Raw genomic sequence first — 113,783 nt, 5'->3', positions numbered from 1 at the left:
ATAAGCTATGGGGACGGTGCTATGGATTACCAAGGTACAGGGCGAATTGAAGGCATAGATAACCATTTGTTTGAAGCCAGAGCTTTGGCAGGACACAGCATACCACTTTCTAATGCTCGCTACCTTACAGTCTTTATTGGTTTAGGTTATCGTGAACTGGTCGACAATGCAGAAGGCAGGGTGTCTACCACAGGACATAGAGGTTATAAGCGCAAACAGATTTACTTTTATAACCCCATTGGACTTGAGCTAAAAACCTTCGTTTCAGGTACGGATTGGTCGGTCAGTGGCCGAGCTGAGTATGATAATTTTATTTTCGGCCGCAATACCTCTTACCTTGGCTCTATTCCAGGTTATACCGATATTCGGCTGGACCAAAATGAAGGCCATGGCTATCGCTTTTCCTTAGCGTTTGAAAAAACGATTAACTCTCAAGGTGCAGCGTTAATTATTGAGCCTTATTATCGACACTGGAGTATTGCGGATTCTGAGAGCACTTCCGATGGTCGCCGCACTTGGATTGAGCCGAATAACACCTCCGATGAATGGGGAACAGCACTCTTATTGTCATTTTAGTGTTGTTTTTCTGTCATATTTAATAACAATTCGTTACAATTTATGCCCCATTTTTGCGCGATTGCAATGATTGGAGAGCAAAAGTAGCGCATTAGTTGCCTCTTTTATTATCAATGAAGATGCTAACGTCACCCTCATTTCGAGTAGGGTGATGTTTGAATGGAGATGTTTCATGGTTATTCAGTTGTTCCCGTTTTGGGCTTTGTTGTTGTCTGTGATTGCTTTTTTTCAACCAAGTTGGTTTGTTGGCTTAAAAACTGAAATTGTTCCTCTACTTATTATCATTATGCTAGCAATGGGGCTGACCCTAAGTCCGAAAGATTTTAAGCAAGTAGTAAAAAACCGAAATGCTGTTCTAGTGGGCGTTTTGTTACAGTTTTTAGTGATGCCATTGGCGGCCTTTATTGTGGCGGCAAGTTTTGGTTTTGATTCTGAACTGACAGTAGGTATGCTGCTTGTGGGCAGTGTTGCTGGTGGTACGTCTTCAAATGTGATGTGTTATTTGGCAAAAGGTGACACGGCGTTGTCTATTTCTATGACCGCAATTTCAACCTTGCTTGGTGTTGTGTTAACCCCTTTCTTAGTGTCGTTGATGATAGGCCAAAGTGTCGATGTGCCGGTATCTGCCATGCTAATGAGCTTGGTGAAGATTGTACTTTTACCTGTAGCGGCTGGTGTGGTTCTAAATTCATTTTTTGGTAATGTGATCCGCAAGGTTGAGGGCGTTTTTCCGTATATTTCTATGTTTGCCATCGTGTTGATCATTGCTATTGTGGTGGCATTGAGTGCCGGCAAACTAGTGGAAGTTGGCCTATTGGTTATTGCTGCTGTCATTATTCACAACGCAATTGGCTTAGTTTTGGGCTACTGGGTCACGCATTTACTAGGTTTTGATGCAAAGGTGTGCCGTACTATTGCTTTTGAAGTCGGTTTGCAAAACTCTGGTTTAGCCGCAGCTTTGGCGATCAAATTCTTTACGCCTTTGGCTGCACTACCAGGCAGTATCTTTAGTGTTTGGCATAACATTTCAGGCTCATTACTTGCCAGCTACTGGAGTCGCCGACCTTTAGAAGAGCAAGATGAAAAATAGCTTTTCTTTATTCTAATTCCCTTGTTGATAGAGCAGCTCTTCTATAGAGTTTGCTCTTTTTTTTGTCTATAAAAAAGTAATTTCTGTGCGGCTGGAGGTGATGTCAGGTAAACTAGACGTCGAATTTTATCTTCTTTTATACGCTAGGTTATCTATGTCAGACCCCGTTTTATCCATTAGCCATAGGTTGAAAAACCTGAACGACCGCCAGCTCGATGCGGTAAAGCAAATAGATGGCCCCTTGTTGGTGTTGGCCGGAGCGGGTTCAGGAAAAACCAGTGTAATTACGACCAAAATTGCCTATCTAATACAGACTTGTGGCTTTAAAGCCAGCAGTATTATTGCGGTGACCTTTACCAATAAAGCAGCCCGAGAAATGAAAGAGCGGGTGGTCGGTATGCTATCTAAAACCGAGAGTCGTGGGTTGAGTATTTCTACTTTCCATAATCTGGGTTTACGCATTTTACGCAAAGAGTATCGTCGAGCAGGATTAAAAGAAGGCTTTACCTTGTTCGACTCGCAAGACTCTTTAAGCCTGGTGAAAGAAATTCTGGAAAAAGAATTTAACGAGCAAGGAGATGCTGCGGCCTACTGTCAAAATACGATTTCCAATTGGAAAAACGATCTAACAGCGCCGAGTGAAGCGGTAACGCACGCAGATACAGAAGAAATACTTTTAGCAGCACAAGTCTATGGACAGTATCAAAGGTATTTGCGTGCTTACAATGCAGTAGACTTTGATGACCTTATTTTATTGCCAGTGAGCCTGTTAATGGCTGACGAAGCACTGCGTGAGCGTTGGCAGAATAAAGTGCGCTATTTACTGGTGGATGAGTGCCAAGATACCAATGCCAGCCAGTATGAATTAATTCGTTTATTAGCGGGGTTCCGACGCTGTTTTACCCTAGTTGGGGACGACGACCAGTCCATTTATGCTTGGCGAGGGGCTCGTCCTGAAAACCTCGAACGCCTTTCTACGGATTATCCTAATTTAAAAATGGTAAAGCTTGAGCAGAATTACCGCTCTACCAAAACCATACTTAAGGCGGCCAACACACTGATTGCCAATAACCCTCACGTTTATGATAAGGCATTATGGAGTGATTTAGGCGTTGGAGAACCAATTCGAGTTATGGTTACCCGTAATGAAGATGCCGAGTCCGAGCGTGTTGCCGCAGAGATTCAAGCGAAGCATTTGCGCTACGATATTCCTTATCGAGACTTTGCGATTTTGTATCGTGGTAATCATCAAGCGCGCTTATTAGAGATTAAACTGCAAGCCTATCGTATTCCCTATAAAATGAATGGCGGAACGTCTTTCTTCGCGCGAGCAGAAATAAAAGACCTGATGGGGTATTTGCGCCTCTTAGTTAATCCTGACGACGATAACGCATTTTTACGTATTGTTAACTTGCCAAGGCGTGAAATTGGCCCTGCCACTCTTGAGAAAGTCGGCAACCTGGCTAATGCTAGAGGGGTGAGTCTTTTTGAAGCAGCAAGCTATGCAGAGCTTGCGGAGACAGTAAGTGGGCGTTCACTTCATAGCATACAAGAGTTTGAAAAATGGTTGTCTAATCTGCGTAGGCGTTTAGAAGGTGCTTCGCCAGTTCCTGTGATAGAACAGATGATTCACGACATGGATTACTATGGCTGGATTCAGGAGCAATCTTCCTCGACTAAAGCGGCTGAGCGACGCATTGAAAACGTGCGCTTCTTATTGGAATCTATCCAGCGCATGATGGAATCTGCCTGGGAAGAAGACGAAAATGCCGGGCTAGATCAAGCCATTAACAAGTTGTTGTTAATCGACATGCTTGAAAGGCAAGAAGAGGAAGAAGACGAAGATAAAGTTCAGCTACTCACACTGCATGCTTCCAAAGGGTTGGAATACCCACATGTTTTTCTGATCGGCTGTGAAGAAGAACTTTTGCCCCATCGAAACAGCATTGAAAACGATGATATTGAAGAAGAGCGACGTCTTGCTTATGTGGGGATTACCCGAGCTAAGAAAAGCCTTTGTATTACTCTAGCGGCGAAGCGTCGTCAGTATGGCGAAGAGATTGACTGCCTACCAAGCCGTTTTTTAGATGAACTCCCAGAAGAAGACCTTGTATGGGAAGGCCGTGCAGACGAAGGCGAAGCCGAGAAAAAAGAGCGAGGAAAAGCCTCTTTGTCGGCTTTGAAAGCCATGTTGAGTGGTTAGCTTTGCTAGCAGCGATCCATATAACAAAGAGGCTTATTTTGCGTTGACTTCCTTACCGCTAGGCTGGCTGATTACTAAGTCAACCTAGCGAACTGACTCTCGTTTAATGGTCTTACCCTAGTAGCAGTTCAGGTAAGAATAACGAAAGTTCGGGGATAAAAGTGGTGAGCATTAAAGTTGGGAGCCAGGCAAAAGCGATAAAAATCATAGTCGGTTTAAGCATTTCAACGACGGGTGTTTCCGTAATACGTGCACCCAGGTATAGGTTCGGGGCCGTAGGTGGGGTTACGTTTGCCATCCCTAGATTTACTCCAAGTACTGCTGCAAAATGAATAGGATCCATGCCTGCACTTTCTACTATTGGCAATAAAATTGGAGTAGAGAGTAGGAGCCCACTAATATCATCCATTAACATGCCTATGAGTATTAGGACTAGGTTAACCATGAGTAATATCACGATGGGATTTTCCGAAATGGAGTAAACAAAGTCTTCGGCAATGCCGGGGATGTCTTCAAACATAAGAAAACGGCTAACAATTAGGACCATAAATATCATGGTCATAACAACACCGACCGTTACTCCCGCTTTTAGCATTGTGCTTCTGAAAGAGTCCCAAGTCATACCCTGATAGATGTAAATAGCAACTGGGATCGCATAAATAACAGCGAACCCTGCAGCCTCGGTGGGTGTCATTACTCCTCCATAAATCCCACCCAGTATAAATACAGGCATTAATAATGCAGGAAATGCCTTTTTAGAGCGCTTTTTTAATTGGAATTTGAACTCAGAAGGTTTAGGGCTTAACGCAAGGTTTTTATGTTTTCTTAGCTGTAGTTGGTTAACTACACATAACAATATAATAAGAATAATGCCTGGCAGGAGAGTAGACATGAAACACTTCAATACGGATTGTTGAGATACCCACGCGTATAAAATATGGGACGAGCTAGGTGGAATCAACATGCCTAACGGGCTTGCATTTGTTATTAGTGCTGCACTTAGTCCTGCAGGGTATTTAGCTTTTCTAAGGTGAGGCATCATGACACTGCCGATGCAGTTAAGTGTCGCACTACCGCTGCCTGAAATGGAACCAAAAATGCCACTAGCAACAACCGTTGCTACTGACAACCCTCCTCTTATGTGTCCAACCATCAGTTCTGCTAAATTAACTAAGGGCTCTGCTATTTTTCCTCGCTCCATTACTGCACCAGCAATGATGAATAGGGGAATTGCTAGAAGTACTAGGGAGTTCATTTTCCAATGGCCAGAAGGTAAATACCCTGTTACATCGAAGTCGCCAAAAGTCGCTAGTAACACCATGATGCCACCGAACGCTAAAGGTACTGAAATGCCGATTAGAAGCAGAATGCATAAAACGATTAGACTACCGAAAATGATCATGATTGAGCCTCCGAATTAGAAATTATGTTTTTGGAAGTATCTGAAGGTCCCTTTTTTAATAGTGAATAAAGGTGAAGGGCGGTAAAAACAGTCATCATGAAAAAGCCTACAGAGATTCCTAAACGGGGAACAATAAAAGGAATTTTCAAGGCAATAGATTTTTGCCACATTGGGTAAACAGCAATTTCCTCCATGATCATGACATAACCAAGATAAGTGAGGTACAGAAGGATAAGTAGCTCAATTGTTTTGACCGAGACTTTATGGAGCCAGGCGGTTTTAGTTTTTTTGATGAAAATGCCTAAAATGTCGGCGTTTATGTGCACGTCATCCCGTGTTGCCACCGCACTAGCGGTAAAGAACATCCAGAAGGCCACGACCATGAGCCATTCTTCATACGCAAATAGGTTGGCATTAAAACCATACCTAAGGATCACTACGAAGAAAAAAGTTAAGGCCATAATGCAACCTGAAAAGATTATGATGAAGTTCATAACCTTCTGAATAGTAAGCAGCATAGGGTTCTCGTCTGGTAGCTTGGGACTGTTCTGACTAGTCATGTAATAACCTGAGGATTATGTATTCTAAGGGGAGAGAGCTTTGGGTGGCCTCGCCCCCAAAGCTCGCGGTTGCGATGTGCTACTTTAAATCTGCTTTTAAGCGGTCAATGGTATCTTGACCGACAACCTCAGCCATCGAAGGCCAGACTGTTTCACGTACATGCTTGCTCATGGTTGCTAGTTCGTCAGGGCTCAGGGTCAGAATTTCGTAACCTGCTTTAAGCAGCTCTTTGGCATATTTCTCATCGTTAGCTTTGTTATAAGCAAAGTATTGATCAGCTGCTTTATCGAAAGCTGCCTGAACAACCTGCTGCTGTTCTGCGTTCATTTTGTCCCAAGTTTTTTGCGAACCATAAAAGGTTGTCATTTCCATGAAGGCGTTGTAGTCAATAAAGTATTTACCAACACCTGATTTAGCGAAAATTTTATCCGCTGACTGTTTTGTACAGCAAATAGCCCCATCCACAACACCAGATTGAACTGCTGCAAATATCTCTGCGTATGCGATTGTTGTTGTGTTAAAGCCAATTGCTTCCATACTGTCTTTCACTGCTTGGGACGACCATACTCGGGACAGCATTTCTTTGTCACCTAGACCTGCATAGTCTTTTGGTTTAACCATAGATACTAGGTTAGAAAAACCTTCCGGGTTGTTTTGAATTAAACGTAATCCGAGACCTTGTAGGCTTTCACTAATGATTTGATTGAATACTGAGTTAGGGTTGCGTACAGTTTTTTCCATTTCATCCCATGAGCTCACTAGATAGGGCATTGAATTGATTTCAAAGGTTGGATCTTTATGTGAATAAATAAACCCCATTACAAAATCAATATTGCCTCGCATTGCATCTTCTAAAAGCTCTTCACCAGAGCCGAGTTGGTTAGCTGGAAAAGTACTGACTCTTAGACCGACGTCTGCTCCTTCAATTTCTTCTGCAATTTGCTCCATTATTTTTGACCCCTCATGTTCAACAGGCAGGGTGCCAGCAAACTTAAGGCGAAGATTAGCAGCACTCGACTCTATGGAAGCGGAAAGAGTTAGGAGTGTCATCGTGCTAAGGGAAATGGTTTTTAGTTTATTCCAGATACGTTTTTTTTCTAACATGTTTTACCCCACTTGTTATTAATTGGTTTGTTCTTGAGCTTTAAAAAAGTCTAGCTAATGAATATTGCTTAGTCTCTAGGTTAGATGACGCTACCTGAAGCTTTAAAAGATTCTAATGAGTGTTTTTTTTGTGGTGGCGCGGCTTTTTATTGAGCAGAGATACATTGCGACAAGAGCATTGCATAGCTGGAAAAGGGTTTCAGTTATGAGAAGTCGAGAAAGGGTTAGACATAATAAGTGTTAGTTTTGTGTACTGGTATTTTGGCTGTTTGGTTTTCAAAGCTGCTTATAGAGCTATATGTTTATACTGCCAAAAAGGGAGGGGAAATTAAGAATACAGTGTTCCAAAATTGATATGATTCTACATGTAGAGCCTGCCCTCTCATCCCTTGCCCTCTTCTAAAGGAGGTTATTCGGAAGAATTTGATGGATCAGAAGGGCGTTTTTCCGGTTCTAGGAGAGATTGTAACTAGTCTAAGCTTTTAAGCTCTTGGCCTAAGACCGCATCAGACTCGATGAGCTGAGATAAAGATAGTAGCATGGCATCTTGGTTTGCTGGAGCACAGAGTTGCCACCCTATAGGTAGCTTCGCAAGAGATTTTCCTAAAGGTAATGAAATAGCACATAAGTCTAAGCAATTAGCGATTCGAGTGTATCTTGACATGGGAATCTGGTTTTCATCAATCTCAGTGATCGGTGGAGCACATATTGGTGTGCCAGGTAGCGCAATGACGTCGAACTTTCCAAAGTGTCTATCCATACGGCTTCTTAACTGTTTAAGTGTTGATATACTCTTTTGATATTCACTTGCAGATATGCTCTTGCCAGCTAAGACTCTCTGTCGTATGTAGGGGTCAATATTGCACTGCCTGTTATCGGCAATATCACCAATATGCTGGTATATTTCATAAGCAACAATGTCGCCATTAAGCTTTTGAAAGTCTTGAAATGTCACCGGCAACTCTAGCTCTACTATTTTAACCCCAAGGTCTTTAAGCCTTGAAATAGCCTTATTAAAGGTTTCAAGAATTTCATTATCTATTGGTTCAAGATCTTGCTGTTTAACTGTTGCAATGCGTAAACTGGCTAAACTAACTTCAACATGAGATAGTTTTTTTTCTGCCATGGCTTCGGTAAATAAACGAGCGTCATTAACATTACGTGTTATAGGTCCAATGGTATCGAAAAAAGGGCCCAGTTGCGCTGTACCAGTAGTAGGGATTAGTCCAGTAGTGGGTTTAAAACCAATAACACCACATAAACTTGCGGGTATTCTGATGGAGCCACCTGTATCACTGCCAATTGCGACCGAAGTCATATTAGCCGCAACAGAAACTGCTGAACCACTACTAGAACCGCCAGGTGCTCGATGAATAATTGGATCTGCTGGGTTCCAAGGTGTTCCCGTAATGGAATTGGTGCCCCAGCTACCAATAGCAAACTCGACCATGTTGTTGGTACCTAGCAGAATAGCGCCGCAAGATTTAAGCCTAGCAATACAGGCGGCATCTTTGCTTGCTATTTCGCTAGGGTAATTTTTTGATCCAAATTGAGTTGCGTAGCCTTTTATATCAAACAATTCTTTTGCTAAAAAGCTACGACCTTCCAAGGAGCGAGCTTGGCCGCCTTTTGCCATTCTTTTGTCGTAGGCCTTAGCTTGTAATAGAGCTTGCTCGGTAAACAGCTTTGCAACGGAGTGCCACTTTCTATCTTCTAGCCTTATGTTGTCTAATTGAGCTTTAATCGTTTTATACAGTGAACGTGAAGTATTTGAGTCGTTATTTTCCACAATAAACCCTAATCTTGTATCTGTTTTGATAAGCAAGAGTGTAACAAAAGCCCGTTTTATTACGTTGGGGTATATTGCCTGGAGATGTAGCTACTTGAAGCTTTATAAGCTTCGGTTACTGATTTTTATAGCGCTATCCGTTCTTATTCTGTTTTACTTGGGTTAAAAATAGCTGCGCGTAGGGGCTCATTAAATCGTCCTCCTGCTGTTAAATGCCGATAAATAGCTTGAGGTATCTCGGGTGAGTCTTCAGGGAAAATACCACACTCCGAAATTGCTTGGCGTAGGTTACCGGTACGTCCAATGTATTCCATAACGACCCTAGAAGAAGATGGCTCATGTGCGTCGGCACCTGAAACTCCAATAATCAAACCAGTGAGTGTTGATACACGGTTACGATAGTTTGGATACATGATTTTTTGTGTTAGTTCCGAGCCAGTTAATGTTTCGCGGTCAATCATGTTAATTCGGTCGCCGGTCATTGAAACTATTCCTGCGTATTTATACAGGTCTTGTGGCCCGATTCGACCCTCTCGGTTGAGTCTTTCAATGCGCTTGTAAAGGGTGTAGTCCTTCCAGTCATAGATGTAGGTTAAGGCTTTTAAAATATGTCTGGGGGCAGAAAAGGACAAATAGTACTCATAGTAATAACCATGTAATTTGGTTAATGAGCTGCGTTGCCTTTGCGCTTCTTTTAATAGTCCTGAGATTCCAGGGGGCAAGTTAATGTTGTTCCCAGAGTGTTTTGGCTTTAAGCGGAGAATGTTACTGAACTGATCATGAGGCATAAGCAGCTCATACTCTTCAAAACCAAAGAAATCAGAAATCCTTCTTAAGTTATAGCGAGTCGGAAATGCACGACCAGATAGGTACTTCATAAACTGCTGTCTATTAATACCTAGCTGCCGGCACATTTCAGCAATAGAAGGGTAATAGCTGGAGGCGAGTTTTAAGTTAGCTTTAAAGTTTTCGCTGGTGTTGTCTTCAAAATACACTGTTATATCCTTAGTCGCGTCTCCAGGCGACAGTGTCACATGCAAATACAGAGAGCAAGTAAAAATAAATTTAAACAGTATCGACTTAAGCGAGAACTTAGTGATCCGCTTTTAGATGAACTCCCAGAAGAAGATCTTGTATGGGAGGGCCGTGCCGATGAAGGCGAAGCCGAGAAAAAAGAGCGAGGAAAAGCCTCTTTGTCGGCTTTGAAAGCCATGTTGAATGGTTAGCTTTGTTTTTTTAAAGCTAGCAAGAAGCTAGCTTTGTGCGACTTCCTGTAATAACGCTTTTTGCTCTTCCAATACTGCAATGCAGTGGTCGAGATTGGTGGTTGGGTCGGCAATGACGACTCGTAAACACACTAGGTTGTCTCGCTCTGGCGTATTGATGGTGGTGCGAGAAACAAAGTGTTTACCTAGAGCCAATTGTTGCTGGTGGATTTGGACATTCAGCGCGTTTAAGTCGGCATCTTGATCTGTGGGGTGCAACAGGCGATATAACAGAATGTTGCTTTGTGGCCGAATAACGAGTTCAAAGTTAGGTTGGGACTCAATGTAATCAGCTAAATCTGCACAAGTGGTGATGTTCTTATCAAGAATTTCCGCGATGCCCTTTTTACCGAGTACTTGTAAAACCACATACAAGTGCAGGGCCATGGCTGGTCGAGACCCTTCTATATTGTAGCGCCCCAAGTCATTTGAGCCTTCTCTAATAATGTAGTTTGCGGTCGTTTTTAAGCTGGCGGTAGCGCTGCTTTCTTTGAATAATAAAATGCCTAGGCCAACGGGTGTATACAACTGTTTGTGGGCATCAATGGTGATCGAATCTGCCTTCTCAATGCCTTTCATTAAGCCTGCGTGATGTTTCGAAAAAACAAATGCTCCGCCCCAAGCCGCATCAACATGAAAATGAATCTTATGTTGTTGGGCGATGTCTGCCATTGTGTTAATGTCGTCGAAGGAGCCACATTCGGTCGTACCGGCTACGGCTAGAATAGCGATTACGTGCCAATTGTTTGCTTTACAGGTCTCTACGGCTTCCGCTAGTGCATGCACGTCTATTTGTTGAGATGCGTTCGCTTTGATTAAAAATAAACTGTCGCGTCCCAGCCCAAGAGCACCGAGTGCTTTTTTGACTGAATAATGGGCAAACTCAGAGCAAATGATAACGCTGCGTTTATGCCCTGACTTTTGCATGACAGAGTGAACGCCTTCTTCTTCAACATTACCAAATTGGGCCAATGAATTGTTTCGAGCACATTGTAAGGCCATTGTATTAGCAAGGGTGCCCCCTGAAGTCATAATGCCTATTGGCGATTCATGGGACTGCTTATGTTGCTCATAAAAAAAGTTACTACGATTGAAAAACATTTGATGAATCATAGAGATACAATGTTTTTCTAGGCTGGTGATGGCGCCAGATGTTTCGACCTTAACGAGATTCTGATTCAAAGTCGCCACAAGTTTAGCCACCGGAGCCACAAAATTTGGCAAGGTGGAAGCCATGTGCCCAATAAAGTGAGGTGAGTTCAGGTTAATCGTATTGCGAACCACCTCTGATTCAAGCTGTGCTAGGGTCGCTTTAGGAGTAGAGCCAGTATCTGGAACGGGCTCAAAAGGCATAGTGGGAGAAAGCTCTTTGGCCTGAGTTGGGTAAATGTTGGTATTGCTCACATAGTCGTCACAGATTTTTTGAATCTGCTTATCTAGTTCATAAGCGGTGTGATGATCTAAAGCATTAAAGTGACGAAATGTGGATGAGCTATTTTGCATGTTTACAACTTGATATTAGGCTAAGGTAGAGACTTATAGGGTCTCGTTTATTGGCTATTTCCCTGCCCAACATTGTATCCGATTCTACTATTTTTGCTAAAGCCAAAAATTCACAGCATTTTCGAAAGTGAGCAAGAATAGACAGACAATAGATAGGTCTTGATTGCGGGTTAAGATTGTAGACGACTCAAGGCAAATATCCAATGCGAAAGTAGCGATGTATTTACGATGCTAGCAGGAATAGTGAATAAGTTTTTACTAACTACTGGAATCCTTTGAAATTTCCATTAGAATACGCACTCCAAGTTTGAAGCGCAACGCGCTCACATCATAATGCACCCGTAGCTCAGCTGGATAGAGCGCTCCCCTCCGGAGGGAGAGGCCGGAGGTTCAAATCCTCTCGGGTGTGCCATTTAAAGCGATTCTCAATGTATACATCATAACCAAAGACATTGACGGACATTGAAAGTGTGTTAGTATTAATGAACAGATATCGAACTAGTTCGATTATGGCCGAACCGGAAACGGGCGGCAGTTCCTAAAGCCACTTTATGTGGCTTTAGTTGTTTCTGGGGTATGAAAATTGTTTATTTGCTACATAGATGAAGCTGGTTGTACAGGTAACCTTCCAAGTTATAACTCTGATATACAACCTGTTTTTGTGTTATGTGGTTTGATAGTTCCAGAATCATCAGTGAATGAGTTGACTCATGAATTCTTAGCTTTAAAGCGGCAATTTAACCCAAGATTGGCAAAATCTCTTACTCATGATCTTGATATAGTAAAACACGAAATCAAGGGCGCTGAGGACTTAAGAAAACCAATCAGACAAAAAAATCGTAATAATAAGCGTAGAGCTTTAGGCTTCTTAGATAAAATTTTAGCTTTACTAGATAGACATCAATGTAAAATCCTTCCCCATATATACGTTAAAAGTCCAGACAAGCCAATTAATGGGATGTCTATTTATGCGCGCTCAATTCAACATATAAATAGTCATTTTCAAAACTTTTTGAGTGAGCAAGATGATAAAGGAATAATGATTGCGGATAGCAGAAGTTATGATTTAAACATCAAAGTCTCTCATTCTATTTTCACTCAAAAATTTAAATCTTCTGGTGATGCTTATTCTAATGTCATTGAAATGCCACTTTATGGCCATAGCGATAATCATGTTGCAATTCAAATAACAGATATTCTTTGTTCTGCGCTACTATTTCCTATTGCTACTACTGTCTATTGCACAGATCATATAACAAGTGTTCATGTAAATAGTAAGTATCAGCTATTACGTGAAAGATATGCTGTAAAAGTCAAAGAGTTATCTTACCGTTATCATGATGGAGCTAGATATAAGGGGGGTATAACTGTTCGGGATGCACTAGCAGGAAGAAATGCAAATAGCTTTTTTGAACTACTATAAATATTGCCTACATCATGACTACGAAGTTGAGCATCTATGAGCTGAAATGAGCCGTTAGGGAAATTGCAGCCCTTGTGTTATGTCTATTACAGTTCATTGTTAACACTAATAAAAGGGTTCAAATCCTCTCGGGTGTGCCATTTTTTATAAGAATAATTTTCCAAACTGCTCTACAGACTCAGCGTGCCCAAATAAATAGCCCTGTTGGTAGTCGCAGTCTAATTCTTTTAATAGAGTGGAAGTTTGTGGGGTCTCAACGCCTTCGGCGACAATCGAGTAGTCTAAGTTCTTCGCTAAATACACTGCAGACTTTACAATGGAATAGTTGGTTTTGTCCGTGGCCATTTGTAAAACGAAAGAGCGGTCAATTTTGATTTGTTGTACAGGGAGGGTGCGCAGTAAAGAAAGGGATGAAAAGCCTGTTCCGAAATCATCAATACTGAATCTAAAGCCTAGCTCATTGAGTGATGTCATCATTTTAGTTGTTGCTTCTAAATTCCTTAGCATGGCGCTTTCGGTGACCTCAAAGACGATTCTCGAAACAAACTCAGGGTGAGTTTTGCTTAACTCTTTTGCCTTCATATAGAAGCGGTGACTTTGTAAATCTTGAGTCGACAAATTGATATGTAAGCACCCTGCGAAGCCTTCTTTAGTTAGTGTTAATAGGTCATTAACCGCTGTTTCTACAACCCAGTGTGTAATCTTTTCGATCATGATGCTTTGTTCGCAAATTTGAATAAATTTTTCAGGTTTAATGTAGCTGCCATCGAATTGAGGCCAGCGTATTAAAGCTTCAGCGCCGTGCAGTGTTTGGTCTTGGCCAAAAATGGGTTGGTAGTAGAGCTTAAATTCTTGTTGTTTTATTGCGCTTTCTATACGGGAGGAGATGGACAGCTTTTCATCCGCTCCTTTGTTTAATTCTGGTGTAAAAAGCGCAAAGGGAAGTTTGTTCTTTTTTGACACATACATCGCCATGTCGGCTTGTTTATACAGCTCTTCAATATCTTTTGAGGTTTTTGGAAAAAGGCTAACACCAATGCTGAAATAGATATTAATAGCATAGTGGGTGAGTGTAATTGGGTCCTGGGCACTTTTGCGTAATGCATCTAGTAGTGAAAGGTAATCTTCTGCCTGATCTGAGTTAATGGTAATGGCGAACTCATCGCCACCTAGGCGAGCTAAAAATGCCCCAGTTGGCAATAATTGGTTTAAGCGTTCTCCAGTAGCAATGAGCAATAAATCCCCATAGTGATGACCGAGTGCGTCATTGACAGATTTGAAGTTATTTAAATCAATCGTCAGTAGTGTGATCGGCTGCCCTTGCTCTTTCTTGTTAGCCATATGTTCGAATAAGTATGTTCGATTAGGAAGTTTTGTAAGGCTGTCGTGAAGCGCGTTATGGCGCTCTTGGTGCGCAACGTGTGCGATTTTTTGAATACTAGATAGGCTCAACTTAATGACAATAAAAACAAAAATAGCGCCACTAAAAAGAATCAGAGAAAAAGCTTCGTACGCCCCGCTGGTGATGGGGTAGTAGGTAAAATAATACAGTGCAGTGGCGTAACCAGAGAGGAAAAAAAGAATCAGAGCAAGCAGGGCTTTCCAGCCTAAGTGATCGTCCTTACGGCATATTTGTAGGGTGGGGTGAAGGCTGACCAGTAGCATGATGATGCCAGTAAAAGTGAGAGAGATCGCAAGCCAATTCATCCTGAGCGCCTTTATATTTTAGGTGAAATATTATCCTTAATACGAGCAGTGTACTCTTATTGGCGCTTAGAGTTAAAGGTTTTATAGGTGAGGAGTATTGCGCAGGCTTGGTGGTAATAAAAAAATTGTAATTATTGATTTACACAGTAAAACTAACACGAAGGCCCCGCCTTACATGTTGGTTTTACTGCGCATGAGGACATTAAGCAGTTAGTTGCTCTACACCGCTCATTGTAGAAACCATTTGCGAGGCAATATCTTTCTCTTGGTACAATTCGTTGACCATTGCTGAGTAGGTTTGAGTGAAAGTAGGGTTATTTAAAAGATCACCAAACACTTCTTTAATGGACAGAAAAGCCAATGAGTTCTCGGCAGTTTGTTGCGCAGCCTTATGCAGTTGCTCTTTCATGTCATCAACAATATCGAGTTCTTCACCCTGTAGGCTTTGCCCTTTGTCAGAGTAATAACACCAAGCAGCCAGTACTAACGTAGCAAGACGAATACTACCGTTTTTGGCTAGGTTCTCATTGATTGTGGCAATCAGAAACTTAGGCAGTTTCGAAGAGCTTTCTAAACAAATACGAGCAAGGTTGTCTTTCACGTTAGGGTTGCCAAAACGCTCGATTAAGGTGTCTTTATAGAGGTTGAGATCAATGCCTTCGACAGGGGCTAATACCGGTGTTGCTTCTTCATCCATAAAGTTTCTTAGGTATTGAGCAAAGAGCGGGTCTGCCACACAGGTGTCGATCGTGTCGTGACCGTATAATGATCCCAACAAGCCTAGTACGGAATGACCCGCATTCAATAGGCGAATTTTCATGGTTTCATAAGGTGTAACATCGGCCACAAACTGAGCGCCGACCTGCTCCCAAGCTGGGCGCCCATGGCTAAATTGATCTTCAATCACCCACTGAGTAAAGGGCTCGCAAACGACCGGCCATTGATCTTCAATACCAGCGTCGGCTAAGTGTTGAATATCTGCTAACGTCGTCACTGGAGTAATTCTGTCTACCATGGCATTGGGAAACGCCACTTCTTGAGCTATCCAGCTAGCGAGTGAGCTATCTTGTCGTTCGGCAAATGCCAACAGCATTTTTCGGGTCATGTTACCGTTGTGTTGAATGTTATCGCAGGATTGAACGGTAAAAGCAGCAAAACCTTGTTCACGGCGTAACCTTAATGCGGCTGTTAGGTAACCAAACACGCTTTTAGGTGACTCTGGGTTGGCTAAGTCGTGTTGTATATCAGGGTTACTGAAGTCAAACTCGCCTGTTGCAGGTAAGAAGTTATACCCTCCCTCCGTGATGGTTAAGGACACAATCTTAGTGTCTTGATGAGCCATTTTGTCTATGACAGCTTGAGGCGAGTCTGGAGCAAGAATAAAGTCGACAATGGAGCCAATCACTCGATGCTGAATACCACCGTTAGGGTGTTTAACTACTAGAGTGTATAGGTAATCCTGTTGTTCAAGTACCTGAGCAATTTTACGGTCGCCTTCCCGTAAACCTATGCCACAAATCCCCCAATCCTTAGAGCCAGTTTGTTCTAGCAATAGGTCCGTATAGTAAGCCTCGTGAGAACGATGAAAACCACCTACGCCAATATGTACTATGCCGGTTTTCAGCTGGCTACGGTCATAACTTGGGCGTGCAATCCCTTGATCTATTTGAGCTAAGTTAGTGTGAGTAAGTACTGTCATAAAAAAATCTCGACTCGGTGGTTAGGCTTGCAAAGCTTTTTGGCGGCGAAGTGCCCAGTAAGCTGCAACAAAATATAAAATAGTGAACACGAAACCGAAGAAATAGAAGGTGTCGCGGTTTGCCAAATAAGCATCCATGTTGTGGCTGGCAAACATGGTGTTACAGGCCAGCACTAAAGTAATCGCTAGGCTAACCCAAGCGGTGCCTTTTAGTGCTTTGGAAAGCAAGGTGGTGTCTTCTACTTTAGGGCCTGCTTGTTTTGTAAGCTGATCGTTATAGTCACAGACCATTTGGTCGTATTTGGCCATTTCGGCTTTTTCAGCCGTATACGGCTGATCGGCACCGTATTTTTTAGCCAATAGAATGTAGACCACAATGGTGACGGCCCAAGTAGGTAAAAATAAGTAATAAAAAGACATAACATTCATGGCGTTGAGTCCAAAGCCAAAGGCTAGCCCCAGCCCCCAAGAAGCAACCGCTGGCGTACTATGGGTGAGCTTTTTGTAGGTTACCCAGTAACGACTAAAGCCAATTTTGGGGAAAATGACGTGTTCTGCAAATACAATTGCACCAACGGGGACAACGAGTAACCCTGCGTAGGTTAGTAGTGGTAGCATCTTAGTGAAGACGAATGGAAAACAAGCCACGACGACCGTTACCATGCCAACGGCCAAGGTTGTTTGGCGACGAGTATAACGATTGAAAATGGCTTGTGCTGCAAGGCCTGCCCGGTACAGGTTAGCGTTTGCAGTAGTCCAACCTGCAATGATGACAATAACAAAGCCAGATAAACCAAGTGCTTGAAAAGCAACGTCGCCTGGGTCTAACTCAATAATGGTTTTTTTCACCAATACAGCTGTACCCGCTCCCATAATACCGGCTGAGATCCAAGCAATATAATGACCAAACAGCATACCTGTGCTGGTGGATAAGCCGTAAATTGGCTTTTTAGCATAACGAAGTAAGGCCATGTCAATAAGGCCAAAGTGGGTGATGGTATTGGCAGCCCATGCAAAGCCAATAACTTCTATCAGTCCTATGCCTGGCTCACCCTGGGCATTAATGCCAGTCCAAATAGATTGGTCGCCTATGGTAATGAAATCTTTAAAGCTGGTTAGTGTCGTTGTACCTAATACGGAGTTTGCTAAGGCTGGCATCATCACTAACGCCCCAGAGGCGAACATAACAAATAACCAGGGACCACATATACCAGAGAATTCAGAAACCGTTTTAAAGCCGTACATGGCAACAAAAACTACAACCACACCAACTGCAAGTACCACCATTACAAATAATGAGTTGGTCGGATACCAGTCGAGCTGAGCGGGAATATTAAACAAATACCGGACTGCGGTACTCGATACAGTAATCATCGCCGCGGAAATGACGGTGAATATAATGACATTGGCCCAGTTATAGAGCCGTGTCATAGACTGACCTGCTATCTTATGAAGATAAGTGTAGAGGCTTAAACGGGTCTGAGTAGCAATGGGGGCAGTAATCAGTGTCCAGCTTAGGATCGCCAGTAGATTACCAATTAGCAAGCCTAACAATATGTCCATGGTTTTTGCACCAAGGGCAACAAATGTCGCTCCTATTACAAACTCAGTCGCGGCCACATGCTCTCCTGCATATAGACCAAAGAAATGTTTCCAGCCGTGGCGTTTATGTTTAGCAACAGGCAGCTGTTCTTCACTGACATTTTTCAGTTGTTCAAAACTCATCTTGTTATCTCGTTATTTTTTGACCAAGGGTTCGTTATGGCAGAGGCTTAACGGGTTAAGGCAAGGCCTCATAGCAAACTATGATGACTATAATAGAGCCGCATCGTAAACGTTCGGTGAGCAGCCCCTAAGGGGGATAAAGCCAGCAAATATGTGGCAAAAATGTGTTAGTAAATTTTTCATATGAAAACAGTTCTTTTAAATGATGAAGAACGCATATTAGACTTTTCGAACTTTCATTTAGGTGAATTCGATTAGCCATGTTTGAGCTTTCAAAGGCTATTTTTGACGATGATAATGGTATTTTTCGTCAAGATGCATTTGAGCCCATAGTAAAATTGCGGTGCACTCTACCAGCCAATTTGGCTATGTAAATCCTATTAAAGGGCAGATTGTGCAAAAAATGCGGACTTTGCTGGTTTAAAAGTAAACAATTTTAAAGCAAATACTAATTTGCTCTAAAACGATAAAGTCTTGTGCCATAGATTTTCTCTATCCCTCGCCATGTAAGCGTTTGAAAGAAAAATTTGCACCCTCCATGCAGGCCTTATAACACTCAAAAAACAGGTGAAACTGCCTTCAAGTTAGATGGGGTGTTGTCTTATGTAACCAAAATAGCCTTAACAAAAGGTTGAAAAAGTAGATTTCTAATAATATATTTGTATGTACAAACAAATTTAAGTTTATAACCAAAGCACGAAAATGGAGGGCTGTATGGATTTACCGGGCTGGGGAAAAAATACTTCTCCTTATCATCAAGGTGAGCAAGATTTGCAATCAAGGCTCGGTCTCAAAGACAAGCAAGAGCGTATTGCTATGCGCATCCATCGCCCGTACATGCCAGCTCAGCACCGTAGTTTTTTTGAGCAGCTTGCTACGTTATTTGTTGGTAGTGTGGACAAGAACGGCTGGCCATGGGCGTCAATCGTGTTTGGTGAGCCAGGGTTTATCTCAACACCTAATGAGAAACAAATGACAGTAGCCAGCACCTTGTTGCCTGGTGACCCTTTGCAGTCCAACCTTGCTGAAGGAGCGCCACTGGGGTTGGTTGGAATTGATTTGTCTAATCGCCGTCGTAATAGAATGAATGGCATAGTCAGTGAGCTAAACGCTGGGGGCTTCACTGTAGATGTGGTTCAATCTTATGGTAATTGCCCGCAATACATTCAAACTCGTGTAATTGACAAGGCCCCCGAATCAGAAGTGGCTAACCAGCCTGAGAAACAAGCTTTTAAGCAACTTGATCCTGCATTAAGTCAATGGATACAAACCGCCGATACTTTTTTTGTGGCCAGCAACAATCCGAATGATGATGCCAATGATACTGGCGGAGTAGATATTAGCCATAGAGGCGGCAAACCTGGTTTTGTTAAGGTTGACGGTAACCGCTTATTAATACCAGATTATATGGGTAACTTCTTTTTTAATACCCTTGGTAACTTTCTAGTAAACCCTAAGGCTGGCTTATTGTTTGTGGACTTTAAAACCGGCAATCTACTTTATATGACGGGCCATACCCAAATTCATTGGGAAAAAGATGAGCTATTAAATGCTTTTCAGGGCGCAGAGAGAGCGTGGAGTTTTACGTTAGATCATGGTTTTGTACTAAAGAATGCTCTGCCATATCGTTGGGCGTTCGATAGCTTCTCACCAAACACCTTGCTTTCTGGTGACTGGTCTAGCGCCCAAGAAAAACTGTCAAACCAACAGAAACGTCAACAATGGATGCCTTACCTTGTGACAAGAGTGGAACAAGAGAGTCAGGATATCCGTTCTTTCTATCTTAAACCGACTTTTTCAGACTCACTATTTGACTTCAAAGCGGGCCAACACTTAACCGTTCGTACCAGGTTACAAAGCGGTAAGTCCTTAGTTCGAAGCTACACACTTTCTTCTTCACCATTAGAAAGTGAATACCGTATTAGCGTGAAGGCCGATCCTTCAAAGGGTCACGAAGAGAGCGTATCTCACTTTTTACATCGCCATTTAAAGGTTGGTGACCAAATAGAAGCGCGTTCACCAAATGGTCATTTTTTTATTTCTACTGAAGAAAAGAGACCTGCTGTGTTGGTTGCAGGAGGCGTTGGAGTAACGCCTATGATTTCGATGGCGAAAACTCTGTATGCAGAAAGCGTTCGAACTCGTCATCTAAGGTCAACCACAGTAATACATGGAGCAAGAAGCATAGCTGAGCGCGCATTTGCTAATGAATTTCAAACGTTAGCGGCGCAAACTCAAGGGGCCATTCGCTATATCTCTGTATTAAGTCGACCAACGATAGCCGATCAAAAAGAAGGAGATTACGACATAGCAGGGCGCATTGATGCAGATGTATTTCAAGCCTTATTACCCATTGCAGACTACGATTTTTATCTGTGTGGCGCGCCCGCTTTTATGCAGGCTGTATATGACTCACTCATTTCACTGGGTGTAAATGATGAGCGCATTTTCAGTGAAAGCTTTGGTCCCTCTCGTTTGATAAGGCAGGTCAATTCAAAAGTAGAGACAGATTCGAAGGCAAATATGGCCGAAAAGGCCATTGTTGAATTTACTGATTCCCAGTTTGAACAGGCTTGGTCCAACACAGACGGGAGCCTTTTAGAGTTTGCCGAAAGTCACGGCCTTGAGCCAAATCAAGGTTGTCGTAGCGGTAGCTGTGGCCAGTGTTCAGTAACCATAGAGCAAGGCGAAGTAGCTTACTCTACTCCTCCAGCTTTCCTTCCTGAAGAAGGGCAAATCTTAGTGTGCTGCGCTTACCCTAAAAAGGGATCAGAGCGTTTGAAAGTCAAATTGTGATTTCAGTGGAATTTTTCACATAAATTAAAAAAGAGGTAAACAATGAAATATTACGATTTTTTATTATCTGGACATGCTCATCGCGGTTCTGTGTTTTTAAAGCTCTTAAATGTTGAGCACGATAGCCATTTGGTTGATTTGGTAAACGGTGAACACAAACAACCTGAATTTTTAGCATTGAATCCACTTGGTGAAGTGCCTGTGCTGGTGGATGGTGATCTTGTGTTGCGTGATTCGACCGCCATTTTGGTGTACCTAGCAAAGCGTTATGATGCAAGCAATCAATGGCTCCCTGATGATGCGGATATAGCCGCCCAAATCCAAAGCTGGTTGTCGGTTAGCTCGAAAGAAGTGTATTTAGGCCCCTGTGCTGCGCGTCTCAATAAAGTATTTGGTGCACCATTTGACCATGAACAAGCCGTAGCAAAAGCGCATAAAGTGTTGAGTGAGTTGTTTGAGCCGCACCTTGCAGAGCGCGAATGGTTAGTATCTGATCATGCAACCATTGCTGACATTGCCAATTACAGTTACATTGCTGCGGCTCACGAAGGTGAAGTGGATTTATCCGCTTACCCGAATGTGAAAGCTTGGCTAGCTCGAATAGAAGCATTAGAAGGCTTTGTTAAGATGCCAGCAGCAAACGCTTAGCATCTTTATGACTTCAAAAATACAAAAACAAGGATCGCTTAGGTGACTTGCAATTTGGCGTGTTAATATTTGCCTGTACATGAAACTTAAGGTGGCACAAATGTTTGACTCTTGTTTGTATTTTAATTTATCGACGCTCAGTCGACAGGTCACCAAAATTTGGCAGGAGGAGTTCGCTCGTATGGGACTCTCTCCTTCCCATGCTTACCTTTTGATTGCCATTGGAGATAACCCAAGCGCTTCTCAAAAAGATTTACGTGAGCAACTTGAGCTTGATGCTTCAACGGTGACGCGCTTTATTGATGCCTTAGTAACAAAAGGACATTTAGAGCGTAATGGCGCAGGTAAAGGTTCAAGCTTTTCTATAACTAGTCAAGGCCAAGAAGTGCTCGTTCAATTACGCCAAGTAGCCGCCAAACTGAAAAATAAAATGCAAGGCAAGCTAGGCGAGCAAGGTTTTGCGGATGCAGTTGGGTACATAAAAAGTATCAAACAGAGCATCGATTAATAACAGCGTTCGCTAGGTGGGATTTCCTAGTGAGTTCTGTCTTCTTTAAGGTAGACTTTAACGACCCCTAAAGGTTATTGGAGTGACCATGATTAAAGTTCATCACTTAGAAAACTCTCGGTCTCAGCGTATTCTATGGCTATTGGAAGAGCTGAGGTTAGATTATGAGGTACTCTCCTATCAGCGAGGCGAGAATGCCTCAGCTCCTGAGTCCCTAAAAGCGATTCATCCGTTAGGTAAATCACCAATTTTGACTGATGGTGAGCTGGTTGTGGCAGAGTCTGGGGCTATTATTGAATATCTTCTAGATGCTTACGACGAAGAATCACGCCTCCGCCCATTTATAGGGCAGGACTTACTGGATTACCGTTACTGGCTGCACTTTGCTGAGGGTTCACTGATGCCCTTACTCGTTATGAAGCTGGTGTTGGCAAAAGTGCCAGATAACCCTATGCCCTTCTTTATTAAGCCGGTTGCCAGAACACTGATGGCAAAAATACAAGCAAAATTTATTATGCCGCGCTTGACGCCTCAGTTAGCCTTCATTGAGGAAAGGTTACAGCAGAAGCAATGGTTCGCAGGCAGTGCTTTTTCCGCTGCAGACATTCAAATGAGTTTTCCTTTATTGGCAGCTAGGTCAAGGCTTGATCTGTCCGCTTATCCGAGTATTACAAGTTATTTGAATAAGTTAGAAGAGCTACCAAGTTTTCAATTAGCCATCGAAAAGGGTGGTGAATTTCGAACATTATAAAGAAGGTTTTTCTCGAATATTGCCAAACTTGTCGAGCTTTAGTCTTGTCTACGAAACTGCAACATAGTCAATATAAAATCGGATAAACTGAGCTAGGTATTTAGCTAAATAATTGATTTTATTTGTTTTACGTTTCAGGCATGATGTAGATTGGAACAATGAAAAAGCAACCATACGTCTATATAGAAGTTTAGGAGGGCGATGATGACACAATATAACGAAGCGTTAATCGATGCACTGGTAGCACCTAAAGGTGCGCTGGAAATGTTGTCCCAGGATGAAATTAGCCGTCTATCTGAGGAAAGTGGGGAGCTTAAAGAGCTATTCCGTCGTTGCGCCTTGGCGATTCTAAATTGCGGCAGTGATTCTGACGACCCACAAGCTGTGATGGATAAGTTTAAAGAATTTAATATCGAAATTGTACAGCAAGAACGTGGTGTGAAACTGCAATTGCATAATGCGCCAGCAAGTGCGTTTGTCGACGGTAAAATGATCAGCAGTGTACGTGAAATGTTATTTAGCGTACTGAGAGACATTATTTTTTCTTACCATGAATACAGCTTAGTTCGTGATACGGGGGCGGCTACGTCTCATGAAATCACTAATGTGGTGTTTGAGCTGCTGCGTAATGCGAATGTTTTTCGCCGCATTCAAAACCCTGATATGGTGGTGTGCTGGGGTGGACACTCTATTGCTCGCCATGAATATGACTATACCAAGCGAGTAGGTCATGAGCTTGGTCTCAGAGATCTTAATATTTGTACTGGCTGTGGCCCAGGTGCTATGAAGGGACCTATGAAAGGAGCGGCCATTGCCCATGCGAAACAGCGTATTCAATCTGGTGTGTACCTAGGCCTAACTGAGCCGGGTATTATTGCCGCAGAATCCCCTAACCCTATTGTGAATCAGCTGGTCATCATGCCAGATATCGAAAAGCGCCTTGAGGCCTTTGTGCGTACTGGGCACGGTATTATTGTTTTTCCTGGTGGGGCGGGCACAGCGGAAGAGATTTTATACATATTAGGCATATTGCTGCACCCTAAAAACACTAATGTTCCTTTCCCGTTAGTATTTTCTGGACCTAAAGAAAGTGCTGAGTATTTCGAGCAAATTCATGCTTTTATTGGTGATGTGTTGGGTAAAGACGCTCAAGACAAGTATCAAATAATCATTGATGACGAAGTCGAAGTGGCGCGAGTGATGAAGCAAGGGCTAGAAGAGGTACGTGCATACCGAAAATCCCAACATGATGCCTTTTACTACAATTGGAAGCTACATATACCTGAAGAATTTCAATTTCCATTTGAGCCGACTCATGAAAGAGTGCGAGAGTTGAATTTGCACTTCGACCAGGAGACTCATCTGCTTGCTGCGGATCTAAGGCGAGCTTTTTCGTCCATTGTGGCGGGTAACGTGAAAGCCCAAGGTGTGGCTTATATTAAAGAGCATGGTCCATTTGAAATTCATGGTGATAAAGCTTTGCTTGCAAAACTGGACGCCCTGTTACAGGCGTTCGTAGAGCAACAGCGAATGAAGCTGCCAGGTAGTGCTTATGTACCTTGTTATAAGGTGCTAACAGACTAGATTGAAAGGGCCGAAAGGCCCTTTTTTACGCCTTAGCCAAAGACTGACCAGCCCAATTCCGCTGACAAATGTTCCAGAGCGGCCATACCCGCCAGAGAGTTGCCTGCTTTATTCAGTTCGGGAGACCAAACGCAAATAGAATAACGGTTAGGAACGATGGCGATGATTCCCCCACCGACGCCACTTTTTCCGGGTAAGCCAACTCGATAGGCAAAATTACCAGCTTCGTCATAAAGGCCGCTGGTGGCTAACAGGCCATTTACTTGAGTGGTTTCGCGAGCGCTTAAAATGCGTTCATTAGAATGTGCTGAAACCCCTTTATTGGCTAGAAAGCTAAAAGCTTTAGCAAGGTCAACACAGCTCATGCGCATTGCACAGTTATCGAAATAGCTGTGTAATACGTCTTCGACATCATTATCAAAGTTACCAAAAGCTTTCATCAGGTAAGCCATAGAAGCATTACGAGCGCGAAACTCGTACTCAGAGTCTGAAACCACTTTGTCAGAATGCAATTCAGGGTTGCCCGCTAAGCGTCTGATAAAACCTAGCATGGCATAATGGGGCGTAGCGAAACGGGACTGTACAAGGTCACTGACAACCAGTGCACCAGCATTTATAAAAGGGTTACGGGGAATGCCAGCCTCATACTCAAGTTGAACTAAAGAGTTAAAGGGATTGCCTGAAGGCTCACGGCCCACTCTTTGCCACATGCTTTCGCCGTATTGTTGAATGGCTAATGTGAGGCTAAAGACTTTCGAGATACTTTGTATAGAAAATAGGGTATCAGCTTGTCCCGCTTGGTATAAACTGCCGTCGTGGCCGTAAATGGCAATTCCAAACTGATTACCATCTACATGAGATAAAGCAGGTATGTAGTCAGCCACTTTGCCTTGCCCTAATAACGGACGTACTTTTTGTTCTATGGAGTTAAGTAACTCTTCCAACGTGCCAGCCTCTTCATTAAATTCACGGCGGCAAGTATAGAGAAGTCTTTAGCGAAGCCAAAGTGTTTTCAACCTTTTGTATTAAACAAATAAAGAAGTAAAAACGCTTTGGCGTGGCAAGAGCAAAGCTAAGAGGTATAACGCTAATTTTGTTGTTTAATGTGCTCGATATGACGCAAAATGAGCTGTCCCGAAATAGTCGCTGGGTTTGGAATGTTCGGTAAGTTGTCTATTTGATACCAGTCAGCTTCTGCAATTTCACCTTCTGCTGGTGTAATTTCCCCACTTTCGTAGTCAGCAAAAAAGCCAACCATCAACTGGTGAGGGAATGACCAAGGCTGACTATCGACGTATCGAATGTTATTTACCTTTAGGCCGACTTCTTCTTGTATTTCTCTGGCTACTGCCTGTTCCAGTGTTTCTCCTGCTTCAACAAAGCCTGCGATATTACTGAACTTGCCTGCTGGGGCATGCACTCCACGAGCCAGTAAAATGTGGTCGCCTTTGCGGATAGAAACAATCACACAAGGGGAAATTCTAGGGTAATGACGCAAGTTACATTTTGGGCAGACCTTGGTGTGCTCAGCCACATGCTTACTCGGCATAGGCGTTCCACAGCGGCCACAATATTGATGGTCTTGATTCCAAGTAGCTAATTGAGCCGCACGGCTCAATAGTAGGTAGGCATCATTTTCTTGGAGGAACAGCAGTTCCCTTAAGCCCATTTCGGAAAAACCTCTTGGGCGAATGGTGAAGTTGCACACGAAGACATCTTTCTTTTGCCACTGGCCGCAAAAAACGGCGCTCATACCTGCATCGGGTTGAAAGTCATGGAGGCTAAATAGAAACTGTTTGTCTAAGTTAACCAAGACCTGATTTCTATGGATCAGGATGTAGTGAGCATCTTGATGTGGTGAAGGGTGATTCTGAGTGCCAATTTCTAACATGTTTGTGCTCTGTTGCCGTCTTGAAAAGATAACGCTAACGCTATCTTCTCTAAGACGCAACATACTCAGACATTAACCCATGGATTTTATTTCCAATCTAGGATGACTTTTACGAATGGTTGCAGCGCTATAAATCAGTCATATAGGGCTGAGTTATGCTTATAAGTGATACAGATCATGAGATCTATTAACTCCATAACATAGTTGCCGCTTAATCTTTGTGCTTTCTCCATGTATCATATACATCCATCATGCCTTCATTAATAATGGAGTGTCGTTGTTGCTAGCTCTAATAGCTCTTATCTACTTAATCCCGACTGCATATTTAAGAACAAGCCCACAGAACAAAGCGACGGTCACTGAGAATAGAGTCCCAACCATCACATATTCTGTAAATTTCCTTTCTCCATTTTCTCTCAAATCACCCATTCGAAATATAGACTTAGCTGCTAAAACAAACCCTATTGCAGAATATTGGGAGGTAAGAACAAATGTTAGGATTAAAATTCGTTCTATATAGCCTATATACTTACCTGCATTTTCTAACCCTACTTTCTCTTCGCCACTAACATCTTCACTGCTTACTTCTTTTGACCATTTAAAAAGGACTTCACCAACAAGTACTGCCGTTGGTTTTAGCATCAAGAGATATGCAATAAAAATGGGAAGAGCAATCATGTAGTTTAAGCTTTTTATTTTTTCGATAAGAACTGGCATTTCATGACTATGTATTATTCCATATGTCAGTATGGCTAATATTAATACATGAAGAAATTGGTCAACTATGAACCATACATAGCTTCGATTTAAGTGGCTTTTTATCACATCGATAAGCCAATGAGATACAGAAACAAGCCCAAATATAAAGGTTAACTGAGTATAGGTGGGGGTTAATTGCACCCAGTGTAAAAAAGCAAAAATAGCTACTGAAAGTAATCCGTGGAGCAAGGCATGTAATACCAAGTATTTAGACTTAAGTTTTTTCCCTAACTTATCTTGAACCCAAGAGTTTGGTTGAAGAAAAAAGTCTCCTATGATGTGTCCAAGGAGCAAAGCAAAAAAAAGAATATTCGCATCATTGCTAATCATTAAAACTTCCTTTTAGTTCCTTCTCTATGAACGCTATTGTATCAATGAGTAGTATAGAGTTGGCGGCTTGTAATCTGTTAGAAATAGTTCTTCTCGGAATTTTAGTTTCTTCAGACAATTGATCTTGTGTGTAATTAGGGTAAAGCAACTTAGGAATTAATACTTCAGCTTGCTTTTGGCTTAAGTTAGTGACAATACTGTCCAAATGACGCACCAATAATTCTAATGCGCTATTTTCGAAGTCAATGATCGAAGAAAATACTTTTAGCCTTTCACCTTTAATGTCACTTAACCCTCGACCAGAGAGTTCGAATGCTTCGCCCTTTGCTGTTTTTCTAAGCTCATCAGCTATATCCATATATTGGCCAATACCTAATGAAACTCTTGCATCAGCATTTTTAACTGTTTTCATAATACAAAGGCGGAGTGTGACCGCACATCGTAGTGACACCCAACGTTCCGGTGTGAAAAGTTGAAACTCATCCCCTCGGAAGATATCACCTTTAGTGTCATATAATTGCGCAAGGCGTTCCATCATTTGCTCCAGGCTTGCCAAGCAGCTTTTGTGCTCTTCTTTAGATAAACTGCCAGAATTGACAATATCACCTGTTATCACACCTGCTATCAAACTGTTTTCTCCTTCTCAAATTCTTTCGACCACTTTGATTTACGATTTTGCCGAAAAAAAATGTTTTTTGCTATATTGGCCATAAAAAACCGGCCAAATGGTGATTGGCCATAAAAAACCGGCCAAATAGTTAATGGCCATAAAAAACCGGCCAAAACAAGAGTGTGGCATTTTAGGAAGTGCGTTTCATTATCAGCGCCATAAAGAGTAACTGATGAGTCATAGATAGCTTTTAATTGTTGAAGACGCTAAATACAATATGAGAGGTTCATGAAAAATAGCCACCAAAGGCGGCTATTTTGGTGAGGATCAAAGCAGACTACCATAGGACCAAAGTAGAGATAGTAGTCTTAAAAAAGGCGAATTAGTTGCCCTTTTGCTGATTTTGCAAGCAGGAAAGAAAAACTCACCTGGGGTGTTTTCAATCTTTTTGCCAATCTAGGATGACTTTGCCGGATTGGCCAGACGCCATGGTATCGAAACCTTGTTGGAAATCATGGATGCCAAAATGATGAGTAATAACTGGGCTAATGTCTAGCCCAGATTGCAACATTGCAACCATCTTGTACCAAGTCTCGTACATCTCACGGCCATAAATGCCTTTGATAATTAAGCCTTTAAAGATCACCTGATTCCAATCGATTGATGTGTCCTTGCTCGGAATACCCAACATGGCAATTTTGCCTCCATGGTTCATGTTTTCTAACATGGACTCAAAGGCCATGGCATTACCTGACATTTCCAGTCCAACATCAAAACCTTCATTCATATTTAGCTCGGCCATCACGTCAGTAAGTGACTCCTTACTGACGTTGACTGTACGAGTGGCACCAAGTTTTTTAGCAAGGTCTAGTCTATAGTCATTAATATCTGTAATCACAACGTTACGAGCACCAACGTGTTTCGCGATGGCGGCGGCCATGGCACCAATTGGGCCAGCGCCTGTAATGAGTACGTCTTCACCAATCAGGTCAAAGGACAGGGCAGTGTGTGCTGCATTACCAAATGGGTCAAATATGGAAGCCAGATCATCACTGATGTCATCGGGAATTTTAAAAGCATTGCTGGCAGGAATCACTAGGTACTCCGCAAAAGCACCGCTGCGATTTACTCCAACACCAATGGTTTCACGGCAAAGATGGCGACGTCCTGCTCGGCAGTTACGACAGTGTCCACAGGTAATATGGCCTTCACCTGATACACGGTCACCAACTTGAAAGCCTGATACCTCCGGCCCAATTTTAGCGATCTCACCGACGAACTCATGTCCTACGGTCATGGGGGTTGGAATGGTCTTGCTGGCCCATTCATCCCAATGATAAATGTGCATATCGGTGCCGCAAATGGCCGTCTTACGAATTTTAATGACCACGTCATTGTGGCCACACTCAGGAAGCTCTGCTTCTGTTAACCATATGCCTGGTTGGGCGTGTAATTTTGATAATGTTTTCATCGCTTAATCTCAACTAATAATACCAAGTGCTTTACCCACTTTGGCGAAGGCCGCAATCGCGGTATCAAGTTCTTGTGTGGTTAGAGTGGCAGACATTTGGGTGCGAATTCGGGCTTTCCCCATTGGGACTACAGGGTAGGAGAAGCCGGTCACGAAAACGCCTTCCTTATAAAGTGCGTTTGCCATGTCTTGAGCCAGTTTGGCATCGCCTAACATTACCGGAATGATTGGGTGATCACCTGGTACTAGGGTGAAGCCTAGTTTTGTCATTTGTTCGCGAAAATATTGGCTGTTGGCTTTAAGTTGCTCGCGAGCTTGCGGGTTCGCTTTAATGGATTCAAGAATGTGTAAGCTAGTGGCGCTGATCATGGGAGCCAAAGCATTAGAAAAAAGGTAAGGGCGAGAGCGTTGGCGTAACCAGTCAACAATTGGCTTGCGAGCACTAGTGTAACCGCCAGAAGCACCCCCTAGCGCCTTGCCTAGTGTGCCTGTGATAATGTCAACACGGCCTAGTACTTGACAGTACTCATGGCTGCCACGACCATTTTCGCCCAAAAAGCCAACCGCGTGGGAGTCGTCGACCATCACTAACGCATCGTATTTATCGGCAAGGTCGCAGATAGATTTTAGGTCCGCAATGATGCCATCCATCGAGAAAACACCGTCCGTTACGATCAGCTTTGTTTGAGCGCCATTTTGCGTAGCTTGTTGTAAGCAGCTTTCAAGCTCGGTCATGTCGTTGTTTGCATAACGGTAGCGCTGCGCTTTACATAAGCGCACACCGTCGATGATGCTGGCGTGATTCAAGGCATCGCTGATGACAGCATCTTCTTTACCTAAAAGTGTTTCAAATAACCCGCCATTGGCATCAAAACAAGACGAATACAAAATCGTATCTTCCATTTGGAGGAAGTCGCTTAGGCTTTCTTCTAAAGCGGTATGAGTTTCTTGAGTACCGCAAATAAAGCGAACCGATGCCATACCGTACCCATACTTGTCGAGGGCTTGGTGGGCGGCTTGCGCAACACTTGAGTCGTTAGCCAAGCCTAAGTAATTATTGGCGCATAAGTTAATAAGTGGCTGGGTGTCTTGCGTACGGATCTGGCTGGACTGTGAGGAGCTTAGTGGGCGCTCTTCTTTGTAAAGGCCTTGCTGTTTAAGTTCAGCCAGTTTGTTATTAAGTTCTTGGTAAAAGGAAGACTTGCTCATAGTGCCCTCTGTGTGAAATTTAAACAGTTACGTTGTGTTTAATGAGTGTAGGATTCTTCTTAGAGGAGTAAAAGATGCAGTGGAATAGAAAAACAACCATAACAGTTGTGCTTATTTTTTGACAATTGTTCTGCATAAACTGCCTGTTCACTTGGTGGCTAAGTCGCGTAAAATGTCAGCATTAGAATGGAGAGAATATTATGTCCGTAAGCTTTAAAAACAGCCTAGTGACAGGGCTTGTGCTGGGAGCGAGTGCTGTCAGTGCTCAAACATACTTGCCGGTACTGCAGTATCATCATGTCGGAGAAAGTACCCCTTTCTCCACTTCTGTTACACCAGTACAGTTCACCGAGCACATGGATTATTTGAAAACAGCTGGTTTTCAAGTGGTGGACCTGTTCCAGGCGTTAGATGACTTGAAGGCGGGGAAGCCTTTGCCAGAAAAAGCAGTGGCAATCACCTTTGACGATGCTTATCGTAATATTTATCAAGCCGGTTTTCCTATCTTAAAAGAGCGAGGCTTCCCATTTACTGTGTTTATTAACACGGACCCTGTCGAGCGGGGCAATCGGCATTTTCTAACCTGGCAACAAATGTCAGAAATGGAAGCATCAGGTGGTGTTTTCGCTAATCATACGATCAGCCACCCTTATATGTTGCGTAAGGAAGAAGGGGAGACAGACCAAGCTTGGTTGGCCCGGATGACCAAAGAAGTCGATACGGTAGAAAGCTTGCTGGTGAATAAACTCGGTCATTCGCCAAAAATGCTCGCTTACCCTTATGGCGAGTCAAACAAAGTAATTCGCGACCTACTAGCAGAGCGTGGCATCATGGCGTTTGGTCAGCAATCTGGTGTTATCAGTGCTGATTCCGATTTTACGAATTTACCAAGATTCCCTGCTTCGGGGCATTACGCTAAATTATCGACTCTTAAAACTAAGCTAAATGCGAAGCCCATGCCTCTGACCACAGCCAGTCTGCGCGAAAATAAGGCAGGGGACTTTGCATCTAGTGAGCCTGTTTCAATTACTTTGACATTCAAGCAGGGAAAGTATCGCCTTAATGACCTCAATTGCTATGTTTCTGGGCAAGGTAAAGCCTCTTTGAGCTGGTCGTCGGATCGTGAAGTGACTGCCACCGCTGAAAAACCATTTGCTGTTGGTCGTGGCCGTATAAATTGCACCATGCCGGACGCATCTGGTCGTCATTATTATTGGTATTCCCATGTTTGGATACGAACTTCGCCTTCTCAGAACTATATAAGCGAAAAAAGTTAAATTTTTTTAAAAAAAATGTTGCACTGAAATTTCAAATCAGTAATATACACCTCGCTCGCAACGGAGGGGTGGCAGAGTGGTTTAATGCACCGGTCTTGAAAACCGGCGTAGGTTAGTAGCCTACCGAGAGTTCGAATCTCTCCTCCTCCGCCATCTTTAAAGGTGACGAGTTGCAGCAAAGATAAAATTAGTTCCTCGATAGCTCAGTTGGTAGAGCAAATGACTGTTAATCATTGGGTCACTGGTTCGAGTCCAGTTCGAGGAGCCATCGGAGTATAGCGCAGTCTGGTAGCGCGCCTGCTTTGGGAGCAGGATGTCGGGGGTTCGAATCCCTCTACTCCGACCATTATTTTATCATCCTATAGTAATGGTGGGCGTAGCTCAGTTGGTAGAGCTATGGATTGTGATTCCATCGGTCGTGGGTTCGAGCCCCATCGTCCACCCCATTACTACATATAGTTGGGTCGTTAGCTCAGTTGGTAGAGCAGTTGACTTTTAATCAATTGGTCACTGGTTCGAATCCAGTACGACCCACCAACTATACATGCTAAAATTCTGCATTGTCTGATTAATTCCTCGATAGCTCAGTTGGTAGAGCAAATGACTGTTAATCATTGGGTCACTGGTTCGAGTCCAGTTCGAGGAGCCATCGGAGTATAGCGCAGTCTGGTAGCGCGCCTGCTTTGGGAGCAGGATGTCGGGGGTTCGAATCCCTCTACTCCGACCATCAGCCAAACTTTCAGTTTGCATATCTTATGAGCGGGTCGTTAGCTCAGTTGGTAGAGCAGTTGACTTTTAATCAATTGGTCACTGGTTCGAATCCAGTACGACCCACCATTCTCTCGGTTTCCTCTTTTTCTTCAAATCGTCGTTTTTCTTTTGTTCTTCATGTTTGTATTGTGATGCATAAATCCAATTGTTATTAGTAATGTCTTTATGTATCAAAAGCAGTGTTTAGGTGATTTGTAGGATACGGTTCGCGAAGCTATTTTATCCTGGGTGAATTTTGATATGTTCATGGGTGCTGCGCGATCAATGGCGCATTGCCATTGATGGTGCATGTTTCAATGGGATTTGATTCGGCCATGGGTGCTTCGCATCCAACGGCGCATTACGGCCTGCGGCCTAACGGCGCCCTACGATTGGCGGTGCATGATTTCAATGGCATTTTGTTTAATGATGGGTGTTGTGCGATCAATGGCGCATTACGGCCTGCGGCCTAACGGCGCCCTACGATTGGCGGTGCATGATTTCAATGGAGTTTTGTTCAATCACGGGTGTTGCGCGACCAATGGTGCATTGCCATTGATGGTGCATGTTTCAATGGGATTTGATTCGGTCATGGGTGCTTCGCATCCAACGGCGCATTACGGCCTGCGGCCTAACGGCGCCCTACGATTGGCGGTGCATGATTTCAATGGCATTTTGTTTAATGATGGGTGTTGTGCGATCAATGGCGCATTACGGCCTGCGGCCTAACGGCGCCCTACGATTGGCGGCGCATGATTTCAATGGCATTTTGTTTAATGATGGGTGTTGTGCGATCAATGGCGCATTACGGCCTGCGGCCTAACGGCGCCCTACGATTGGCGGTGCATGATTTCAATGGCATTTTGTTTAATGATGGGTGTTGTGCGATCAACGGCGCATTACGGCCTGCGGCCTAACGGCGCCCTACATTTTGTGACAGGTTGTTGAGCGTAGAATTTAATTGCCGTTGATGAAATGGCTTAAGTTTTTATATGAGAAAATTTTTTAGAAAATGTGTATCTGGTTGATACATAAGAAAGAAAAGAAGTGGTGGAGGGAGGTGGATTCGAACCACCGAAACTTTCGTGGCAGATTTACAATCTGCTCCCTTTGGCCACTCGGGAACCCCTCCACAGCAGCGCGGCATATATTATAGTCCGCGCTGTGTTCTGTAAAGCACTTTTTGTTATTTATTTAACAATTGTGCCAATTTAGCCTTCATGCGTTCATCATCAGATAGATGACTAAAGGCATCTTCTTCTTTTTTGTGTGGTTTGTTCGCTTTCGGATTGCCGCTAGGTTTGTTGTTAGGGCGTTTGTTTTTATTCGTAGCCTTGTTCTGAAGACGCTGAGCTTCTTTCTTAGGGCGATTGGTGGTCGGCTTGCGAGTTAGCATGGCCTCAGGTAATGCTGGCTCATCGCTTACTGGGTTGCCCTCTAGGTCGATACGTGGCTGACCTGTTTGTAGGCACTTTTTGTAGCGGTCAGAGCGAGTGTAAGCGGCTAGGGCACGTTTTTGTTTGCTGGCGTTAAACTCCTCATCCAGCACCATGTCTTTATCAATGCCAACTTTTAGAGGTTTTGGTTGATTCCAGTCGAAGGCTTTAGGATAGCGCTCTTCAAGCATTTTAATAAGGCGACGGTTGTTTTTTTGATTCTTCTGACGTCTTTTTTGCTCTGGAGTCAGACTGGCAGTGGCAGGTGATTGCTCAGTGCTAGCTGTTGAATCTACCTTGTCCAAGTTGGCTGGTGCAGTTTCTTGTTCTGTCAGCTCTGCTTGAGTTTCTGGTAGTGCAGTTTGTTCAGTCTGTGGTTTGGTCATATCTATAGTCTGTGTTGTCATTGTGGTTTGGGCGCTACTATCAGTGCCCTCATGGGTTAAGTTAAAGCTTAATTGAGTTTCAAATACGGGCTCTTTAGGTGGGGCTGCTGGAGTGTTTTTCTCTGGCTCCAGTAGGTCCAAGGAGTCTTCTATGTAAAGTTGTAGCTGGTCCTCTGTAGAGCGCTTGCTCATTTGTTGAAGAAGGTCCAGTGAAGCACTTTGTTCAGTTTCATTAGTATGGCTAGTAGAGCTGCTTTTGAGTTCTGCGATCTCTGTTTGAGCAGCTTCTAAAGCCTTTACCAATTGGCTAATGCGACTTTCTAATTGCTGGATTAATTGTTCCATAAAGCAGGCTTGATCTCTTTATAAAGGCGTTAAAAGGACGCTAGGTTTAGTGTCTATGCCTAGCATCTCACGTTTTTGTTCGTCATTAGGAAGAACTAAAGAGACTTGATGGGTGTTTTGCCACCAGATAAATATAAGTGAAATAGCCACACCAGCAGCAAGCATTGACATAAGTTTCATGATCTCTAGAAAGTTAAACCTGCACCCACCATGAAGTGTTTGTCGTAGGTATCGCTTTGACTGTTCAGTATTTTAATAAATACGTCCATTCGAGTGGCGTCAGAAGTGGCAATACGAAAACCTGCTTCTGGGTAATAGGTCGTTTCATCAAGAAATGACACGCCACCCCCAATGTAAGACCACATAGGGATGCCCGCGATTACCTGAAAGGCCGGTGTTGAGCTGTAAAAACGTGCACCCAAAGTAACTGCGCTTTCAAACTTCTCGCCAATAACAAATGAAAAACCGCCGTATGCAGAAATATTGGAAGGTGAGGTGAACTCCATTAAGGTGTTCACAATGGAAGTGACGTTGTTTCCTTCCGTAGTCGTAGGTCGTGCTGCGGTAGACTCAAAAGTGACTAAGCTGGCAATTTGGTTCTCAGCATAGGAGTTGACGCTAAAAAGGGTCAAAACGGCTAAAATTAGGGCTCTCATGAATTGTTATCCAATTGGTTAAGGCGCTCAAGCATTTTGTTAAGAGAAGATTCCCAGTTAGTTTGCTGCTCGCTAGTTTGCTGAAGCTGGCTGTTTAGTTCAGTTTTTTCTTCGCTTAACTCGTAATTTTGCATTTCCAGTTCTGAAATGCGCTTACGTAGCGTTCCAATCTCTTCTACTGCTTCGTTAATGCGCTGTTCTAAATGGTGTAGTAATTCGTTGTTCATGTGTACATCCTAATAAAAAGCCAAATGTTCTGGCACTGTGTTAATTATTTACCAAGCGATCACAACATCTCTTTGTTGGACGTTGAGTATTTTTGCATCGACAGCAAGTTCGCCAATAGAAAAGTTTGGCTGAACTTGCTTTATTGTAACACTGATATTGGCGTTGTTCAGCTGGGTTTGTGCAGTTTGTAACCGATCAAAGACCTCGTAGCGACGATAAACGTTAAACTTGTCACCCTGCTTGATGCCTGCAAGAGACCCAGCATCAATATGGATGCGGTTGTTTTCGATGCGAAAAACGTTGGCCATAAAGGGTTGGCAGCGTAGCTTTTCACTGGTGTCTAAAGCACTTTTCTTAATCGCTTGCTCAACTACTTTACCATAATGGGTAGACCAAAATCGTGCCGTGCCAAAGCCAACTCTAGCATGGTCAGAAATGTCCCAATTGCCGCTTTCGTTATACCTTTCTTGAAATAATAATTCACCACTAAAGCTATCGTATAGGTATATGTCGACCACAAATTTCCTTTCTTTACTGTCAAGGGGGACAGCTTCGGCGTCTTTGTCGTCAGGAGACCTTAAATAAACAGGGCTAATGTCTCGTATCACGCCACTAATAAGATACTGAACGCCTAGCTTTTCTCCGGCTAAGGTAATGTTGCTTAGGGAGCCGTCGAAGTTGTTGCTAGTCGGTGAATTAATAAGATCAGGATAGAGCGCAAAATTAGTTGCACTTAACGCGCGTAAGAAGCCGCGCTGATTAATCTCGTCGGCTAAGCTTTTGGGGAGTTCTCGTGCTATGTTGCTTAGCTCGCCTAAACGGGCTTGTTGAGGGGCTTGTAAGTCAAACCCCGTAATCCCGACGGCTTTTTTGTAATAATGTGTGTGTCCAGTGCTGCACTGAGAGTCAGCGGTTACTTCAACGCGAGCAATAACGGTTAAGATATCGCCATTACGTTGCTCTGAAACCACACGGGCTTTTTGTACGTGGCCTGCACTGCGGATTTCTACGCTAGATTCAAGCTCGCCATTAATCAGACTGTCTTTTACGCTGACGCGGGAGCTAGATTCAAGAACGGCTTGTTTGATGGCCTGTTCCGTTGCACGATAGCGTGCATCTACTAGGTCATCATTATAGATCACGGCTTCACCTACAGCCTCAACACTGGCGGCCCATGACCCTACCGATAATAAGGCAAATACGCTGATGCATATTGCCTGTTTAAGAAACTGACGCATTATTATTCAATAGTATAAAAGTTGGTCGTGGGGGTTGAGTTACTTTGTACGTTGACTGCTTGATAGCCTGGTTGAACTTGGCAGTTAGGGTTGTTACTGATGTTTTGTGGTGAGCTTACACACTGACGGAAGTTTTCTTGTAGGGCCATTTCAACTACGGTTTCAATGGTGCCATCTTCGTGCTCTCTTTGTGAGACCACCTTGGCGCCGACTAGGTAGGCATCGACATAAGTTCTTAATTCATCGTGTTGAAGAACCAAGTTGTTTAAGGAACTGGAACCGTCAATTTTTAAACCGTAAACTCTTTCTGATAAATTTCTGTACGCATCCAGTGTTGAGCTTCGTAAAGTCATAATGCGAGCTTGGGATTTGGAAAAACGTTTGCTGGTGATCATGGCTGCAAAGCCTGTAGCATTTACGACTATAGGTTCTTGCTTAATCACGGCGATCGTATTGTTGGCGTTCAGTGCCCCCTGATTCTGATTTGTCGCAGTGCTTCCTCCTGTGGTATTGCCATTACAAGGAGCAACACTGGTACAGGTGCCAGTGGTTTGGCCTTGCTGAGTGGTGGCGGTTTGGCAACCCGCTAAAACAAGCCCAGTAAAAGCAAGCAGTGAAAAACGTTTTATCAATGTCATGATGGCATCCTGAATAGCAATCCGTATATTAAGGCTCATTTTAAGCCTTAGAAAGTCAATAAGATAAGCCACTAACCGCTTAATTTGGATGACCCTCTAATCTAATAGAGAAAATGTAAACTATTTTGTTGGTGAGCGTCCATGTTTGCAGGCGTAAAAGTGGTATTTTTATGTGTTTTTATTGAAAAAATAGCTTTTTTTCGCGGATGTTGCTTTTTTGTGGTTAGTTTGTACTGGGCAAGATGAATGTTAATTTTATATACTGTTTATTTATACAGTTTTATTTCTGGTGTGCCATGCAGGCGAATCGAAAAATTATTCATATAGATGCCGATTGTTTTTTTGCTGCAATAGAAATGCGTGATGACCCAAGTTTGCGAGATATCCCTATTGCTATTGGAGGCCCTGCTGAGCGTCGTGGGGTCTTGGCGACTGCTAATTATGTTGCTAGGCAATATGGTGTGCGTTCCGCCATGGCAACAGCACATGCAAAGCGTTTATGTCCTGAGTTAAAAATTCTGAATGGCAATATGGCCAAATACAGAGAAGCTTCTCAGTTAATGCACGAGGTTTTTCGAGAATACACAGATATTATTGAGCCACTGTCTCTCGATGAAGCCTATTTGGATGTCAGTCAATGTGAGCAGTTACAAGGCAGTGCTACCTTGATTGCCCAAGCGATACGAGAGAAGGTTTTCCAACGTGTTGGTATTACCGTTTCAGCTGGTGTGGCTACCAATAAATTTTTAGCAAAGGTCGCAAGTGATTGGCAAAAGCCAGACGGTTTAACCGTGGTTTCTCCTGCTAAACAGACTGATTTTGTGGCTAAAGTGCCGGTTAAAAGTATTTCTGGGATTGGTAAAGTGGCCCAAGAAAAGCTTGCTAAACTCAATGTGTTTAGTTGTGAAGATTTACAAAAAGTGGATTTTACTACCCTACAGAAACAATTTGGCAGTATGGCTTTTCGCCTATCTCAATATGCTTTGGGAGTCGATGAAAGGCCAGTGCAGACCTCCCGCCAGCGTAAAAGCATCTCAGTTGAACATACTTTTGATAAAGATATCTCAGATTTGTCGGGCTGCGTTTTGGTGCTACCAAGGCTGATTGCTGACTTGAATAAAAGGATGCAAGGTAAGTCTTACGAAAATCAATTAAAAAAGTATTATTTAAAAATTAAGTTTCATGATTTCACTCAAACGACCATTGAAAAACCCATTCATTCAAAACTGTCTGATAAGGTTTTCACCGAATTGTTAGTTACCGCATACGAAAGGCAGGCCAAACCCGTTCGCCTGATTGGTGTGGGCTATCGACTTAACCCACCTGCCCCCCAACAACTGTGTCTGTCATTTTGACTTGAAAAAAACTTTTCGAAAAGACTTAAACTGGCTTTGGGCGTGTTAACCTATTAAGTGTTTTAAGTTTTCTTTGTGGAGTGTGTTACATGGCGTCTTTATTGCCTTCTGTTGTAGTGGAAACAGGTGAGCATCCAAATGCTGCCGTTATTTGGCTACATGGTTTAGGGTCTGATGGGCATGATTTTGAATCCATTGTTCCTGCTTTGGCTCTTGATCCAGAATTGTCTGTTCGTTTTGTTTTTCCCCATGCTCCTATGCGCCCTGTGACGATTAACGGGGGGATGCCCATGCGAGCTTGGTACGATATTTTTGAAATGACACTAGAGCGTAAAGTCGACATGGCGAACATTGAGGAGTCGCGTCAGCAAATAAACGCTTTAGTTGAAGAACAAATTGCTCAAGGTATGAACCCTGAGTCTATCGTTTTGGCTGGTTTCTCTCAGGGCGGTGTGATTGCTTATCAAACCGCTTTAAAGTCTCAGCGCAAATTTGCTGGTGTCATGGCCCTGTCTACCTACTTAGTAGGAGCAGATCAATTGCCAGGGGCAAGTGAATCTGTGAATGGTGATACATGCTTTTTGATCCATCATGGCAGCCAGGATCCAGTTGTTGCGCCAAGTTTGGCGGTGCAGGCACAACAGGTACTTGAGTCGAAAGGGTATCAGGTCGCAAGCCAAACATATGCTATGCCCCATTCTGTTTGCCCTGAGCAAATTGTTGATATATCACATTGGTTAAACGAGCGTTTAGCAAGTTAATTGGGGTAAACGGCATTATATGAATGAAGAATATGTACATTGGCTGGCTCATGCGAAAGAGCTCGCTTTACACGCTGGGCAGATGATCAAAAAGGCCCGTCAAGAAGCGGGTTTTCAGCGTGATTACAAAGCTGGGCACGAGTTAGTGACCACGACAGATCTAGCGGTCGATCTCTTTATATGTGAGCAAATTAGGCGCAGATTTCCTAGTCATGAAATTCTTTCGGAAGAGTCTTCGCCTACTATGGCGTGGCAGGACACTGCTGAGCAAACGCCGGTTTGGGTAATAGACCCGATTGATGGAACGGTAAACTTTGCACATGGTCATGCCCACGTTGCTGTATCGATTGGTATTTATCTGGCAGGACAGCGAGTTGTAGGAGTGGTGTACGCGCCTTTCTTAGATGAGTGTTATACCGCTATAAAGGGTCAGGGAGCATTTTGTAACGATAAAGTCATCCAGGTTACAAATAATACCGTATTACGTCATGCATTAGTTGCAACAGGTTTTCCCTACGTGAAAGACGGATTGCCTTCCCTCTTAGAAAAAGTGTCTAAGATTTTGCAGAACTGTCAGGATATCCGCAGGGCGGGATCCGCGGCCTTGGATCTGTGTTGGGTGGCGTCAGGGCGATTAGATGCCTACTTTGAGTCCGTAAAACCTTGGGATATGGCTGCGGGCACGCTAATAGCGGAAGAAGCCGGCGCGACAGTAGGGCATTATGGAGAGTCTTCTCAGCGTTGGCCAGACGTTGTAAATGGGGATTCTCTGTTAGTCGCAACGCCACACTTGTTTGCACAAATTAAAAATCTTGTCCAAGAAAACGAATCAAATTAGTTATTAAGGTGTGTTATGTCTATTACCACGTTTTTGGTGTTTCTGGTGGTGTCACTATTGGTGATAGCGGTTTCAATTTGGTTTATTGTTCGCCAAATTAAGCTTAATAAAGCGCGAGCGCAAAAGATTAAGCAGGGAGAGGAGCGCGTGCGAGAAGAGCGTAATAAGCGTATCGACAGTATTAGAGTGCTACTTAAAGCCGCTGATTCTGAAGAAATGAACTGGATCGAAGCGAGCATTCGTATCAAAAACCTATTGGATCAATTAGGTGTAGATCTATCTGAAAAGGGCAACATTTCTGTGTTCTATCAAATTGAAGAACTGACTCAGCATATTCCCACTCATGATCAATGGAAAGCCTTGCCAATTACAGCGCGAGCTAAGTTTCTCAAGGAAATGGATGGTTATGAGGAAAAATATAAAAATCAGTTGTTAGAAGCCCGTACAGAGTTATTATCCTACGATTTTGTCTGATGTTATTAGAGCTGCTCATTTCAATTGTATTATTTTTTGTATTGCTAGTGGGGCTAATGTTATTTTATGTACGGCATAAGTCTAAAATACCTTACTATCAGTTTAGCGAAAAAGATTGTGTAAGCCTTTTACATAGGGCGGTTGAAGGGTCTTTGTTAGAGCGTGATTGGCATGTGTTTATTGGCATGAGCATTCGAGATAACAAAGATTTAGAATCTTTACGAGAAACCTGTATATTTATTGATGATTCTTATGTAAAAAGAACTCGATTATTAAATGGCCAGCAATACATGGTTTTTAATAAAAATGGGGTTCTACTATTGGAAACTCTGTTAGACGAGTGGCGCCATAAAGTGCTTTATGAAGCTTAAAACTATAGATAAACGAGGGGAAAATAAATATGGATGATGTACAAGACTTATTTGACCAAGGTTCACAATGGCTGCCAATCATTACTGATAGCCTAATAAACCTTGCAATTGGCTTGGTAATCTTTTTTGTTGGTAAATTTTTAGCAACCAAGGTATCAGCTTGGTGCGAACGTCGCATGCTAAAGTCGAACGTTGATAAAGCCGTGGCGGGGTTCACTTCAAGCATTCTGTATGCCTTGATGTTCGCAGGCATAGTGCTTATGGCTCTGGGTCAAGTTGGTGTTGAAACGACTTCCTTTATTGCTATTTTAGGCGCTGCAGGCTTAGCGGTAGGTTTGGCGCTACAAGGCTCATTGTCTAACTTTGCTTCAGGGGTGCTGATTATTATTTTACGCCCATTCAAGAGCGGAGACTTCATCGATGCTGCTGGTCAAATGGGTACAGTAGATCGTATTGAGCTGTTTTGTACCTTCCTAAAAACGCCTGATAATCGTGTGGTTATTGTTCCTAACTCAGCTATCACAGGGGGTTCTATTGTTAACTTCTCCCGTGAGCAAACTCGCCGAGTGGATTTAGTGGTTGGTATTAGCTACGACGCTGACATCCGAACTGCGAAACAAGTTCTAGAAGAGATTGTTCAGGCTGATGAGCGTATTCTAAAAGAACCTGAGTGTACTATTGCGGTATCAGAGTTAGCAGATAGTTCTGTCAACTTTGTTGTACGCCCTTGGGTTAACGCGGCAGACTACTGGACAGTTCGTGCTGACGTATTAGAAAAAGTGAAATACGCATTTGATGAGCGCGGCATTGGCATTCCATACCCTCAAATGGACGTGCATGTTCACAAAGAAGAGTCTTAATTCGTTAAGATAATTCCTTTGAAGAGAATGCCACCTAAGCACTATGGTTGTTTAGGTGGCATTTTTTTAGCTGGGGGAAACCTGCTGTGCTATGAAATTCCTCTTCTGGAATTTAAAATAAAGGCATTAGATTATTGCATAAGTTTTTAGGAAACAGAGTAATGCGAAGAAAGCTCATCACCCCAGAAGGCCATAAAAAGCTCAAAGATGAAGTGGATTACTTATGGCGTAAAGAGCGGCCAGAAATAACAAAAATAGTGACCTGGGCGGCTGGCCTAGGAGATCGTTCAGAGAATGCTGACTACCAATATAATAAACGAAAACTTCGTGAAATAGATCGCAGAGTGCGTTTTTTGCGAAAACTGCTCGACGGCATTGAGATCGTAGAATACCACCCTCAACAGGAAGGTAAGGTGTTCTTTGGGGCGTGGGTAACGCTTGAAGATGACGACGAAACAAGGCGTCAATTTAGAATTGTAGGGTCAGAAGAGATTTACGGTAACGATGACTATATCTCGATCGATTCACCTATGGCGAAAGCTTGCCTTGGGAAGCAGGTAGATGATGATATTAGGGTTAAAACGCCTACTGGAGATAAGGTATGGTATATTTTAGAGATTGAATATAAACCCCATTCCGTGGCCTCTTAAATAACATGATTTGCTGGATTGTGTGTTTGAAAGAGTGCATCAAACGAGCTCTAACATGAGTATTCATTACGGTATGGCTCAATGGCAGCACCCTGCTTGGGTGGGTTGGTTGTATCCAAATCAAGTGCCTAGTGCTGAGCGCTTGGCTTATTATGCGCAGTACTTTAGTTGTGTTGAGGTGGGTTCAACCTTTTATACCAAGGTTGACGCTGCTCAATTGCAACGCTGGTATGATTCTGTTCCTGAACGTTTTCGTTTTTCTTTTAAAGTGCCGCAAACGATTAGTCATCGGCTGTTTGATCGCCCGTGGCCGCAAATCGAGCAAGAGTGGCAAGAGTTTATGGATAGTTTGGCGGGGTTAACCGATAAGCTTGGTCCAACTATGCTGCAGTTGCCGAGTGCTTGTGATGAGCGCTCTTTAGGTAAAATTTTGGTTTTATGTGATCAATGGCGCTTAGTCAGCCCTTTATCTATTGAAGTGCGTCATTTGAACTTTTTTGATAAGGGTGACGTTGAAACCGACTTGTTATCTAACATGGCTGAACGCAACGTAAACCGAGTGGTGATGGATTCGCGTCCTGTGTTTTCAACGTCAGCCTATAATGAGAGTTTGCAAGATGCTCAGCAGAAAAAGCCCCGAGTACCTTGTCATCCCGTAGCAACAGGGAGTCACCCTGTTGTGCGCTTTATCGGTCACCCAGATCTTGAACGGAATCAGGTGTGGCTTGAGCAGTGGGCGAGAAAGCTAGTTCAGTGGCATGGACAAGGGTTAGAGCCCAGTGTTTTTGTGCATTCCTCAGATAACATAGCAGCACCGAGTTTAGCGGCGAGTCTGGACGCGTTGGTGGCGAAATTAGCGCCCAACTACCAGCCAGCCTTGCAGCTACCAGATGTTCAAGAACAAATAGGGCTACTTTAGTTTGAAGCCAGCTGGTTCACGTAAATCGTGTCTTCGTGATACTGAATTTGGCCTTTTGCTATATCTTCTAGATAGAACTTCAACGTTTTACTAACGCTGCTGAAGGCAATTTCATCCCAAGGAATTTCTGTCAGCTCAAATAAGGCGACTTCAGAGCTTTCCTCCGTGGCGTGGAAATCTTTATTAGGGAGCTGGGCAAGGTAAAAAATATGTACCTGGTTAATATGTGGGATACTGATCATGCTAAAGAGTTGTTGGCAAATGGCCCGTGAACCGCATTCCTCTAGGGTTTCTCTAAGGGCGCCTTCGCTAGTGGTCTCTTGGTTTTCCATGAAGCCTGCGGGTAGTGTCCAATAGCCTAATCTAGGTTCAATGTTGCGTTTGCAGAGTAATACTTTGCCTTGATGAATCGGTAGGGTGCCGGTAATCATGCGCGGGTTATCATACTCTATGTGTTGGCAGCTTGGACAAACCGCTCGTTCTCGGTTGTCACCTTGCGGGATCTTCATTTCGACAACATGACCACAATTACGGCAAAATCTCATGGGATCCCTTTTTCTTAGTGTGAGAGTTGTAGCTTGGCGTATTTTACTACTTTGTCTTCAATTTCAAGAATTTCGATTAGGTAGTTTTCCACTTTTAAGCTGATTGGGTGTTCTGGAATAAACTCAAGGGTTTCTATGATTAAACCATTGAGCGTTTTGGGGCCATCTGTTGGCAGATGCCAATCCAGTGCTTTGTTTATTTCACGAATATGGGTGGTGCCATCAATACGGAAGCTGCCGTCTTCAAGTACTTGAATCTCTTCTTCTTCGTCTTGAGTGGGAGGGGTGAACTCCCCGACAATTTCTTCAAGAATATCTTCCATGGCAGCAATGCCTTGCACATCACCATATTCGTCAACCACAACTCCCATTTGGCGGTGCTCTTTTTGAAAATTCAAAAGCGCTGTATTCAATGGTGTTGTTTCCGGGATGAAATAAGGTTCAACCGTTGCTTTTAACAGCGCGGCTTTACTTGGTGTTTCTTCACGTAAAAATAAAGCCGCGTGACGGGCGTGTAAGATGCCGATGACTTTGTTTATCTCGCCGTTATATACCGGCATGCGTGTATGTCGACTTTCACAAATTTGCTCGATGATCTCTTCAATCGAGTCTTCTATGTCGATGCCGATTACTTCGTTTCTTGGAATCATGATGTCTTCGACGGTCACATTTTCCAGATCTAAAATAGACAAAAGCATCTCTTGGTGGGCCGCAGGGATTAAGTCGCTAGCTTCGTTAACGACCGCACGCAGTTCTTCACTGCTTAGTTTGTCTTGCCCACCTTGAGTGGCATTAACACCAATCAGACGCAATAAACCATTGGATATGCCGTTTACTAACCATACTAGGGGGTATAACACTTTGAGTAATACGCCAAGCACCCAAGAGGCAGGGAAGGCAATACGTTCAGGGTGAATGGCTGCTAATGTTTTGGGGGTCACTTCTGCAAAAATAAGCACAATGAGTGTAAGGGCCGCTGTGGCAATGGCTACCCCTGCGTCTCCCCATAAGCGAACTGCGATAATGGTGGCAATGGCCGAAGCCAAAATGTTCACGAAATTATTGCCAATGAGTATAACGCCAATCAGTCGATCTGGTCGTTTGAGTAAGTTCTCGACACGTGCCGCGGAACGGTTTTTGTTTTTAACAAGGTGCTTTAAGCGATACTTGTTAATCGACAACATGCCAGTTTCAGAGCTAGAGAAAAAAGCAGAAAGAAGAATTAGACAGCAAAGTATTCCGCCTAGAATACTTAAGGGGACATCGTTCAAGAAGGGATCGCCTCAGTTATGTAGATAAGTGGATTATTAGTGCTTCTGAACTGGCTGTCAAATGTGTTTTTCATGGGAAAATAAATTGCAAAACAATTTTAGTGCCGAAGTAGCCTAACATCAGCAAGATAAAGCCCCCAAGAGTGATCTTAACGGCAAGTTGCGCGCGCCAGCCAGCGGAGTGTCTGCCGTATAGTAAACCGGCAAATACAAACCAAGAAGCAATAGTGAATACGGTTTTATGGACTAGGTGTTGGGCAAACATGTCTTCTATAAAATAAAAGCCTGTGCCAATTGTAATGGTCAAGAGTATGAAGGCCGCCCAAATGAATTCAAACATGAGTTTTTCGAGCACCTGAAGAGGTGGCACTCTTAACAATTGTCTTAGTCTGTGGTGTTTGAGCTGGTAGTCTTGAATATAGAGTAAAATACCGACTCCACACGCTGCAGTGAATAAACTGTACGCCGCTGAAGCGATTAAGATATGAATGCTGGTGCCTACGGATGGGCTATGAAGCTTGGCTAACTGCCAGGGCTGAAGTGCATTAAGGATCACAATGATGGCCGCTAATACCATTGCCGTACCGAGCAATAAGGATAAGTCTTTATTGCGATTACTGAACCACAGCATAGAGTTGCCAATTACTGCGATAAGCAAACCTATGGTTAGGAAATCAAAACCATCACGTTCCAATAACATTTGAATTAATGTCGAGGTGTGTAAGGTAACCGCCACTGCACCTAGGAAATGAGTGAATTTCCAAGTTGGTCGATAAAAATAAGCCAATGCTGAGGCTAAACAGGCTAAACAAGTCAGCCAAAGTGTTAATTGAATCATGAAACTGTCTGTTCCGCAGGGTAAAGGTATAGGGTGGCAAACATTTATCCGTTATAATAGGGGTAATTTCATTTTGGATAAACCGTGTACAAAGGTTTTTCCACCTAGATACCAATATTTGAGGGCAATATGTTCGACAATTTATCGAATCGCTTAACTTCCTCCCTTGATCGTATTCGAGGTCGAGCTAAATTAACCGAAGACAATATTAAAGACGTACTACGTGAAGTGCGTATGGCGTTATTAGAAGCGGATGTTGCGCTTCCTGTTGTAAAAGACTTTATTGCGGCTGTAAAAGAGCGTGCTATCGGCACAGAAGTTTCTAAAAGTTTAAGTCCAGGTCAGGTCTTCCTTAAAATAGTGAAGCAAGAACTTGAGAAGGTCATGGGGGAAGCCAATGATGAGCTTAACCTCAGAGCGGCGCGTCCTGCGGTGATCTTATTGGCGGGTTTGCAGGGGGCGGGTAAAACGACTTCTGCTGCTAAGCTCGCAAAATACTTAAAAGAGCGTCAGAAAAAGTCTGTGTCTGTGGTCAGTGCCGATGTGTATCGTCCGGCCGCGATCAAACAGCTTGAAACACTGGCGGGTGAAATTGGTGTGGATTTTATACCCAGCGATATTTCACAAAAACCAATTGATATTGCTAACAATGCCATCGATTATGCCAAAAAAGCTCACAAAGATGTATTGATTGTCGATACGGCAGGACGTTTGGCGATTGATGACGACATGATGGCTGAAATTAAAGCCTTACACGGTGCGATTACCCCAATCGAAACCCTATTTGTTGTCGATGCCATGACCGGGCAAGATGCTGCCAATACTGCGAAAGCGTTTGGCGATGTGCTGCCATTAACTGGTGTGGTGCTTACCAAAACAGATGGTGATGCTCGTGGTGGTGCTGCTTTATCTGTGCGTCATATTACCGGCAAGCCGATCAAATTTTTAGGTGTTGGGGAGAAAACGGAAGCATTAGAGCCATTCCACCCAGATCGTTTAGCCTCGCGCATACTAGGTATGGGGGACATGTTATCCCTCATCGAGCAAGCCGAGCAAAAAGTTGATAAAGAGAAGGCTGAAAAATTAGCCGGCAAGCTGAAAAAAGGCAAAGGCTTTGATCTTGAAGATTTCAAAGAGCAGCTTCAGCAAATGAAAAACATGGGTGGTATGAGTTCCATGTTAGATAAATTGCCTGGTATGGGGCAATTGGGCAATATTCAAGATCAAGTGGACGATAAAATGTTCGTGCAAATGGAAGCTCTGATCAACTCAATGACGGTGAAAGAACGCCGTAATCCGGATGTGATAAATGGTTCCCGTAAAAAGCGTATTTCTGCCGGTGCGGGTTTGCAAATACAAGACCTAAACCGACTGCTAAAACAGCATAAGCAAATGCAGAAGATGATGAAGAAATTTAGCTCAAAAGGCGGTATGAAAAAGATGATGCGTGGCCTAGGAGGCATGATGCCGGGCGGTGGTGGCTTCCCAGGTGGTGGTGGCTTTCCTAAAATGTAGGTGTATCTCATTGTTTTAAATGAGAGAAGCATAAAAAATGTAAAAATATATGAAAGGGCGAGCAAATCGCCCTTTTGTTTTTCTGGTGAATCGACTAGAATATGCCGCCTTCTTGTAGTATGAGTCAAAAATCGACTCGGCAAGAGGTGTTTCGTTAAGCAATAAGGAACCAATCATATGGTAACTATTCGTCTTTCTCGTGGAGGCTCTAAAAAGCGTCCTTTTTATCACTTGAACGTGGCTGATAGCCGTCGTGCACGTGATGGTCGCTACATTGAGCGTTTGGGTTTCTTTAACCCAGTTGCTCGTGGTCAAGAAGAACGTCTACGCATCGATCTAGATCGCGTAAACCATTGGGTTAGCCAAGGCGCTCAACTTTCTGACCGTGCTGCTCAGCTTGTAAAAGAAGCTAGCAAAAACGCTTAATACTGAGGTAATGCTATGTCTGCACTAAAACAAGCGGCTGCTCCAGAGCAAGCTCTTGTCGTTGGACGCATTACATCAGTCTACGGTGTTAAGGGGTGGGTGAAGTTATATTCGCACACTGACCCAATGCCTGGTATTTTCGAATACAAGCATTGGTGGCTGAAAACCTCTAAAGGGTGGAAGGTCGTAGAACTTAGCCAAGGACGCTTACAAGGGCGTGGTTTGGTTGCTTCAATTAAAGGCTATAACGACAGAGATCAAGTTAAAGAGATTTGTGGTTTAGATATTTATATTGATGCAAAAGATCTACCAACGCTAGACGACGGTGATTATTACTGGAGTCAGTTGGAAGGTTTAAGGGTGACAACCAAAGAGGGTGTTCTCTTAGGTAAGGTTTCTCAGCTTATGGAAACCGGTGCGAATGATGTCATTGTTGTCCGTGCGTGTGAAGGTAGCTTTGATCGTGAAGAACGCTTGATTCCATATGTGCCAGGTAGCTATGTTTTAAATGTAGATTTAGAACAGCAGCAAATGGTAGTCGATTGGGATCCAGAATTTTAACTGTTAAAGCTGAGGTCGCAATGTGAAGGTCAGCGTTATATCGCTCTTTCCGGAGATGTTTCAAGCCATTACCCAATATGGGGTAACGGGGCGAGCCATCAAATCAGGGTTGGTAACGGTGGATTTTGTTAATCCTCGTGACTTTACTCATGATCGACATAAAACTGTAGATGACCGACCTTATGGTGGTGGTCCTGGGATGTTGATGAAAGTTCAACCTCTCAAAGATGCTATTGCTAGTGCCAAGCAATTGGTACCCGATGCAAAAGTTATTTATCTGTCCCCTCAAGGGCGTACGCTGTCACAGAGCAGTGTGCAACAGCTTGCTAAAGAAGCAGAAATTATTCTGGTAGCAGGCCGTTATGAAGGCGTTGATGAACGATTGATTCAATCTGAGATTGATGAAGAAGTTTCAATTGGCGACTTTGTCCTAAGTGGTGGTGAGTTACCAGCCATGGTGCTGATGGATACTGTTTTTAGGATGGTTCCTGGTGTATTAGGAAAGCAAGCGTCAGCAGAAGAAGACTCTTTTGCCGATGGATTGCTCGACTGCCCACACTATACTCGCCCAGAAGTGCTTGACGGTATAAGCGTACCGCCAGTCTTACTTAGTGGCAACCATGAGGAGATTAGACGCTGGCGCTTAAAGCAAAAGCTCGGAAGAACTTGGCTACGCCGGCCAGACCTTCTGCATGAACTTGAGTTGGACAAGGAGCAGCAGAAGTTGTTAAAAGAGTTTATTCGCGAAACTGAAGATTCAACCTCGGCAGAGTAAGAATTGCGAGCTTATTGAACCGAAGAACCTTCATTCAATAAGAAACCAAATTATTAGGAGTCAAATCCATGAGCAATAAATCTAAGCTGATTCAGCAGATTGAAGCGGAACAAATGACGAAAGAAGTCCCAGCCTTTGGCCCAGGTGACACCGTTGTTGTTCAAGTAAAAGTAAAAGAAGGTTCACGCGAGCGTCTACAAGCCTATGAAGGTGTTGTAATTGCTAAGCGCAATCGTGGTCTTAACTCAGCATTCACTGTTCGTAAAATCTCAAGCGGTGTTGGTGTTGAGCGTGCTTTCCAAACTTACAGCCCGCTAGTTGAAAGCATCGAAGTTAAGCGCCGTGGTGACGTGCGTCAAGCTAAGATCTACTACCTACGCGAGCGTTCAGGTAAATCTGCACGTATTAAAGAGAAATTGGCTAAGCGCTAATTTTTCTGATCTAAAAAAAGGCGACTCCGGTCGCCTTTTTTTATGGAACTTATTTGGATTCTGTTAGCCTAATATTTTTTACGGTTTATTTGAGGTGTTTATGTTGCGATTATCACGCCTAGCGCTAGGGTTCTTGTGTGTTCCTTGGTTATTAGTTTTAGGGATGTCTTCTGCGTACGCGGGAGAAGTAGAAATTCGTGCGGCTTTGTCAGAGTCGTTGCCCGCTTACTCCATAACAGAGGTTTCTGAACACTCTTCATCTGGCCTATACATTGTACGTTTCACTAATGGTAATACCCTCCACACAACTGCTGATGGCCGCTTTTTTGTTGCTGGCGACCTGTATCGAGTGGAGCCTGAAGGAGTGGTGAATGAAACACAATTGGCAAGTTTAGCGCGTTTAGAAAAAACGCCTCAAGAAGATATGATCGTCTATCAAGCAGCTAATGAAAAAACACATATTTCTGTATTTACAGACGTAGATTGCGGTTATTGCCGAATGTTGCATAAAGAAATTGAAGAGCTAAATGAGCTAGGTATTACCGTGCGCTACTTGGCTTTCCCTCGTAGTGGGGTAGGTTCTCATTCATACAATAAAATGGTGAGTGTATGGTGCTCTGATGACCCCAAAAAACAGTTAACACTTGCTAAAACGGGGGCTAGCATGCCGGAAAACAAGTGCGTGAACCCGGTAGCAGAACAGCTTGCATTAGGCAGTTCTGTAGGGGTGCGAGGCACACCGACTATCATTACGGCTGAAGGTGCGATCATTCCCGGTTATTTGAAAGCGCCAGAACTAGCAAAACAAATAGGGTTATAACCTTATTTCGATATATTTCACTAAACATGAGCGCTCTTCAGGCTTTTCTACGTTGGGTTTGAGCGCTTGTGACGTTATAATAATCCGGTTTTCATTCTAACATTCGTCATTTCGATAAAAATTAGATTCTCTTTGTGGGGTATTACTTTGAAACCGGTAAAAGTCGGAATTTGTGGTCTAGGAACAGTCGGTTCTGGCACACTCAACATTCTTCGTGACAATTCAAACGAAATTACCCGACGTGTCGGCCGTAGCATTGTGATTGAGCAAATTGGCGCACGTCGTGACAACCCGTCATGTGATACCAGTGGCATTCAAATAACACGTGATATTTTTGATGTAGTTAACAACCCTGAAATTGACATTGTTATCGAATTGATTGGCGGAACCGGTGTCGCTAAAGACCTTGTAATGCAAGCCTTAGAAAACGGTAAGCATGTGGTAACAGCCAACAAGGCGTTGATTGCCGAGCACGGTAACGAAATTTTTGCCAAAGCCCAAGAAAAAGGTGTGATCGTTGCTTTTGAAGCCGCGGTGGCGGGCGGTATTCCAATAATCAAATCTCTACGAGAGGGCTTATCTGCCAATCGTATCGATTGGCTTGCGGGTATCATTAACGGCACTGGCAACTTCATTATGTCTGAAATGAGCCAAAAAGGCCGCACTTTTGATGACGTGTTGGCAGAAGCTCAAGCACTAGGGTATGCAGAAGCAGACCCAACCTTTGATGTAGAAGGTATAGATGCTGCTCATAAGCTTACTATTCTTGCGTCTATCGCATTCGGTATTCCACTACAGTTCGAAAAGACGTACACCGAAGGTATCAGTAAAATCACAGCGGAAGACGTGGCTTTTGCAGAACAGCTAGGTTATGTAATTAAACACCTAGGCGTTGCTAAGAAAACTTCGAAAGGTATTGAGTTGCGTGTACACCCTGCACTGATTTCTCATCAGCAGTTACTTGCTAACGTTAACGGTGTAATGAACGCTGTTATGGTAAAGGGTGATGCAGTTGGCCCTACTCTAACCTATGGTGCAGGTGCTGGCGCTTTGCCAACTGGTTCATCTGTCGTTGCTGATGTAATTGATGTGGCTAGAACTTTAACGGCGGACCCTACTAACCGTGTACCTCATTTAGCTTTCCAAGCTGACTCATTATCTAACGATCAGGTGCTTCCAGTAGAAGAAGTGGAATGTGGCTTTTTCTTAAACATGAACATTCAAGATAAAGCGGGTGTGTTAGCCAATATTACCCAAATCCTATCGCAAAACGGTATTAGCATTGAGTCTTTGATTCAGCGAGAGCGTGAAGATAGTGTTCTAGTTCCTCTGGTGGTTATGACCCACGATGTAAAAGAGCGAGCAATGAATAACGCCATAGTGGCAATTGAGGCTTTGCCAGAAGTGGCAGGTAAAGTGCAGCGCATTCGTGTTGAGTCATTAGTGTAAGGAGAAAATCATGAAATACATTTCTACACGCGGTAAAGCGCCAGCCTTATCATTTGCTGATGTACTTTTGGCTGGCTTGGCTAATGACGGTGGCTTGTATGTACCAGAGTCCTTGCCTAAATACAGTAAAGACGAAATTGCATCTTGGGCAGGCTTAAGCTACCAAGAGCTTGCGTTTAAAGTAATGTGGCCTTTTGTTGAAGGGGATATTCCAGAAGACGCATTTAAAGCAATGATCAATGAAGCTTACGCCAGTTTTACACATACCTCTATTGCCCCTATGGTTCAGGTTGGTAATAACGAATGGGTGCTGGAGCTGTTTCGCGGGCCTACGTTAGCTTTTAAAGATTTTGCCTTGCAGTTACTGGGCCGTTTGATGGATTATGTGCTGGCCGAACGAAAAGAGAAACTGGTTATTTTAGGTGCCACATCTGGCGATACGGGGTCAGCAGCCATTGAAGGTTGTCGCCACTCAGAACATCTTGATATCTTTATTTTACACCCGTTTGAGCGTGTCTCAGAGGTTCAACGCCGTCAAATGACGACAGTGATCGATGACAATGTATTTAACATTGCCGTAAAGGGTAACTTTGATGATTGTCAGGGGATGGTGAAGTCCAGCTTTGCTGACCAGTCTTTCTTGAACGGTGCTAAGTTGGGTGCCGTTAACTCAATCAACTGGGCGCGTATTATGGCTCAGATTGTTTATTACTTCTCCGCTGCTTTGTCTGTGGGTGGGCCTCATAGAAAAGTGTCATTCTCCGTACCAACAGGGAACTTCGGTGATATTTTTGCAGGCTATATTGCTAAGCAAATGGGCTTGCCAATTGACCAATTGGTCGTCGCAACCAACCAAAATGACATTTTGCACCGTGTAATCGCAGAAAATGACATGAGCCGTCAGGCCTTGAATAAGACCTTATCCCCAAGTATGGATATTATGGTTTCTAGTAACTTTGAGCGCTTATTGTTTGATGCTCATGGTCGTGAAGGTGCTGCCATTGATGATCTGATGGAGCGCTTTAACCAAGGTGATGTGCAATTAAATGATGAAGCTTGGTCTTTTGTGAAGTCAAACTTTGATAGTCATAAGGTTGACGATCAAAAAACGTGTGATGTTATTGCGGATGTATTTGCCAAAACACAATATTTGCTGGATCCCCACACCGCCATTGGTATCGAGGCTGCTCGCCAATGTCAAAAGGACGGTTCAGTGCCTATGATTACCTTGGCTACTGCACACCCTGTGAAATTCCCTGAAGCGGTAGAAAAAGCAGGCTGTGAATCGCCGAGTTTGCCAGCCCATATGGCTGATTTGTTCGAGCGTGAAGAGTCTTATACCGTGCTTGATAATGAGCTTTCAGATGTACAGGCGTTTGTCGCAAAGAACATTTAACCTTTTTCTGGCAGTCAAGATGATTTGGCTGCCAGTCATGCCTTTCTAAAAATATGAATCTTATTCTCCTTGATCCTACTCGTGTTTCTGCTTCTGGTCAGTACTGGTTAAATGAGCGACAAGTAACCCACCTTGCTAAGGTCGTTAAGGCTAAAAATGGTGATTCCCTGAGAGTGGGGGAGCTGGGTGGTAAAATGGGAGAAGGAATATTCGTCGAGGCCTGTGGAGAAGTCCCCCCACATATCCACAAGGTGGCCTTGCACCAGTCTCCGCCAGATCCTTTGCCCATAACTTTAGTTATGGCTCTACCTCGCCCTAATATGTTGAAACGCACTTTGCATAACATGACTGCTATGGGAGTAAAAGAAATAGTGTTAGTGCACTCCGCCAAGGTAGAAAAAAGCTACTGGCAGAGCCCTGTGCTAAAGCCAGAGAGTTTGCGTTTATGTTTGCTTGAAGGTTTAGAACAAGCGAAAGATACTGTACTGCCTAAGCTTACATTAGTACCCAGATTCCGCCCTTTCGTGGAGGATCAATTACCGGCTTTATTAAAAGATAAACTCGGCTTACTCGCTCACCCTTATCGGGCAGAAAAGTGCCCAATTGACATTCAAGAACCATGTGTACTGGCCCTTGGTCCTGAAGGTGGCTGGAATGACTTTGAGGTGTCTAAGTGGTTAGAAGCGGGAATGCAAAGTGTTCAGCTCGGAGAAAGAATCTTAAAAGTTGAGACTGTTGTCCCAGTATTACTATCTCGTTTATATCCAAATTAAGGTGAATTATAAATTTAATTTATAGAAAGACGACTTCTGGTTGAAGATTGTCGCCATTAATATAAAGTAGAGAGTATTCTAGAGCAGGGGCACATATAATAATCACGATTTCCCTGACTAAATTGGATGTTAGAATGCTAAAAAAAATTTTCAACCAATTAGCTTGGAAGCGTTTTTTCTACGCTGGCTTACCTGATCAAACGATTTCTGAAGATTCTCGTCGAGTCTTCATGATCAACTTATTTTCTCTTGTAGGCGTTGTTTTTACCCTACCTTTGGGGGTCTCATCCTTAATAGAAGGTAGTTGGCTGCTGGGCTTGGCCTTGGTTGCAATCGCAGCAATATATACTTTTAATCATTTATATTTACGGAAAACCCAAAACCATCTCTACTCTGGTGGTGTAATTATTTACCCTCTTTATTGTTTAATGTTGGGGTTAGTGTACTTTGGTGGCGTAGGGGGAACTGGGCCATTATGGATATACTGCGTACCGGCTGTTGCCTTTTTTATTAATGGGCTTCAGAAGGGATTAATAGAGGTCACGATTTTTACTTTTGCGGTGATTGTACTAATGTTCTTACCTGTCACCATTAGCGGTCACTTTGAGTACTCTGATGACTATAAATTGCGGGTGATTTTCTCATTTTTGGTTGTGACCTTTTTATCTGGAATATACGAGTACTCGATGTATATTTACAACAGTGCATTGATTAAAACCTCGGAGCAGCTGATTCATGCAGCAGAAACAGATAGCCTTACAGGGTTATTAAATCGCAGAGGGCTGCAAACATACCTCAATGCTCAAGAAGAAAAAGGGGCGGCTAGTCTACACTTGCTACTGTTGGATATCGATCATTTCAAAGCGGTTAATGATACACATGGACACGATGTAGGGGATTTGGTGCTTCAAGAGTTGGCTCGAATGATCCGCTCTGTGAAAGAATGCCAACAGGGGGCTTGCCGTTGGGGGGGGGAGGAGTTTTTGGTATTATTGCCAGATATGACCACCTCTGAAGTTTACCAAACAGCTGAACGCCTTCGTCAGTTTGTAAGTGAACAAGAGTTCTTTACCGACAAAGATATTTTTACCATTACTATAAGTATCGGTTTAGCAGCAGTAGGCGAGCTTACTTTTAATGAGGCCATTAAACAGGCAGACTTAGCTTTGTATCAAGCTAAAGATGCTGGTCGAAACCGTAGTTTCTGGGCATAACTTAAGACCTAGATACAAGAAAGCCCGTCATCGGCTTTAAAAACCGAAGGCGGGCCTGAGTATGCAGCCACTTCTCCTTGCGAACAAGACCAAGCCACTGCCTACCCATCTAGGCTAGCCTATCCCTAATGCTAAAGTCAATTCCTAAGCGGTTTGCGCTTTCGCTCTGCTTCCGTGCTATGCTTGCGATTTTGCAATAGACATAAAATTATCATGCGTATTGAGCGTCGATCTCTCGTTTCACCCACTATTTCCTTTCCTGCCCACATGCCAGCCAGTTTACAGCGAGTCTTTGCAGCTCGTCAGGTTACCAGTAGTGATCAGCTAGATTACCGTCTGCCTTGTTTGTTAAGGCCAGATGCATTTTTTGACTTATCGAAAGCAGCAAAGATTTTAGCGGATGCCATTGAGGCCGGTGAAAAGATTCTCATTGTGGGAGATTTTGATGCAGACGGCGCGACCAGCACTAGTCTTGGCATATTGGCATTACAAGCGATGGGGGCAGTTGAACCGGATTACTTGGTGCCTAATCGCTTTGAATTTGGTTATGGTCTAACGCCAGAAATTGTAGAAGTGGCAAAAGACAAAAAGCCACAGGTACTAGTAACTGTAGATAATGGTATTGCCAGTATCGATGGAGTCGCGGCTGCTAAAGCCTTAGGTATGAAGGTGGTAGTAACTGATCACCATTTACCTGGTGATCAGTTACCTTTAGCGGATGCTATTGTGAACCCTAATCACCCCAACTGTCAGTTTCAAAGTAAGAACCTCGCCGGTGTTGGAGTGATTTTTTATGTCATGTCAGCTCTTAGGATGGAGCTTAAGCAGCGTCATTGGTTCGAGCAGCAGCACATTCCTGAACCAAAAATGGCGGATTATTTGGATTTGGTCGCACTAGGAACGGTCGCAGATGTTGTCGCGTTAGATAACAATAATCGTATTCTAGTGCAGCAAGGCATTAAGCGAATTCAAGCGGGTAAAGCTCGCCCAGGCATCTTGGCGTTACTGGAAGTTGGAAACCGTGATGCAACTAAACTAAAGGCATCTGACCTTGGCTTTGTAGTAGGGCCTAGGCTGAATGCGGCTGGACGCTTAGATGATATGTCTGTGGGCATTGAATGTCTGTTGGCGGAGCATGCGTATCAGGCGAAGCAGTTTGCTCATCAACTTGATCAGTTTAATCGTGAACGCAAGGCTATAGAGTCTGATATGAAAGTGCAGGCTGAGGACATTCTCGCTAACCTGCTGAATGAAGAAGAGGATATGCCTAATGGCTTGTGTTTTTATGATGAAAGCTGGCATCAAGGTGTGATCGGTATCCTGGCATCAAGAATGAAAGAAAAGTGCTATCGTCCAGTGATTGCTTTTGCCGAGGCTGATGGTGGAATGTTAAAAGGCTCGGCGCGCTCTATACCTGGTGTGCATATTCGAGACGCACTGGATTTGTTGGCCAAACGTTACCCTCAATTGTTGAGTAAGTTTGGCGGCCATGCCATGGCGGCAGGGATGAGTATTCGGGCTGAGCATTATGACGCATTTCGTTTGGCCTTTGACCTCATAATTAGTGAATGGGTGACCCCTGATCAACTACAAGCTTGTATTTATACCGATGGCCCTTTAGCACCAGAAGACTTTAGTTTGAGTTTTGCTGAGCAGGTGCGCATGGCTGGGCCATGGGGGCAGGCTTTTCCAGAACCAAGTTTTGATGGCGTTTTTGAGGTATTACAACAACGAATTGTAGGTGAAAAACATTTAAAACTCTTGTTAAGAGAACCCGAAAGTGGGCTTTTATTAGATGCTATCCACTTTTTTGTGGATCTCGATTTATGGCCCAATCAACAATCTGAACAAGCGCGCCTAGTTTATAAACTGGATGTGAATGAGTTTCGAGGTCAGCGTAATTTACAGCTCCTTGTTGATTATTTAGAGGCGCTTTAGTTGCCCACTTGGTCGAGTTTTTTATTGCCAGAGACGGTGCCTAACTAGGGGAGTCTTAGGGTATAATGCAGGTCTTCAAAACTTCGCTATTTTATTGGAGCTCTTTCATGACTGCATTGGTTCTTGACGGCAAATTATGCGCCAAAGAAACAGAAACTCGCCTACAGGCACAAGTGGCTGAACTTAAAGGACGTACGGGCGGCAGAACGCCTATTTTGGCAACCATTCTAGTAGGTGCTGACCCTGCATCTGCGACCTATGTAAAAATGAAAGGTAATGCTTGTCGCCGTGTTGGTATGGATTCAAAAGCCATTGAGCTGCCAGAAAGCACCACTACTGATGAGTTGCTAAGCACGATTCAAGAGCTTAATGAAAACCCAGACGTACATGGTATCTTGCTTCAACATCCAGTACCTGCCCAAATCGATGAGCGCCTATGCTTTGACGCGATTGCAGCTCATAAAGATGTGGACGGGGTAACGTGTTTAGGGTTTGGCCGTATGGCCATGCAAGAGCCTGCTTATGGCGCGGCAACGCCAGCTGGTATCATGCGCCTTTTAGAAGCGAATAACGTAGCACTAGAAGGTAAACATGTTGTGGTAGTCGGTCGTAGCCCAATTCTAGGTAAACCGATGGCCATGATGATGCTTAATGCTAATGCCACTGTGACTATTTGCCACTCTCGCACGCAAAATCTTGCGGAGTTCGTTAAACAAGCTGATGTAATTGTTGGCGCGGTTGGCAAGCCAGAATTCATTAAAGCAGAATGGATTAAAGACGGTGCAGTTGTTGTGGATGCAGGTTATCACCCAGGTGGGGTTGGTGATATTGAACTTGCTCCATTGACCGAGCGTGTTGCGGCTTATACGCCTGTTCCCGGCGGTGTTGGCCCAATGACAATCAATACGCTTATTTTGCAGACACTGGAGTCAGGCCTAAAACAACTTGGCTAAGAATGTGTTAGATTAGAGTTAATCATAAGCCGTGCCGTTTGGTACGGCTTATTTTTTCGAAAGAATTTATTTGAAGGTGGTATATGTCCACAGAAATACTAAAAGATGCGCTGGATTTTGACCTAATTGCAGACGTTTTTGTTGTTGAATCTATTGCGGCTTCTCCTGCTGAGTTACATGGCCAATTATGTGGTTACCTTGCATCCGGTGTTGCTTTGCCAATGGAAGATTGGCTGGCTATGGTGGTTGAATTTTGTGACATTGAAAGCTGGAAAGAAGACGCTAGCCGTCAAGTTATTGTTGAGCTTTATACAGCTACGCAAACGCTTTTCCAGAATGGTGAATATGCCCTGGAACCTTGTATTAGCGACGATGATGCTGAACTTGCAGAGCGTGGCGTAACCCTATCTCAATGGGCGCACGGTTTTCTCGCTGGTTATGGATTATCTGGTCAGAAGAAAGACTTGTCTGATGAAACTAAACAAATTCTTAGAGATTTTGCCAACATTTCAGCAATGCAAGCCGAAATGCGTAGTCTTGAAGATAACAACGACAACGAAGCCGATCTTACTGAGCTGGTGGAGTACGTGCGTTTATCTGCCATGATGATGTATTCTGAGCATCATGAGGTAAAACCCGATGCAGACTTTAGCCAGCAAAACGCTCTGCATTAATAGGGTTGTGATAGCGGTATCTATTTAAATAAGGCGACTTATGAAAATTGACAAGCAAATCTATGTGGCTCGCCGCCAGCGTTTAATGCAGTCTTTTGGTGACAATACGCTAGTTGTGATTCGTACAGGAGAGTTGAGTACTCGCAATAACGACTGCGATTACGAATTTCGCCCAAACAGCAGCTTTTACTATTTAACGGGTTATCCTGAACCTAGCGCTTACGCTTTTATATATGGTGCGGGCGAGATGACCTTAGTGAATCTTCCTAAAGACCCTGAGAAGGAACAATGGGATGGCTTTCGCTATGGGCAGCAAGGCGCGCTAGATGAGTTTGCCGCGAATCGTGCTGAGCCATTAGATAAGCTTGTTGATGTGGCTCTAGAACAGCTAGATGGTGTTGAGCAAGTTGCTTATCTGTTCGAAGATAATCTACTACGAGATCAGTTAGCCCGTTGGCGTAGTGAGGTTTCGCGTAAAACTCGTCTAGGTGCACAGCCGCCAGAGTCTTATGTGGATTTGTCTACCCCGGTAGCGGAAATGCGACTACGCAAAGACTCCCATGAAATCGCACTGATGGAACAAGCTGCGCAGATTAGTGTGGATGCTCATAAACGAGCGATGCAAACGGTTAAGCCTGGCATGGCTGAGTATCAGTTAGAGGCCGAGCTAAATTATACTTTTATGAAGTCAGGGGCACGTACACCAGCTTACAGTAATATTGTGGCATCTGGGGCAAACGCTTGCATTCTTCACTACATAAAAAATGACGACACGATTCAGGATGGTGATTTAGTTCTAATCGATGCCGGAGCGGAATTAGGCTGTTATGCGGCAGATATTACTCGCACTTTTCCTGCGAATGGACGTTTCAGTCAACCTCAAGCCGCACTGTATCAAGTTGTGCTTGATGCATACCATGCAGGGTTAACCAAGCTTGTAGTCGGAGCCGCCTATGAAGACTTTCATAATGCTGCAGTAAGGGTCATCACCGCAGGGTTGATTGAACACGGTTTATTACAAGGTGAACTTGAAGACTTGATTGAACGCAAAGCTTATCGTGATTTTTACATGCATAATACAGGTCATTGGCTGGGGTTAGATGTTCATGATTGCGGTGCTTATAAGTTGGCTGGGCAGTCTCGTCCGCTAGAAGCTGGCATGGTACTAACGATCGAGCCTGGGTTGTACGTAGCGGCTGATAATGAAAAGGTCGATGCCAAATGGCGGGGTATTGGTATTCGTATAGAAGACGATGTCCTGATTCAAGAGCAAGGCCCCTATGTGTTAACTCACGGCTTGGCGAAAGAAATTGCCGACATTGAAGCTTTAATGGCCCAATGACAACTCAAAGGTTATCAAAGTAAAGAGGAGTAGATATGGCTAAATCCTACGACGTAATTATAGTCGGGGCTGGAATGGTCGGTTCTTTATCAGCTATCTTGCTGGCTCAGTCATCGCTACGTGTGGCCTTGATTGATAAACATAATGGCCAATATTTGCTGTCTACCCCGCCTGCTTATGATGCCAGAGTAAGTGCTATTTCTAGTCAGTCTAAGGCCTTGCTGAAAAAAGCAAACGTTTGGCAAAAATTGTCGGCTGAACGTATTGAAAGCTACCAAAATATTGTGGTTTGGGATGGTCTTGGGACTGGGCATATTGATTTTAGCGCGGGAACGGGAAGTTTATCCGAGCTGGGCGACCTAGTAGAAAATGCAGTATTGAGTCATCAACTGATGGTGCAAATACAAGCTCACCAAAACATTGATCTCTATTTGCAAAACGGCCTTGCAGATTATGAATTAGATGAAGCAGGCGTTCGCCTTGAATTAGACTCAGGCGAACGTATTAGTGGGCAAACACTGGTTGGTGCGGATGGGGCTATGTCTCAGCTACGCCAAGACAACCATTTTAAAACCGTTGAGTGGGATTATGGGCACACTGCCATAGCTGCCACCATAGAGATTGACCAATCTCATCAAAAAACCGCTTGGCAAAGCTTTGGTGAAGAGGGCGTACTGGCTTTTTTACCCCTTCCTGAAGTGGATGGTAGACACTTTGTATCGATTGTTTGGTGTGTTCATCCAGACGAAGCAAAAGGCTTAGCGGACCTAGATGATGAGGCCTTTTGTCGTCGTCTCCATTATGCCATCAACAGACGTTTTGGGGTTGTGGGGATTACACGTCAAAGGCAAACCATTCCTTTACGACAACGACACGCTAAAGAATATGTCAAAGCTGGCATTGCCTTGGTTGGTGATGCAGCCCACACGATTCACCCTTTAGCGGGGCAAGGGGCAAATTTAGGTTTTGCGGACGTTAAGGCTCTCGTTGAGGTGTTATCGAAAGCACATAAGCGTGGTGAAAAGCTTGGCCACTTATCTGTATTACGCCGTTACCAAAGAGCTCGTATGTTAGATAACGTAGCAATGGCGGCGGGAATGGAAAGCTTCAAACGCCTGTTTTCTACACAGCAACCACTGGTGGTGCAAGCACGAAATATAGGAATGCGGTTAGTTCATAAGCAGAATGCTCTAAAACGTCGCATTATCGCTAAAGCGGCGGGAATTAATCCTATCTCATAGATACCAATAGAATTTCATTTAATATATATTAAATGAAATTCATATTATCTCTTAATAGAGAAGGTTCTGTAAGTAAAGAAGAATCGCTCTAAGATAAAAGCATAAAGACAATTTAAGGCGGTAACGAATGCAAGTTCAAGATTTGCTTAAGCACAGTGAAAAGCTACCCAATGTCCCGGATGTCGTTCGAGAATTGATTCAGCTGCTAAGTAATCCTGATGCTGATTATGGTGTGATAGCAGGAAAAGTTGCCCGCGACCAAACGATTTCTCTGAAGGTGTTACGAGTCGTTAATTCAGCTTACTTTGGATTATCCAGAAAAGTATCTTCATTGGATGAAGCAACCGTACTACTTGGTATGGATAAACTAAAAACCTTGGTAATCGCAACCGGCTTTGCTAGCTCTGTTAGCGAAGTAGAAGGTATTAAACTTAAAGATTTTTGGTCTGACTCTTTTCGTGTCGCAGAACTAGCAAAATGGCTGGCAGAGCGCACCGATTTGGTAAATCCAGACGAAGCCTTTACGGCAGGGATTGTCCATAATATTGGCCGTTTGTTGATTCATCTTGCAGAGCCTGAAATGGCAATGAAAGTTCAAGATATGGTGGCAAGTACAGGGGTTAGCCGCATAAAAGCTGAAACGGATGTGTTCGGTTTTACTTCCCAAACGGCTGGCAAAACCTTGATGGACTTCTGGAAATTGCCTAGCGTATTAACCGATGCAGTGGGGCAACATAAGCGTCCTTTTGCAGACGGTGATCCATTAGCGTTAGCCTGTGTGCTCAATCTTGCGAGCTACCTAAATGCTTGTATACGTACCGAACGTGATTCCGACCTGGTTCGCGAAGCCTTCCCAATGGCGGTAGCCAAAGGTGCAGGTTTGTCTGAAGATATCTTGTTAGAGTTGGATGAAGCCATGGGGCTTGGTCAGGACCTAGACCAGTTACTTATTTAATTTTTATTTATACAAAATACTGGGCAGGGATGCCCCATTTCAAAGAAGCCCTTATAGTAAGAATTATTATCCTTTGTGATCCTGTTTTCTCTAAGTTTAATCAGTTGGCTTCTTAGAGGCTAATCATGCATCAGAAACCTTGCTGGCAGTTCAACCTTTCCTCCGACCTATTCATTTGGGGGGCTCGCTAGTGCGAAAACCTAAGTCATCAAGTCGGGTGGCAGCGTCCCCTATTCATTTTTTATCATCATCTGCTGTGGTGATTGCCGCATTGCTCATGCTGCCGATTCTTGTCGTTTTAGCTAATGTTCTGACGGGGGATGGTAAGGTGTGGCAGCACCTTTATGATACCGTTTTAGCGGACTATGTTAGTAATTCAATTCTCCTGATGTTAGGTGTTGGCTTTGGCGTATTGTTGATTGGTGTACCTTGCGCTTGGCTAACGAGTATGTGTGAATTCCCAGGACGACGCTTATTATCTTGGGCTCTGTTATTGCCCATGGCGGTGCCAGCCTACATTATTGCCTATACCTATACCGGCCTGTTGGACTTTGCGGGCCCAGTTCAAACGTTTATCCGCAACCTTACTGGACTTGGCTACGGTGAATACTGGTTTTTTGAAATCCGCTCCCTAGGTGGGGCGATCACCATGTTGATACTGGTGCTATACCCCTATGTATATTTAATGAGTCGGGCTGCCTTTTTAGAACAGTCAGCAAACACTCTGGAGGTGGCTAAAACACTTGGCTGCTCTGGGGCAAAGGCATTTTTCAAATTGGGCCTTCCCTTGGCCCGTCCGGCTATTATTACTGGGCTAACATTAGCCCTGATGGAAACCTTGGCGGATTACGGGACGGTGCAGTATTTTAGTGTCAGCACTTTTACCACGGGTATTCTGAGAACCTACTATGGTTTTGGTGATGTGGCGGCAGCGTCTCAATTGGCGGGTGTTTTACTGCTGTTCGTGACGTTTTTAATTGTGCTTGAGCGGTATTCTCGCCGTCGAATTCGCTATCATGCATCCGGCTTAAAGAAAGCCAGCCATAAACGCATTGCCCTACTGGGGTGGCGTGGTGCTGTTGCATTGTTAGTGTGTTTTGTTCCTATTTTGTTCGGTTTCGTATTGCCTGCTGGTGTGCTTTCTTACTGGGCTATTTTTAAAGCACAAACATTGGACGCAAGTTTTGTGACGCTGGCTTGGAACTCTTTTTATCTAGCCGCTTTAGCTGCGTTGATTCTGGTGTCTCTCGCCCTCATTTTGAGTTATGCCGTGCGACTTAATGCTAGCCGTGTAGTTGCAACTGCTGTGTCTTTTGCTGGCGTTGGGTATGCTTTACCAGGAACCATCATTGCCATTGGAACTATCGTACCTTTAGCTTGGCTGGATCACCGTATCATAGACCTTATAAAACACTATACCGAAAGCCAAGTAGGGCTAATTCTGTCTGGCACCTTAGTGGCTTTATTGTTTGCTTACACGGTACGTTTTATGGCGGTATCCTTGGGGGCCGTTCAGAACGGTCTAGGCAAAATAAAACCCAGCATGGACATGGCGGCTAGGTCATTAGGCTATAGTCCATTTAAGGTCTTATTGAAGGTACACGTGCCTTTATTAAAAGGCTCTGTGCTAACGGCAATACTGATTGTATTTGTTGACGTGCTCAAAGAGCTACCAGCTACCTTGGTTTTAAGGCCGTTCAACTTTAATACACTGGCAGTGCGTGCATTTGAATTGGCCTCAGATGAGCGTCTTATTGATGCAGCCCCTGCTTCGCTCATGATTGTATTAGTCGGCTTACTTCCTGTGATTTTATTAAGTCGTTCCATCGCTGCGGATATTGGCAACACCAAATAGGAATGAGTATGCAATTAAAGGCTCCTTTAAAAGAATTAGTGTTAACAGATTTGGTGGTCAACTACGGTGCAGTAAGTGCCGTGAAAAAAGTGTCCTTTCAATTAGAAGAAGGGCAAATTGGTTGTCTGTTAGGGTCGAGTGGGTGTGGCAAGTCTACTTTGTTAAGAGCCATAGCGGGCTTTGAACCATTAGTGAGTGGGCAAATTGTTTTGGACGGCGAATGCTTGTCTAAGCCAGGTTTTATCATGAGCCCGGAGCATAGGGGCATTGGTATGGTGTTCCAAGACATTGCTCTTTTCCCACACCTAACAATCGCAGAGAACGTTGCATTTGGGTTAACCAGTTGGACGCAGTCAGAAAGCCAAGCTCGGGTTGAAGAGTTGCTACAGCTGGTTGGCTTAGCGGGGTTTGAAGATCGTTACCCTCATTCCCTATCAGGTGGCCAACAGCAGCGTATCGCCTTAGCGAGAGCCATTGCTCCACGCCCAAAATTATTGTTAATGGATGAACCATTTTCAGGGTTAGATGCAAAATTGCGAGAAGAATTAGTGCCAGATGTTAGAGCTATCTTACAACATGAAAAAATGGCGGCTATCTTAGTGACACATGATCAAATGGAAGCCTTTTCGATGGCTGATCAAGTGTCTGTTATGAGTGAGGGCGAGATTCATCAAACAGGTACGCCTTATGCCATTTACCATCGACCAGAAACACGCTTTGTGGCGAGCTTTATCGGGCATGGTGACTTTTTGAAAGCGCAAGTGTGTGGTTCGAACTGTGTTCACTCTGACCTAGGGACCATTCGTGGCAAGCTGAATCATAATTTTGCTAATAATACTGAGGTTGACTTACTGGTTCGCCCAGATGATATTTTGCACGATGATGATAGCCCCTCTCAAGGCTTAATTATGAGTAAATGGTTTCGTGGCTCTCACTTTTTATATCGGGTAAAGCTGGATTCAGGCAAGGTGGTATTCTGTTTTGCTTCTTCCCATCATAATCATGAAGTTGGTCAAAAAATTGGTCTCACGGTGCATCTTGATCACCTTGTAATGTTTGCCAGAGATGATGCTTAGAACCCTTTGGTAAGAATGACAAGCTCGCTAATCAGCGGGCTTTTTTTTGACCAGCATGGGATAGAGATAGCATTTGCCAGTGGAGCATTTATAATGGGCGTCTTTAATTTATTCTAGGTGAAACAATTGAGTGTAATACGACTAAAAGGGCAAGCGGATCGCCGTTTACGAGCTGGCCATCAGTGGATATACAGCAACGAGGTTAACACCTCAGCAACCCCATTAAAACAGTTTGCTCCTGGTGACCAGGTGGTCGTAGAAACCGCTCAAGGTAAAGCGCTTGGTGTGGCGACCATAAACCCAAATACCCTAATTTGTGGGCGCTTGATCAGTCGTAATATAGACACAGTGCTCAACAAGTCTACCATTGCTCACCGTCTTAAGATTGCTCTGTCATTAAGAGAGATGACGTATCCCGCGCCTTATTACCGTCTAGTTTTTGGTGACTCAGATGGCTTGTCAGGCCTAGTTGTTGATCGTTTTGCTGATATTCTAGTCGTACAAATATCAACTGCAGGTATGGAACGGGTAAAAAGCGAGATCATAGAAGCCTTACAAGAGGTTGTAAAACCATCAGCTATTTTAATGAAAAACGATGGCAAAATGCGTCAAATAGAAGGGCTAGATTCCTATGTGGAAGAAGCTTATGGGCAAGTGCCTGAAGTGGTGTTTCTACAAGAAAACGATGTGTTATTCCAAGCCCCTGTTTGGGATGGACAAAAAACGGGGTGGTTTTATGACCACCGAGAAAATCGTAAGACCATGCAGCAGTTTTGCAGTGGTAAACGAGTATTAGATGTTTTTTCTTATGTGGGTGGTTGGGGTGTGCAAGCCGCTTCAGCAGGCGCAACAGACGTAACCTTTGTGGATGCTTCAGAATCAGCGTTAGATCATGTTTCACAAAACCTTAACCTAAATCAGTACGAAGGCGATGCTAACTTGATGCATGGAGACGCATTTGATGCCATGCAATCTTTGATTGAGGAAAAGCAGCGTTTTGATGTGGTGATTATGGATCCGCCTGCTTTCATCGCACGTCGCAAAGACATTAAAGCAGGTGAGGGGGCTTATCACAGGGCTAACCAGTTGGCCATGCGTCTTGTGGCTAAAGGGGGAATCTTAGTAACTGGGTCATGTTCTATGCACCTAGCGACAGACCGTTTGCATGATATTGTGCGCAGTAATAGCCGCCAGCTAGAACGCTTTTCTCAGCTGATTTACCGTGGCACTCAAGCCCCTGATCACCCAGTACACCCAGCGATTGAAGAAACCGAATATTTAAAAGCCTTGTTCTATCGCATCCATAACAACATGGGGCTTTAAGTCCGTAGGGCTTCCTCTAGAATGAGGGAGCCCATTTTGGATTATTAGTATTAGTCTCGAAGAGAGATGTGTTGCCAGCCCCTTTGCTTGGCAATATCTTGCAAGGTTTCATCCGCGTCCACCGCAATAGGGTGATCAACTAATTCTAACAACGGCAAGTCATTGCGCGAATCACTGTAGAAAAAGCTACCTTGTAATGAGTGTCCTGTTTCTTTAAGCCAAGCGTTTAATCTCACCACCTTACCTTCCTGAAAACTTGGTACACCGACAATGTTACCTGTATAGCGGCCGTTGATTACCTCAGGTACTGGAGCGATAATATGATCCATGCCTAATGCTTCTGAAATTGGGCCGGTAATGAATTGATTGGTTGCCGTAATCATTAGAAGGTAGTGCCCCTGCTGTTTATGGTGCGCCAATAAAGCAGAGGCTTTTTGTTGCATCATGGGGGCGACTTTGGTGGTCATGAACTCTTGGTGCAAATCATTGAGCTGTGATTCATTAAACTGAGTAAGCGGCGACAAGCTAAATGCGAGATACTCGTGAATGTCTAGAGTGCCTGCTTGATATTGAAGGAAGAACTTATCGTTTGCTTCTTTATACACTTGCGTATCAACGATGCCTTTTTCAACTAAAAATTGTCCCCATGTGTAGTCGCTATCACCGTTTAATAGGGTTCCATCTAAATCAAATATTGCTAGGGTCACAGTTCATCCTCAGTTCTTTCAAAGTGGGCAAAGTATAACGTTGAATATGACAAATAACATCAGTGTTAATTGTGATGAAAGGGGAATTGTGGAACAATGACAACAACGAATTTTTGTATAAAGGTGATAGCTCGTGATTGATGCGGACGGATATAGACCGAATGTAGGCATCATACTGATGAACGAGCGTGGCCAACTACTATGGGCGCGACGCGTAGGACAAAATGCGTGGCAATTCCCCCAAGGTGGCATCAAGTCGGAAGAAACTCCAGAACAGGCACTTTATCGTGAACTGAAAGAGGAGATCGGCTTAGAGCCCCATCAGGTAAAAATTGTAGGGAAAACCAGAGGTTGGTTACGCTACCGTCTTCCAAAACGTATGCTGAGGCATAATAGTAAGCCCTTGTGTATCGGGCAAAAACAAAAGTGGTTTCTGCTTTCAATTTGCTGCAAAGATACCGATGTGTGTGTGGATGGAACTGATAACCCAGAATTTGATGGTTGGCGTTGGGTCAGTTATTGGTACCCACTTGGTCAAGTTGTGGCCTTTAAAAAGGATGTCTACCGACGAGCACTTAAGGAGTTAGTTTCTAACGCGCATCGTTGGATGGAAAAGTCATAACCTATTAGACACTAAAGAAACTGCTAAGCGATGGGAGAGCTATGCTAAGTTTGCTGAGACGAATTACGCAAGAGGTGACCGCTGCCGAGTCGTTACCCAGTGCATTGGATATCATTGTACGCAGAGTCCGTCGTGCTATGCGAGCAGAAGTGTGCTCTATATACCTCGTCGACCCAAACAGTAACGACTATATTCTAATGGCTACCCGTGGCCTTAATTCTGATGTGGCGGGTAGTGTTAGCCTAAAAGAGAATCAAGGTTTGGTTAGTCTTGTCGGCCGTCGTGCAGAACCTGTAAACCTAGATAATGCTCATGATCACCCTTCCTTTCATTACTTAACTGGTACTGGCGAAGAACGCTTCCAGTCTTTCTTAGGTGTACCGATTATCCACCACCGTCAAGTGCTAGGCGTGTTGGTAGTGCAACATGAAGACAGGCGCAAGTTTGACGAGGGTGAAGAGGCTTTTTTAATTACCTTATCAGCTCAATTAGCAGGGGTTATAGCCCATGCTGAAGCAACAGGCGCCATTACCACTTTACATGCAGCCGAAGAACCTAGTGAGTCTGACTTACGATATAAAGGGGTAGCCGGCAGTTCTGGGGTGGCAATTGGCCGTGCTCTGGTGATGTTTCCTGCCGCAGATCTCGATGTTATTCCTGATCGGCAAATTACGGATACTCAACAAGAGATCGAAGACTTTCATATCGCTTTAAATGCAACACGCAAAGATATTCGAGTTGCGAGTAGTCGTTTAAGTCAGCATTTATCTGATGATGAGAAAGCACTCTTTGATGTGTACCTAAAAATCCTAGACGACAACTCCATTGCAGGGGAAGTTGAGAAAAAAATAATTGAGGGTAATTGGGCGCCAGGTGCTTTAAGGCAAGTTATTCGGATGCACATTGCGTTTTTCGACCGTATGGAAGATCCCTACTTACGTGAGCGTGCCAGTGATATTCGTGATTTAGGGCGCCGTATTCTGTCGCATCTACAAGAGAAAGAGCCTAATATTGCTGAGCGTTTTGAACAACCAGCCATTATTATCGGGGAAGAACTTACTGCTTCGATGCTAGGGGAAATTCCCATAGAAAAAATTAAAGGCTTGGTATCTGTTACAGGGTCTGGGAACTCACACATTGCTATCTTGGCGCGAGCTATGGGGATTCCAACCGTAATGGGCGCGCTAGACTTACCATATGCACAGCTAGACAAAGCGAACATCATTGTGGATGGCTATTTGGGGAAAGTAATTACCCACCCTTCAGATGCCTTAATTGATAACTACCAACAAATTGTTGATGAAGAAAGGTTACTCGAAGAAGAGTATGAAACGCTAAAAGACTTGCCTTGCGAAACGCAGGATGGTCAGCGTTTGAACCTTTATGTTAACACGGGGCTGACCGCCGACATTGCGCGTTCTTTAGATCGAGGTGCTGAAGGGATCGGCTTATATCGGACTGAAGTGCTCTTTATGGTTCGGGATCGCTTCCCAACAGAAGCCGAACAAGTTCAAATTTACCGCAAACAGCTTGAAGGGTTTGCACCTGCCCCTGTTACGGCTCGAACCCTAGATATTGGTGGAGATAAAGCGCTACCTTATTTTCCAATTGAAGAAGAAAACCCCTTCTTAGGTTGGCGTGGCATAAGAGTGACATTAGATCACTTGGAAATTTTTGTGGCGCAAATTCGAGCCATGATTAAAGCGAGTGATGGGTTGCATAACCTGAAAATTATGCTGCCGATGGTTTCTAGTGTGGAAGAAGTGGAAGAAGCTTTGGTGCTTATTCGTCGCGCTGTCGATGAAGTGATTGAAGAAGGTTACGATGTTCGCATGCCAAGGGTTGGGGTGATGATCGAAATACCGGCCGCAGTTTATCAAGTAAAAGCTTACGCTGAGCTGGTGGACTTCTTGTCTGTAGGGAGTAATGACCTGACTCAGTATTTATTGGCGGTTGATCGAAATAACCCCCGTGTGGCTGATATTTACAGCTCTTTTCACCCTGCCGTTTTACAAGCTTTGCAAAGCATTGTTCATCAAGTAGACGGTATGAACGTTGGTTTGAGTGTTTGTGGTGAAATGGCGGGTGATCCTATGGGAGCCATTCTGCTCATGGCGATGGGCTACGACGTGCTTTCAATGAGCTCTACCAGTTTGCCGAAAGTGAAGGCGGTTATTCGTAATATCTCAACGGCTCAAGCCAAAGAAATGTTAGCAGAGGTTATGAAACTTCATCATTCGGATGCGGTCATAAACACCATGACCAAACTCATGCGGGAAGCGAATATCGAACGCCTTATTCGCCCCAGTAAATCTGCGACGCTTCATTAACCTATTTTGTTTCAAAAGGTTGTTTCTCTATTATGATTACTTACCCTTCTATTGACCCTGTTGCGGTTTCAATTGGGCCTCTTGCTGTTCATTGGTACGGTATTATGTATCTCATTGGCTTTGCTGGCGCCTATTATTTAGGCTGTTATCGGGCGCAACGTTCAAACGGCTTATGGACTAAGGAAATGATCAGTGATGTGATTTTCTATGGCGCGCTTGGAGTCATACTAGGAGGGCGCATTGGATATATCCTATTTTATCAATTCTCTTCTTTTGTGGCTGATCCATTGGTGATCATTCGAATTTGGGAGGGCGGTATGTCTTTCCACGGTGGCCTTTTAGGGGTTATTGCAGCTATGTTTGTGTTTGCTCGCCGTTACAATAAGCATTTAGTTGATGTCACCGACTACATGGCTCCTGTTGTACCCATTGGGCTTGGTGCTGGGCGTATAGGCAACTTTATTGGTGGAGAGCTTTGGGGAAAACAAACGGATGTATCATGGGCTATGGTATTTCCTCATGATCCATTGCAATTAGCTCGGCATCCGTCGCAGCTTTATCAGTTTGCTCTTGAAGGGCTCGCCTTGTTTGCTATTTTGTGGTTTTTTTCGCAAAAAGCTAAGCCTCGTTACTGTGTATCCGGCTTGTTCCTGCTCTGTTATGGGGTTTTCAGAATCCTAGTCGAGTTTGTGCGAGAACCAGATGCACAAATTGGCTATCTTGCGTTTGGCTGGCTTACACAGGGTCAGGTGTTGTCTCTACCTATGGTTATAGGCGGTTTTGCATTACTGGCTTATGGTTTTAAAAAGCAGGTCTTTCCAAAAAGCTAATTGGTTTTGGTTGATCAAAAATAAATTTTGGTCAACCAAACAATCAAAAAAACATTTCTCTTTTATCTGCTACGTCAAAGCAACAATGCGCTTCTTTCTAAGACAAAAATTAATTTGATTAAACCTTGTAGAGAGGCTTGTAGCTCACAACTAATCTGATTGGTTTGGAACTATCCTTGACACTGACAGTCTCTTTGTTTTTTCTCCATAAAAAAAGAAAGGTTTTAGAAATTCACTAGCACCACAACCTTTTTTATATATAACAAAAAATTCTTTTAAGCAGTTTTATTTTTTTATCTGTTTGAAATTGTTGGTTTTATTCTTTTTTTTGAAGCCCTCTCCAAGACTTTTTAGCAGTTTTTTCATTGTTTAATTCGTAGACAAGGTGCATTTCTTTGCATATAGTTCAAAAGCTAGATTTGTATTGTATTATTAAATTGCAAATTCGTCATAATCATATAATAAGGATAAAAACCATGAGATTTACGAAGCACTTAAAATCAATTCTAAAAGTTACCCTAGTTGGATCTGCTGTAGCGGCTTTGGCTTCACCGGTCAGTGCGCAGACGCTTCGCGGCGCGAGTATGTTCGATGAAAACCATACTTTCACTAAAACAATGGTGAAATTTGAGGAACTGGTAAACCAATATTACCAAGGGGATGTAGACTTTGATCTGCGTTTAAATGGTGAGTTTGGTGTAGAAAAAGATTATGTTTCCTTTTTGAACCAAGGTGTTGCCATTGATTACACAATATTGGCACCTTCAAACATGGCGCGATTCGCACCTTCTATTCCTTTAATGGACATGCCTTTCTTATTCCGCGATCTTGATCATTGGAATACGGTTCTTTCTTCTAATATTCTTGCTCCTCTTGAGAAAGAGCTATCAGAGAAAGCCGATATTGTGATCATAGGTTATGCGGGCGGTGGTACTCGTAACCTCATATCTAGCAAAAAAATTAGTAACTTTGACGAGTTGTCTGGTCATAAAATGCGTGTAATGGGGGCCCCAATTCAAGCCCAGGTATTTAATGCTGTTGGCGCTGCTCCTTCTGCTATTGCATATAATGAAGTTTATAACGCCATTCAGACCGGTGTTGTAAATGGGCTAGAAAACGAAGCGGCGAGTATTCAAAACCTGAAATTCTATGAGGTTGCTCCTCATGTTACGAAAACAGCTCACACCATTACCGTTCGTCCTATCGTGTTTGGTGGTAAAAGTTACCGTAAGCTGCCTAAAGATTTGCAAGCTGCCATTATGAAAGCGGGCAAGGAAGCAGGGGCTTTTGGTCGTGAGTTAGAATCTCGTGAAGACGCGATAAAACTGCAGCAAATGGCTGATGCGGGTCAGATTCAAGTTTCTGAATTTGCGAACCGCGAAAAAATGCTAGAGATGGTAAAACCTGTACAAGATAAGTTTGCTGCCAGCATTGGCGCAACAGACTTGTTATCAGCGATTCGAAATAAGTAGTTATAGCAAGGTCTACGGTGTTTAAGTCTATGACTTAAACACCGTAATGGCTTAGCCAGATGTTGTAAGGATGTAGCTATGATTAAACGCATTTTGGAATCACTTTGTACACTTCTTAGGATTGTTCTCGCTATCTTAGTTGGCGCACTCATTATCCCCGTTGCCATGCAAGTGATCGCTCGTTATACCGGTATTATCCCTGTGTATCTTTGGACAGAAGAGCTTGCCACTTTTATCTTTGTTTGGGTGGTAATGATAGGCTCTATGCTAGCGGTTTGGGATGGTAAGCATTTTGATGTTCAAGTTTTACCTGATAGCTCGAAGCCTTTTGTTCTATTCTTGCAAAGAGCGGTGGTGTATTTATCAGTAGGTCTGTTTGGGGCCTTATTTGCTTGGTATGGGATCGACTACGCTAAGTTTGGGCATATACAGCATTCCGTTATGATGAATGCAAATTTACTCATTACTCATATAACAGTACCTATTTCAGGGGCACTTTGGCTGTTATTTTCTCTCTTCCGTATGATGGAAGCATTTCAAGATTACTTATCAGCTAAAAAGGTGGCGCTATGATTCTCTCTACTGGGTTAGCCTGCGCATTGCTGGTGGGCGGTTTTATTTTATTAGTAGTACTTCGTGTTCCTGTTGCTTTCGCCCTTGGTCTAGCAACCATTCCTGTCGTGCTACTAGATGTTAGGCTAACGCCTTTCATCATCATTGATCGCATGTTTCAGTCATATAATTCTTTTATCTTGCTGGCTGTTCCCTTCTTTTTGCTCGCCGCAAATTTAATGAATTCTGGGAAAATCACAGAAAAGTTGATCGACCTTGCCAGAGTACTAACTGGTTGGATGCCTGGGGGACTTGGCCACGTCAATGTGGCTGTGTCTATGTTGTTTGCGGGTATTTCTGGATCTTCCACTGCGGATGCGGCAGGTTGCGGTAAAATCTTGATCCCAGCTATGATCAAAGAAGGCTATGACCGACGTTTTGCCATTGCAATAACGGCTTGTTCGTCGGTAATGGGGGTGATCATTCCTCCCAGTATCTTGATGATTGTATGGGGTGGGGTCATGCAAGTCTCGGTGGGGGCTTTGTTTCTAGCGGGTGCGATTCCAGGGTTGATGATAGGTTGCGCGTTAATGGCGACTGTATATGGCTTTGCGAAAGTTTATAACTATCCTATCGCTATGAAACCAACATTCTCTTCTGCTTTCAAGGCGTTTAAAGGGGCGGCATTAGCCATGCTCACTCCTGTTTTCGTCATCTTCGGGATAGTGGCGGGTATAGTAACACCAACAGAAAGTGCCATCATTGCAGCCGCATACTCGCTCTTTTTAGGAATGGTTGTTTATCGTACAGTCACGCCAAGAGAAGTAGGGAGCATCTTGTACGAAACAGGACGATTTGCCTCTATTTCTTTGTTTGCTATTGGGACTGCGTCTGTCTTTGGGTGGCTATTAGCCTACTATAACGTGCCTCGTTTGATCATTACCTTCTTAACAGACATGCAGTTAAGTGGTTTTGGTACGGCTTTGGTCATTGCTTCTCTATTCCTGTTTTTCGGTTTGTTTATTGATGCAATACCTACCATCATCATTCTGGGTACCGTGCTATTACCCGTAGCGATACAAGCAGATATTTCTCCTGTGGTATTCGCTATGATAGGTATTATTTCATTAGCATTTGGCTTGGTGACGCCGCCCTATGGGCTCTGTTTGCTGATATCTTCATCGATCGGTGGGATGAATGTTGTGAGCGTACTTAAACAAGTGGTCATTATACTTATCCCCATGTTATTCATATTGCTGCTGGTTATTCTCTTCCCAGAGATTTCCTTATGGTTACCTAGTAAAATTATGCCAAATTCATTTTCTCACTAACAAAAAAAGGTGTGTATTTCCATACACACCTTTTTCTACTCCTTTATGTTACCCTGCTATAGGCGGGTAACATTCTAATATTTCTACTGCTTCTTCACTGTTGATAGTGATTGACTCTATGCCTGCAGGGCAAAAGAAACGATCATATTCATTTAATATTAACTCTTGTTTACCTAACGTAATTCGGCAATTTCCTTTTGTGACAATGCCAATATAAAAGTCCTTTTCCGCCTTCTCAACAACGCCTAAAATCTTAGAGCGTTTTACTCTAAATTTATCAGTGACCTTGCTATCAATGAGTGTTTCTTGAATCGAGTTATTTGAGTAGGTATGAGTGACACGAGGAGGCTGAAAAAATTTGCTTTGGGCTTCATGTGTAGAGATTTCATTAAAATCGAAAACGTCCATACAAAACTCAAGATCGCGTTTCATAAAGCGAGCTTCTTCAGGCATGGTGTAGCCTGCTTTAGTAAATTCGAAGCGTACTGCCCAATCGGAAGGTTCCATAATTTCGATCATCATGATGCCTTCGCCAATCGCATGAGGCGAGCCTCCAGGTATAAATAGGCAGTCTCCTGGCTTTACAGGGACTTTATCAAAACAAGCTTCCATAGCTGCAATGTCTTGATCTTCAATCATTTTTTTAAAGTCAGCGCGGCTAGGTGGGTGCTGAAAACCAACATAAACATAAGGGTCCGTGTTTTCTCTAATGGCCAAAATGTAATAGCCTTCCGCCTTTCCATGGTTGCTGTTGAGATGCTGTTTAGCAAATTCTGCAGTCGGGTGAGCTTGAAAATGTAGGCGCACAGATGAATCTAGGAACTTGACCAGCAGCATAGGGTTTGTACTGTAGTATGCAGTGTGCTGCTCACCTAAAAAGTATTCTGGATCGGAATGAATAAGCTCATCAAAAGGAAGGCTCTGATCATCAATAGTCGCACTGGAGATTCCTTCGTGAATGTCTTCTCTGCCAGGGTTAACCGCACGCGTGGTTGAACCTATCCAATCTTCAGGGAAATGAGAGTCTTGGGGCGATGATTTGCTTTCTATTTGGTCGAGAATTTTTCCGCCCGTGTAGGTACGCCAAACTCGATTTGAGCCAAATTGAATGATTTTATTTTTATAGTTCATCGGTCCCATTCCTTATATTGTTAGTATGATAATACTATATCATTTGTGGGGTAAAATGACGTCATTTAATGCTTCATATCTGATTACAAAGATCTTGCTTGAGTTCTCGAACTATTACGATTAATGTGAAAAGATATTTTCACTGAAAGTCGTTTTTATTATGAAAGAACAATCTTTTTTATCCCGAGTTCGTAACATTCTTCCTGACCTGCACCCTGCAGAGAAAAAGCTAGGAGAGCTGGTTTGTGATTTTCCAGGCGAAATCGCGAGTTACTCAGCTTCAGAACTGGCTAATTTAGCAGAGGTATCTAATGCCACAGTAACACGGTTTGTACGTCGATTAGGCTATGCCACTTATGAAGAGGCCAGGCGTCATGCAAGGCTAGAAAAAGACAGTGGTTCGCGCTTATACCTTAATAGTGTTAATGGGACAGCCGCTCATTTGCCACAAGTCTATATGCAATCGGATATAAAAAATGTTGAGCGAACCATTGATAGTATAAGTGCCATACATATAGAGGAGCTTAGCAAAGCATTACTTGCTGCCCAAAAGGTCTCTTTAATCGGCTTTCGGGTTGGTGCGCCTTTAGCTCAATACCTTCAATGGCAGTTGCTGCAAGTGATCGAAAACATTGTCATGCTACCGAGCAGTGGGCAAACAATGGGAGAGAACCTGGCAGCCTTAAATAAAAACGATGTGGTGGTTCTATTTGGCCTGCGTCGGCGTGTGAGCCAGTTTGATAGTCTTGTTAAAGTCATTGCAAATAGCCCTGCGAAGTTGCTTATTATCTCAGATGAAAGTATGCCAATTGAGTTAGCAGCTGATTGGCATTTTCGTTGCTCAACACACTCATCTGGTCCGCTATTTAGTCATGTTGGTGTAATGGCATTGTTAAATTTAATCACTAACAGAACCATAGACGAAGCCGGAGAAACGGGAAGAAAACGACTTCAGTCTATAGAAAATTTAAATGAATTTTTGGGTGAGCTTTAGTTTTTACTATCGTGATGCTCGTTTTTAATGCCCTCTTTGTGAACATTTCATAGTTTTACTGCCTTCAAATAAAGCAAAAATTAATTTTCTTCGTGAAAATTAATTTTTGTTAGTTTTAGTTGTTGCACCTTCGTGAAAATCTGTTTTAATCAAAAAAATCGCTTCTGATTAAAAAAACATCATGTTTACAACTAAGAGGGTGAAAAAATGAAACCAAGTATTTTTGTAATCGCAACCAGTGCACTTGTTTCGCAAATGACACTGGCTTCTGACCTGTCCTTTAGAGTATTAGGCCAGCCTGTTAGCTCTGGGCTAATTCAACAGCAAAAGGAGCAGCCTTTTTTTGAAGGGTTAGCTGAGCAACTAGATATGGGCGTGTCCTTTGAATATCTGCCCGTCGATGTGGCCGGCATTCCAGATAACGACGGTGTTCGAGTTGTCCGGACAGGCTTGTTTGATATGGTATCGTTTCGTGGCCCGCAAGTGAGTCGCGATGAACCCACCATGTTGGGGCTAGACCTTGTGGGGCTTAATCCTACTTATGAAGCAGGTAAAAGTCATACGGCTGCTTTTTTACCAAGCGTTGATAATGCGGTGCAAAAGCGCTTTAACTCAAAAGTTCTAGGAGTATGGCCGGCAGGCCCTCAAGTCGTATTCTGTAAACCTGAAATTACAGGTTTAGCGGATCTGAAAGGGCTAAAAGTTCGAGTGGGTGATCAATCTGCTGCGGCCTTTGTTGCTCAATTTGGAGCGACAGGTGTTCCTATGCCGTTTGGAGAGGTGCAACAGTCTTTGGCGCGTGGTGTGGTAGATTGCGCGATCACAGGTCCCTCTTCAGCAAACTCAGCGGGTTGGCCTGAGGTGACAACAACCGTCTTACCTGTGGCATTACAGCTGGCTATGAATGGCTATGCGATCAACCTTAACAGCTGGAATAAACTGTCCGAAGGTCAGCAAGTAAAATTACAAACAGCGATGAGCGAATTAGAAGCCAATATCTGGCAATACTCAGAAGAGCTTTATCAAGATGCTATGAACTGCAATACAGGACAAGGGGCGTGTGTACACGGTAAACCATATAACCTGACAGCAGCCAGTGTTTCCGATGCCGATATTAAAGCAGTTGAACAAGCCCTTGTAGAAAGTTCTCTGCCAGTTTGGACTCAACAATGTAACGCTGTGCATGCTAGTTGTGAAGCCGAGTGGATGTCTAGCGTTGGCAGCAAACTAGGACTGTAAGTTAGGGGACAATAATGAAGACCTATTCTCGCCTGAGTGCAGTGGTCTTTGGCCTTATGATGACGACATTATGTGTCGTCATCGCGGTTGAAACTGTACTTCGTAAGCTGTTTAATCATTCGCTTGCTGGAGTGGATGAGCTGTCTGGATACGCCATTGCGGTGGGGGCCCCCTTGTGTTTTACCGTGGCAGCAATAGAGCAAAGTCATATTCGTATTAACTTACTCTTTAGTCGTTTTCCGCGAAGTGCGAAGGTTGTTGCGAATGTTATTTCCGCTCTACTGTTAGCCGTTCTGGCAATTTATCTGACTGTTTTTACGTATCGTACTTTGGCTGAAACTCAGTTGTTTGGCTCCATTGCTCAAACACCTTGGATGACCCCTTTGGTGTGGCCTCAGTCTGTGTGGTTACTCAGTATGATGGTATTTGCCGTGGCGACTTGTTTGCTCTTTATAAGAGTAACTTACCTTCTTCTTACAAAAAATGTAGAGAGTTTGTTATCTGACTTTGGACCAGATGCGGTGGATGAGGAGTTGGCTTCAGAGCTATCTGATTTGGAGGCTCGACAATGAGTATGTTAGTCATTTTGTGTGGTTTTTTGGTCATGCTGGCATTGATGCTCATGTCTATTCCTGTCTCAGTAGCCATACTTGCTGTAGGTGGTGTAGGCGGGTATCTAGCCTATGGAATGCCATTAGTAGAAACTATGGGCGGCGTTGTTTGGGGAACATTAAATAACCCAGTTATGACAGCGATTCCTTTGTTTATGTTACTTGGCGAACTTTTATTGCGTGGTGGTATTGCGGACAAAATGTTCGATGCGCTGGCGATTTGGTTAGGGTGGTTGCCAGGTGGTTTATTGCATTCCAACATAGCGACTTGCGCTTTGTTTTCGGCGACTTCTGGCTCTTCTGTTGCTACAGCGGCCACCGTTGGCACCATTGCCTTGCCGACTCTGGCGGACAAACACTATCCCGTACAGCCATCACTGGGCACCTTAGCAGCGGGAGGTACACTAGGGATTTTGATCCCGCCATCAGTCAACTTACTAGTATATGGCTCACTTGCCAATGTATCTGTCGGCCAGCTGTTTCTAGCAGGCGTAATCCCAGGGCTATTGCTGACGGTGTGTTTTATGGCCTTTGTGGCATTACGCTATCCCAATGCAGGGCGCAACAGCCACGCATTAAGCCTTTCTTGGTCGGTACGACGTAGTTTACTCAAGTACCTAATTCCCCCCGGAGTGATTTTTGGCATTGTAATGGGGGCGATTTATACAGGGCTTGCCACTCCAACGGAGAGTGCTGCTCTTGGGGTCATGGCTGCATTTTTCTTTGTTTGGAAAAATGGCAGGTTGAACTGGTCTTTGCTGGAAAACTGTTTTATTCAGTCGGCCCGAACCAGTGGTATGGTTATTCTCGTGATTGTTTGTGCCTTACTACTTAATGTCACACTTTCTCTTACAGGAGGTACTCAAGCGATTACTCGATGGGTGGCAGAGTTAGGCTTAAGTGCGACCATGTTGCTGCTTTTATTAGTGCTGTTTTATGTTTTGCTAGGCATGTTTATGGACGCTATGTCTATGTTGGTGCTGACGGTTCCTATTGCGATCCCTATGATTACGGCATTAGGAATTGACCCAATTTGGTTTGGTGTTTTTATTGTTGTTATGTGTGAAATTGGACTCATTACACCACCCGTCGGTATGAACCTATTTGTCGTACAGGGGGTACGTAAAGGTGGAGATTTCGCGGATGTGGTAAAAGGTTCCATCCCTTTTGTCATCATTATGGTGCTCTTTGCTGGGCTACTAATTGTTTGGCCAGAGCTAGTGATATACCTACCTAATATTTCTTCAGGAGAGTGACATGGAATGTAGTAAAGAGACGTCTTCTCTTCAACGTAAAATTTTGGTGATAAACCCTAATAGCAATCAGGAAGTAACAAATAGGACGCAAAAAACAGCTAATAAAGTATTGACGTCGGGGTGCGAGGCTTTGGTGTTACACCCAGAGTCTAGCCCTCTTTCTATCGAAACCCTCGCCCATCGTAAAGTAGCGGAGCCTTTGGCTTTAGACCTTCTTTCACAGCATCAAGGTTACGACGGATATGTCATGGCGTGTTTTGATGACATAGCAATAAAGGCGGCGAGGCGTTTTTTAAAGGTGCCAGTTGTTGATACGGTAGAAGCCTCTATTGCGATTGCTAGGCTGTATGAGTCTAAGTTCACGATAGTAACAACAGTAGAAAGCATGGTGCCAGGCATTAAAGCCTTAGTCGAAACGCTGGGAGCAAGTGATCATTGCAGTGTTCGTGCCGCCGGTATTGGAGTAGCGAATGCGGCAGCGGGGGAGCCTGAAGCGCTTAAGCGTTTAGACGAAACCATCGTTAAAGCTCGCAATATCGATGGTGCTAAAGTCATCATACTGGGTTCTGGAGGCTTAACAGGACAAGCTGAAAGACTAACTCGAGTGCATGGCATTCCGATTATAGACTGTATTGAAGCAGGCATAAGGATGGCTGATATGGCTTCAAATCTACGGTTTTCTTAATGTAGTAGTACCTAATAGATATTTAAAGCACAGTAATAGCCCTATTTACTGTGCTTTAAGTTCTAGACATTTGTATGAAGAAACTCTATTTTTTAGATAGATAAACTCTATTTAAGCTGGTTTGTTATGGCGATCCGAACGCGTTTCTTGCTTTTTACCGCACTGATTATTTTGTTTACTGGGCTTTTTTCTTGGCTTTCTATGAAGGTTATGGCGGAAGGCATTGTCGTAAAATGGATGGAAATATATGCTGAAAAGCAGCTAAGGTACGATAAAGTGCGGACTTTGCTACCTTTGGTTCAGGAAGTTAAGTTGTCTAAAGAATTTGCTGAACTTGAGTCGATTAAGCAATGGGCGGAGCAACCAAATAACTCTTTTTTACAGAAAAAAGCCTTGCAAGATGCCGAAGCTTTTCGTCACCGATTCTCAGATAACTCCTACTTTATTGCCCTTCGCGAAAATGGTCATTATTTTTATAGTGACAGCGATGCAAGAGAGCAATCAACCGATTTATACCGTTATACGTTAGATCCTGAAAAACCAGAAGATGCATGGTTTTATAGCATTATGGATTTAAATATGGACCTTCACCTTAATGTCAATCCAGACCTCGAACTTGGTGTGGTAAAGCTATGGAGTGATGTGCTTATTCGCCGAGATAATGAGGTTTTAGGTGTTGTTGGTACAGGCCTAGATTTATCAACCTTTCTTAGTCGCATGGTGGAAAAACAAGATATTTATTCTGCGGTCGTATTTACCAACTATGAAGGTTCTATTCAGTTACACCAAAAAGAAGAACTGATTAATTTTTCTTCAGTTAGTAAGCAATTAGCAGACAAAAAAACCGTCTTTCAGATTGTAGACGATAGAAAGTCACGACAAGCGTTAGAACAAAGCTTTATCAGAGCAAAGTCGTCTGATAATAAAGTAGAAATGGTAATGGTGAACCAAGCGGGTGAACGTCAGTTAGCCAGTGTGATCTATTTACCTGAAATCGATTGGTTTCAGGTAAATTTCATCGAGATTGATCGTTTCTTACCTTGGACTGAGTTCTCAGGCCTTATTGTGGTGTTTTTAGTGAGCCTTATTTGCGCATTAATTATTTACTATTTGCTCGTTACTTTACTAATTAGTCGGCCTTTAGAATCGTTAGATCGCTCTATCAGTTCGCTTGAAAATAAACAGTATGAAGCCGCTAAAGTTCCTTTCCTTTCTGGATTAGAAATTAAACGATTAATCCAGCATTACAACACAATGTCTGACTCTTTTCTAAAGCACCAAGAAGAGCTTGAGAAACAAGTGACAGAACGAACCGCACAGCTAAAGCAATTAGCAAGTCACGACTCTCTAACGGGCCTTGTTAATCGTAGAGGCTTAGAAGAGCACATGAAACATTCAATGGCTCAATGGGAGGAAAACCAGCGAGCATTCGGTTTAATTAATGTGGATGTTGACGACTTCAAAAAAATTAATGATCAATACGGTCACTCTGTAGGAGATCAGTTGCTCGCAGGATTAGCACAACATTTAAAACAAATTATGGGTTCCGCTGGTGTTGTAGCACGCTGGGGTGGGGATGAGTTCCTTATTTTAGTGAGTGCGAATGATCCAGCAGAGCTAGAGGGTATTTGTCAGCGTTTTGTTCACTGCAAGCAGATATATCAGACCCTAATAAGTGGGCAAAGTATTCAAGTGAGTTATAGCCTAGGCAGTGCTTTAATTCAGCAAGGTGATACTCAAGAATCGCTTTATACCAAGGCTGATAAAGCCATGTATAAAGCTAAATTTGCCCACCATAATTCTTGAGAATAATGGGCTGTATGGCGATCTTTCTGGATCTAGGTTATTTGGGCTTGAGCGGCCAATAGTGTGTGGTGATATTCCTGCATTCTGCCATGGGCCGTGCCGTCCACCAGTAAGATGACGGTTAGCGTGGCAATAGTGGTAATCAGGCTAGCGCGCCAAAGGGAGGCGTTCATAAACATAATTCCCAGCATACACACGGCCATAATGATAGGGATGGCAGTAAACACAATGGTCTTGTATTCATTCAGAGTCTTTTCTGCTCGTATTACTTCAGTTTGAAGAAAAGCGCTTTGGTCTATATGAAATGCTTGGCTAAAGGCGGATATTCTAGAAATGTTTGCGTAGATCAAACCTGCACCAATGATCATTAATACACAGCCTGCTATTAGGGTTGGGGTTACGTAGGCCCTTGCGATCGAGGTTTTACCGAGATACCAGAAACTGGCGCTGGCGAATAAAAATACCATACCAAAGAAAACGAAAAAGCTAGACGAGAACACCTCCGCTCTCGCCCAATCTGTTGCGGTTTTAAGAAGATCCATTGGCTACCTCTATCATGCTATTGCTTAGAGCTTTGCATTGTAGAAGTTGGAGAGGAAAATACAGTGGCCAATACTCCCTTATTCTTGCCTATTTGTATTGACGGGCTTTGACTAGGTAATAAATTAACCTAACCAAGTATAGACGTTAAGGGAGTTTATTTGATTACTGGCAAGCCAACACGTTTTCGACCTTCATCATTTTTGATGGAAAAGTCTGTACCAGATAAGTCAGACGCTTCGTCAGATAATAAGTAAGCTAAAGTTTGAGCGACCCACTCCGCTGGAATGTGTTTTTCCCAATCTAATTTACTTACAGGGTTTATGCCGCTGTTTTTGATAGCTATCTGCATATCGGTTGCTACCGTACCTGGGCTTAAACCAATAGCTCGAATTCCTTGTTCATTGTACTCTTTATGGGCACAACGAGTTAGCATTAAAACTGCCGCTTTAGAAGAGCAATAATGGCTCCAACCTTCTAGTGGGCTTGTTGCCGCGCCAGAACTGATATTAATAATAGTGCCTCTATTCTGAGTTAGCATGACAGGAAGAGTTGCTCTAAGACCGTGATAAACCCCTTTATAGTTGATGTCTATTATTTTCGACCAATCATCCACATTACTATCTGCTAGTCGAGCAATAGGATCGATGAGCCCAGCGTTATTAATTAAGGCGTCTACGCTTCCGAAGTGCTTTAAAGCCATGTCTACAGCTCGTGATAATGTGTCATATTTTGCTACATCTCCAACAACGATTTCTGCCTTTCCCTGTTGTGTGTGAATGACTTTTTGTAGCTCTACCAGTTTTTCTTTGTTGCGTGCGACGAGAATGACATTAGCACCATACTGAGTAAGGTGTAATGCTGCCGCCATACCTATACCTTGGCTAGCGCCTGTAATGATGATGGTTTTATGCTTAATATGTTCGTTCATTTGAATCTCCTATTTTGAACGACGTGATAGTTTATAAGGTATAAAAAATATAAATATCAAGAAGTTAATGTGTTTAATGAGTTTTCCGTTAATTGTAAATTGATACTTCTACCCAATAAGAATGAGTATAAAAAGTTTTGTAGATTAGCTATGTTTAGGGGAATGCACTTGCACCTTTCGATGTGTTATCTGTAACAACATCTAACACATCTTATCTAAATGCCTGTGAATTAAGCAGAAACAGATAGTAGCTTGTCTATATCGGATTTCGCTTGTTTGGTAGCGTTATTAACAATAGATTCATCGCCAGTTGTAGATTCTATATTTACAAATTTGACCGAACTTATTCCTAAGAAAGTAAGAACAAACTCCAGATAAGGAGCTAGAAAGTTCGCAGAAGCAAAGTTACCACCATTTAAATATCCCGCTGCGCCATAGCTACAGATTACATAAGCCTCTGGTTTATTTATTAATCCTTTAAATTCACCTTGCTCATACGAAAAGGTCTCTCCCATTCTTACAATTTGATCAATCCAAGCTTTTAGGGCGCTCGGAACAGAAAAATTGTACATTGGTACTGTAATAAGTAGCACATTTGAAGTGTGGACCTCTCGTATAAGTTGATCTGATAGCGAAGTCGCGCGTTTGAGTTTTTCTGACATTTGTTCCTTAGGTGTGTAGAAACCTTCAATTGTGTCTTGGGAAATTTGCTCTATAGGAGCGGTTGTTAGATCTCTTGTTACCACACTTCTATTAGCGTCTAGTGACAACCACTTTTCTTGAAAGTAGTCTCCAAGTTGTCTTGAATGTGAGCCTTCATAACGCGCGCTGCTGTCAATTCGTAAAAGCTGAGTCATTGTCTAATTCCTCTTATCGTTATCGTAGGTAGTTGATATATATAGTTTTTTCTAAGTCGAAAGCTCCTATGGGCTATATTTTAGGTAGGAAGCCTTCGTTCTATTCACTTACTAAACTTGTTAATCTTTGCTTGTGATATTTTGCTGTACTTACAAAATTTATTATGCTTAGTTCGATTTCTGACATAAATGACTCAAAAAGAATAATACTGATGCGGAATTTACATTAATGAATATTGAAACCCTTCGGCTTTTTGTGAATGTTGCACACCGTTTAAGCTTTGCGGCCGTGGCCGAGGAGTATGGAGTAGACCCGTCTTCTGTTTCTCGATCTATTAGTAACCTTGAAGGCTATTTGGGCTTGAGGCTTTTTAGTAGAACAACTCGAAAGGTCACGCTAACAGAAGCGGGAGAGATCTATTTTAAACGTATGCAAAGCATTCTCGAAGAATATGATCAGGCAGAAGAACAGGCTAAATCGATTAGCCAAACGCCTTCTGGTACATTGAGATTTACCGCCTCAGTAGCTTTTGGTGAAAAGGTTATAGTGCCTCTGGTGCCTGTGTTCAATGCACGTTTTCCCGAAATTAAATTAGAACTACTCTTTACTGATGGTAATTTAGATTTGGTATCAAGTGGCATTGATCTGGCGATCAGGTTGGCGCCAAATTTGTCTGGAGATATGGTAGCAACCAAGCTTATGGACACTCAATATAGGGTTGTTGCGAGCCCGTCCTATGTTGAGTCGCATCCGACGTTATGTAAACCTCAAGATTTACAAGAACATTCATGTACCGTATTTGCTTTACCGGGCTACCGCGATGAATGGCGGTTCAGAAGTAAGAACCGTCAAGAGCAGGGGGGAATTGAAAGAATTCAAATACAACCAAGAAATACAGTTTCTTCAGCTATCAGTATTCTAACTTTAGCGATAAATCATACAGGTCCTGCTTTATTGGCAAATTGGCTGGTGGATGAGGCAATCAACAGTGGTCATCTAATTGATGTTTTTCCTGATTACGACATTAGCGCTACTAATTTTGAAACGTCAGCATGGCTTGTATATCCAAGTCGTACCTATCTTCCGCAAAAAGTAAGAGTGATGATCGACTTCTTAAAAGAGAATTTACAATATTAAAGAAGAAATAGTGACAGAATTTCAAACCTTGCAAAACAACTGCTCAACTTATTATTGAGACCACCATTTCACAAGGCAGAGTATATTCAGTCCACATGGCGCTGGAATAAGGCATGATTTAGACTTTTACACCGAAAATGGGTAAGCAATCGGGTCGTGGAATTGGTAGCCTTCTATTTCAAAGTCGTCCATGGTGACCCAGGTCTCCACGTCTTCTAGGGTTTTAATATCTGGATTGATATTGAGCTTAGGTAACGGATACGGTTCACGTTTCATTTGCACGTCGCGCATGAGCTCTAGCTGGTCTTCATAGATATGGGCATTGACTATCTTATGATAGGCTTGGCCTGCCTTATGACCTGTAATCTGAGCGACAATGGCAAGCAAAACGTACACTTGTACCATATTAAAATTAAGGCCTAGGGGAACATCACAACTGCGCTGGGTGCTGTTTAGGTAGAGGGTGTCACCTAATAAAGAGAAGTGGTGACTGTACATACAAGGTCGCAGGCAAGCCATGTGAAAGGCCCCTGGGTGGTAAAATGTCAGGATTTCACCGCGGTTATCCACGCCTTTTTTGAGATCGTCAACGATTTGTTTAAGCAGGTCAATTTGACCCCCATCAGGTTTCGGGAAGTTGCGTCCTATTGCCCCATAACAAAGGCCCATATCGTCTTCCCCTTTTCGGTAAGGGTTATTTAACCAGACGTCATTTTGGTTGGCGTTAGCATCCCAGGTTTTTGTGCCAAGGGCACGGAAATCTGCCGCATTGTCATAGCCCCGCAGGTAGCCAATAATTTCAGCAATAGCTGATTTGTAGTAGCTCTTACGAGTCGTGACAAGAGGGAACTCCCCTTTACCTACGTCGTAAGTCAGGTCAGCGTTGATCACCGTTAAGCAGCGTTTGCCGGTACGCTCATTGTTTACCCACACACCTTCATTGACGATGCGTTCACACAGCTCTAAATATTGTTTCATTGGACAGCTTGGCCTTCACTTTACTGGTTGCCCTAAGCAGCAAATGCAATCTGCTTTGCTATAGGTATAATGGGGTAAATTGTACCAGAACCTAAATACGATAAATAAGGTCATTTTATGTTATCCCTCATTGTTGCAATGTCTACCAACCGTACTATCGGTATCAATAATGCCTTGCCTTGGCACTTGCCGAATGATCTTAAGTACTTTAAGCAAGCGACCATGGGAAAGCCGATTGTCATGGGGCGAAAAACCTTCGAGTCCATTGGTAAACCCCTGCCAGGGCGCCGTAATATTGTGATTAGCCGAGACGCTAACTATGCTGCTGAGGGGGTTGATGTTGTGTCTTCTCTTGATGAAGCGATTGCTCTTGGGGAAGATATCTGCTTGATTAATGGCCAACAAGAGGTGATGGTCATAGGTGGCGCACAAATTTATGAATTGGCTCTAGAGCGTGCTGATCGTCTCTATATTACTCATGTGGATGCCGATGTCGACGGTGACGCGTTTTTCCCTGAGGTGGACTGGCCTTCTTACACCTTAATTGCCGAAGAAGCCTTTGCAGCTGAGGGGCATAATCCTTACGATTATCGCTTCAGCGTGTACCAAAGAACCAGTGCGAGTTGATTGATGAGCTGGCAACAAGTTGAAATTCGTTTGCCCCCTTGCAAGCAGGGCTTTCACCTTATTACTGATCATGTAGAAGCGGCATTGGCGAAAATGCCTTGTGTCTCAGTGGGATTGCTGCATTTACAAATCCTCCACACCTCAGCATCACTTACTATTAATGAAAACGCTGACCCTTCAGTGCGTCGTGATATGGAACGACATTTTGCGTATATGGTGCCAGAAGATCAGCCTTACTATGAGCATATTTATGAAGGCAGCGATGACATGCCGGCGCACATTAAAGCCAGTATGCTTGGCTCATCGCTCACTCTGCCAGTGCGCAATGGTCAGCTTTATTTAGGTACTTGGCAAGGAATTTACTTAGGAGAGCACAGATACCACGGTGGTGCTCGTCGGCTCGTGCTCACCTTGCAAGGTCAGGTTTAACAGTCCCATCGGGGCCGTATTATGCTTAGCGAATGGCTATTTGTTGTTGTTCGGCTAATCCTTGTTCAACAGCATGGTTAGCACTTTGTGCAAGCTCTTCTATGTCTTCGCCGTCTTCAGGAAAGGCGGCAATACCCACATGAATATCACTTACCGACACATGGCTCTTAGCCAATAGTGTGGTTTCCTCTTCCGTGGGAGCCAATATGCTTTCTAACAAGTGATGGGCGTCTTTTATGCTGGTGTTTGGTAATAATAAAAGCAGTTTGTCGGCTTCAACTCGGGCCAATATGTCCGCTTCACGAATTTTTTTATAAATATGTCGCGCTGCAGTTAAAATGGCGATGTTGCGGGTTTCTAACGGTAATTTTGCCAGTTTATTGTTCGTATCTAGAAAGATCTTGGCCATGGTTAAAGGGGTGTACTGACGGCGAGCTAGTCCTAATTGCTTTTTAAAATGGGTAATGGCAGCAGCGCGAGTGAGTAGTCCTGTTAATTCGTCAAAAGTAGCTTGATTGCGTAGGTGTTCTTCAAGGGCCTTTTGATGGCTAATGTCTACGACAAAACCAATGACCTTATTGATGCTTCCATCTAACGCGTGAGTATAAGTACGGCCACGCTCTTTCACCCACATATAGTCTTGGTTGTGTTTGCGAATACGGTATTCCACTTCGTATAAATCTTGTTGCAATGAAATATGTTCACTCACGACCTGAGTAAGACGTTCAACATCGTCTGGGTGCACGCGGGTATGCCATTCAGCGCTTGAGCGAGGCGTGCTTTCCTGTTCGCAACCTAATAGTAGGGCAATAGACTTTGAACAAGCGATAAAGTCTGTGCCTGTTTCCCATATCCATAATCCAGCAGAAGATTCGTGTAAGGCGAATTTAAGGAGGGTATTTTCGGCGGTTGCTAGGTCAAGGTGTTCTGAGTCGTACACACAGGCTAAGACGGTGTTTTGCAGTGCTTGAAAAGACAGCTGCATGCTAATGATTTTATCGCCAACACGCATATTGCATTCGCAGCGTTCAAGAGTTTTGTTCTGGATTTTCTCCTGTAGAGCGGCCCAGTTAAGCTGGTCAGTATCATGGCAAAGTGCATTCCAGTGATTTGCGGCTTGAGCATTGCGGTTTTTAAAGATAAGGTCGAAATTGGTGTTGATGTCTAAGATCTCACCACTGTTACTATCAATAATAAACGCAGGCGTAGGCATGCTTTTGAACGCTGCTTCGAAATGATTTTCCATGATTCCGCTCCTTCTCTTTCAATCCTATTCAGGGGTAATCCAACGGATTTGGAAATCCGCTTGCTCGTCTTCTGCCAGTAAATCTTTTAATACTGGCAAACATGCTTGGCAATCCTTTTCTAACGTCCAAGGTGGGTTGACCAAAATCATACCACTACCAGCCATACCACGCTCTTTTTCCGTGTCACGAATACACAGCTCTATCAGTAAGACGTTACGAATTTGTGTGCTCTTTACATCTTGTAGTAGTTGGTCTGCTTGTTTACGGCTTAATACAGGGTACCAAATGGCGTAAGTCCCTTGAGGGAAGCGTTTGTGACCTTCTTGTAACGCCTGTACTACAAATTGGTAATCCTTTTTTACCTCATAAGGTGGGTCCATGAGAGTAAAGGCGCGCTTTTGCGGTGGCGGTAACATGGCCTTTACTGCCGCAAAGCCATTGTCTTTTACGACATTGGCGCGGCGTTTGTTCGGAAAAAGTGCCGCTAATAGGGGGTAGTCGTTAGGATGTAACTCACAGAGGTGTAGCTTGTCTTTTTGGCGCACGTAGTAGTCGACAACCTTGGGACTACCAGGGTACAAGCTAAGTTCGCTGCCTGGGTTCATTTGGCGAACGATATCTAAGAATGCTTCTATAGGTTCTGGTAGATTGTCTTCATTTAATAGACGACCTATACCAGATTCAAACTCTTTGTTTTTTTGTGCTTGATCAGAAGCAAGCTCGTACTGCCCTATACCTGCATGGGTATCAAGATAGAAAAAAGGCGATTCTTTCTTAATAAAATGGCGGCAAACTTGGCTGACAATAAGATGCTTTAAAATGTCCGCATGGTTTCCAGCGTGGTATATGTGCCGATAACTGAGCATGTTTTATCCTGTATTTAAATGAAAAGGTCGCTACGATATGCAGCGACCTTGAAAAGCAAAAGAATGCGAGAAAGCTAGTCCAGTTGGTCTAGATCACGTACTGCACCCTTGTCTGCACTCGTTGCGAAGTGAGCATACACTTTCAATGCAGGGGTTACTTTGCGTGGTCTTTCTTTTGCTGGTTTCCAAGCTGCGTTGCCTTTTGTTTCCATTGCTTGGCGTCGTTGCGCTAGCTCTTCATCACTCAACAATACGTTAATTGAGCGGTTTGGGATATCAATGCGAATGATATCGCCATTTTCAACTAGACCAATGGCACCACCTGCCGCAGCCTCGGGAGACACGTGGCCAATGGATAGGCCAGAAGTACCACCTGAGAAGCGTCCATCTGTCAATAAGGCACAAGCTTTACCTAGGCCTTTAGACTTAATGTAAGAGGTAGGGTAAAGCATTTCTTGCATCCCTGGGCCACCTTTTGGTCCTTCGTAGCGTACGATAACAACTTCACCAGCCACGACTTTATCGTCCAAAATGTTCTTCACGGCTTCATCTTGGGATTCGGTGATATGTGCAGGCCCTTCGAATACAAGGCAAGACTCATCAACCCCCGCACTCTTCACGACACATCCATCTTCTGAAATATTACCAAACAGAACAGCCAATCCGCCTTCAAGAGAGAACGCATTCTCGATAGAGCGGAAACAACCTTCTTTACGGTCGCCATCAAGTGATGGCCAGCGAGTAGACTGACTAAAGGCGGTTTGGGTCGGAATACCCGCAGGGCCAGCCTTATAAAACTCTATAACCTCAGGTGTTGGCGAGCGCATAATGTCCCAAGTTTCCAAGGCTTCTTCCATTGTTTTGGAATGAATAGTATGAACTTGATTATGTAAGAGTCCTGCACGATCGAGCTCACCCAGTAAGCCAAAAATACCGCCAGCTCTGTGAACATCCTCAATGTGATATTTTGGTGAGTTCGGTGCCACTTTACACAACTGAGGTACTTTGCGAGACAAACGGTCGATGTCTGCCAAAGTAAAGTCGACTTCAGCTTCGCGAGCGATGCCTAATAGGTGCAGAATGGTGTTGGTTGATCCCCCCATCGCAATGTCCAGGGTCATGGCGTTCTCAAAAGCTTCAAAGGAAGCAATAGCGCGAGGCGCTAAGTGTAGCTCGTTGTTTTCGTAATAACGCTTAGTGATGTCAACAATGCGCTGCCCAGCTTCTAAGAATAAACGATGGCGATCAGAGTGTGTGGCAAGTGTTGTTCCGTTACCTGGTAAACTTAGGCCTAAAGCCTCTGTTAAGCAGTTCATGGAGTTAGCGGTAAACATACCAGAACAAGAGCCACAAGTTGGACAAGCAGAACGCTCGTATTCAGCGACTTTTTCATCGGAAGCAGTTGGGTCTGCTGCAATGACCATAGCGTCCACTAGGTCGAGCTTATGTTCAGAAAGCTTGGTTTTACCTGCTTCCATTGGGCCACCAGAGACAAAAATGACAGGAATGTTTAAGCGCATAGCCGCCAATAGCATTCCAGGGGTGATTTTGTCACAGTTGGAAATACAAACAAGTGCGTCGGCACAGTGTGCATTTACCATGTATTCAACAGAATCGGCAATTAAGTCTCGGGAAGGTAAGCTGTACAGCATGCCATCATGGCCCATGGCAATACCGTCGTCCACCGCTATGGTATTAAATTCTTTAGCGACACCGCCCGACTTTTCAATTTCACGGCATACTAGCTGCCCAAGGTCTTTTAGGTGAACGTGACCTGGAACAAATTGCGTGAAAGAGTTAGCGACAGCAATAATTGGTTTATGAAAGTCATCGTCTTTCATTCCGGTTGCACGCCATAAAGCACGGGCACCGGCCATATTACGGCCTGAAGTAGAGGTTTTCGAACGGTATTCTGGCATCTTTTTTCCCACTTTTTTTTGCTTTATATAGATGAGGCATGTTAACAAGTTTATGACTTATCCCCAATGACAAATTTACCTGTTTGGGGTGCTTTCACATTATTCTCTTGATTAAGTTGAGGTTTTGCGCATGAGCGGCGATGAAAATAGTGCTTACACGTCCATGGCTTTAGCTCGGCAACCCATAGTCGATCAGCATTTAGCGGTAATGGGTTATGAGCTTCTTTACAGAAAAAGTGCGCATTCTATCAGTGCGGACATTGTTAACGAAGTGGCAGCCACTTCTCAGGTAATGGCAACGGCTTTATTTGGCATCGGTGTGGGGAGCCTTGTTGGGGCGAATCTCGCTTTTATAAAGCTACCACGGGATTATCTATTAGCGCCTAGTGGCATCCCCTTTGAGAAAGACAAAGTGGTCATCGAAGTGTTGAATAACGCAGATTTTGATCCTATTTTGTTGGCCGCACTAAGGCGTTGGTCAGCTGCTGGTTACCATATCGCTCTGAGTGGCTTTGAGTTTGAACCAAAACTAGTGCCCTTTGTAGCACTAGCAGATTACATTAAGTTAGACATGCGTCAGTTAGGTGAAACGGGTTTGCATCAGCAGGTTCAGCAGCTGCAAGATTTCAATGTTAAATTAATAGCAGAAAAAGTTGAAACTTGGCAGGAGTACCAATTCTGTCAAGCATTAGATGTGCATTACTTTCAGGGGTACTTTTTCGAAAAACCTGAGGTAATGGCAAGTAAGGCATCAAAAGTGAATAACATGACTTTATTGCAGATCATGTCATCTCTTTTGCAGGCGGATTTAGATGTTGATGAACTTGAGCGAATTGTTAGCCAAGATGCGGGTTTAGTGCATAAATTATTACGTTTTCTGAACTCCCCAGTTACTGGACTTGTAGCCACCGTGGATTCCGTTCGCCTTGCCATCATGTTGATTGGTGCCGATCAACTTAAATCCATTACGAATATGTTGCTAATGTCGGAAATGGTAGGGGACCGTCAAATTTTACTTGAGCAAATCATGGTGAGAGCGAAGCATATGGCACTTTACGCTCAAGCGAAAGGTTATGGCAACCAGGACAAGTATTTCTTAGCGGGTATGTTATCTATGATGGATGCGTGTACTGGGATGAGCTTAGAAGAAGTGCTAAGTGAATTACCCCTGCCTAATGAGTTTATTAACGCCATTATTCAACGAGCAGGCCGTTTAGGTGAAACCTTGAGCCTGATTGAAGAGTATGGTCAAGGGGGGCAGCTTGAACAGGATGAAACAATGCAAACAAGCTATGTCTCTGCTATTAAATGGGTCGATGAGTTTTTAGCGGTAATTTAAATGAACAGTTTAAAGGGATTTTTGTAAGCGATATCTGACGCATTTGTAGGGAAAGGATTTTTGTTTTGTGCTGAATGGTCTTTTATGCTTGTAATTTATGTTTAAGTCATTGATTTTAAAATATATGTTATCATTTTTTGTATTTCTATAGTACTTGCCTTCTATCTGTTTTTTGCTAAATTAAACTCATGTTAGCAACAAGCAAGGATGTTTGTTAGTAAGGTGAAGCTTAATAGGAATTAAGTGCCGAAGCTGTCGCTAGATAAAACGATAAGGATTTTGAACAATCGAATGGATCCGATTGTAGGTTAGGATAACAGTAACTTCAGGGTGAAGTGAACAGTGACGTTTTACTCAGTGGATGAGCGCTTAACAGGAAGTGAGCATAAAAAAAAGAGCGATTTGAAATCGCTCTTTTTTTTGTTTTGAACAAAAGGCCTAGCGCTCTAGGTGCTCAAGCTTATCTTCAACACCGTCCCACTCAGTTGCATCTGGCAGGGCATCTTTTTTCTCGGTAATATTTGGCCAAATCAGTGCAAGATCTTGGTTTAATTCAACAAAAACTTCTTGATCTTCTGGTAGCTCATCTTCAGAAAAAATGGCATTTGCCGGGCATTCTGGCTCACACAAGGCACAGTCGATACATTCATCTGGGTTAATGGCCAAAAAGTTAGGACCTTCGTAGAAACAGTCTACAGGGCAAACTTCGACACAGTCAGTATATTTACAGCGAATGCAGTTATCGGTAACGATGAAAGCCATTCGACTTCTCCTTCCAAAGTATTTAAAAAATAATTCTCTCTATTTTAGAGGTATGCTAATTTCTCAGCAAGCAAGATTCGCGAAAATGCTAAATTTATCTGTCATTAGCTTATATCTTGTCTGCGGTTCTTTTCGCTCCACCTTGTTAGATTTCAGCTTTGAGTTCATGAAGCGCGTTTAATGCTTGCAGTGGTGTCATGTTATTAAGGTCTAAGTCTTTTAAACGTTGTTCTAAAATACTGGGTTCAGGCTCAAAAAACATATCGCCTTGTAAGGGCGCTACAACAGCCTGTTGTAAGCTCTCAGCTTGGCTTGATGGCGTTATATGCGCTGCGCCTTGTTCTATTTTAGGTGGTTTGTCTGAGTCGTCCGTTGCGACTTCCAGTTCGCCCAACTTGTGTTTAGCATGTTGAATAACAGTCTTTGGTACACCTGCTAATTGTGCGACCTGTAACCCATAGGATTGGCTCGCTGGGCCGTCGTGCACTTTATGCAGAAATACAATGTCGTCATGATATTCGGTGGCCGTTAAGTGAACGTTAGCAGCATTGTCGAGCTGTTCTGCCAGAGCCGTGAGCTCAAAGTAATGTGTCGCGAATAATACATAGCATTTTAGTTGCTTGGCGAGGTGCTCAACCGCTGCCCAAGCGAGAGATAAGCCATCAAAGGTACTGGTGCCACGGCCAACCTCATCCATTAGGACCAAGCTGTTTTGGCTGGCATTGTTCAAGATGTTAGCGGTTTCGGTCATTTCAACCATAAAGGTGGAACGTCCGCCAGCCAAGTCATCAGAAGAGCCCATACGAGTAAAGATTCGATCCACTACATTAATTGAGGCCTCGCTTGCAGGGACAAAGCTTCCGGTATGGGCTAATAAGGTAATCAGAGCAATTTGCCGCATGTAAGTAGACTTACCCCCCATGTTAGGGCCAGTAATCATTAGCAATGTGCGCTCTTGATTAAGTACTAAATCATTTGGGATAAAAGGATCCGAAATAACGGACTCGACAACCGGGTGTCGCCCCTCCTTAATATTAATACCCCCCTTGTTATGAAGATTAGGGCAGGTAAAGTTCAGGGCATTAGCACGCTCGGAAAAATTATTTAAAACATCCAGCTGGGCCAAGGCTTGGCTGGCAGTTTGCAACTCTTGCAACTGCTTATTCAGCAGGTCTAGTAACGCTTCGTAGAGTTCTTTTTCTCTAGCCAGGGCTTTTGACTTGGCACTTAGCGCCTTGTCTTCGAAGGTTTTTAATTCAGGAGTAATAAAGCGTTCGGCATTTTTTAATGTTTGTCGACGTATATATTCTACAGGGGCTTGTTCTGAATGCAGGCGGCTAATTTCAATATAGTAACCATGCACACGGTTAAAGCCAACTTTTAAAGAGCTGATCCCTGTGCGCTCTTTTTCTGTACGCTCCATTTCTGCTAAAAACTCGGTAGCATTACTAGATAGATTAAGCAGCTCGTCTAGTTCTGGGTCATACCCTTGGTCGAAGACGCCACCGTCGCGTATCACTGAAGGAGGGTTTTCTACTAACGCCTTGCTAAGTATTTGCGTTAGCTCTGGTTGCGCCTTAATACGACTGTTGAGTTCTTGCAAGCGAGCCGCTTGGCTGGCGTTTAAGGCTTCATTAATACTAGGAAGTGCTTCTAGGGCAAAGCGTAGGCGCAATAAGTCACGTGGTCGAGCTGAGCGTAGGGCAACCCTAGATAGAATGCGCTCCACATCGCCAACTTGTTTGAGGGCGGTATAAAGGGCTTGCGTTATGCCTGGCTGTTGGCATTCACGGACTACTTGTTGACGGGCTTGGATTTCATCAAGGTCTCTTATTGGTGTATGCAGCCAACGTTTTAACAGGCGACTGCCCATTGGTGTAGCACATTCGTCCAATACGCTGATGAGCGTGTTTGAGGTGCCACCTGTTAAGTTAATGTCTATTTCTAAGTTGCGGCGGGTCGCACCGTCAATTAATACGGACTGGTCTTTATGTTCAACAGTGATAGCCTGGATATGAGGCAAGGCCGAACGCTGTGTGTCCTTTGCGTATTGTAATAAAGCGCCAGCAGACGAAACTGCGGCCGTAAGCGCTTCACAGCCAAAACCAGACAAATCCTTAGTGTTAAATTGCTGGATCAGTTGGCGGTAGCTAGAGTCATAATCGAAATGCCATGGCCCAAGTTCACAAATACCTTTTTCTAACGCTAGGGCTTCGCGTGCGGGGAAGTCTTCGGAAATAAGCACTTCTTTGGGAGACAAGCGTTGTATTTCGCTGCTTAAGGCCTCGTAGCCATCCACCTCGAACACACAAAAACGACCGCTGGCCATGTCTAAGTATGAAAAACCAAATACATCCAACCCTTTGCGTTTTTGGTGGGCAAGCGACAGAAGTAAATTTTCACGCTTTTCTTCTAGAAAGGCTTCATCACTTATGGTGCCTGGTGTGACAATACGAGCGATTTGTCTTTCTACCGGCCCCTTGCTGGTGGTTGGATCTCCTGTTTGCTCGGCAACAACAACAGATTCGCCCATTCGAACTAAGCGAGCTATGTAGTTTTCCGCGGCGTGGAAAGGAATACCGGCCATGGGAATCGGCGCACCGCCAGAATGCCCTCTGGCGGTTAATGTAATATCTAATAACTGAGCAGCACGTTTGGCATCGTCATAAAACAATTCATAAAAATCACCCATTCGATAGAAAAGAAGTTGGTTAGGGTGTTGGGACTTCAAACCAAAATATTGGCGCATCATTGGAGTGTGGTTATCGCTTGCCGATTTGCTCATCGCTGCTTCTCAATTGTGATCCGTAAAATAGGGGGGTATTCTACGGCAAATTGTGAGTGGATTTAAGGGATAGGAAAATGAATCAGTTTGAAAAAATGCAGCAAGCAGCCGTTAAAGCGAGTGATGCTCTCATGGCGCAAAATATCATGCTTGTAACAGCAGAGTCATGCACAGGGGGGTTAATTGGGGCAACCTGTACTGAGTTGGCGGGCAGCTCTGCTTGGTTTTTCGGTGGTGTGATTAGCTACGCGAATGAAGCCAAAATGCAGGGGTTGGGCGTTAACGAGAATACCCTGATCGCTCATGGGGCGGTATCAGAGCAAACCGTCCGAGAAATGTGTGCTGGGGCGCTACAACTTGGTGGTGGTCTTGCTGTTGCGGTGAGTGGTGTTGCTGGTCCTGCAGGTGGCTCGCCAGAAAAGCCTGTGGGTTGTGTGTATATAGGCTGGCAATTAAAGGGCTCACAAGCGGTTGTTAAACGCTGTCAATTTGTTGGTGACCGGAGCCAAGTGCGTGAGCAAACGGTACTGACCAGCTTGCAAGGCATAGTCGATTTACTGGAAGAAAAATAATACTGTTTTTATATACAGTATTTCTTGAGATTCCCTGTAAAAAGCGCTAGAGTTACCAGCAATGAAACATTAGCCACAAGGATTACATTATGTCATCGACTGCAGACAACAAAAAGAAAGCGTTAGACGCTGCTTTATCTCAAATCGAGCGTCAATTTGGTAAAGGCGCAATCATGAAGATGGACGAGGGGGCGAAGCTGGATATTGAAACCGTTTCGACTGGTTCGTTGGGTTTAGATATTGCGCTTGGTGCTGGTGGTCTGCCATACGGACGTATTTGTGAAATTTATGGACCTGAGTCTTCAGGTAAAACGACTTTAACCCTAAGTGTCATTGCAGAAGCGCAAAAACAAGGTAAAACCTGTGCATTTATTGATGCCGAGCATGCTCTTGATCCTGGCTATGCAGAAAAGCTAGGAGTAAATATCGGCGATCTGTTGGTTTCTCAGCCTGATACTGGTGAGCAAGCACTTGAGATTGTAGACATGCTGGTTCGTTCTAACAGTGTCGATGTGGTCATTGTCGATTCTGTTGCAGCGCTAGTACCTAAGTCTGAAATAGAAGGCGAAATGGGCAGTTCTTCTGTTGGTGTACAGGCGCGTTTGCTTTCTCAAGCCATGCGTAAGTTGACGGGTTCTATTAAAAACGCCAACTGTCTAGTGGTCTTCATTAACCAAATTCGTATGAAGATTGGCGTGATGTTTGGCTCACCAGAAACCACAACGGGCGGTAATGCACTGAAATTTTACTCTTCAGTTCGCCTAGATATTCGTCGCATTGGCTCTGTGAAACAGGGCGACGAAGTAATTGGTAATGAAACCCGAGTGAAGGTGGTAAAAAACAAAGTAGCGCCACCATTTAAGCAGACAGAGTTCCAGATCATGTACGGTGCAGGCATTTATCGCATGGGTGAAGTCATCGACCTAGGTGTGAAACAAGGCTTTATCGATAAGTCTGGCGCTTGGTACGCTTATGAAGGGAATAAAATTGGTCAAGGTAAAGCCAACGCTGCTCAATTCCTTGCTGACAACCCTGAAATTGCTCAAGCGGTTGAAGCAAAGATTCGTGAAACGCTATTACCTAGCAAAGCTAAGTTAGCAGAAGAAGCTCAAAAGGCCGATAAAGAAGAAGCCGATCAACTTGAGTTCTAATCATCGACTACCTTAGTCAAGAATACATAAGCAGGCATCAAGCCTGCTTTTTTATTGGTTGTGTTTAGGAGTTTTCTTAAAGGGGTTAAACCCTGTTACTAAAGCTGTTCCAAGGATGACGATGCTGGAGCCTAAAAAAGTATGCAGTCCTACTTTTTCATCTAATAAGAACCAGCCCCAAAAAATACCGAAAATAGGCACAAGGAAGGTAACGGTTAAAGCCGATGTCGCACCTACTTCGCTGATTAATCGAAAGAAAAGTAAGTAGGCTACACCACTGCAAAGAATGCCAATGAGAACAACGGACCAAATGACAGCAGGGGTGAACTCATAGTTGTTTACGGGAAAGAAAAAGACCATAGGCGTTAAGGGAATAACGGCGCCCCACATGCTGCCATTAGCGTTGGTGAAGGCGTCTAGCTTTTTGGCGCTTTTGGCGTAATGACTAGAAATACCGTAAAACAGCGGAGCACCAAGACCTATAATAATCGCTATGAAGGCGCCGTCTTCTTCTATTAACTGGTCACTACCTACTAGTAGGGTTACACCAAGTACGCCAAGCAAAAGTCCTATAGCAACTTTTATGTCAACAGTATTACGGTGGCTAATAAGGCCAATGAGTGTTCCCCAAATAGGGGCCGTTGCATTAATAATTGATAATAAAGAGGCTGATAATGTCTGAGCTGCAAAGGCTAAACAAAGAAATGGAATACCAGCGTTTAGTGTCCCTAATGTAAGAAAGTGTCGCCAGTTTTCGCGCCAAACGAGTTGTTTACCCAGTAATAAGCCGACGCACAAAAGGAAGGCTGCTGCTAAGCCAACACGCAGTTCAATCAGTATAACGGGCCCCAGAACGGGAGCGGCAATTCGCATGAATAAGAATGAGCCTCCCCATATAGCGGATAAAATAAGAAGAATGAGGAAGTTGGTTTTGGTCATTTTAGTGCATCGCTATTGTCTAAGAGAGTTATTGGTCTTGCGGGCTTAAAGCGTATTGGATTTGATCATAGTTAAATCCCCGATACTGTAGATGGCGCATTTGTTTTGCTTTTTCCTTAAAGTCCTTCGGTATTTGATCTCCAAACTTTCTGCTTTTTAACTGTCTTGCCAGTTCATACCAATCAGCTTCCGCATTTTCTAGGGCGTGTTTGGCTAGTTCGGATTGAATACCCTTTTGATTCAGTTCTTGAATAATTCGTGCAGGTCCTGTTCCTTGCCCAGCCTTGCTGCGGACGTAAATCTCGGCAAATCTCTCATCATTTAGATAATTGAGTTCCTTTAGCTTTTGGCAAGCTTGCTCAATTTCTTCTTGCTCACAGCCCCGTTGTTTGAGCTTTTGCGTTATTTCATGTTGGGAGTGTTCTCGATGACTGACTAAATTTAACGCTTGATCGTAAGTAGATGGGGGTGTGCTCATTGTGATTCTCCTTGCAAAAATAAGTCTATCATTAATAGCAATTGGAAAGAGTTTGTTGTTCAGGATATAAAACTAAACAATTCAATTGGTAAAGTTTTATCGTCTGGCTATTAAGATAAAATAAGATGATAAAACTTAAAATCATATGAAAGAATAGTTTATATAACTTTTGTATTGTTTGGGTGTTTTGATATGCAGGTATGTATTTTAGGTGCAGGTGTTGTTGGGTTGACGTCAGCGTATTATCTTGCCAAAAAAGGGGTGATTGTTACGGTTGTAGATCGTCAGCCTGGGGTGGCGCTGGAAACTAGTTTTGCGAATGCAGGGCAAATATCCCCTGGCTACTCAGCGCCATGGGCTGCGCCAGGTGTACCTTTGAAAGCCGTTAAATGGCTGATGCAGAAACACGCTCCTTTAAAGGTGAGCCTGCAACCAGAGCTTGCTAAGCTAGAATGGATTGGCAAAATGCTTGGCCAGTGTAACGCAAACAGTTACCGGGTAAATAAATCTCGCATGATGGCTCTAGCCGAATACAGCCGAGACCAATTCGTTTCACTGAGGCAGGATATTGGTATTCAGTATGACGACCGCCAATTGGGCACTTTGCAATTGTTTAGAAGTGATGCACAGGTGGAAGCTGCGGAAAAAGACATCAAGGTGTTAAAAGAGCTAGATGTTCCTTATGAGCTTTTGTCCCCAGAGCAAATTGCACAGGTGGAAACGGGGCTGGCCTCCGTGAAAGATAAATTCAAAGGCGGCTTGCGACTAACAGGGGATGAAACTGGAGACTGCTTTACTTTCTGCCAAGCATTACAGAAAGAGTGTGAAGCTTTGGGTGTTAACTTTCAATTCAATGCTAACATTCAAAGTTTGTCTGTGCAGGCTGGGAAAGTGCAAGGAATCGTAACTGAACAGGGTTTACAGAACTTTGATAACCTTTTGGTGTGCTTGGGAAGTTATTCGAAGAAACTTTTAGCGGATTTGGATATTTCTATTCCTGTATACCCAGTAAAAGGATATTCCTTAACCGTTCCAATATCGAACGATCAGTTTGCCCCGATCTCAACCGTAATGGATGAAACCTATAAAGTCGCAGTAACTCGCTTAGGTAATCGAATTCGTGCAGCGGGCACAGCAGAGTTAAATGGGTTTAACTTGGCATTGCCGAAAACTCGCACAGAAACTATTAACCATGTAGTTAGCGATTTATTTGGTGAAGGCTGTGATCTTACACAAGCAGATTACTGGACAGGGCTACGACCTATGACGCCAGACGGTACGCCAGTAGTAGGGGCGACGAAAATTAAAGGTTTGTACCTTAATACAGGTCATGGAACCTTGGGGTGGACTATGAGCTGTGGTTCTGCGGCGGTGATCGCCGATATTATGACAGAAGAAAAAACAGCCATAGATGCGCAGGCATTAGCAGTCACAAGATATTAAGTTTAAGGGGAAGAAATGGCGAGGCCACTGGTTGCAACGGTAGATTTAACCGCGATCTTATTCAACTATCGTTACGCAAAGAAACTACAACCGAACCGTAAAGCGTTTGCGGTTGTAAAAAGTAATGCCTATGGACATGGTGCTAAAGAGGTGGCGCTTTTTCTTGATGACGAGGTTGATGCCTTTGCCGTAGCGGCCATAGAAGAGGCCTTGGCTTTAAGAGAAGCGGGAGTGACGTCTCCTATTATGTTGCTTGAAGGTGTGTTTGAAGCGCAAGAGTGGGCTTTGTGTGAGCAGCATGGTTTTTGGGCCGCAGTTGAAAATGCCCAACAGATGCAATGGTTAATGGATGCGTCTGCGAAAATTGAAAAAGTGTTTGTTAAGCTGGATACCGGCATGCATAGGTTAGGTGCTGATGCCGCAACTGCACAACACTTTGTAGAGCAGTTGAGACAGGCCGATCTAGTGGAAGAAGTGCTGCTAATGACGCATTTTGCTTGTGCTGATGATATTGCAGACAGTGCAACGTTAGAACAATTGACTGAGTTTGAAAGAGCACGCCATCAAATAGGCGGCATAGCAGCAAGTGTGGCAAATTCTGCAGCCATAATGAAGTGGGCTATTCCTGAAGGTGGGTGGATTCGTCCAGGTATTATGCTTTATGGGATTTCTCCTTTTGCAGGGCTGACAGGCCAACAGCTAGGGTTAAAGCCTGCTATGAACTTAACCTCCAAAGTCATCTCGGTGCGTGATATTCAAAAGGGGGCGAAAGTCGGTTACGGTTATACTTATGAAGCATCTCAATCACACCAATTAGCCACTGTAGCCATCGGCTATGGTGACGGCTATCCTAGACATGCTCATACAGGAACCCCACTGACTGTCGATGGACAAGCAGCCACACTGGTGGGGCGAGTGGCTATGGATATGATCATGGTGAAAGCGGAAGATGCTGGCCAAACTTTGTCTCTTGGTCAGACTGTCGAGATATGGGGAGAGCAAGTTCCAGTTGAAAACGTTGCTGATCACGCCGGTACCATTGGTTATGAACTGGTAACGCGTATGACCGCAAGGCCAACTTACCGCTACTTAACCGAAGAAAACGCTACTACTTCAAACTCCTAGGAAATGGCTGCATACAGCGTATTTTGAGCGCGCCGTTTTGCTAAAAAGCATCTTTACTGACGTTAAAGATGCTTTTGTTTAAGCTTTATACAAAAATAAGCTTAAAAAACCTTCTGTTTCTTTTGAAAACACCTGTCTTTAGCGTGTATTATTTTGTGCTTTTCATTGCATCGAGCCGAGTTAGAGAGAAAGGTCGGCTACGCAATACCATTCGCCTAGATTAAAAGAGATAGAGACTCATCCCATTATGAAGAGTTCTGAGTTACGCCAGTCATTTTTGTCCTTCTTTGAAGGGAAACAGCATCAGATCGTTGAATCCAGTTCGTTGGTTCCGGGTAACGATCCAACCCTATTATTTACAAACGCCGGAATGGTTCAGTTTAAAGATGTTTTCTTAGGAGAAGATCTGCGTCCTTATTCACGAGCGACCTCTTCACAGCGTTGTGTGCGTGCTGGTGGTAAGCATAATGATTTAGAGAATGTTGGCTATACGGCTCGTCACCACACCTTCTTCGAAATGTTGGGTAATTTTAGCTTTGGGGATTACTTTAAAGAAGATGCCATTGGTTATGCTTGGGAATTCTTAACCGGAGTGTTAAAGCTACCTACTGAGAAGTTATTGGTAACCGTTTACGCTGAAGATGACGAAGCCTTTGATATTTGGCATAAGAAAATTGGCTTGCCAGAAGAGAAGATCATCCGTATTGGGGATAACAAAGGTGGTCGTTATCAATCAGATAACTTCTGGGCGATGGGTGATACAGGCCCATGTGGCCCTTGTACCGAAGTGTTTTATGATCATGGCGAACACATTTGGGGTGGACCTCCAGGTACTCCAGAAGAAGACGGTGACCGTTTTATTGAAATTTGGAACGTGGTTTTCATGCAATTTAACCGCTCTGCGAATGGTGATATGGCTCCCCTGCCAAAACCTTCTGTTGATACGGGAATGGGGCTTGAGCGTATTGCGGCAATATTGCAGGGTGTGCACAGTAACTACGAAATAGATTTATTCCAGAACCTTATTGCGGCGTCTGCCAAAGCTGTGGGTATTGATGATTTGTCATCTCAGTCATTGCGAGTGATCGCGGACCATATCCGCTCTTGTTCTTTTATGATCGTTGATGGTGTTGTGCCATCCAATGAAGGTCGTGGTTATGTTTTGCGTCGTATTATTCGTCGCGCTGTGCGTCATGGCAATAAATTGGGTCAAAAAGGCGTTTTCTTCCATACCTTGGTCGAAGCGTTAGACAAAGAAATGGGGGATGCCTACCCTGAACTTCGTAAGCTAAAAGAACGTGTTGCTTCTATCTTGCTGAAAGAAGAAGAGCAGTTTGCAAAAACCCTTGATCAAGGTATGAAAATTCTTGAAGAGGCGATTTCTCAGTTAGGCGAGAGTAAAACCATTGCAGGCGAAACGGTTTTTAAACTTTACGATACCTATGGTTTTCCGGCGGATCTTACCAATGATGTTGCCCGTGAAAATAACCTAGAAATTGATGAAGATGGTTTTGCTAAAGCAATGGAAGAGCAGCGTGCCCGTGCCCGCTCCGCAAGTAACTTCTCAATGGATATGTCAGGTGGCGTGAAGCTGGAAAACACAACAGAGTTTACAGGTTATACAAGCCTAGAAGGCCAGTGTGTGATTGATGCCATTTTAGTTGATGGTGGTTTTGTCGAGCAACTAGAAGCAGGTCAAAGTGCAGCAATCATTCTAAAAGAAACACCTTTTTACGGTGAGTCTGGTGGCCAGGTGGGCGATCAGGGGTGGTTGCGTGGCAAAGGGGCGTTTAAAGTCTCTAACACGACAAAACAAGATAAAGCTCACTTGCATCAAGGCGAGTTGAAAGAGGGTGTATTAAAAGTTGGCGACCAGATCGTTGCTCAAGTGGATCGTTCTATGCGCAAAGCAACGACACTCAATCACTCTGCGACACACTTAATGCACGAAGCGCTTCGTCGTGTGCTAGGCGAACATGTGACGCAAAAAGGTTCCTTAGTCGACCCAGAAAAGCTACGTTTCGACTTCTCTCATTTTGAAGGGGTTAGCTCCGTAGAAATTGAGCAAATTGAAGATATGGTTAACGAGCAAATTCGTTTAAATCGTCCTGTTGAAACCGACATCATGGGTATTGAAGCCGCTAAGCAAAAAGGGGCGATGGCTCTGTTTGGTGAAAAATACGATAGTCAAGTTCGTGTGTTAACCATGGGGGCGGATTATTCTATTGAGCTTTGTGGTGGTACCCATGTTGAACGTACTGGTGATATTGGTGTGTTCAAAATCGTTGCTGAGAGCGGTATTGCCGCAGGTGTTCGTCGTATCGAAGCATTGACTGGGAAGGCGGCTATTGATCATGTGCGCCAGACCGAGCAAACACTGTCTAGTATTGCTGGAATCGTAAAGGGCAATAAAGACACGGCGTTGGATAAAGTAACAGCTTTGAATGAGCTTGCGCGCAGTTTGCAGAAAGAGCTTGAACAACTGAAGAGCAAAATGGCTGCTTTAGCTGGCGCTGATTTGGCTTCACAAGCTGTTGATATTGCTGACGGTAAATTATTGGTTGCGCAAGTAGAGCTTGAAGATCCTAAAGCACTTCGAGGCTTGTTAGATGAATTGAAGAGCAAGCTGGAGTCGGCAGTGATTCTATTGGCGGCGGTTAATGATGGTAAGGTGAGTTTGATCGCGGGTGTTACTAAAGAGCTGACCAAAAAAGTGAAAGCCGGTGATCTAATCAAGATGGTGGCACCACTTGTTGATGGTAAGGGTGGTGGCCGTCCGGATATGGCCCAAGCAGGTGGCAATAACCCGTCTGCTTTGCCTGAGGCGTTGGCCGCTGTACCTGCCTGGGTAGAAGAAAGAGTTTAGTCGGACTCATGGCTTACTAGAGTGTTTCTAGTAAGCCTGCGATTTGTAAATAGGTATAAATAACTATGGCGTTGTTAGTTCAAAAATACGGTGGTACGTCTGTCGGTACGGTTGAACGTATTGAAGCGGTGGCTGACCGAGTACAAAGGCATAAGCAAAATGGCGATGATGTTGTTGTCGTAGTGTCTGCTATGAGTGGAGAAACCAATAGGTTGGTGGCTCTTGCTAAGGAGATTGATTCATCGGCTAGCGCTCGTGAAATGGATGTGCTGTTATCCACTGGTGAGCAGGTTACTATTGCGTTGCTATCAATGGCCTTAATGAAGCGTGGTTTAGATGCGCGCTCTTATACAGGTTCGCAGGTACGAATCACCACGGATAGCGCCCATACAAAAGCTCGTATTCAGCACATTGATACAGAGCCTATGCAAGCAGATCTGGATGCGGGTCGAGTTGTTGTTGTAGCCGGCTTTCAGGGAGCTGATGAAGATGGCAATATTACTACCTTGGGGCGTGGCGGATCTGATACCACAGGTGTTGCTCTTGCTGCGGCGCTTAAGGCGGATGAATGTCAGATCTATACTGATGTTGATGGTGTTTATACGACAGACCCAAGAGTCGTCGATAGCGCCCGTAGGTTAGATAAAATAACCTTTGAAGAAATGCTAGAAATGGCCAGCCTAGGTTCGAAGGTTTTACAAATTCGCGCTGTAGAGTTTGCGGGCAAATATCAAGTGCCATTAAGAGTATTGTCGAGTTTTAGTGAAGGTGAAGGTACTTTGATCACCACAGAGGGGAGTAAAAATATGGAGCAACCTGCCGTTTCTGGTATTGCATTTAATCGTGACGAAGCAAAATTAACTCTCAAAGAAGTGCCTGATACACCAGGGATTGCTTCACATATTCTGGGTTCAATCAGTGATGCCAATATCGAAGTCGATATGATAGTGCAAAATATTTCTGTGGATGGAACGACAGATTTTACCTTTACAGTGCATCGTAACGAATATGAACAAGCGCTTAATATTCTGAATAATGTTAAGCAAGAACTGGGTGCTCGCGATGTGTTATCTGATGCGAAGATCGCGAAAGTCTCAATTGTAGGTGTGGGAATGCGCTCCCATGCTGGTGTAGCTAGCCGTATGTTTAGAGCATTGGCGGAAGAGTCTATTAATATTCAGCTTATCTCTACCTCTGAGATAAAAGTGTCTGTCATCTTAGATGAAAAGTACATGGAGCTTGCTGTGCGAGCACTACATTCAGCATTTAAATTGGATTCTGGTGTCATGGAGGCAAGTGAGTCTTAGTTAAATTGCTTAGTGGTTTTGTAAACAGGGATAGAAAAACCATTAAATGACGGTTAGAATAAGTTGTGTAGGCAAAATCCTACAAGAGGGTTCGGTTAAGGCTGGATTCACTATTTATTTTATATACAGGGAGAAAAGACAATGCTAATTCTTACTCGCAGGGTTGGAGAAACCCTAATGGTTGGTGATGAAGTGTCTGTAACCGTCTTAGGTGTTAAAGGTAATCAAGTACGTATTGGTATTAATGCGCCAAAAGATGTCTCAGTGCATCGCGAAGAGATTTACCTACGCATTCAAAAAGAACAAGATGAACAGGTTGTAGAAGATTAATTTTTTTTAAAAAAATTGCTTTAAGGCCTTTACATAGCGGATAGGCAGTATATACTACGCCGCACTTGTTTGGAGAGTTGGCCGAGTGGCCGAAGGCGCGCCCCTGCTAAGGGTGTATGGGTTAACACTCATCGAGGGTTCGAATCCCTCACTCTCCGCCATTTCAAGTTTTACATTAGAAGCTATCCTTTTTAATGTTTATTACTGAAGTTTGAAATTACGCATCCGTAGCTCAGCTGGATAGAGTACTCGGCTACGAACCGAGCGGTCAGAGGTTCGAATCCTCTCGGATGCGCCATTTCGACATTCCATAGTAAGTTGTAGATTACTTTGGTCTTAAGTAAAATTTATGATGTGCATCCGTAGCTCAGCTGGATAGAGTACTCGGCTACGAACCGAGCGGTCAGAGGTTCGAATCCTCTCGGATGCGCCATTATAAAAGTATACCAAGTTACGCATCCGTAGCTCAGCTGGATAGAGTACTCGGCTACGAACCGAGCGGTCAGAGGTTCGAATCCTCTCGGATGCGCCATCTTTTCCCCTTTCTTATTTTTCAATTTTCTTTTTCTGTATTTGACTTTTTACCCATTGTCTTAATTATTGTTGTTTTCTTGCTTGTTCAAATACTTGCATGAAGTCAATAAAGCTATTTGCTCTTCTTAGGGCTTGCAGGTTGTCTTTTACGACAGGAAAATGAAAGCGTAGGTGTCCGCACCATTGTTTCAACCGCCCTAGTGTCGCGACCTCGTCATAGACTTCCTGCAATTGTTGAGCGTAATCTGCAAAAACTTCATACAGCCTTTCTTCCTTTGTCTTTGCTATTTGCCCTGTTAGGGCGGCTCTTATCTCTTCAAAAACAAAAGGGTTGTTTAGGGAGCCGCGGCCAATCATGAAGTGATTACAACCTGTTATTTCTTGACATTGCATGAGGGAATGGAAATCTGTGATGTCGCCGTTGGCCACCACTTCCATTTTGGTTCTTTCATTGATTAGGGCAATTTTTTCCCATCTTGCTGGTGGGCGGTAGCCATCTTTTTTGGTTCGGCCATGAACAGTTAGTTTTTGAGCGCCAGCTGAGCTGATGGCGTCCACGTTATCAAAGAGTAAGTGTTCGTCTTCATACCCTAGCCTTATTTTTGCAGAAACGACCACTGATTTAGGCAGTGCCTCGCGAATGCTAGAAACAATGTCATATAAGGTTTCTGGGTATTGTAGTAGTACTGAGCCTCCTCCGTGCCCATTCACTCTTTTAGCAGGGCAACCAAAATTAATATCTATGTGATTTGCACCGGCTAAATGTGCGGCATAAGCACTTTGTGCCATTAGCTCGGCATTGCTGCCTAATAGCTGTGTGTGGACAGGGTGTTGGTGGCGAGTTTGGGCGCCATGCTGGTTTTCCGGGACGAGCCGCTTGAAGGTATGGCTGGGGATCGCGTATTGAGTCACACGAACAAACTCAGAGACAAGGTAATCCATGCCGCCAATCTGTGAGAGTAAGGCTCGCATGGTGTGATCCATTACCCCTTCCATTGGGGCGACGGCGAGCGTCAATGGTTGTTTTTTTGTCAAGGAGTGCGAATTTTTTGCTGATTTTTGAGGATTGTTCACGAAATATGTCAAACTGTTATGTAAAAAAAATATCAAACTGTTCTGGTTTGTGGTAAAAAATAGAGCACAATTTACGAAACAGTGTAATGAATGAGCATATGAGCACATTCGGCGCTGACAAACAAGATAAGTGTATAGGTATAAATTCTATGAACGGACTGCTTGAAGACGGTGTTGGCTTAATGGTTTTGGGTATGGGGTTTGTATTCTCCTTCCTGATTCTACTTATTTTTGCGACCAGCTACATGTCGCGTTTATTAAATCGCTTTTTCCCTGAGGTTCAGGCTCCTGCTCCTGTTCAGTCTGCGGCTCAAAGTGGTGTGCAAGCTGCGCCAGCAGTAGATGCTCATATGACGGCTGTGATTACCGCGGCTATTCAACAACACCGTAAAAGTAAAAATCTTAACTAATTTCTTGCTGAGGCTGAAACATGACAACTACAAAACAACCTCTAGGTATTACAGACGTCGTTCTACGTGATGCTCACCAATCTTTATTCGCAACTCGCATGCGCATTGATGACATGCTTCCAATTGCCGAAAAGCTAGACCAAATTGGTTACTGGTCTTTAGAGTCATGGGGCGGTGCAACCTTTGATTCATGTATCCGTTACATTGGTGAAGACCCATGGGAGCGGATTCGTGAGCTTAAGAAAGTGATGCCAAATACGCCTCAGCAAATGCTATTACGTGGTCAAAACTTATTGGGTTACCGCCATTATGCTGATGATGTGGTAAACAAGTTTGTTGAGCGTGCTGCAGTAAATGGTGTCGATGTTTTCCGTATTTTTGATGCGATGAACGATCCTCGTAACCTTGAAACAGCGATTAAAGCTGTCAAAGGTCAAGGAAAGCATGCACAAGGCACTATTTCTTATACTAAGAGCCGAGTGCATACCACCCAGAATTGGGTAGATTATGCGAAAACCCTTGAGAATATGGGGGCAGACTCTATTGCCATTAAAGATATGTCTGGCATTTTAACGCCTTATGATGCGTTTGAGTTGGTTCGCCTGTTGAAAGCGCAAACAGAGTTGGAAGTTCACCTCCATGCTCATGCCACGTCTGGGCTATCAGATATGACTATTCTAAAAGCGGCTGAAGCCGGTGTGGATCGTGTTGATACGGCAATCTCTTCCATGTCGATGACATATGGCCACAGTGCAACAGAATCTGTAGTGGCTGCATTACAGGGTACAGATAGAGATACAGGGTTAGATTTAACCAAGCTTGAAGAGGTTGCTTCATACTTCCGTGATGTGCGTAAGAAATACGCGAAATTTGAAGGGTCGCTACGAGGTACGGATTCTCGCATTCTTATTGCTCAGGTTCCGGGTGGCATGTTGACCAACATGGAGAACCAACTGAAAGAGCAGGGTGCTGCCGATAAGTTTGATGATGTGCTAAAAGAAATTCCGAAAGTCCGTGAGGATCTAGGTTTAATTCCTCTTGTTACGCCAACTTCTCAGATCGTTGGTACCCAAGCTGTATTAAATGTTTTAACGGGTGAGCGTTATAAATCTATTTCTAAGGAAACGGCTGGGATTCTTAAAGGCGAATACGGCGCAGCTCCTGCTGAATTTAATAAAGAGCTTCAAGAGCGCGTGTTAGATGGTTCAGAAGCTATTACTTGTCGCCCTGCAGACTTGCTATCGCCAGAAGTTGAAAAGTTGACTGACGAATTGCTAGGTTTAGCCAAAGAGAAGGGCGTGAAGTTGGCAGAAGATCAGATTGATGATGTTCTGACATACGCTTTGTTTCCTCAAATTGGCCTTAAGTTTTTGCAAAATCGCGGTGATGCCGATGCCTTTGAGCCAGTTCCGTCAGCAAATGATGTATTGCCTGACGCTTCTCAAGCAGCCGCTGATACCGGAGTCTATACAGTGACAGTAGCAGGCCAAAGCTATGTTGTTGAAGTGACTGATGGCGGTGATGTGAGTCAAATACAAACTGTGGCATCGAATGTGTCGCCGAGCACACCTGTGGCTGCTACTCCAGCTCCTGCTTCTGGTGGTGAGGATGTACCCTCTCCATTAGCGGGTAATATCTTTAAAGTGCTTGTATCTCCAGGCCAGCAAGTGGCTGAAGGTGAGACGGTCATGATTTTGGAAGCCATGAAGATGGAGACCGAAATTTCTGCACCTAAGTCAGGAGTAGTTGGTGCAATTAATGTGAAAGAAGGCGACTCAGTGCAAGTGGGTCAAGCTCTACTAACTCTATAAAAGGCTGTATTGAATAATGGAAAGCAAATTATTAAACCTATATCACGATACCGGCTTTTATCAATTAGAGTTTGGTCAGTTTGTGATGATCTGTGTAGGCCTTCTATTGGTCTACCTAGCAATCAAAAAAGGCTTTGAGCCACTGCTATTATTACCTATCGGTATTGGCGCAGTGTTGGTGAACATTCCAGGAGCAGGCTTCACTGCGGCTCCTGTATATGATGCCGCTGGGCATATGGTGTCTCCGGGTGGTTTGCAGTACTACATCTATCATGGTGGTATAGAGACAGGGCTCTTTCCTCTATTGATCTTTATGGGTGTGGGGGCCATGACGGATTTTGGTCCTATGCTGGCTAATCCAAAAACACTGTTGCTTGGTGCCGCTGCTCAATTTGGTATTTTTGCGACAGTCATTGGAGCTGTTGTGCTGGGTGCTGCTGGTATTATGGACTTTACTCTAGCGGATGCAGCGGCGATCGGTATTATCGGTGGTGCGGATGGTCCAACGGCCATTTTTGTTGCTAGCCGTTTAGCACCAGATCTTTTGGGTGCCATTGCGGTGGCAGCTTATTCTTATATGGCTTTGGTGCCGCTTATTCAGCCACCTATCATGCGCGCTCTAACTACGCCAGATGAGCGTGCGATTAAAATGGAGCAGCTGCGTACGGTAAGTAAAGCAGAAAAAATTATCTTTCCAATAGTTGTTACCGTGATGGTGGCGATGTTTCTACCAAGTGCGGCACCTTTGTTGGGTATGTTTTGTTTTGGTAATTTGATGAAAGAGTGTGGTGTTGTAGATCGTTTAAGTGATACAGCCCAGAATGCCTTGATCAATATTGTGACTATCTTTCTAGGTTTAGGTGTTGGTTCAAAACTTAGCTCAGAAGCGTTTTTGAACTTAGAAACCTTGGGTATTCTATCTCTTGGTCTAGTTGCCTTTTCAATTGGTACCGCAGCGGGTGTACTGATGGCAAAAATGATGAATAAGTTTTCATCTCATCAGATTAACCCTTTAATCGGTGCTGCTGGTGTGTCTGCTGTTCCTATGGCTGCTCGCGTAGCGAACAAAGTAGGACTGGAAGCCAATAAACAAAACTTCTTGTTGATGCACGCCATGGGGCCAAACGTTGCGGGTGTAATTGGTTCAGCTGTTGCTGCGGGTGTCATGTTAAGCTACGTGGCTGGCTAATTAGACCTTTGCCTCTAAAACCAGTGCTTTTGATTTTTCGAAAGCACTGGTTTTTTTTGAGTAAACGGAATGTAATGACTTGTTATGTTTAATTGTTGCGCGTTTTCTTTGTGAGTGTAATCCATTACATTGTAACGATAGAAATGGTTTGTAGTCGATTGAACTATCTTGGCTTTTGATAGCTCAAAGCATTTATTGTATAACTATTTTGTTCGGCTCCTATAGGGGTTGGTGAGGCTTTAGGGAAAAACATGATACCAGTGTTTAATAATCTGCAAACCTTCGTTATTGCCGCAAAAGAGGGGAGTTTTGCGGCAGCCGCTTCAATCTTAGGTGTTACGCCAGCAGCCGTAAGTCAACAAATTCGCCAGTTAGAAATACAGTTAGAAGCTGTTTTGTTTGAGCGCTCTAAAGCAGGTGTGTCTTTAACGCCAGAAGGTAAGCAATATCTTTATTATGTTGATCAGGCATTTGACCTGCTTAATCAAGGTAAAAGAGCATTAGATTCGGCAAAAAATAAACATGTTTTCACTATTGTTGCCCCCCCTAGTATTGCCAGTAAATGGCTAATGCCAAGAATTTATAGTGCCATGGAGTATCACCCAGAAATAGAAATCCATGTAGAAGCAAGCCATAGTAAAGTGAATTTTTCTCATGGTCAGCAAGATGCTGCTATAACCTACGGCCTTTCTGGTGCCCAAAACGACGAGAGTATGTATCTTTTTAGAGATGTAGTCGGGGTATACGCTAGTCCGGATTTATTAGAAAAAATAGAAGGTACGTGTTCTAATGATGATCTTGCTCTGCTGCCAAAACTGGACGTGAACTGGGGGCAAGATAATTTAAATCTGCCTTCCTGGTCGGATTGGCTTTTGAAAGCAGAGGTAGTGGAGGGTAAGCAGGAGCAGATGTTGCAGTACAACCTATCAAGTTTAGCAATCGATGCTGCCATTGATAGCAGGGGGCTATTGCTTTGTCAGAACTTGCTAGTGAGTGAAGAGTTGACGATTGGGAAACTAGTGCAAGTATCGGACGTGGTAATTCCTCTTAAAGAAGCCTATTTTCTCACCTACCCGAAAAAGACCTTGCAACGAGAAAATGCTAAGGATGTCATAGGGCTTATTGCCTCTCCAACCCGATCCCTCCAAAAATAAGCATTGAGAATTTTAAATATATTTTTATTAAAAAGTGCTTGCATTAAATCTTTAGATCCTTAATATACGCCCTCGCTGACACGGACAGGGCTTCAAACTCTTACAGAGATTGAGTCGCTTAAGTGTAACGGCAACGCTCTTTAAAATAGATAATCAGATAATTTGTGTGGGCGCTCGCTGGAGGCTTCAAAAAGAAATTGAAGTCTTACGAGACGTCTAACACGTCAATTCGCTTTATTAAGTAAATTGTTAGTGTTTC

Annotated in this window: 104 protein-coding genes and 14 tRNA genes (1 of these 118 running past the window's edge); 79 read left to right on the top strand and 39 right to left on the bottom strand. The window is 43.7% G+C overall.

Going from position 1 to position 113,783, the window contains the following annotated elements:
• The 3 genes from ACYVGZ_RS12335 to rep form a co-directional block, all read left to right on the top strand.
• Positions 1-576 carry the 3' portion of a hypothetical protein gene (locus ACYVGZ_RS12335; RefSeq protein WP_460755970.1) on the top strand. 210 nt of this gene lie to the left of the window's left edge, so the window shows 576 of its 786 coding nt (coding positions 211-786); its start codon lies off the left edge, out of view; it ends in the stop codon at positions 574-576.
• A 172-nt stretch (positions 577-748) separates the two neighbouring features.
• Positions 749-1,666, top strand: a complete 918-nt coding sequence (locus tag ACYVGZ_RS12330; protein WP_460755968.1) for a bile acid:sodium symporter family protein — start codon at positions 749-751, stop codon at positions 1,664-1,666.
• A gap of 154 nt (positions 1,667-1,820) precedes the next feature.
• Entirely contained in the window at positions 1,821-3,869 is a 2,049-nt protein-coding gene (gene rep, locus ACYVGZ_RS12325; RefSeq protein ID WP_460755965.1) for a DNA helicase Rep, read from the top strand.
• A 112-nt stretch (positions 3,870-3,981) separates the two neighbouring features.
• On the opposite strand, the gene ACYVGZ_RS12320 is transcribed toward rep, so the two are convergent.
• The 5 genes from ACYVGZ_RS12320 to ACYVGZ_RS12300 form a co-directional block, all read right to left on the bottom strand.
• Complete coding sequence (locus ACYVGZ_RS12320) at positions 3,982-5,271, bottom strand: TRAP transporter large permease (RefSeq protein WP_460755962.1); 1,290 nt, start codon at positions 5,269-5,271, stop codon at positions 3,982-3,984.
• A complete protein-coding gene (locus tag ACYVGZ_RS12315; protein ID WP_460755959.1) occupies positions 5,268-5,732 on the bottom strand; it encodes a TRAP transporter small permease in 465 nt (154 codons plus the stop codon). Before ACYVGZ_RS12315 ends, ACYVGZ_RS12320 begins: the two co-directional genes overlap by 4 nt.
• A 178-nt stretch (positions 5,733-5,910) precedes the next feature.
• A complete protein-coding gene (dctP, locus tag ACYVGZ_RS12310; RefSeq protein ID WP_460755957.1) occupies positions 5,911-6,936 on the bottom strand; it encodes a TRAP transporter substrate-binding protein DctP in 1,026 nt (341 codons plus the stop codon).
• A gap of 469 nt (positions 6,937-7,405) precedes the next feature.
• On the bottom strand, positions 7,406-8,725 hold the full coding sequence (locus ACYVGZ_RS12305; protein WP_460755954.1) for an amidase: 1,320 nt from the start codon (positions 8,723-8,725) through the stop codon (positions 7,406-7,408).
• 143 nt (positions 8,726-8,868) lie between these two features.
• Positions 8,869-9,720, bottom strand: a complete 852-nt coding sequence (locus ACYVGZ_RS12300; RefSeq protein WP_460755952.1) for an XRE family transcriptional regulator — start codon at positions 9,718-9,720, stop codon at positions 8,869-8,871.
• Positions 9,721-9,759: 39 nt separating this feature from the next.
• Between ACYVGZ_RS12300 and ACYVGZ_RS12295 the strand changes: the two genes are divergently transcribed.
• Positions 9,760-9,951, top strand: coding sequence for a hypothetical protein (locus tag ACYVGZ_RS12295; RefSeq protein WP_460755949.1), 192 nt, complete (start codon positions 9,760-9,762; stop codon positions 9,949-9,951).
• Between the two features lie 27 nt (positions 9,952-9,978).
• Here ACYVGZ_RS12295 and ACYVGZ_RS12290 read toward each other — a convergent pair whose 3' ends face one another.
• The gene (locus tag ACYVGZ_RS12290) at positions 9,979-11,493 is read right to left on the bottom strand and encodes an aminotransferase class V-fold PLP-dependent enzyme (protein WP_460755947.1); all 1,515 of its coding nucleotides are present in this window, start codon (positions 11,491-11,493) and stop codon (positions 9,979-9,981) included.
• A gap of 335 nt (positions 11,494-11,828) precedes the next feature.
• On the opposite strand from ACYVGZ_RS12290, the gene ACYVGZ_RS12285 reads away from it, so the two are divergent.
• Both ACYVGZ_RS12285 and ACYVGZ_RS12280 read left to right on the top strand, forming a co-directional pair.
• Positions 11,829-11,905, top strand: a tRNA-Arg gene (locus tag ACYVGZ_RS12285).
• Between the two features lie 171 nt (positions 11,906-12,076).
• Positions 12,077-12,916 carry a DUF3800 domain-containing protein gene (locus ACYVGZ_RS12280; RefSeq protein WP_460755944.1) on the top strand — a complete coding sequence of 280 codons (840 nt, stop codon included), beginning with the start codon at positions 12,077-12,079 and terminating at the stop codon, positions 12,914-12,916.
• A 144-nt stretch (positions 12,917-13,060) separates the two neighbouring features.
• On the opposite strand, the gene ACYVGZ_RS12275 is transcribed toward ACYVGZ_RS12280, so the two are convergent.
• The 3 genes from ACYVGZ_RS12275 to ACYVGZ_RS12265 form a co-directional block, all read right to left on the bottom strand.
• The gene (locus ACYVGZ_RS12275; RefSeq protein ID WP_460755941.1) at positions 13,061-14,623 is read right to left on the bottom strand and encodes a putative bifunctional diguanylate cyclase/phosphodiesterase; all 1,563 of its coding nucleotides are present in this window, start codon (positions 14,621-14,623) and stop codon (positions 13,061-13,063) included.
• Between the two features lie 202 nt (positions 14,624-14,825).
• On the bottom strand, positions 14,826-16,322 hold the full coding sequence (locus tag ACYVGZ_RS12270; RefSeq protein ID WP_460755938.1) for a mannitol dehydrogenase family protein: 1,497 nt from the start codon (positions 16,320-16,322) through the stop codon (positions 14,826-14,828).
• A 21-nt stretch (positions 16,323-16,343) separates the two neighbouring features.
• On the bottom strand, positions 16,344-18,047 hold the full coding sequence (locus ACYVGZ_RS12265; RefSeq protein ID WP_460755936.1) for a purine-cytosine permease family protein: 1,704 nt from the start codon (positions 18,045-18,047) through the stop codon (positions 16,344-16,346).
• Positions 18,048-18,761: 714 nt separating this feature from the next.
• On the opposite strand from ACYVGZ_RS12265, the gene ACYVGZ_RS12260 reads away from it, so the two are divergent.
• From ACYVGZ_RS12260 to ppnN, 5 genes are all read left to right on the top strand, one after another.
• Entirely contained in the window at positions 18,762-20,843 is a 2,082-nt protein-coding gene (locus ACYVGZ_RS12260) for an FAD-binding oxidoreductase (protein WP_460755933.1), read from the top strand.
• A 42-nt stretch (positions 20,844-20,885) separates the two neighbouring features.
• Positions 20,886-21,491, top strand: coding sequence for a glutathione S-transferase family protein (locus tag ACYVGZ_RS12255; protein ID WP_460755930.1), 606 nt, complete (start codon positions 20,886-20,888; stop codon positions 21,489-21,491).
• 100 nt (positions 21,492-21,591) lie between these two features.
• Positions 21,592-21,999, top strand: a complete 408-nt coding sequence (locus ACYVGZ_RS12250; RefSeq protein ID WP_460755927.1) for a MarR family winged helix-turn-helix transcriptional regulator — start codon at positions 21,592-21,594, stop codon at positions 21,997-21,999.
• Between the two features lie 88 nt (positions 22,000-22,087).
• The gene (locus ACYVGZ_RS12245) at positions 22,088-22,750 is read left to right on the top strand and encodes a glutathione S-transferase family protein (protein ID WP_460755924.1); all 663 of its coding nucleotides are present in this window, start codon (positions 22,088-22,090) and stop codon (positions 22,748-22,750) included.
• A 201-nt stretch (positions 22,751-22,951) separates the two neighbouring features.
• Complete coding sequence (gene ppnN, locus ACYVGZ_RS12240) at positions 22,952-24,334, top strand: nucleotide 5'-monophosphate nucleosidase PpnN (RefSeq protein WP_460755922.1); 1,383 nt, start codon at positions 22,952-22,954, stop codon at positions 24,332-24,334.
• Positions 24,335-24,366: 32 nt separating this feature from the next.
• Here ppnN and glsB read toward each other — a convergent pair whose 3' ends face one another.
• The 6 genes from glsB to ACYVGZ_RS12210 form a co-directional block, all read right to left on the bottom strand.
• A complete protein-coding gene (gene glsB / locus ACYVGZ_RS12235; RefSeq protein ID WP_460755920.1) occupies positions 24,367-25,278 on the bottom strand; it encodes a glutaminase B in 912 nt (303 codons plus the stop codon).
• A 143-nt stretch (positions 25,279-25,421) separates the two neighbouring features.
• Positions 25,422-26,225, bottom strand: coding sequence for an NAD(+) diphosphatase (nudC, locus tag ACYVGZ_RS12230; RefSeq protein ID WP_460755917.1), 804 nt, complete (start codon positions 26,223-26,225; stop codon positions 25,422-25,424).
• A 303-nt stretch (positions 26,226-26,528) separates the two neighbouring features.
• On the bottom strand, positions 26,529-27,314 hold the full coding sequence (locus ACYVGZ_RS12225; RefSeq protein ID WP_460755915.1) for a DUF3307 domain-containing protein: 786 nt from the start codon (positions 27,312-27,314) through the stop codon (positions 26,529-26,531).
• Complete coding sequence (locus ACYVGZ_RS12220; RefSeq protein WP_460755912.1) at positions 27,307-27,942, bottom strand: hypothetical protein; 636 nt, start codon at positions 27,940-27,942, stop codon at positions 27,307-27,309. The genes ACYVGZ_RS12225 and ACYVGZ_RS12220 overlap by 8 nt, the downstream gene beginning before the upstream one ends.
• Before the next feature lie 421 nt (positions 27,943-28,363).
• On the bottom strand, positions 28,364-29,395 hold the full coding sequence (tdh, locus tag ACYVGZ_RS12215) for an L-threonine 3-dehydrogenase (RefSeq protein WP_460755911.1): 1,032 nt from the start codon (positions 29,393-29,395) through the stop codon (positions 28,364-28,366).
• 9 nt (positions 29,396-29,404) lie between these two features.
• Positions 29,405-30,604 carry a glycine C-acetyltransferase gene (locus ACYVGZ_RS12210; protein ID WP_460755908.1) on the bottom strand — a complete coding sequence of 400 codons (1,200 nt, stop codon included), beginning with the start codon at positions 30,602-30,604 and terminating at the stop codon, positions 29,405-29,407.
• Positions 30,605-30,804: 200 nt separating this feature from the next.
• Here ACYVGZ_RS12210 and ACYVGZ_RS12205 point away from each other — a divergent pair, with 200 nt between their 5' ends.
• The 10 genes from ACYVGZ_RS12205 to ACYVGZ_RS12160 all read left to right on the top strand — a co-directional run bounded on the left by ACYVGZ_RS12205 (position 30,805) and on the right by ACYVGZ_RS12160 (position 33,360).
• Entirely contained in the window at positions 30,805-31,881 is a 1,077-nt protein-coding gene (locus ACYVGZ_RS12205; protein ID WP_460755906.1) for a polysaccharide deacetylase family protein, read from the top strand.
• Between the two features lie 62 nt (positions 31,882-31,943).
• Positions 31,944-32,034: transfer RNA gene (locus tag ACYVGZ_RS12200), tRNA-Ser, on the top strand.
• Between the two features lie 39 nt (positions 32,035-32,073).
• Positions 32,074-32,149 (top strand) — tRNA-Asn (locus ACYVGZ_RS12195).
• Between the two features lies 1 nt (position 32,150).
• Positions 32,151-32,227 (top strand) — tRNA-Pro (locus ACYVGZ_RS12190).
• Positions 32,228-32,251: 24 nt separating this feature from the next.
• Positions 32,252-32,327: transfer RNA gene (locus ACYVGZ_RS12185), tRNA-His, on the top strand.
• A 15-nt stretch (positions 32,328-32,342) separates the two neighbouring features.
• Positions 32,343-32,418 (top strand) — tRNA-Lys (locus ACYVGZ_RS12180).
• 36 nt (positions 32,419-32,454) lie between these two features.
• Positions 32,455-32,530: transfer RNA gene (locus ACYVGZ_RS12175), tRNA-Asn, on the top strand.
• Position 32,531: 1 nt separating this feature from the next.
• Positions 32,532-32,608: transfer RNA gene (locus ACYVGZ_RS12170), tRNA-Pro, on the top strand.
• 34 nt (positions 32,609-32,642) lie between these two features.
• A tRNA-Lys gene (locus ACYVGZ_RS12165) sits at positions 32,643-32,718 on the top strand.
• A 315-nt stretch (positions 32,719-33,033) separates the two neighbouring features.
• Positions 33,034-33,360, top strand: a complete 327-nt coding sequence (locus ACYVGZ_RS12160; RefSeq protein ID WP_460755903.1) for a hypothetical protein — start codon at positions 33,034-33,036, stop codon at positions 33,358-33,360.
• Between the two features lie 319 nt (positions 33,361-33,679).
• On the opposite strand, the gene ACYVGZ_RS12155 is transcribed toward ACYVGZ_RS12160, so the two are convergent.
• The 7 genes from ACYVGZ_RS12155 to ACYVGZ_RS12125 form a co-directional block, all read right to left on the bottom strand.
• Positions 33,680-33,763, bottom strand: a tRNA-Tyr gene (locus ACYVGZ_RS12155).
• 54 nt (positions 33,764-33,817) lie between these two features.
• On the bottom strand, positions 33,818-34,798 hold the full coding sequence (locus tag ACYVGZ_RS12150; RefSeq protein ID WP_460755901.1) for a ProQ/FINO family protein: 981 nt from the start codon (positions 34,796-34,798) through the stop codon (positions 33,818-33,820).
• 18 nt (positions 34,799-34,816) lie between these two features.
• Entirely contained in the window at positions 34,817-34,969 is a 153-nt protein-coding gene (locus tag ACYVGZ_RS12145; protein ID WP_460755898.1) for a hypothetical protein, read from the bottom strand.
• Positions 34,970-34,983: 14 nt separating this feature from the next.
• Positions 34,984-35,454: a hypothetical protein gene (locus ACYVGZ_RS12140; protein WP_460755896.1), complete on the bottom strand. Its 471-nt coding sequence runs from the start codon at positions 35,452-35,454 to the stop codon at positions 34,984-34,986.
• Entirely contained in the window at positions 35,451-35,681 is a 231-nt protein-coding gene (locus ACYVGZ_RS12135) for a cell division protein ZapB (protein ID WP_460755893.1), read from the bottom strand. Before ACYVGZ_RS12135 ends, ACYVGZ_RS12140 begins: the two co-directional genes overlap by 4 nt.
• Before the next feature lie 48 nt (positions 35,682-35,729).
• On the bottom strand, positions 35,730-36,920 hold the full coding sequence (locus ACYVGZ_RS12130; RefSeq protein WP_460755891.1) for a flagellar assembly protein T N-terminal domain-containing protein: 1,191 nt from the start codon (positions 36,918-36,920) through the stop codon (positions 35,730-35,732).
• Between the two features lie 2 nt (positions 36,921-36,922).
• The gene (locus ACYVGZ_RS12125; protein ID WP_460755888.1) at positions 36,923-37,558 is read right to left on the bottom strand and encodes an LPP20 family lipoprotein; all 636 of its coding nucleotides are present in this window, start codon (positions 37,556-37,558) and stop codon (positions 36,923-36,925) included.
• A 296-nt stretch (positions 37,559-37,854) separates the two neighbouring features.
• On the opposite strand from ACYVGZ_RS12125, the gene dinB reads away from it, so the two are divergent.
• The 8 genes from dinB (at position 37,855) to ACYVGZ_RS12085 (ending at position 43,786) form a co-directional block, all read left to right on the top strand.
• Positions 37,855-38,913, top strand: a complete 1,059-nt coding sequence (gene dinB / locus ACYVGZ_RS12120) for a DNA polymerase IV (protein WP_460755885.1) — start codon at positions 37,855-37,857, stop codon at positions 38,911-38,913.
• An 89-nt stretch (positions 38,914-39,002) separates the two neighbouring features.
• Positions 39,003-39,674: an alpha/beta hydrolase gene (locus ACYVGZ_RS12115; RefSeq protein ID WP_460755882.1), complete on the top strand. Its 672-nt coding sequence runs from the start codon at positions 39,003-39,005 to the stop codon at positions 39,672-39,674.
• A gap of 19 nt (positions 39,675-39,693) precedes the next feature.
• The gene (locus ACYVGZ_RS12110; RefSeq protein ID WP_460755879.1) at positions 39,694-40,512 is read left to right on the top strand and encodes an inositol monophosphatase family protein; all 819 of its coding nucleotides are present in this window, start codon (positions 39,694-39,696) and stop codon (positions 40,510-40,512) included.
• 15 nt (positions 40,513-40,527) lie between these two features.
• Positions 40,528-40,986 (top strand): DUF2489 domain-containing protein, encoded by a 459-nt coding sequence (locus ACYVGZ_RS12105; RefSeq protein ID WP_460755877.1) that lies wholly within the window; start codon positions 40,528-40,530, stop codon positions 40,984-40,986.
• Between the two features lie 56 nt (positions 40,987-41,042).
• On the top strand, positions 41,043-41,357 hold the full coding sequence (locus tag ACYVGZ_RS12100; protein WP_460755874.1) for a hypothetical protein: 315 nt from the start codon (positions 41,043-41,045) through the stop codon (positions 41,355-41,357).
• 29 nt (positions 41,358-41,386) lie between these two features.
• Positions 41,387-42,217, top strand: a complete 831-nt coding sequence (locus tag ACYVGZ_RS12095; RefSeq protein WP_460755871.1) for a mechanosensitive ion channel family protein — start codon at positions 41,387-41,389, stop codon at positions 42,215-42,217.
• A gap of 161 nt (positions 42,218-42,378) precedes the next feature.
• Entirely contained in the window at positions 42,379-42,867 is a 489-nt protein-coding gene (greB, locus tag ACYVGZ_RS12090; protein ID WP_460755869.1) for a transcription elongation factor GreB, read from the top strand.
• Positions 42,868-42,922: 55 nt separating this feature from the next.
• Positions 42,923-43,786 (top strand): DUF72 domain-containing protein, encoded by an 864-nt coding sequence (locus tag ACYVGZ_RS12085; protein WP_460755866.1) that lies wholly within the window; start codon positions 42,923-42,925, stop codon positions 43,784-43,786.
• Here ACYVGZ_RS12085 and ACYVGZ_RS12080 read toward each other — a convergent pair.
• The 3 genes from ACYVGZ_RS12080 to ACYVGZ_RS12070 all read right to left on the bottom strand — a co-directional run bounded on the left by ACYVGZ_RS12080 (position 43,783) and on the right by ACYVGZ_RS12070 (position 46,440).
• Positions 43,783-44,331 (bottom strand): NUDIX hydrolase, encoded by a 549-nt coding sequence (locus tag ACYVGZ_RS12080; RefSeq protein WP_460755864.1) that lies wholly within the window; start codon positions 44,329-44,331, stop codon positions 43,783-43,785. The genes ACYVGZ_RS12085 and ACYVGZ_RS12080 overlap by 4 nt on opposite strands.
• A 14-nt stretch (positions 44,332-44,345) precedes the next feature.
• Positions 44,346-45,602: an HlyC/CorC family transporter gene (locus ACYVGZ_RS12075; protein ID WP_460755861.1), complete on the bottom strand. Its 1,257-nt coding sequence runs from the start codon at positions 45,600-45,602 to the stop codon at positions 44,346-44,348.
• 70 nt (positions 45,603-45,672) lie between these two features.
• The gene (locus tag ACYVGZ_RS12070; RefSeq protein ID WP_460755858.1) at positions 45,673-46,440 is read right to left on the bottom strand and encodes a cytochrome C assembly family protein; all 768 of its coding nucleotides are present in this window, start codon (positions 46,438-46,440) and stop codon (positions 45,673-45,675) included.
• A gap of 129 nt (positions 46,441-46,569) precedes the next feature.
• Here ACYVGZ_RS12070 and ffh point away from each other — a divergent pair, with 129 nt between their 5' ends.
• The 19 genes from ffh (at position 46,570) to ACYVGZ_RS11975 (ending at position 67,157) form a co-directional block, all read left to right on the top strand.
• Positions 46,570-47,955, top strand: a complete 1,386-nt coding sequence (gene ffh / locus ACYVGZ_RS12065) for a signal recognition particle protein (RefSeq protein WP_460755856.1) — start codon at positions 46,570-46,572, stop codon at positions 47,953-47,955.
• Positions 47,956-48,132: 177 nt separating this feature from the next.
• A complete protein-coding gene (gene rpsP, locus ACYVGZ_RS12060) occupies positions 48,133-48,381 on the top strand; it encodes a 30S ribosomal protein S16 (protein ID WP_460755853.1) in 249 nt (82 codons plus the stop codon).
• 15 nt (positions 48,382-48,396) lie between these two features.
• Positions 48,397-48,942: a ribosome maturation factor RimM gene (gene rimM / locus ACYVGZ_RS12055; protein ID WP_460755850.1), complete on the top strand. Its 546-nt coding sequence runs from the start codon at positions 48,397-48,399 to the stop codon at positions 48,940-48,942.
• Positions 48,943-48,964: 22 nt separating this feature from the next.
• Positions 48,965-49,717, top strand: coding sequence for a tRNA (guanosine(37)-N1)-methyltransferase TrmD (gene trmD, locus ACYVGZ_RS12050; RefSeq protein ID WP_460755848.1), 753 nt, complete (start codon positions 48,965-48,967; stop codon positions 49,715-49,717).
• A 68-nt stretch (positions 49,718-49,785) separates the two neighbouring features.
• Entirely contained in the window at positions 49,786-50,148 is a 363-nt protein-coding gene (rplS, locus tag ACYVGZ_RS12045) for a 50S ribosomal protein L19 (RefSeq protein WP_460755845.1), read from the top strand.
• Between the two features lie 100 nt (positions 50,149-50,248).
• The gene (locus ACYVGZ_RS12040) at positions 50,249-50,968 is read left to right on the top strand and encodes a thioredoxin fold domain-containing protein (RefSeq protein ID WP_460755843.1); all 720 of its coding nucleotides are present in this window, start codon (positions 50,249-50,251) and stop codon (positions 50,966-50,968) included.
• A 147-nt stretch (positions 50,969-51,115) separates the two neighbouring features.
• Positions 51,116-52,417: a homoserine dehydrogenase gene (locus tag ACYVGZ_RS12035; protein ID WP_460755840.1), complete on the top strand. Its 1,302-nt coding sequence runs from the start codon at positions 51,116-51,118 to the stop codon at positions 52,415-52,417.
• Positions 52,418-52,427: 10 nt separating this feature from the next.
• Positions 52,428-53,813, top strand: a complete 1,386-nt coding sequence (gene thrC / locus ACYVGZ_RS12030) for a threonine synthase (protein WP_460755837.1) — start codon at positions 52,428-52,430, stop codon at positions 53,811-53,813.
• A 53-nt stretch (positions 53,814-53,866) separates the two neighbouring features.
• Positions 53,867-54,586 (top strand): 16S rRNA (uracil(1498)-N(3))-methyltransferase, encoded by a 720-nt coding sequence (locus ACYVGZ_RS12025; protein WP_460755834.1) that lies wholly within the window; start codon positions 53,867-53,869, stop codon positions 54,584-54,586.
• A 134-nt stretch (positions 54,587-54,720) separates the two neighbouring features.
• Positions 54,721-55,800, top strand: a complete 1,080-nt coding sequence (locus ACYVGZ_RS12020; RefSeq protein WP_460755831.1) for a GGDEF domain-containing protein — start codon at positions 54,721-54,723, stop codon at positions 55,798-55,800.
• 213 nt (positions 55,801-56,013) lie between these two features.
• Entirely contained in the window at positions 56,014-57,738 is a 1,725-nt protein-coding gene (gene recJ / locus ACYVGZ_RS12015) for a single-stranded-DNA-specific exonuclease RecJ (RefSeq protein ID WP_460755828.1), read from the top strand.
• A gap of 107 nt (positions 57,739-57,845) precedes the next feature.
• Complete coding sequence (gene folD, locus ACYVGZ_RS12010) at positions 57,846-58,691, top strand: bifunctional methylenetetrahydrofolate dehydrogenase/methenyltetrahydrofolate cyclohydrolase FolD (protein WP_460755825.1); 846 nt, start codon at positions 57,846-57,848, stop codon at positions 58,689-58,691.
• Between the two features lie 83 nt (positions 58,692-58,774).
• Positions 58,775-59,365, top strand: coding sequence for a UPF0149 family protein (locus tag ACYVGZ_RS12005; protein ID WP_460755822.1), 591 nt, complete (start codon positions 58,775-58,777; stop codon positions 59,363-59,365).
• A gap of 40 nt (positions 59,366-59,405) precedes the next feature.
• Positions 59,406-60,707: an aminopeptidase P N-terminal domain-containing protein gene (locus ACYVGZ_RS12000; RefSeq protein ID WP_460755819.1), complete on the top strand. Its 1,302-nt coding sequence runs from the start codon at positions 59,406-59,408 to the stop codon at positions 60,705-60,707.
• Between the two features lie 35 nt (positions 60,708-60,742).
• A complete protein-coding gene (locus tag ACYVGZ_RS11995; protein WP_460755817.1) occupies positions 60,743-61,948 on the top strand; it encodes a UbiH/UbiF/VisC/COQ6 family ubiquinone biosynthesis hydroxylase in 1,206 nt (401 codons plus the stop codon).
• 127 nt (positions 61,949-62,075) lie between these two features.
• On the top strand, positions 62,076-62,903 hold the full coding sequence (locus tag ACYVGZ_RS11990) for an HDOD domain-containing protein (RefSeq protein WP_460755815.1): 828 nt from the start codon (positions 62,076-62,078) through the stop codon (positions 62,901-62,903).
• A gap of 277 nt (positions 62,904-63,180) precedes the next feature.
• Positions 63,181-64,758: an ABC transporter permease gene (locus ACYVGZ_RS11985; RefSeq protein ID WP_460756021.1), complete on the top strand. Its 1,578-nt coding sequence runs from the start codon at positions 63,181-63,183 to the stop codon at positions 64,756-64,758.
• Between the two features lie 8 nt (positions 64,759-64,766).
• Positions 64,767-65,834 carry an ABC transporter ATP-binding protein gene (locus ACYVGZ_RS11980; protein ID WP_460755811.1) on the top strand — a complete coding sequence of 356 codons (1,068 nt, stop codon included), beginning with the start codon at positions 64,767-64,769 and terminating at the stop codon, positions 65,832-65,834.
• 126 nt (positions 65,835-65,960) lie between these two features.
• A complete protein-coding gene (locus ACYVGZ_RS11975; protein ID WP_460755808.1) occupies positions 65,961-67,157 on the top strand; it encodes a class I SAM-dependent rRNA methyltransferase in 1,197 nt (398 codons plus the stop codon).
• Positions 67,158-67,207: 50 nt separating this feature from the next.
• Here the strand turns inward: ACYVGZ_RS11975 and ACYVGZ_RS11970 are convergent, their stop codons facing one another.
• Positions 67,208-67,864, bottom strand: coding sequence for a histidinol-phosphatase (locus ACYVGZ_RS11970; RefSeq protein ID WP_460755806.1), 657 nt, complete (start codon positions 67,862-67,864; stop codon positions 67,208-67,210).
• A gap of 133 nt (positions 67,865-67,997) precedes the next feature.
• On the opposite strand from ACYVGZ_RS11970, the gene ACYVGZ_RS11965 reads away from it, so the two are divergent.
• From ACYVGZ_RS11965 to ACYVGZ_RS11940, 6 genes are all read left to right on the top strand, one after another.
• A complete protein-coding gene (locus tag ACYVGZ_RS11965; protein WP_460755803.1) occupies positions 67,998-68,486 on the top strand; it encodes an RNA pyrophosphohydrolase in 489 nt (162 codons plus the stop codon).
• A 41-nt stretch (positions 68,487-68,527) separates the two neighbouring features.
• Positions 68,528-70,816 (top strand): phosphoenolpyruvate--protein phosphotransferase, encoded by a 2,289-nt coding sequence (gene ptsP, locus ACYVGZ_RS11960; protein ID WP_460755801.1) that lies wholly within the window; start codon positions 68,528-68,530, stop codon positions 70,814-70,816.
• Between the two features lie 32 nt (positions 70,817-70,848).
• Positions 70,849-71,646, top strand: coding sequence for a prolipoprotein diacylglyceryl transferase (gene lgt, locus ACYVGZ_RS11955; protein WP_460755798.1), 798 nt, complete (start codon positions 70,849-70,851; stop codon positions 71,644-71,646).
• 476 nt (positions 71,647-72,122) lie between these two features.
• Complete coding sequence (locus ACYVGZ_RS11950; protein ID WP_460755795.1) at positions 72,123-73,118, top strand: TRAP transporter substrate-binding protein; 996 nt, start codon at positions 72,123-72,125, stop codon at positions 73,116-73,118.
• A 78-nt stretch (positions 73,119-73,196) separates the two neighbouring features.
• Entirely contained in the window at positions 73,197-73,691 is a 495-nt protein-coding gene (locus ACYVGZ_RS11945) for a TRAP transporter small permease (RefSeq protein WP_460755793.1), read from the top strand.
• Complete coding sequence (locus tag ACYVGZ_RS11940; protein WP_460755790.1) at positions 73,688-75,001, top strand: TRAP transporter large permease; 1,314 nt, start codon at positions 73,688-73,690, stop codon at positions 74,999-75,001. Before ACYVGZ_RS11945 ends, ACYVGZ_RS11940 begins: the two co-directional genes overlap by 4 nt.
• 48 nt (positions 75,002-75,049) lie before the next feature.
• On the opposite strand, the gene ACYVGZ_RS11935 is transcribed toward ACYVGZ_RS11940, so the two are convergent.
• The gene (locus tag ACYVGZ_RS11935; protein ID WP_460755788.1) at positions 75,050-76,132 is read right to left on the bottom strand and encodes a class I mannose-6-phosphate isomerase; all 1,083 of its coding nucleotides are present in this window, start codon (positions 76,130-76,132) and stop codon (positions 75,050-75,052) included.
• Positions 76,133-76,292: 160 nt separating this feature from the next.
• On the opposite strand from ACYVGZ_RS11935, the gene ACYVGZ_RS11930 reads away from it, so the two are divergent.
• The 6 genes from ACYVGZ_RS11930 to ACYVGZ_RS11905 all read left to right on the top strand — a co-directional run bounded on the left by ACYVGZ_RS11930 (position 76,293) and on the right by ACYVGZ_RS11905 (position 82,723).
• A complete protein-coding gene (locus ACYVGZ_RS11930) occupies positions 76,293-77,126 on the top strand; it encodes a MurR/RpiR family transcriptional regulator (RefSeq protein WP_460755785.1) in 834 nt (277 codons plus the stop codon).
• 207 nt (positions 77,127-77,333) lie between these two features.
• Positions 77,334-78,365 carry a TRAP transporter substrate-binding protein gene (locus tag ACYVGZ_RS11925; RefSeq protein ID WP_460755782.1) on the top strand — a complete coding sequence of 344 codons (1,032 nt, stop codon included), beginning with the start codon at positions 77,334-77,336 and terminating at the stop codon, positions 78,363-78,365.
• 14 nt (positions 78,366-78,379) lie between these two features.
• A complete protein-coding gene (locus ACYVGZ_RS11920; RefSeq protein ID WP_460755779.1) occupies positions 78,380-78,937 on the top strand; it encodes a TRAP transporter small permease subunit in 558 nt (185 codons plus the stop codon).
• Entirely contained in the window at positions 78,934-80,232 is a 1,299-nt protein-coding gene (locus ACYVGZ_RS11915) for a TRAP transporter large permease (protein ID WP_460755775.1), read from the top strand. The genes ACYVGZ_RS11920 and ACYVGZ_RS11915 overlap by 4 nt, the downstream gene beginning before the upstream one ends.
• Position 80,233: 1 nt before the next feature.
• Positions 80,234-80,917: an aspartate/glutamate racemase family protein gene (locus ACYVGZ_RS11910; RefSeq protein ID WP_460755772.1), complete on the top strand. Its 684-nt coding sequence runs from the start codon at positions 80,234-80,236 to the stop codon at positions 80,915-80,917.
• A gap of 126 nt (positions 80,918-81,043) precedes the next feature.
• Positions 81,044-82,723: a GGDEF domain-containing protein gene (locus tag ACYVGZ_RS11905; RefSeq protein ID WP_460755769.1), complete on the top strand. Its 1,680-nt coding sequence runs from the start codon at positions 81,044-81,046 to the stop codon at positions 82,721-82,723.
• Positions 82,724-82,755: 32 nt separating this feature from the next.
• Here the strand turns inward: ACYVGZ_RS11905 and ACYVGZ_RS11900 are convergent, their stop codons facing one another.
• The 3 genes from ACYVGZ_RS11900 to ACYVGZ_RS11890 all read right to left on the bottom strand — a co-directional run bounded on the left by ACYVGZ_RS11900 (position 82,756) and on the right by ACYVGZ_RS11890 (position 85,051).
• Positions 82,756-83,265: a hypothetical protein gene (locus tag ACYVGZ_RS11900; protein WP_460755767.1), complete on the bottom strand. Its 510-nt coding sequence runs from the start codon at positions 83,263-83,265 to the stop codon at positions 82,756-82,758.
• 155 nt (positions 83,266-83,420) lie between these two features.
• The gene (locus ACYVGZ_RS11895) at positions 83,421-84,194 is read right to left on the bottom strand and encodes an SDR family oxidoreductase (RefSeq protein WP_460755764.1); all 774 of its coding nucleotides are present in this window, start codon (positions 84,192-84,194) and stop codon (positions 83,421-83,423) included.
• Between the two features lie 230 nt (positions 84,195-84,424).
• On the bottom strand, positions 84,425-85,051 hold the full coding sequence (locus ACYVGZ_RS11890) for an FMN-dependent NADH-azoreductase (RefSeq protein WP_460755762.1): 627 nt from the start codon (positions 85,049-85,051) through the stop codon (positions 84,425-84,427).
• A gap of 229 nt (positions 85,052-85,280) precedes the next feature.
• Between ACYVGZ_RS11890 and ACYVGZ_RS11885 the strand changes: the two genes are divergently transcribed.
• A complete protein-coding gene (locus tag ACYVGZ_RS11885) occupies positions 85,281-86,189 on the top strand; it encodes a LysR family transcriptional regulator (RefSeq protein ID WP_460755759.1) in 909 nt (302 codons plus the stop codon).
• A gap of 126 nt (positions 86,190-86,315) precedes the next feature.
• On the opposite strand, the gene ACYVGZ_RS11880 is transcribed toward ACYVGZ_RS11885, so the two are convergent.
• Positions 86,316-87,167: a thymidylate synthase gene (locus ACYVGZ_RS11880; RefSeq protein ID WP_460755757.1), complete on the bottom strand. Its 852-nt coding sequence runs from the start codon at positions 87,165-87,167 to the stop codon at positions 86,316-86,318.
• A gap of 117 nt (positions 87,168-87,284) precedes the next feature.
• Here ACYVGZ_RS11880 and folA point away from each other — a divergent pair, with 117 nt between their 5' ends.
• Both folA and ACYVGZ_RS11870 read left to right on the top strand, forming a co-directional pair.
• Entirely contained in the window at positions 87,285-87,794 is a 510-nt protein-coding gene (folA, locus tag ACYVGZ_RS11875; protein ID WP_460755755.1) for a type 3 dihydrofolate reductase, read from the top strand.
• 3 nt (positions 87,795-87,797) lie between these two features.
• Positions 87,798-88,223 carry a secondary thiamine-phosphate synthase enzyme YjbQ gene (locus ACYVGZ_RS11870; RefSeq protein WP_460755752.1) on the top strand — a complete coding sequence of 142 codons (426 nt, stop codon included), beginning with the start codon at positions 87,798-87,800 and terminating at the stop codon, positions 88,221-88,223.
• 25 nt (positions 88,224-88,248) lie between these two features.
• Here ACYVGZ_RS11870 and ACYVGZ_RS11865 read toward each other — a convergent pair whose 3' ends face one another.
• The 3 genes from ACYVGZ_RS11865 to ilvD form a co-directional block, all read right to left on the bottom strand.
• Positions 88,249-89,469 (bottom strand): sensor domain-containing diguanylate cyclase, encoded by a 1,221-nt coding sequence (locus ACYVGZ_RS11865; RefSeq protein ID WP_460755749.1) that lies wholly within the window; start codon positions 89,467-89,469, stop codon positions 88,249-88,251.
• 24 nt (positions 89,470-89,493) lie between these two features.
• On the bottom strand, positions 89,494-90,336 hold the full coding sequence (locus ACYVGZ_RS11860) for a 23S rRNA (adenine(2030)-N(6))-methyltransferase RlmJ (RefSeq protein WP_460755746.1): 843 nt from the start codon (positions 90,334-90,336) through the stop codon (positions 89,494-89,496).
• Between the two features lie 74 nt (positions 90,337-90,410).
• Positions 90,411-92,255: a dihydroxy-acid dehydratase gene (ilvD, locus tag ACYVGZ_RS11855; protein ID WP_460755743.1), complete on the bottom strand. Its 1,845-nt coding sequence runs from the start codon at positions 92,253-92,255 to the stop codon at positions 90,411-90,413.
• Positions 92,256-92,385: 130 nt separating this feature from the next.
• On the opposite strand from ilvD, the gene ACYVGZ_RS11850 reads away from it, so the two are divergent.
• Positions 92,386-93,594 carry an EAL and HDOD domain-containing protein gene (locus ACYVGZ_RS11850; RefSeq protein WP_460755739.1) on the top strand — a complete coding sequence of 403 codons (1,209 nt, stop codon included), beginning with the start codon at positions 92,386-92,388 and terminating at the stop codon, positions 93,592-93,594.
• Positions 93,595-94,032: 438 nt separating this feature from the next.
• Here the strand turns inward: ACYVGZ_RS11850 and fdxA are convergent, their stop codons facing one another.
• Together fdxA and mutS are read right to left on the bottom strand one after the other, a co-directional pair.
• Positions 94,033-94,356 carry a ferredoxin FdxA gene (gene fdxA, locus ACYVGZ_RS11845; protein WP_460755736.1) on the bottom strand — a complete coding sequence of 108 codons (324 nt, stop codon included), beginning with the start codon at positions 94,354-94,356 and terminating at the stop codon, positions 94,033-94,035.
• Between the two features lie 145 nt (positions 94,357-94,501).
• On the bottom strand, positions 94,502-97,141 hold the full coding sequence (mutS, locus tag ACYVGZ_RS11840; protein ID WP_460755733.1) for a DNA mismatch repair protein MutS: 2,640 nt from the start codon (positions 97,139-97,141) through the stop codon (positions 94,502-94,504).
• A gap of 77 nt (positions 97,142-97,218) precedes the next feature.
• Between mutS and ACYVGZ_RS11835 the strand changes: the two genes are divergently transcribed.
• Together ACYVGZ_RS11835 and recA are read left to right on the top strand one after the other, a co-directional pair.
• Complete coding sequence (locus tag ACYVGZ_RS11835; RefSeq protein WP_460755730.1) at positions 97,219-97,713, top strand: CinA family protein; 495 nt, start codon at positions 97,219-97,221, stop codon at positions 97,711-97,713.
• An 89-nt stretch (positions 97,714-97,802) separates the two neighbouring features.
• Positions 97,803-98,864, top strand: coding sequence for a recombinase RecA (gene recA / locus ACYVGZ_RS11830; RefSeq protein WP_460755728.1), 1,062 nt, complete (start codon positions 97,803-97,805; stop codon positions 98,862-98,864).
• Positions 98,865-98,915: 51 nt separating this feature from the next.
• Here the strand turns inward: recA and ACYVGZ_RS11825 are convergent, their stop codons facing one another.
• Both ACYVGZ_RS11825 and recX read right to left on the bottom strand, forming a co-directional pair.
• Positions 98,916-99,803: a DMT family transporter gene (locus ACYVGZ_RS11825; RefSeq protein WP_460755725.1), complete on the bottom strand. Its 888-nt coding sequence runs from the start codon at positions 99,801-99,803 to the stop codon at positions 98,916-98,918.
• Between the two features lie 28 nt (positions 99,804-99,831).
• Positions 99,832-100,281 carry a recombination regulator RecX gene (recX, locus tag ACYVGZ_RS11820; RefSeq protein ID WP_460755722.1) on the bottom strand — a complete coding sequence of 150 codons (450 nt, stop codon included), beginning with the start codon at positions 100,279-100,281 and terminating at the stop codon, positions 99,832-99,834.
• Positions 100,282-100,473: 192 nt separating this feature from the next.
• Here recX and ACYVGZ_RS11815 point away from each other — a divergent pair, with 192 nt between their 5' ends.
• The 9 genes from ACYVGZ_RS11815 (at position 100,474) to ACYVGZ_RS11775 (ending at position 107,884) form a co-directional block, all read left to right on the top strand.
• Positions 100,474-101,724 carry a D-amino acid dehydrogenase gene (locus ACYVGZ_RS11815; RefSeq protein ID WP_460755720.1) on the top strand — a complete coding sequence of 417 codons (1,251 nt, stop codon included), beginning with the start codon at positions 100,474-100,476 and terminating at the stop codon, positions 101,722-101,724.
• A gap of 15 nt (positions 101,725-101,739) precedes the next feature.
• Positions 101,740-102,849 (top strand): alanine racemase, encoded by a 1,110-nt coding sequence (alr, locus tag ACYVGZ_RS11810; protein ID WP_460755717.1) that lies wholly within the window; start codon positions 101,740-101,742, stop codon positions 102,847-102,849.
• Between the two features lie 247 nt (positions 102,850-103,096).
• Positions 103,097-105,715, top strand: a complete 2,619-nt coding sequence (alaS, locus tag ACYVGZ_RS11805; RefSeq protein WP_460755714.1) for an alanine--tRNA ligase — start codon at positions 103,097-103,099, stop codon at positions 105,713-105,715.
• A 65-nt stretch (positions 105,716-105,780) separates the two neighbouring features.
• Positions 105,781-107,022, top strand: coding sequence for an aspartate kinase (locus tag ACYVGZ_RS11800; protein WP_460755711.1), 1,242 nt, complete (start codon positions 105,781-105,783; stop codon positions 107,020-107,022).
• 141 nt (positions 107,023-107,163) lie between these two features.
• Positions 107,164-107,352 carry a carbon storage regulator CsrA gene (gene csrA / locus ACYVGZ_RS11795; RefSeq protein ID WP_460755708.1) on the top strand — a complete coding sequence of 63 codons (189 nt, stop codon included), beginning with the start codon at positions 107,164-107,166 and terminating at the stop codon, positions 107,350-107,352.
• Positions 107,353-107,423: 71 nt separating this feature from the next.
• Positions 107,424-107,513: transfer RNA gene (locus ACYVGZ_RS11790), tRNA-Ser, on the top strand.
• A 60-nt stretch (positions 107,514-107,573) separates the two neighbouring features.
• A tRNA-Arg gene (locus ACYVGZ_RS11785) sits at positions 107,574-107,650 on the top strand.
• A gap of 58 nt (positions 107,651-107,708) precedes the next feature.
• A tRNA-Arg gene (locus tag ACYVGZ_RS11780) sits at positions 107,709-107,785 on the top strand.
• A gap of 22 nt (positions 107,786-107,807) precedes the next feature.
• A tRNA-Arg gene (locus tag ACYVGZ_RS11775) sits at positions 107,808-107,884 on the top strand.
• 65 nt (positions 107,885-107,949) lie between these two features.
• Here the strand turns inward: ACYVGZ_RS11775 and ACYVGZ_RS11770 are convergent.
• Positions 107,950-108,882 carry a tRNA dihydrouridine synthase gene (locus ACYVGZ_RS11770; protein ID WP_460756019.1) on the bottom strand — a complete coding sequence of 311 codons (933 nt, stop codon included), beginning with the start codon at positions 108,880-108,882 and terminating at the stop codon, positions 107,950-107,952.
• A gap of 227 nt (positions 108,883-109,109) precedes the next feature.
• Between ACYVGZ_RS11770 and ACYVGZ_RS11765 the strand changes: the two genes are divergently transcribed.
• From ACYVGZ_RS11765 to ACYVGZ_RS11750, 4 genes are all read left to right on the top strand, one after another.
• A complete protein-coding gene (locus ACYVGZ_RS11765; RefSeq protein ID WP_460755706.1) occupies positions 109,110-109,370 on the top strand; it encodes an OadG family protein in 261 nt (86 codons plus the stop codon).
• A gap of 20 nt (positions 109,371-109,390) precedes the next feature.
• A complete protein-coding gene (gene oadA, locus ACYVGZ_RS11760; protein ID WP_460755703.1) occupies positions 109,391-111,181 on the top strand; it encodes a sodium-extruding oxaloacetate decarboxylase subunit alpha in 1,791 nt (596 codons plus the stop codon).
• Positions 111,182-111,197: 16 nt separating this feature from the next.
• Positions 111,198-112,370: a sodium ion-translocating decarboxylase subunit beta gene (locus tag ACYVGZ_RS11755; RefSeq protein ID WP_460755700.1), complete on the top strand. Its 1,173-nt coding sequence runs from the start codon at positions 111,198-111,200 to the stop codon at positions 112,368-112,370.
• A gap of 251 nt (positions 112,371-112,621) precedes the next feature.
• Positions 112,622-113,524, top strand: a complete 903-nt coding sequence (locus ACYVGZ_RS11750) for a LysR family transcriptional regulator (RefSeq protein ID WP_460755698.1) — start codon at positions 112,622-112,624, stop codon at positions 113,522-113,524.
• Positions 113,525-113,783 lie beyond the last annotated feature (259 nt).

Source organism: Marinomonas epiphytica (assembly GCF_054780655.1).
This window is presented reverse-complemented; position numbering and strand designations above follow the sequence as displayed.

What these genes read in the sequence shown, in the direction of transcription:
- ACYVGZ_RS12275 (WP_460755941.1), bottom strand. Translation starts at nt 14,623, where the DNA reads ATGAATTGGCTTGCGATCTCTCTCACTTTTACTGGCATCATCATGCTA.
- folD (WP_460755825.1), top strand. Translation starts at nt 57,846, where the DNA reads ATGACTGCATTGGTTCTTGACGGCAAATTATGCGCCAAAGAAACAGAA.
- ACYVGZ_RS12125 (WP_460755888.1), bottom strand. Translation starts at nt 37,558, where the DNA reads ATGACATTGATAAAACGTTTTTCACTGCTTGCTTTTACTGGGCTTGTT.
- ACYVGZ_RS12140 (WP_460755896.1), bottom strand. Translation starts at nt 35,454, where the DNA reads ATGAGAGCCCTAATTTTAGCCGTTTTGACCCTTTTTAGCGTCAACTCC.
- thrC (WP_460755837.1), top strand. Translation starts at nt 52,428, where the DNA reads ATGAAATACATTTCTACACGCGGTAAAGCGCCAGCCTTATCATTTGCT.
- ACYVGZ_RS11950 (WP_460755795.1), top strand. Translation starts at nt 72,123, where the DNA reads ATGAGATTTACGAAGCACTTAAAATCAATTCTAAAAGTTACCCTAGTT.
- ACYVGZ_RS12290 (WP_460755947.1), bottom strand. Translation starts at nt 11,493, where the DNA reads ATGCAAAATAGCTCATCCACATTTCGTCACTTTAATGCTTTAGATCAT.
- ACYVGZ_RS11850 (WP_460755739.1), top strand. Translation starts at nt 92,386, where the DNA reads ATGAGCGGCGATGAAAATAGTGCTTACACGTCCATGGCTTTAGCTCGG.
- folA (WP_460755755.1), top strand. Translation starts at nt 87,285, where the DNA reads ATGTTATCCCTCATTGTTGCAATGTCTACCAACCGTACTATCGGTATC.
- ACYVGZ_RS12070 (WP_460755858.1), bottom strand. Translation starts at nt 46,440, where the DNA reads ATGATTCAATTAACACTTTGGCTGACTTGTTTAGCCTGTTTAGCCTCA.
- ACYVGZ_RS11885 (WP_460755759.1), top strand. Translation starts at nt 85,281, where the DNA reads ATGAATATTGAAACCCTTCGGCTTTTTGTGAATGTTGCACACCGTTTA.
- dctP (WP_460755957.1), bottom strand. Translation starts at nt 6,936, where the DNA reads ATGTTAGAAAAAAAACGTATCTGGAATAAACTAAAAACCATTTCCCTT.
- ACYVGZ_RS12110 (WP_460755879.1), top strand. Translation starts at nt 39,694, where the DNA reads ATGAATGAAGAATATGTACATTGGCTGGCTCATGCGAAAGAGCTCGCT.
- recX (WP_460755722.1), bottom strand. Translation starts at nt 100,281, where the DNA reads ATGAGCACACCCCCATCTACTTACGATCAAGCGTTAAATTTAGTCAGT.
- fdxA (WP_460755736.1), bottom strand. Translation starts at nt 94,356, where the DNA reads ATGGCTTTCATCGTTACCGATAACTGCATTCGCTGTAAATATACTGAC.
- ACYVGZ_RS11990 (WP_460755815.1), top strand. Translation starts at nt 62,076, where the DNA reads ATGCAAGTTCAAGATTTGCTTAAGCACAGTGAAAAGCTACCCAATGTC.
- lgt (WP_460755798.1), top strand. Translation starts at nt 70,849, where the DNA reads ATGATTACTTACCCTTCTATTGACCCTGTTGCGGTTTCAATTGGGCCT.
- oadA (WP_460755703.1), top strand. Translation starts at nt 109,391, where the DNA reads ATGACAACTACAAAACAACCTCTAGGTATTACAGACGTCGTTCTACGT.
- ACYVGZ_RS11800 (WP_460755711.1), top strand. Translation starts at nt 105,781, where the DNA reads ATGGCGTTGTTAGTTCAAAAATACGGTGGTACGTCTGTCGGTACGGTT.
- ACYVGZ_RS11995 (WP_460755817.1), top strand. Translation starts at nt 60,743, where the DNA reads ATGGCTAAATCCTACGACGTAATTATAGTCGGGGCTGGAATGGTCGGT.
- ACYVGZ_RS12005 (WP_460755822.1), top strand. Translation starts at nt 58,775, where the DNA reads ATGTCCACAGAAATACTAAAAGATGCGCTGGATTTTGACCTAATTGCA.
- ACYVGZ_RS12040 (WP_460755843.1), top strand. Translation starts at nt 50,249, where the DNA reads ATGTTGCGATTATCACGCCTAGCGCTAGGGTTCTTGTGTGTTCCTTGG.
- ACYVGZ_RS11770 (WP_460756019.1), bottom strand. Translation starts at nt 108,882, where the DNA reads ATGGAAGGGGTAATGGATCACACCATGCGAGCCTTACTCTCACAGATT.
- ACYVGZ_RS12095 (WP_460755871.1), top strand. Translation starts at nt 41,387, where the DNA reads ATGGATGATGTACAAGACTTATTTGACCAAGGTTCACAATGGCTGCCA.
- rimM (WP_460755850.1), top strand. Translation starts at nt 48,397, where the DNA reads ATGTCTGCACTAAAACAAGCGGCTGCTCCAGAGCAAGCTCTTGTCGTT.
- ACYVGZ_RS11755 (WP_460755700.1), top strand. Translation starts at nt 111,198, where the DNA reads ATGGAAAGCAAATTATTAAACCTATATCACGATACCGGCTTTTATCAA.
- ACYVGZ_RS11920 (WP_460755779.1), top strand. Translation starts at nt 78,380, where the DNA reads ATGAAGACCTATTCTCGCCTGAGTGCAGTGGTCTTTGGCCTTATGATG.
- ACYVGZ_RS11945 (WP_460755793.1), top strand. Translation starts at nt 73,197, where the DNA reads ATGATTAAACGCATTTTGGAATCACTTTGTACACTTCTTAGGATTGTT.
- ACYVGZ_RS12025 (WP_460755834.1), top strand. Translation starts at nt 53,867, where the DNA reads ATGAATCTTATTCTCCTTGATCCTACTCGTGTTTCTGCTTCTGGTCAG.
- ACYVGZ_RS12260 (WP_460755933.1), top strand. Translation starts at nt 18,762, where the DNA reads ATGGATTTACCGGGCTGGGGAAAAAATACTTCTCCTTATCATCAAGGT.
- ACYVGZ_RS11905 (WP_460755769.1), top strand. Translation starts at nt 81,044, where the DNA reads ATGGCGATCCGAACGCGTTTCTTGCTTTTTACCGCACTGATTATTTTG.
- ACYVGZ_RS12265 (WP_460755936.1), bottom strand. Translation starts at nt 18,047, where the DNA reads ATGAGTTTTGAACAACTGAAAAATGTCAGTGAAGAACAGCTGCCTGTT.
- ACYVGZ_RS11890 (WP_460755762.1), bottom strand. Translation starts at nt 85,051, where the DNA reads ATGACTCAGCTTTTACGAATTGACAGCAGCGCGCGTTATGAAGGCTCA.
- ACYVGZ_RS11985 (WP_460756021.1), top strand. Translation starts at nt 63,181, where the DNA reads ATGCTGCCGATTCTTGTCGTTTTAGCTAATGTTCTGACGGGGGATGGT.
- nudC (WP_460755917.1), bottom strand. Translation starts at nt 26,225, where the DNA reads ATGTTAGAAATTGGCACTCAGAATCACCCTTCACCACATCAAGATGCT.
- mutS (WP_460755733.1), bottom strand. Translation starts at nt 97,141, where the DNA reads ATGAGCAAATCGGCAAGCGATAACCACACTCCAATGATGCGCCAATAT.
- ACYVGZ_RS12130 (WP_460755891.1), bottom strand. Translation starts at nt 36,920, where the DNA reads ATGCGTCAGTTTCTTAAACAGGCAATATGCATCAGCGTATTTGCCTTA.
- ACYVGZ_RS12020 (WP_460755831.1), top strand. Translation starts at nt 54,721, where the DNA reads ATGCTAAAAAAAATTTTCAACCAATTAGCTTGGAAGCGTTTTTTCTAC.
- alr (WP_460755717.1), top strand. Translation starts at nt 101,740, where the DNA reads ATGGCGAGGCCACTGGTTGCAACGGTAGATTTAACCGCGATCTTATTC.
- ACYVGZ_RS11870 (WP_460755752.1), top strand. Translation starts at nt 87,798, where the DNA reads ATGAGCTGGCAACAAGTTGAAATTCGTTTGCCCCCTTGCAAGCAGGGC.
- rplS (WP_460755845.1), top strand. Translation starts at nt 49,786, where the DNA reads ATGAGCAATAAATCTAAGCTGATTCAGCAGATTGAAGCGGAACAAATG.
- ACYVGZ_RS12320 (WP_460755962.1), bottom strand. Translation starts at nt 5,271, where the DNA reads ATGATCATTTTCGGTAGTCTAATCGTTTTATGCATTCTGCTTCTAATC.
- recA (WP_460755728.1), top strand. Translation starts at nt 97,803, where the DNA reads ATGTCATCGACTGCAGACAACAAAAAGAAAGCGTTAGACGCTGCTTTA.
- ACYVGZ_RS12000 (WP_460755819.1), top strand. Translation starts at nt 59,406, where the DNA reads ATGAAAATTGACAAGCAAATCTATGTGGCTCGCCGCCAGCGTTTAATG.
- rpsP (WP_460755853.1), top strand. Translation starts at nt 48,133, where the DNA reads ATGGTAACTATTCGTCTTTCTCGTGGAGGCTCTAAAAAGCGTCCTTTT.
- ffh (WP_460755856.1), top strand. Translation starts at nt 46,570, where the DNA reads ATGTTCGACAATTTATCGAATCGCTTAACTTCCTCCCTTGATCGTATT.
- ACYVGZ_RS11835 (WP_460755730.1), top strand. Translation starts at nt 97,219, where the DNA reads ATGAATCAGTTTGAAAAAATGCAGCAAGCAGCCGTTAAAGCGAGTGAT.
- ACYVGZ_RS12315 (WP_460755959.1), bottom strand. Translation starts at nt 5,732, where the DNA reads ATGGCCTTAACTTTTTTCTTCGTAGTGATCCTTAGGTATGGTTTTAAT.
- recJ (WP_460755828.1), top strand. Translation starts at nt 56,014, where the DNA reads ATGCGTATTGAGCGTCGATCTCTCGTTTCACCCACTATTTCCTTTCCT.
- ACYVGZ_RS12245 (WP_460755924.1), top strand. Translation starts at nt 22,088, where the DNA reads ATGATTAAAGTTCATCACTTAGAAAACTCTCGGTCTCAGCGTATTCTA.
- ACYVGZ_RS11910 (WP_460755772.1), top strand. Translation starts at nt 80,234, where the DNA reads ATGGAATGTAGTAAAGAGACGTCTTCTCTTCAACGTAAAATTTTGGTG.
- ACYVGZ_RS12085 (WP_460755866.1), top strand. Translation starts at nt 42,923, where the DNA reads ATGAGTATTCATTACGGTATGGCTCAATGGCAGCACCCTGCTTGGGTG.
- alaS (WP_460755714.1), top strand. Translation starts at nt 103,097, where the DNA reads ATGAAGAGTTCTGAGTTACGCCAGTCATTTTTGTCCTTCTTTGAAGGG.
- ACYVGZ_RS11880 (WP_460755757.1), bottom strand. Translation starts at nt 87,167, where the DNA reads ATGAAACAATATTTAGAGCTGTGTGAACGCATCGTCAATGAAGGTGTG.
- ACYVGZ_RS12080 (WP_460755864.1), bottom strand. Translation starts at nt 44,331, where the DNA reads ATGAGATTTTGCCGTAATTGTGGTCATGTTGTCGAAATGAAGATCCCG.
- ACYVGZ_RS11865 (WP_460755749.1), bottom strand. Translation starts at nt 89,469, where the DNA reads ATGGAAAATCATTTCGAAGCAGCGTTCAAAAGCATGCCTACGCCTGCG.
- ACYVGZ_RS12255 (WP_460755930.1), top strand. Translation starts at nt 20,886, where the DNA reads ATGAAATATTACGATTTTTTATTATCTGGACATGCTCATCGCGGTTCT.
- ACYVGZ_RS11980 (WP_460755811.1), top strand. Translation starts at nt 64,767, where the DNA reads ATGCAATTAAAGGCTCCTTTAAAAGAATTAGTGTTAACAGATTTGGTG.
- ACYVGZ_RS12160 (WP_460755903.1), top strand. Translation starts at nt 33,034, where the DNA reads ATGATTTCAATGGCATTTTGTTTAATGATGGGTGTTGTGCGATCAATG.
- ACYVGZ_RS12145 (WP_460755898.1), bottom strand. Translation starts at nt 34,969, where the DNA reads ATGTCAATGCTTGCTGCTGGTGTGGCTATTTCACTTATATTTATCTGG.
- ACYVGZ_RS12330 (WP_460755968.1), top strand. Translation starts at nt 749, where the DNA reads ATGGTTATTCAGTTGTTCCCGTTTTGGGCTTTGTTGTTGTCTGTGATT.
- ACYVGZ_RS11900 (WP_460755767.1), bottom strand. Translation starts at nt 83,265, where the DNA reads ATGGATCTTCTTAAAACCGCAACAGATTGGGCGAGAGCGGAGGTGTTC.
- greB (WP_460755869.1), top strand. Translation starts at nt 42,379, where the DNA reads ATGCGAAGAAAGCTCATCACCCCAGAAGGCCATAAAAAGCTCAAAGAT.
- ACYVGZ_RS11930 (WP_460755785.1), top strand. Translation starts at nt 76,293, where the DNA reads ATGAAAGAACAATCTTTTTTATCCCGAGTTCGTAACATTCTTCCTGAC.
- ACYVGZ_RS11860 (WP_460755746.1), bottom strand. Translation starts at nt 90,336, where the DNA reads ATGCTCAGTTATCGGCACATATACCACGCTGGAAACCATGCGGACATT.
- dinB (WP_460755885.1), top strand. Translation starts at nt 37,855, where the DNA reads ATGCAGGCGAATCGAAAAATTATTCATATAGATGCCGATTGTTTTTTT.
- csrA (WP_460755708.1), top strand. Translation starts at nt 107,164, where the DNA reads ATGCTAATTCTTACTCGCAGGGTTGGAGAAACCCTAATGGTTGGTGAT.
- ACYVGZ_RS12150 (WP_460755901.1), bottom strand. Translation starts at nt 34,798, where the DNA reads ATGGAACAATTAATCCAGCAATTAGAAAGTCGCATTAGCCAATTGGTA.
- ACYVGZ_RS12135 (WP_460755893.1), bottom strand. Translation starts at nt 35,681, where the DNA reads ATGAACAACGAATTACTACACCATTTAGAACAGCGCATTAACGAAGCA.
- ACYVGZ_RS12105 (WP_460755877.1), top strand. Translation starts at nt 40,528, where the DNA reads ATGTCTATTACCACGTTTTTGGTGTTTCTGGTGGTGTCACTATTGGTG.
- ACYVGZ_RS12205 (WP_460755906.1), top strand. Translation starts at nt 30,805, where the DNA reads ATGTCCGTAAGCTTTAAAAACAGCCTAGTGACAGGGCTTGTGCTGGGA.
- ACYVGZ_RS11895 (WP_460755764.1), bottom strand. Translation starts at nt 84,194, where the DNA reads ATGAACGAACATATTAAGCATAAAACCATCATCATTACAGGCGCTAGC.
- ACYVGZ_RS11935 (WP_460755788.1), bottom strand. Translation starts at nt 76,132, where the DNA reads ATGAACTATAAAAATAAAATCATTCAATTTGGCTCAAATCGAGTTTGG.
- ACYVGZ_RS12270 (WP_460755938.1), bottom strand. Translation starts at nt 16,322, where the DNA reads ATGACAGTACTTACTCACACTAACTTAGCTCAAATAGATCAAGGGATT.
- tdh (WP_460755911.1), bottom strand. Translation starts at nt 29,395, where the DNA reads ATGAAAACATTATCAAAATTACACGCCCAACCAGGCATATGGTTAACA.
- ACYVGZ_RS11750 (WP_460755698.1), top strand. Translation starts at nt 112,622, where the DNA reads ATGATACCAGTGTTTAATAATCTGCAAACCTTCGTTATTGCCGCAAAA.
- ACYVGZ_RS12100 (WP_460755874.1), top strand. Translation starts at nt 41,043, where the DNA reads ATGTTATTTTATGTACGGCATAAGTCTAAAATACCTTACTATCAGTTT.
- ACYVGZ_RS12225 (WP_460755915.1), bottom strand. Translation starts at nt 27,314, where the DNA reads ATGATTAGCAATGATGCGAATATTCTTTTTTTTGCTTTGCTCCTTGGA.
- ACYVGZ_RS11815 (WP_460755720.1), top strand. Translation starts at nt 100,474, where the DNA reads ATGCAGGTATGTATTTTAGGTGCAGGTGTTGTTGGGTTGACGTCAGCG.
- ACYVGZ_RS11915 (WP_460755775.1), top strand. Translation starts at nt 78,934, where the DNA reads ATGAGTATGTTAGTCATTTTGTGTGGTTTTTTGGTCATGCTGGCATTG.
- ACYVGZ_RS11825 (WP_460755725.1), bottom strand. Translation starts at nt 99,803, where the DNA reads ATGACCAAAACCAACTTCCTCATTCTTCTTATTTTATCCGCTATATGG.
- ACYVGZ_RS12115 (WP_460755882.1), top strand. Translation starts at nt 39,003, where the DNA reads ATGGCGTCTTTATTGCCTTCTGTTGTAGTGGAAACAGGTGAGCATCCA.
- ACYVGZ_RS11940 (WP_460755790.1), top strand. Translation starts at nt 73,688, where the DNA reads ATGATTCTCTCTACTGGGTTAGCCTGCGCATTGCTGGTGGGCGGTTTT.
- ACYVGZ_RS12210 (WP_460755908.1), bottom strand. Translation starts at nt 30,604, where the DNA reads ATGAGCAAGTCTTCCTTTTACCAAGAACTTAATAACAAACTGGCTGAA.
- ilvD (WP_460755743.1), bottom strand. Translation starts at nt 92,255, where the DNA reads ATGCCAGAATACCGTTCGAAAACCTCTACTTCAGGCCGTAATATGGCC.
- ACYVGZ_RS12250 (WP_460755927.1), top strand. Translation starts at nt 21,592, where the DNA reads ATGTTTGACTCTTGTTTGTATTTTAATTTATCGACGCTCAGTCGACAG.
- ptsP (WP_460755801.1), top strand. Translation starts at nt 68,528, where the DNA reads ATGCTAAGTTTGCTGAGACGAATTACGCAAGAGGTGACCGCTGCCGAG.
- ACYVGZ_RS11765 (WP_460755706.1), top strand. Translation starts at nt 109,110, where the DNA reads ATGAACGGACTGCTTGAAGACGGTGTTGGCTTAATGGTTTTGGGTATG.
- ppnN (WP_460755922.1), top strand. Translation starts at nt 22,952, where the DNA reads ATGATGACACAATATAACGAAGCGTTAATCGATGCACTGGTAGCACCT.
- rep (WP_460755965.1), top strand. Translation starts at nt 1,821, where the DNA reads ATGTCAGACCCCGTTTTATCCATTAGCCATAGGTTGAAAAACCTGAAC.
- ACYVGZ_RS11925 (WP_460755782.1), top strand. Translation starts at nt 77,334, where the DNA reads ATGAAACCAAGTATTTTTGTAATCGCAACCAGTGCACTTGTTTCGCAA.
- ACYVGZ_RS12295 (WP_460755949.1), top strand. Translation starts at nt 9,760, where the DNA reads ATGCAAATACAGAGAGCAAGTAAAAATAAATTTAAACAGTATCGACTT.